Origin of the sequence: Corynebacterium sp. HMSC27B11 (genome assembly GCF_001815985.1) — a bacterium.
In the GTDB taxonomy this organism is placed as follows: Bacteria; Actinomycetota; Actinomycetes; order Mycobacteriales; family Mycobacteriaceae; genus Corynebacterium.
This window is the reverse complement of the sequence record NZ_KV823549.1, coordinates 1-98,466: the sequence shown is the minus strand read 5'-3', so window position 1 is coordinate 98,466 and position 98,466 is coordinate 1. Positions and strand designations below refer to the sequence as shown.

Below are 98,466 nucleotides of genomic sequence, written 5' to 3'. Positions count from 1 at the left end.
GGCCCGGCCTGCACGTGCAGGCCGGGCCGAAGTCTTATCCGGGGTTAGCGGCTCTCGGTGATCTTGCCGTCCACGAGGGTCACCACCCGGTCCAGGGTGGCCAGCTGATCCTGGTCGTGGGAGACATACAGGGTCGCCGCGTTGGACTCCCGAGCCATCTGTCGAATCAGCTCGGTGACCTGGGTGGCTGTGGTGGTATCCAGTGCCGCGGTCGGCTCATCGACTAATAGGAGCTGTGGGGAGTTCATGAGCGCGCGGGCGAGGTTGACCCGCGCCTGCTGCCCACCGGAGAGCTCGCCGACCTTGCGTTGCTGCAGGCCACCCAGACCCACGGCCTCCAGCAGCTCGTCGGCGCGCTCGGAGGCTTTCTGCTTGGCCTTGCGCTGCAGAGGCCACGGGGAGCCCAGGTGCAGCATCGCCATGAGTTGATCCTTGACTCGCAGGGAAGGTAGTAGGTTTGGCTGCTGGAAGACGATGCCGATGTGGCTGCGACGGATGCGCGCAGCCTCGCGGGCGGAGTTCCCGGTGAGTGTTATCGCCTCGGCCGGATCGCCCGCCATCAACACGGCCTCGCCGCTCGTCGGTTCTTGCAGGCAGCCAGCTACGGATAGCAACGTGGACTTGCCGGAACCAGACGGGCCGGTGATGCCCACCAGCTCGCCCGGGGCGATGTGCAGGGAGACCTCATCTAAGACGCGGCGGGTTGCCGCGCCATCGGTGACCTCCAGGGTGATGGCGTCCATCGTGAGCCCGGAACCGGAGCGTGCATTGCGCTTCTGCTGTAGGGCATGGGTGTTGTGCGAGGTTGCGGTGGTCATGGGTATTCTCCTTGGAAGGCGTCGTTGGGGTCTATATCGGGGTGGTACGTCGGGGAAGTCAGCGGCGAGGATTGTGCGCCAGCGGGGTGGCGGCACTACCTCGGCCAGTGGGATGCCTAGGCTGCCGCCATGGCCTCGCGCGGGGAGACCTTCAACACGGGGCGCAGCGAGAGCGCGGAACCCGCCAGCCCCGCGAGCAGCAGAATCCCGGCCGGCTGGAGCATTGTGCCAGCAGTGAGATCGATCGGCAGCGTGTCGGCCAGGGCCATCCCGACACCGCCAGTGACCGCGAGCCCACCCAAGATTCCCACGGCGAGGACGACCACGGCCTGGCCCAGCGAGTCGGCGATCAGCACCCGGCGGGAGGCGCCCAGAGCCGAGGAGATCGCCACGCCACGCAAGCGCTGGATCGTCCACACCATGAAGAAGGCACCGAGCACGAGGGCGGAAATCACGTACAGCAGGTTGATCATGAGGTTCAACGAGAGCTGCTCACCGGTATAGGAGGCCGAGGCATTCCACCGGTCATCGCCGCTCAGCGCCACCGTGCCCTCGGGTGCCCCGCCCTCGGCCTCGATCGCGTCGGCGTCCACGACGGCCCCCAGGGAGTTGGCGGGCAAGCTGCCGACGTCGGCGTCGGAGACGAAAATCACCGGCTGGTGGTCGAAGTAGAGGTCCCGGTCGGGACGCTCGACCTGGAAATCGCTGCCACCCAGCGTGATGGTGCCGGGCGTGCCGAAGGCTTTGGCGAGGGCGTCGTCCTCAAACTCGGATGGCACCTGTGCCACACCGTGCGGGACATCAGGGGAGCTGAATACCGAGACAGGGGTGGAGTCCACGCGCTGACGCGCGACGACGAGCAGGGAAGCGCCGTAGTCCTCGCGCAGCGTGTCGATCTGGGACTCGCTGAGGCGGGAGGAGGACAGCGACGCGGTGCCGGAATCCTCGAGGACCAGCACCTGGTTTTCCCCCAGGCGCTCCTGAAGCGCGGAGACCGACTGATATTTCAGACCCGCGGCCAGGGAAGCCAGAAAGGTAACCATCACGGTGATCATGGCGACCGTCAGGGTGATCAGCGCAGTGCGGCTGGGGGCGGAACGGAGCTCTTTCAGACCTTGGAACATACTTCTATGCTCGCCGCCGACCAGAAGGAATACATCGGCTGTGGGGGTGGATTTTGACTCATACGAAAGGATGAGTGACACCAAAGCCCCAGGCCATGGGGGTTAGGGTGGAGGCGTGAAGGAAGACCCGCGCACCCACCCAGTCAGCTCGCAGCCTGCGACCCTCGACAAGCTCTCCCACGGCTTGTGGTTGGGCCTGCAGGTGTTGATGATCGGCCTGCTCATTCTCGTGGCCTGGCGGGCCACCCACCCGATGACCTGGGTCGGGCTGGGGGTGTTCTGGGTGATCTACTGCAGCCAACGACTCGTCACCCGCTGGGTGGGCGCGCCCACCTGGTTCGCCCTGCTGGTGGGGGCGTGGGCGGTGATGTCCGTCGGGCAGCTGGAGGGCGCATTCGTCATCTTCCCGATGTTCTTCCTCGCCGTGTACGTGTTTAGCCCGAGGATCTCCGCGGCGGTGGTCGCCGCGCTCACGCTCGGGGTCGTGACGATGCTGGTGGGCCACATCGGCTGGAACATCGGCGCGGTGACCGGACCGACCATTGGGGCCGCGGTCGCCTGGACCCTGGGGGTCGGTTTCCAGCTGCTGCACCGGGAGGCCACCGCCAAGGCACGCGCCCTCGATGCCCTGGTCGCGGCCCGCGAAGAGGCCCTGGCCAGCTCCCGCAAGGCGGGTGAGGCCGATGAGCGGATGCGGCTGGCCGGCGACATCCACGACACCGTGGCCCAGGGGCTATCCAGTATCCACATGCTGCTCACCGCCGTGGAGTCCCAGCTGGAGGGAGCCAGCCCGGCTGGGGTAGGCGAGACAGGGATAAGCGTGGCCGGGGGAACGCCCGATAGCGGTGGAAAGCGGCCCGCCGCCCAGCACCCCGCAGAACAGCCGGAGATCGAGGCGGTGCACCAACGGATGCTCACCCAGGTGCGGCTAGCTAAAACCACCGCCTCCGAGAACCTCGCCGAGACCCGCCGCATCATTGCCGCCCTGCAGCCCGCCCCACTAGAGGGGGCAGCGCTGCCCGTGGCCCTGGCACGGCTAGCCAGCTCCACCCCGCTCGGGGAGAAGCTGAGCTTCGAGACGGACGGCGCGCCCCGCCCGTTGCCCGACGAGGTGGAGGAAGGGCTGCTGCGCTGCGCTCAGTCACTCGTATCCAACGTGGTTCGCCACGCCAGGGCCGACCGCGCCAAGCTCTCGCTGACCTTCCACCCGGGGGACGTCATCCTCGACGTCGTCGACAATGGCGCGGGCTTTGACCCCAGCGACGCCAACGACCGCGGAGCTACCGGCGGCAGCCTCGGTCTCTCAGGCGTCTACCGTCGCGTCCAGGCCCTCGGCGGCGAGATGACCATCGAGTCCGCCCCCGGGGAGGGAACCGGCATCTCGATCACGGTGCCCACGACCGGATACGATCGGGTCGATGGCGCCGGGTCGCACCCGCGCCGGGAAGGTGAGACACAGTGAACCACGCAGCACAGACCCCAGCTCGGGGAGCCCAGGGTGGGCTGAACATCATGATCGTGGATGACCACCCCGTCGTCCGCGTGGGGCTGCAGGCACTCATCGAAACCGCCGAGGACGCTGCGGGCATCGATGTCGTCGCCTCGATCGCCGACCCGGACGAGGCCGTGGTTCAGGTCCGGAAATTCCAGGGAACCGAGCAGGAGATCGACGTGGTGCTCATGGATCTGCGTTTCGGGGAGGGGCCGGCTGGCGCCGAGCTTGCGGGTGGGGTGCGCGCCACCCAGGCGATCCGCGCGATTCCCGACGGCCCCCAGGTCCTCGTGGTCACGAACTACTCCACCGACCAGGACGTCGTCGGTGCGGTGTCCGCTGGTGCGGTCGGTTACCTGCTCAAGGATGCCCCGCCGTCCGAGGTGCTGGACGGCATCCGACGTGCCGCCCGTGGCGAGTCCGTCATGGCCCCGGAGATCATGGGAAAACTCATGGGCCAGATGACGAACCCGACCGAAGCGCTGACCCCACGGGAACTCGAGGTGCTGGCCCTGGTCGGCGAGGGAAAATCCAACCGGGACATTGCCCGTCAGCTCGTCCTCACCGAGGCCACCGTGAAGAGCCACCTCTCGCACGTTTTCCGCAAGCTGGGTGCCAATAACCGCACCTCGGCGGTGGCTGTGGCCCGCCAGCGGGGGATCATCGCCTAGCAAGGCCCAGCGAGGATCATCGCCTAGCGGCCCCGTGGGCACCATTCCACGCTTAAGTAGGGTGAAAATTCGGCTGTGTCATGCCGATGAACAGCGCAAATGCGGTGCTAACGTACACGGTTATGAGTCGGATTTTCCTCGCCTTCCTGTGCGCCCTGGGGGTCACCGTGGCCGCCACTGGGTGCACCCCGCGCCCGGATGTGGCGGATGACGCCGCGGTGGAGTTCCTGGAACGGCTGGCCGAACGCAATGAGCCGGAGACCATCACGGACAAGTCGGATACCGCGGCCAAGGAGATCGATAACACCTGGACCAAGCTGCAGGCGGAGGGGCTCGACGCGCAGCTCAAGGACGTGCGCACCCAGGACAACGTCGCGACCGCCAGCTACCGCATGGATTGGCAGCTGCCGGGTGAGCGCCGTTTCGCCTACGAGTCCCAGATGACGCTCACCAAGTCCAAGGGGGACTGGGTGGTCCGCTGGCAGCCCACGGTTCTGCACCCGCGCCTGGGGGCTAATCAGCACCTGGAGCTGCGCACTGTGGCTGCCGAGACCGCGAGCGTGGTCGGCTCCGACGGTGCCGTGTTGATGAAGCCGGGGAAGAAGTGGCGCATTTTCCTCAACGCAGACAAGGCCGGCGATGTCCGGGCAGCCGCCGAGCGCATCGCAGCCGAGGTTAGCGCCCTGGGTGGGGAGAACGCACCGGCTATCGACGCGGAGAAGGTCGCGGGGGAGGCCAAGAAGGTCGACGGCGACTACTCGGTCGCCATGGTGGAGGACAAGCTGGGGCAACGGCTGCGTGGTGCGCTGCGGGACGTGCCTGGGGTCCGTCTCAACGATGAATCCGCACTGGTTCGCCCGGACCCAAACTTCGCGCCGGACATCTTAAGCCGCGTGAATGCGGTCGTCGGCGAGGAGTTGCAGGGCACCGACGGGTGGAAAGTCATCGTCTCCACCGCCGAGGGCAACGAGGTCACGGAGCTCGAGAAGCACGAGGCGAAGGAAGCCCCGTCGGTGCAGGTCAGCCTCTCCAAGAAGGTGCAGGACGCCGCCCAGCGAGCCGTAGACACCCGAGCGGATAGCCAGACGATGATGGTCGTCATGCGGCCGTCGACGGGCGAGGTGCTCGCGGTAGCACAGACAGCGAAGGCCGATGAGCACGGCGACCTCGCGCTGCAGGGCCAGTACCCGCCGGGCTCGACATTCAAGATCATTACCGCCTACGCCGGCCTGGAGAAGCAGAACCTCACGCCTGATTCGATCGTGGGCTGCCCCGGCACCCAGGACATCGGCGGGCGCATCGTCACGAACTACAACGGCTCGGGGTTCGGCGACGGGCCGCTTCGCCAGGCCTTCGCCCGCTCCTGCAACACGACGTTTGCGGACATCTCCACCAAGCTCAAGCCCGGCGAGTTGAAGGCCACGAGCGCGCAGTTCGGCCTGGGCGTGGACTTCAAGATTCCGGGCCTGGATACCTTCACCGGCTCGGTACCCACCGGCGAGGTCATGCTGGACCGCACCGAGGCCGGCTACGGCCAGGGCCACGACCTGGTCAGCCCCTTCGGCATGGCGCTGGTCTCGGCCACCGCGGCGGCGGGGAAGATGCCGACCCCGTACCTCATTACCTCTCACAAGCCGAAGCCGGGCACCCAGCCGAAGGGCGCCGATAAGGGCAAGAAATCCCCGGCAGCACCCCCGGCGCTCGACAAGAAGAGGATCGCCGAACTGCAGGCCATGATGCAGGACGTGGTGACCAACGGCACCGCGGCCGGGCTCGACCGTTACGGCGACGTCCGCGGCAAGACCGGTGAGGCGGAGATCAACGACGGCTCGCACGCCTGGTTCACCGGCTACCGCGGCGACCTCGCCTTCGCGACCCTCATCGTCCGCGGCGGCGGCAGTGAGCACGCCACCGCGGTGACCGGGGAGTTCTTCAAGCACCTGGACGCCCCGGCCGCCCCGCGCGAGGACCAGCTGACCCCGGCCGTTGAGGGCTAAGGAACTGTGCCGCTGCCCGGGGAGTACCATCGGGCACTATGACCAGAGCACCACTTTCCCCAGGTAAGCCAACCCCGATCCGCACCGTGCCCGCCCACATCGAGCGGCCGGAATACGCGTGGAAGGCCGAGGTCCAGGAAAACATCGGCGAGGCCTGGATCCAGGATCCAGAGACCATCGAGAAGATGCGCGAAGCCTCCCGCATCGCCGCTGACGCGCTCCAGGAGGCCGGCAAGGCCGTCCGCCCGGGCGTGACCACCGACGAGGTCGACCGCGTGGCACACGAGTACATGTGCGACCACGGCGCCTACCCCTCCACCCTGGGATACCGGGACTTCCCGAAGTCCACCTGCGTGAGCCTCAACGAGATCATCTGCCACGGCATCCCCGATACGACGGTGATCGAGGACGGGGACATCGTCAACATCGACGTCACCGCCTACAAGAACGGCGTGCACGGGGACACGAACGCGACCTTCCTCGCCGGGGACGTCAGCGAAGAGCACCGCCTCCTCGTCGAGCGCACCGAGGCCGCCATGTGGCGCGGTATCAAGGCCGTCAAGCCCGGCCGTGAGATCAACGTCATTGGCCGCGTGATCGAGTCCTACGCTAAGCGCTTCGGCTACAACGTGGTCCGCGATTTCACCGGCCACGGCGTGGGCCCCACCTTCCACAATGGCCTGATCGTCCTGCACTACGACAACCCGAGCAACCAGACGCTGCTGGAGCCGGGCATGACCCTGACCATCGAGCCGATGATCAACCTGGGTGGGCTGGACTACGAGATCTGGGATGACGACTGGACCGTCCAGACCAGCGACCGGCAGTGGACCGCCCAGTTCGAGCACACCCTCGTCGTCACCGAGGAGGGCTACGAGGTCCTCACCCTGCCGAGCGAGGGGTAACTCACACACCAGCCCCCGGGGCCTCCAGCCCCAGGTTCCCGGACTAGCTCGGCGTGACAGCAGCGCGAGGCAGGGGCGAGAGCCGGGGTTAGGGGGCTAGTCGAATTCCAGGCCGAGCAGGGCATTTTCCACCAGCTCGGTCAGCGCAGGGTGCGGCCAGTACTGCTCGGTGGCGAAGCGGCGGGCATCGATGCCGAAGGCCATCGCAGTGACGACACTCTGAATCAGCGTGCTAGCCTCCGGCCCCATGATGTGCGCGCCCAGGATTTCGCCAGTCTTGCGGTCGGCGATCACCTTGCAGAAGCCGGTGGTGTCCTCCATCGCCCAGCCGTAGGCCACATCCGAGTAGCGCTGCACCTTCACCGTCAGCTCCCGGCCCGTGTCCTTGGCTTCCTCCTCGGTCATCCCCACCACCGCGATCTGCGGGTGGGTGAACACGCCACTGGGGACGGCGTGGTAGTCGTTGGCGCGCAGGTCCTCGGGGTGGGCGAGGTTGTGTTGGATGACCTTCGCCTCCTGGTTCGCGACGTGCTTGAGATCGAAGTCGTTGGAGGCATCGCCCAGCGCCCATACCCCCTCGGCCGTGGTGCGGCCGAATTCGTCGACCTTGATCTTCCCATTCTCCTTCTTTTCGACGCCAGCGGCCTCGAGTGCCAGCGTGTCCGCGTTGCTGATGCGCCCCTGGGCGGCGAGGATCTCGTCGGCGAGAAGCACCGTGCCGTCGTCGAGGGTGAGCTCCACCTGCCCGTTGTCGGTCTCGCGCGCCGAGCGCGGTTCCACCCCGAGGTGGGTATCCCACTGCTCGCGGGCCTGCTTAGTGAAAGCCTCGGAGATCTCGGCGTCCAGCTTGCGCAGGAGACGCTCGCTGCGGTTGACGACCGTGACCTTGGTGCCCAGGGCGTCGAAAATCGCGGCGAACTCGACCGCGACGATGCCACCGCCCAGGATGATCAGCGACTCGGGCTGGGTATCCAGGCGCATGATGTCCTCGTTGGTGCGGTAGCGCACGCCGGAGTCGGTAAGGACGGGGTGGATCCACGGGCGGGTGCCGGTGGCCAGCACCACGTCCTTGCCCCGGATGACGGGCGCGTCGGAGCCGTCGCCGATCTGCAGCGTCCGGGGAGCGACGAAGGACGCCGCTTCCCCGTGGAAGAGGGTGATATTCGGGGTCTCGTCCCCGGCGCGGTAGGCCGCACCGCCCTCGGCGATGGGATCGATGCGGTCACCGAAGACGCGTTGCTGGATGCCCTTCCAGTCCACGTGCTCCAGCGAGCCAGTCAGACTGAGCTTGTCGGCGACGCGGAAGGAGCGAGCCACATCCGCGGTGTGGACGAACATCTTCGTCGGGATGCAGCCGACGTTGATGCAGGTGCCACCGAAGACACCCTTTTCGACGATGGCGATGGTCTTCTCATCGTTGATCGGAGCCGGGATCGTGTTCCCCGATCCGGTGCCAACGATGATGATGTCGAAGTCCTGGATCTCTCCCGGTGCGGTGTTCTGCTCGGCATTCATGTTCTTCATGCCTGCCAGCCTAGGCGCGAAAAACAGGCGGCGGCCACGAGGCCGGTTTGTGGCCAGCTAGTTGCCGGCGATGCCCTGGGCTGCCAGCCAGTCTGCAGTCGCATTCAGGGCGCGACGGCGCACCGCGGGGCGGGAAAGGAAGACATCGTGGGTGGCGTCCGCGATGACCTCGATGTGTGCATGAGGGGAGACCTTCGGTGCGGTCTGCCACATCTGCTCCGGCTTGAGGATCGGGTCATTGACGTAGGTCGCGTCCGTGAGCCCGCGCCCGAAGTAGTGGCCGTCGCTGGTGAGCACCAGGGTCGGCAGGCCGGTGTCACAATGGCCCGCCTGGAGGTCGGCGATCTGGCGGACCACACCGGCCATCCAGCTGACGTACTTCTTGCGGGGCTCAATGGGCTTGAGCTCAAGGTCGTAGTCCCATTCACCCGCGTAATCGGCGTGAAGTGAGTGCCCATAGGAAGGGTTGATGCCCTCCGGCAGGGGAATGTGCGGGGCGACCTTGGCGAGCTGCGGGAAGACCCGCTTGATCACGAAGCCCACGAGGCCGTCGAACTGGATGCCATACCAGGGGGAGTTGCCGACGACGGCGCCGAGCATGCCGTGCAGCCCGGCCTCCGCGCTGGAAGGATCGCGCTGAGTAGCAGCGTTGAGCCGGCCGGCCCAGGTGGTGACGTCCAGCCCGCCGGTGGAGTGACCCACCGCAACGACGGTCGGGTGGGCAGTACCGATGAGCCCCAGCGCGATGGAGAGGTCCTCGTCATAGATGGCCTGGCTGGTTACGTGGTGCCAGGTCTGGCCTTCCCGCCACGCCCTGCCGCACTTGCGCATGTCGATGGCGTAGACCGCGTAGCCGGCCTCGTGGAAGAAGCGGGCCACGTGGTCCTGGAAGAAGTAATCCGTCATTCCGTGGACGAAAAGTAGGGCGGGACGCCCGTAGAAATTACGGGTCGGGTCGGAGACCGCAGAGGCGGCTGTCGACCCGCTAGCCTCGGCGGGGAAGTAGCGGACGAGGGCGAAACGCACCGGGGGCTCGCCGTCAGGATCGTCGCCCATCTCGACGTAATGCACGCCGAAATCCGGGCCCAGAAGGTCCGGTCCGAAGGTCAGTTCTGCGACGCTGGCGCCTCGCGGATCGGTGAGGACATCGGCCAGCTGCCGGGAAGACGTGTTGCCACCGTGGGCCGGGGCGTTATTCATAGCTCTGGAATCATTCATCGGGATCGATCATATTCAACTTTTTCAGGGGTATAAGGGCAGGCCTGAATATGGATCGAAAAGGCACAGGCGTATGGTTGAAGAAGCGTGACAAAGCTTTCTTCCGTGAAGGATTGAGGAAACCGTGGCAACGAATAGTTCTCAAAACGATACCGTCGACGTCCTGCTGGTTGGCGCCGGCGTCATCTCCACCACCCTGTCTGTGATGCTGAAGCAGCTGCAGCCGGAATGGAGCCAGCTGATTCTCGAGCGCCTGGACACCCCGGCCGCCGAGTCTTCTGACCCGTGGAACAACGCAGGCACCGGCCACTCCGCGCTGTGCGAGCTGAACTACACGCCGGAGGTCAACGGCAAGATCGACGTCTCCAAGGCTGTCGGTGTCAACGAGAAGTTCCAGGTCTCCCGCCAGTTCTGGTCCCACCTCGTGGAGAACGACATCCTGGGCGAGCCGTCTGAGTGGATCAACCGGGTTCCTCACGTCTCCTTCGCTCAGGGCATGGATCAGGTGGACTACCTGAAGGCCCGCTACGAGGCCCTGAAGGATAACCCGCTGTTCCCGAACATGAAGTTCTCGGACTCGGAGACGAAGTTCCGTGAGTTCCTGCCGCTGATGGCGGAGGGCCGCGACTTCAACACCCCGACCGCGATTTCCTGGTTCGAGGAGGGCACCGACATCAACTACGGTGCGCTGACCCGCCAGTACGTCGACGCCCTGACCGCTGAGGGCGTCGAGGTGCGTTACGGCAGCGAGGTCGTCAACCTCAAGCGCGACGGCGCGAAGTGGAAGGTCTCCGTCAAGAACCGCCACACCGGCGACACCTCCGTCGTCACCGCCAACTTCGTCTTCATCGGCGCCGGCGGCATGGCACTGCCGATGCTGCAGAAGGCCGGCATCCCGGAGATCAAGGGCTACGGTGGCTTCCCGGTCTCCGGCCAGTGGCTGCGCTGCACCAACGAGGAGCTCATCGAGAAGCACGCCGCGAAGGTCTACGGTAAGGCCTCCGTCGGCGCCCCGCCGATGTCCGTGCCGCACCTCGACACCCGCGTAATCGATGGTAAGAAGGGCCTGCTCTTCGGCCCATACGCCGGCTGGACCCCGAAGTTCCTGAAGTCCGGTTCCTTCCTGGACCTGTTCAAGTCCCTGCGTCCGGGCAACCTGCCGTCCATGATCGGTGTTGGTCTGCAGGAGTTCGGACTGACCAAGTACCTGGTGGAGGAGCTGCTGAAGGACCAGACCGCGAAGATGGAGTCCCTGCGCGAGTACATGCCGGAGGCTAAGGACGAGGACTGGGAGCTGGTCATCGCCGGCCAGCGCGTCCAGGTCATCAAGCCGATCGGCGCCCCGAAGTTCGGCTCCCTGGAGTTCGGTACGACCCTGATCAACTCCAACGACGGCAGCATCGCCGGCCTGATGGGCGCTTCCCCAGGCGCGTCCATCGCCCCGGCTGCCATGCTCGAGGTGCTGGAGCGTTGCTTCGGCGGTCGCATGGCTGAGTGGGCTCCGAAGCTGCGCGAGATCATCCCGTCCTATGGCCAGCGTCTGGTCAAGAACGAGGCCCTGTTCCAGGAGCAGTGGGACCGCTCCCAGAAGGCGCTGAAGCTGGCTAAGTAGCTTCCGCTGCCCGCAGGCCGCCCGCCCGAGAGGATTGCCCTCGGGGCGGGCGGTTTTTCGCTGTTGGTGGGGGTTTGAGAATCTAGACCGCTCGGTCTACTATGCTGTGCTTATGAGTATTTTCCTGCGCAACGTCCACGTCCTTGTCCCGGCCGGCAGCCCCGACGCCGAGCTCGTCGCCCAGCGCTGCCGTGACGCAGGCGCCATCGTCACCACCAGCCCTGCCGGGGCGGCGTCGGAGATTGACTGGGCTGCCACCGCCCTCGTCGTGCTCCCGGGCCAGACCCCGGGTGCCACGGAACTGATCGCAGCAGCTGAGCAGCACGGCGTGCCGGTCAATAACCTTGGGGGCGGAACCGAGGAAGCGCAGAATGCGGGGGACAGGGGCGGGGAATGCCCTGGCGCGGGGACCGTGACGCTGGTGGGCGGTGGCCCCGGTGGCGAGGGGTTGATCACCGTCGCAGGGAAGCGAGCCATCGAGGGAGCCGACATCATCTTCGCCGACCACCTGGGTCCCTTCAGTCTCGCCGAGGAAGCAGCCGAGCGCGGGGTGGAACTCGTGGACGTGTCCAAGATCCCCTATGGCAAGCAGGTAGCCCAGGAGAAAACCAACGAGATGCTCATCGAGGCTGCTCAACAGGGCAAGAAGGTGGTGCGCTTGAAGGGAGGGGATCCCTTCATCTTCGGCCGGGGACTAGAAGAAGCCGAAGCATGTGCGGCCGCCGGGGTGCCGGTATCCGTCATCCCCGGGGTGACGAGCGCGACCTCCGCGCCAGCGCTGGCCGGCGTATCTCTGACCCACCGCGGCTGGGTTCACGACATCACGATCGTCTCCGGGCACGTGCCCCCGGGTCACGAGAAGTCGCTCGTGAACTGGGAGGCGCTGGCTGGGCTGACCGGCACGTTGGTGCTGATCATGGCCGTGAAAAACGCCGGGGCTATCGCTGCGGAACTTATCGCCAACGGCCGGGGCGCCGAGCAGGCGGTGACGATCATCGAGTCGGCCTCCATCGACGGCGAGCGGGTCACGGAAACCACTCTCGGGTCCCTTGGGGAAACGATCGACGCGGCAGGAATCAAGCCACCGGCGATCATCGTGGTCGGCCGGGTCAGCGAGCGCCGGATTAAGGGCTTGGCGGCGGCGTTCTAACAGAGATAAGAGGGGAGGGGCTTTTAAGCCTATTCGGCCGGAACGATGAGCGTGACCTCGCTGGGGTCACGCACCTCCGTGCGAAAATTCGCCTCGACGAACGCCTCCACGTCACCGATGCGGTGGGCGAAAGCCTCCGCCAGCTCGCCGGTTGACTGCGGGTCAGCGGGCAGGTGTCCACCGGCCAACGCCAGCTCCCGGGCAACTAGCCCCTTGTAGTGCTTGTTGAAGTGGCTGACGACCTTGCGGCTGCCGTCCGGGTACTCGGATTCCACGCGCAAGCTCACCGCGCCCGGAACTTTTCCGAGGTCCCGGTAACCACCGGAGCGCAGGTCAATGATCCCGCCGCCAGCGCCATCCGTGTCGGCGGCGCGATCCTCCCGCCACCGGGCGAGCTCCTCGCCGATGCGGTTGCCCTCGGCCGGCTTCGTCCACTGGGAACGCAGGGTGCGGGGCTGACCGTCCACGAGCACCTTGGAGCCGGCGGAGAGTCGATAGCGGGGGATAAGGTCGTCGGCGGCGATCACCCCGAAGAGTGCCGAGCCGATCGCCAGCCTTGCACGCGCGTCCGCGGGGAGGGACAGGCCGGTGCGTTGCCCCGTTGGGTCGAGGGCATCGTAGGCCACCCCGGTGTATCGCTCCACCGCAGGAAGCAGCTCGGAGGAAGCGACGGCGGCGTTGGACTCGTGCTCAGCGTGCTGGGTAGCACGGATCCCGATCATCTTGTCTAAGGAGCGAATCCGCTCTTCTGCGGCTTCTGCAGAACCCGAGTTCTTCGACAGTGCTTCTTGGGCTGCAAGGAAACTGCAGCCCATCTCCTCAAGGGTGCTGAGCAGGTGTTTTCTGGTTGGCGCTAGCCCGGGAAAGGTCAGCTGATCCACGGCGACCGGGCCGGGCTGGCCGCCCACTGTTTTGCTTTCCGAAGGAGGCAGGATGATGAGCATGAAAACATGCTAGCCGGTGGCGTGCCACGCAGGGTCGGGGCTGTAGGCTAAGCATCATGATTACCCGCATGTCCTCCCTCTTCCTGCACACGCTGCGTGACGACCCAGCTGATGCAGAACTCGCCAGTCACAAGCTGCTTGTCCGAGCTGGCTATATCCGCCGCGTTGCACCGGGTGTGTACTCCTGGCTCCCCATTGGTCTGCGCGTCCTGCGCAAGGTCGAAAACGTTGTTCGGCGCGAAATGGACGCCATCGGCGGTCAGGAGCTGATGTTCCCCGCGCTGCTGCCGAAGGAGCCCTACGAGGTCACCGGGCGCTGGGACGAATACGGTCCCGAGCTCTTCCGCCTCAAGGACCGCAAGGAGGCGGACTACTTACTCGGTCCCACCCACGAGGAGCTGTTCACCTGGCTCGTCAAGGGGGAGCTGAACTCCTATAAGGATTTCCCGAAGGTTCTCTACCAAATCCAGACCAAGTATCGCGATGAGGCCCGCCCGCGCGCTGGCATCCTGCGCGGCCGTGAGTTCGTCATGAAGGACTCCTACTCCTTCAACATGACCGACGAAGGCCTGGATGAGTCCTACCGCTTGCACCGCAAGGCCTACCAGCGGATCTTCGACGCCCTCGGCATCGAGTACGTCATTTGCTACGCGACCTCTGGAGCGATGGGTGGTTCGGCCTCCGAGGAGTTCCTGGCGGTCGCCGCGGACGGCGAGGATACCTTCGTTCGCTCCACGGAATCCGACTACGCCGCCAACGTGGAAGCTGTCGTCTCCATTCCGCCGGCTGAGGAGTCGGTCGAGGATAAGCCGGAGGCAGTAAGCCACGAGAGCCCTGGAGCCGACACCATCGAGACTCTCGTGGAGTGGGCCAACGAGGCGGGCCTGACTGTCGACGGGGCTCCGGTGACGGCGAAGGACACCCTCAAGTGCATCGTGTGCAAGGTCACCCGCCCAGGCGAGGATGAGGACGGTAACCCGTACGCCCCTGAGCTCACCGGAGTGCTCGTGCCGGGCGACCGCGAGGTCGACATGAAGCGTCTCGAAGCCTCCCTGGAGCCGGCGGTCGTCGAACTGGCCGATGATGAGGATTTCAAGAAGTACCCCTTCCTCGTCAAGGGCTTCGTTGGCCCCCGCACGTTCGCGGATAACGACCTGCGCGTGCTCGCCGATCCCCGTGTGGTCAAGGGCACCGCCTGGATCACCGGCGCGGATGAGAAGGATCGTCACTACTCCAACCTCGTCGCAGGCCGCGATTTCACCCCGGATGGTTATGTTGAGGCCGCCGAGGTTCGGGAGGGCGACCCATCCCCGGATGGCAAGGGTGTGCTCACCCTGTCGCGCGGCATCGAGATCGGCCACATCTTCCAGCTGGGGCGGAAGTACACCGAGGCCTTCGACGTTCAGATCCTGGACGAGAACGGCCGACGCACCGTCCCGACGATGGGCTCCTACGGCATCGGTGTCTCCCGCCTGCTGGCCGTGGTCGCCGAGCAGATGCACGACGAGAAGGGGCTGCGCTGGCCGCACAGCATCGCCCCCTACGACGTCCACGTGGTCATCGCTAACAAGGACGAAGCCGCGGGTGAGGCTGCACGCGAGCTTGTCGAGGCACTGTCGGATGCGGGCTTGGAGGTGCTCTTCGACGATCGCCCGAAGGTCTCCCCGGGCGTGAAGTTCAAGGACTCCGAGCTGCTGGGCATGCCACAGGTCGTGGTCGTTGGGCGCGGCTTCGCCGAGGGCAAGGTCGAGCTGCGAGATCGTCTGAACGACGAGCGTTCCGAGATCGACTACGCGGACGCCGTCGACGTCATCACGAAGGCAGCCCGGGCCTAAGAACCTGCCCCACGCCAGCGGGGTAGGCGTGGGGCAACCGGTGGGGGTGAGCTCAGTGGATTACGCAGAGAGATAAGGGGGCGTTGCTAGTCCCCACCTCGCAGGACCACTGCTTCGGGCCCAAGCCCCTGGGCCAACTCCAGCTGGCCCTGGGCACGGCTCAGTGCTGCGCACGCCTGAGCCAGTGCCACCCGCAGCGGCCCGGTCTCGGCGCGGCCAGCGAGCAAGCGTAGCTGGGAAAGCGGGGCGGCGAGTGCGGCGTGCAGGAAAGCGGGGGCCTCCTTGGCACTCGCGGGGGCCTTGGTGGCCTTCGATACGCCGAAGCCAGCAGGGGGCTCGTAGGCGCCTTCTGCGTCCTCGGGCTTCTCGGCGCTGTCGTCTGCGGCGGGTGTGATCATCGCGGTGACGACGTCGCGGGCCAGTCGGGCACCATCTCCGGCGGCTGCCAGTTGCTTGCGTGCGGAGCCGTCGTCGGCCGCCAGCGCGACCCCGGCGGCCTGGATCGCCCCGTAGACGGAGTCCAGGGCGTCCTTCAGATCCTCACCGAGCGCCTTCGTGTTCCCGCGGCCCACGACCTCAGGATCCTCGAGCAGCTCGGCGATATCCTCGCGCTGTGGCGCACCGGCGACGGGCGCGGTTGCGCCGTAGAGGCCCACCAGCAGCTGAGTCTGGAACTCTTGCCGGGTCACGGTGCGGCCTTGAGAGTCCTTCTCGTGAGCAGCCGCGTCTGGCAACTCCGGGCTTTCGATGGCGCCCAGCAGCTCGCGTTGGATACCAGCGAAGAGCTGCCTGCGCTTAGCTGCGGAATCGGTGCCTTTATCGTCGTCGGCGGTCCGGGCCTTCGCAGCGGTGGACGACGCGGTGCCGGACGTGGGGGAATCACCGCTGCCGCCACCGTCTGCGTCCTCGAAACTGCACTGCGGGTCCCGCTGGCCTTCATCGTCGGTACCGCACTGGCGCAGGAATTCTTTCTCGAGAACTCCGATCTGGCGGCGGATGAACTCCGTTTCCTCAGTGTCGGCCCGATCCAGAGCCGAGCGCATCACCGCTCCGATTGAGCGCAGCTGCTCATTGGGCTCGAAGCCACCGCGCACACGGTTAAGCGCCTCGGAGGCCTCGTCGATGCTACAGGCCGAGAGCAGGCCCGTCGCGAGCACCGCCCCCAGCCCCGCGACCCCCGCTTTGAGCACGCCACGCCGAGTGAGGGCTGGAGCGGCGCTAGAGCGCTCGGGGAGGTGGAGGCTTTGATTCTGAGGAGAGTCCGGATTCACAGCCACTATGGTGCCACACATTCCGCTGGGCACCGCACCGGCGGGGAGGGTGCAAGGCATGGCAACCGCTCTTGATGAAAAGCTCCGCGCATTGGCAGCCGACGAGGCGAAGAAGTGCGGACTGGATGTGGAAAAACTCACCTTTACCCGGGCTGGGGCGAAGTCCAGCGTGAAGATCGCCGTGGATGCGGACGAACGCCCGGACCTCGACCTGCTCGAGGAAGCCTCCCAGTTGATTGGTGCTGCTTTCGATGCGGCCGAGGAAGCACAGCAGATTGACCTCGGGCCGAGCTACACCCTCGAGGTGACGACCCCTGGGCTGGACTTCCCGCTGCGAGAGGCTCGCCACTTCCAGCGCAACATTGGCCGCCTCGCCAACCTGCCGGGAGGGGGCAAGGGGCGCATCGCGGCCGTCGAGAATGACGAGGTCGCGATCCTGCCCGCAGCCAAGAAGAAGGCCGGGAAGAAGTCCCAGGGCAAGAAGGCGGGGAAGAAGACCCCGCAGGCACCGGTGCAGATTTACCCGCGTGCTGAGCTAGCCGGGTCCACCATCGAGGTTGAATTCTCACCCGCGCCAGCAGCCGAGCAGGAATTACTCGGATTGACCATGGCCGAGTACCATGAGCTCGCGAAGAGTGACGAAGCCTAAGCGACAAGAAGTCGATGAGGAGTACAAGTGAATATTGATCTTGCTACGCTGCGCGCCATCGAGCGGCAGGAGGGCGTGCCGGTCGACGAGCTGATCCACGCCATCGCCAACGGACTGAAGGAGGCCTACCGCAACCAGAGCGCCTTCGACGGCGAGGTGGACGTCCAGATCGACCCCACCTCTGGTGCAGTGGCGATCTACCAGGTGGAGCGCGACGAGGAGGGCAACGTCACCGGTCGGTTGGACGAGACCCCGGAGAACTTCGACCGCACCACCGCGCTGGCGATGCGCGAGGCGATCCGCCGCCGGATCGGGGGAGCCCGCGTCCAGCAACGCTACGACGAGTACTCGCCGATCCGCCACACCATCGTCTCCGGTGTCGTCACCCGCGACGCACGCGCAAACGAGCGCGGCATCACCGTGGTCCACATCGGTACCGAGGCGGACGGCATCGACGGCCAGATCCTGCCCGCCGAGCACATCCCCGGCGAGGTGCTCAAGCACGGCACCCGCGCGAAGGCCTTCGTCACGGACGTCATCAAGCACGCCGACCGCAACGTGCAGATCAGCCTGTCGCGCACCCACCCCGAGCTGGTTCGCGGGCTGTTCGAGCTCGAGGTTCCGGAGGTCGCCGACGGCTCCGTGGAGATCATGTCCATCGCCCGCGAGGCGGGGCACCGCACGAAGATCGCAGTCCGCGCCACGATCAAGGGGCTCAATGCCAAGGGGGCGTGCATCGGCCCGCGTGGCCAGCGCGTGTCGGCCATCATGGGTGAGCTCGGCGGCGAGAAGATCGACATCATCGACTACTCCGATGACCCGGCGCAGTACGTGGGCAATGCGCTCTCGCCCTCGAAGTTCGTCTCCTCGACTGTGATCGACGCAGAGCAGCAGATCGCTCGCGTGGTCGTTCCGGACTACCAGCTCTCGCTGGCGATTGGTAGGGAGGGGCAGAATGTTCGCCTCGCCGCGCGTCTCACCGGGTGGAAGATCGACATTAAGTCCGACGCCGCGCCAGAGGAGCACTCGGCTGGCGAGGGCGAGCAGGCGAACTAGCGCCGCTGAAGTTCAACGTGGGGGAGGTTCGCTAGGGTGGCCCCGCCGGATCCGGCGGGGCCACGAGTCATTGAGGGGTGGGATAACGGGGATCAGCGCGGGGAGCTGTCACAACGCTGAAATGGGGGTGGGTTAACCCCTAACAGGCTTTTCACGTAGACTGGGGGCTGGTCAACGTGCTGGACCACGCATTTGTTGTGCTCGAGAGAAAGTGAGCTTGTGGAGGACCGAGCGAAACGCGAAGGCTCGCACGCCGAATCGGCTGCGGACCCGGCGCTCGCGCGGAAGACCACGGCGCACGTCGCGCTGCGCACGTGCATCGCCACGCGAAAGGTGAAGCCCACCGCCGAGCTCCTCCGGTGTGTAGCCCAGCACAGCGACGACGGGACAACCCGCATCGTGCCAGATCTTCACGGCCGGCTCCCGGGCCGCGGCGCGTGGCTTAGCCCCACCGCAGAGGCCCTCGAGAAGGCCATCGAACAACGGCGATTCCACCGGGCCCTGCGATTGGGCTCAGTGACGCCGGACTTCGACGAGTTATGGGCGGTGCTGGGACGCGAGGGATCTCAAGAGCATTGACCCGCCGCGTTGAACGTTCCATGGACAGTTAACGATTTATCAGTTGACGGAGCCCGACATGTTTGAAAGCACTCTGAACTGATGAGCGCACGATGAAGCGGCATCAGCGATGAACCAGAAACGTTAAAGGGAGCCGGACGTAGCCTTTCCGCATAAGGCCACCGGCTCCGAGATATCGAAGGAGAGTAGTGGCCGGAAAGCTACGTGTACACGAGCTTGCGAAGAAGCTCGGTGTGACCAGCAAGGAACTCCTTGCAACCCTGAAGGAACAGGGAGAATTCGTTAAGACAGCCTCCTCCACCGTGGAGCCCCCTGTCGTCAAGAAGATGAAGCAGTTCTACGGCGTCGCGCAGGAGTCCAAGCCGACGACGCCGCCGTCCCCGCTGGCACAGGCTGGCAGTGTTCCGGACAGCACCCAGCGTGGTCCGAAGCCGGGCGCCAAGCCTGCGGCTAAGCCGAAGTCTGCACCGAAGCCGGGTGCCGCGGCAGCCAAGCCAAGCGCGAAGCCAAGCCCTGCTGCTGCAGCGAAGGCTGCACCGGCAGCGAAGGCGACCCCGACCCCGGCTGAGGCTGCGCCAAAGCCGGGCCAGGCTGCACCGAAGCCGGCCGCGAAGCCGGGACAGAAGCCAGCTCGCGCCGCAGGCAAGCCGGGCCCGAAGCCGGGTCCGAAGCCGGGCGCGCGCCCGCAGCGGGTTGCTAATAACCCGTTCTCCTCCACCACCGAGCGCCCACCGCGCCCGCGTGGCGGAGCCACCCCTGGCGACATGCCTCGCCCAGGTGGCACCCGTGGCGGCGCCGGCCGTGGCCAGGCACCACGCCCGGGCCAGGGTCAGGGCCGTGGCCAGGGCACCGCGAAGCCGGGGGCAGCACGCCAGGGCGGCGGCCGTCGCCCATCCCCGGCGATGATGCCAGCCACCCCGAGCCCGGGTCAGATGCCCGCCAAGTCCGGAGCCGGTTTCGGCGGCGGTCGTGGCCGTGGCGGTCGCCCAGGCGGTCCAGGCCGCCCAGGTGGTCCGGGACCACGTGGCGGTCGCGGCGGACGTCGTGGCGGCACCGCAGGTGCATTCGGCCGTCCGGGCGGTCCACCGCGCCGTGGCCGCAAGTCGAAGCGCCAGAAGCGCAATGAGTACGAGGCAATGCAGGCACCGAAGGTCGTGGGTGGCGTTAAGCTGCCGAGCGGCAACGGTGAGAAGATTCGCCTCGCTCGCGGCGCCTCCCTGGCCGACTTCGCGGACAAGATCAACGCTGACGCAGCAGCACTGGTGCAGGCGCTGTTCAACCTCGGTGAGATGGTGACCGCCACCCAGTCCGTCTCCGACGAGACCCTGCAGCTGCTGGGCGACGAGATGGACTACAAGGTCGAGGTCGTTTCCCCAGAGGACGAGGACCGCGAGCTGCTCGAGTCCTTCGACCTGCAGTTCGGTGAGGACGAGGGCGACGACGAAGACCTCGCCCAGCGCCCGCCGGTCGTCACTGTCATGGGTCACGTCGACCACGGTAAGACCCGCCTGCTGGACACCATCCGTAAGGAGAACGTTGGCTCCGGCGAGGCCGGTGGCATTACCCAGCACATCGGTGCTTACCAGGTCAGCGTGAACATGGAGGGCGTCGAGCGTCCGGTCACCTTCCTGGATACCCCTGGTCACGAGGCCTTCACGGCAATGCGTGCTCGTGGTGCGAAGTCCACGGATATCGCGATCCTCGTCGTTGCTGCTGACGACGGCGTGATGCCGCAGACCGTCGAGGCGATCAACCACGCCAAGGCCGCGGACGTCCCGGTTGTGGTCGCGGTGAACAAGATCGATAAGCCGACCGCACAGCCGGACAAGATCCGTGGCCAGCTCACCGAGTACGGCCTCGTGCCGGAGGAGTACGGCGGTGACACGATGTTCGTTGACATCTCTGCGAAGCAGGGCCAGAACATCGACCAGCTGCTGGAGGCCGTCCTGCTGACCGCCGACGCGTCCCTCGATCTGCGCGCTAACCCGGACATGGACGCCCAGGGTGTCGCCATCGAGGCGCACCTCGACCGTGGCCGCGGCCCGGTCGCGACGATCATCGTCCAGCGCGGTACCCTGCGCGTCGGCGACTCCATCGTCGTCGGCGATGCCTACGGCCGCGTGCGCCGCATGATCGACGAGCACGGCAACGACGTCCAGGAGGCTGGCCCGTCCCGCCCGGTCCAGGTTCTCGGCTTGACGAGCGTGTCCGGTGCCGGCGATAACCTCCTCGTTGTTGACGAGGACCGCACGGCCCGCCAGATCGCGGACCGCCGCGACGCCCGCCGTCGTAACGCGCTGGCAGCCCGTTCCCGCAAGCGCGTGTCCCTGGAGGACCTGGACGAGGTGCTCAAGGAGACGAGCACGCTCAACCTCATCCTCAAGGGCGACAACGCCGGTACCGTCGAGGCACTGGAGGACGCCCTGCTGAAGATCGAGGTCGACGACGAGGTCGCGCTGAACATCATCGACCGTGGTGTCGGTGCTGTCACCGAGACCAACGTCCACCTGGCTGCGGCCTCCGACGCCGTGATCATCGGCTTCAACGTCCGCTCCGAGGGCAAGGCCACCGAGGCGGCCAACGCCGAAGGCGTGGACATCCGCTACTACTCGATCATCTACAAGGCGATCGAGGAGATCGAGGCTGCCCTCAAGGGCATGCTCAAGCCGATCTACGAGGAGAAGGAGATCGGTACCGCGGAGATCCGCCAGATCTTCAAGGCTTCCGCCGTCGGCCTCATCGCAGGCTGCATGGTGGAGACCGGCAAGGTTCGCCGCAACGCCAAGGTTCGCCTTGTCCGCGATGGCAAGGTCATCTCCGAGGACGCGACGATCGACTCGCTGCGCCGGGAGAAGGACGACGTCACCGAGGTCTCGCACGGTTACGAGTGCGGTATGGTGCTGTCCTACCCGAACATCGAGGTCGGCGACCGGATCGAGGCCTACGAGATGGTCGAGGTCCCTCGCGACTAACTGGTCAACACCGGTTAGCTAAGCTGGGCGATTGCTAGCCCGCCGCAATCCCGGAAACGGGGGCGGCGGGGCAGCGCCCGGCTTTTGCCGTTTTTACATCACTACCCGGCGGGGCCGTGAAGGCCCCGCCCGAAAAGGAGTGCCACATCATGGCTGATAATGCTCGCGCGGCGCGCATGGCCAAGCGCATCCAACAGATCGTCGCCGTCGCCATCGAGCGGGAGATCAAGGACCCACGCCTGGAGTACGTGACCATCACGGACACCCGGATGACCGGCGACCTGCACGACGCCAGCGTGTTCTACACCGTCCGTGGCGCATCCATCGACGAGGAGCCGGATGTTCCGCTGGCTGCCGCCGCGCTGGAGAGCGCCAAGGGGCAGCTCCGAAAGATCGTGGGCGACCAGCTCAGCGTCCGCTTCACGCCGACCCTGAGCTTCGTGCACGACACCGTCCCGGAGGCGTCCGCTCACATGGAGAAGCTGCTCGCCGAGGCTCGCGCGAAGGACGAGGCCGTGCGTGCCCAGGCTGCCCAGGCCAAGCCGGCGGGCGAGGCTAACCCTTATAAGGAGCGCGACTAGCGCTGCCTGCGCAGCCCCAGCGCCCTGACCGGGTGCCGGGTGCGCGCGGAAGAAAATTCGCCGAGAAGAGGATCTGAAGGAAAGCCACGGTGCAGGAGCCCACAACGCTGCGGGAGTTCGAGGACGTCGGAACCCGAAAGATCCTCGCGCTGGCCTGGCCGGCGCTCATCGTGCTGGCAGCCACTCCGCTGTACCTGCTGCTGGACACCGCCGTCGTCGGGCGCCTGGGGGCGACCTCCCTGGCTGGACTCGCGACGGGTGCGGTGGTGCTGAGCACCGTCACCACGCAGCTGACCTTTCTTTCCTACGGCACCACAGCCCGCGCCGCGCGGCACTTCGGGGCAGGGCGCACCACCGATGCTGTCTACGAGGGTATTCAGGCCTCCTGGATCGCACTCGGCGTTGGGGCGGTGCTCGCGGTGGGCCTGTTCTTTTTCTCCCCGACCATTTCCCTTGCCTTATCCGGAGATGCCGAGGTGGCGGCCGAGGCCACCAACTGGCTTAAAGTCACCAGCCTGTCGGTGATTCCCGCGCTGTTCATCATGGCAGGTAACGGCTGGCTGCGGGGACTGTCCAACACGCGGCTCCCGCTCTATTTCACGCTGGCCGGGGTCATCCCCATGGCTGTGACTGTCCCACTGGCCGTACGCCGCTGGGGGGCTTGTGGGATCCGCGATGGCGAACGTCGCCGGTGAGCTGATCATCGCCGCGTGTTTCCTGGGCGCGTTGGTGTTTCACTGGCGCAAGTTCGGGGATCACCGCTCGATGCGCCCCAACGGGAGGGTGATCCGCACGCAGCTGGCGATGGGGCGTGACCTCATCGCCCGGTCTCTGTCCTTCCAAGCGGCATTCCTTTCCGCAGCGGCGGTGGCCGGGCGGATCGGAGCCCCGGCGCTGGCTGCTCACCAGATTCTGCTGCAACTGTGGAACCTCGTGTCTCTGCTGCTGGATAGCGTCGCGATTGCTGCCCAAGCCTTGGTTGGGGCCGCCTTGGGCGCTGGTTCGGCGCGAGCGGCCCGCTCCGTGGCACGCCAGGTGTTGAAGTTTTCGCTGGGGGCTTCGGTGGTGCTGGCGGTCTTCTTCGGGCTGGGGTCGCGGGCGGTTCCCCAGCTCTTTACGGCCGACGCTCCCGTGCTCGATCAGATTGGTGGACCGTGGTGGGTCTTCGTTTCCATCATCGTGATCGGCGGAGCCGTCTTCGCATTGGACGGGGTGCTGCTGGGAGCCGCGGACGTGGCATTCCTGCGCAATGCCAGCATCGCGGCGGCTGTCATCGGCTTCATTCCACTGGTCTGGCTGAGCCTCGTTTTCGACGTCGGTCTGATCGGGGTATGGGCAGGGTTGGCTGCTTTCATGCTGATCCGTTTCGGCGCGGTTCTGTGGCGCTACCGCGGTGACGCCTGGACGGTGAGCGCTGATCAGCGGGAGGAGCGAGGCACCCAGGGCGCCACGGCAGCCTAGGGGAGGGGAGAGAGGCCCAAGCGGCTGACCTTGCTCTTTCTTGAAGCCACGGTGAGGCAACGTAGGGTTGAGTTTTCTAGGAACTTTCCTCGGCAATATGATTTAAGCGTGGCTGGACGACGATAAAGTCGCGGGCCGGATAACGACGGACGATGAAGGTGGTGGGCATGCAGGGCGCAGATGATTCGCTGGCAGCGCAGCTCGCCTACACCGCCGCCGTCGCCGGCGGTGCGGGGGAGGAAGAGACCCGGGATGCGGTGACTCTGTGGGCCGTCAGCGACCTGCACGTGGGTGCGCGCGGCAACCGCGATCTCGTCGTCGACCTGGTGCGGCCCCGCAACCCCGAGGACTGGCTGATCGTGGCAGGCGACGTCGCCGAAGACCTGGACGTGGTGATCGACGTGCTGGCCGAGCTTCGGCAGCGCTTCGCCAAGGTGATCTACGCGCCCGGGAACCATGAGCTCTACGCCCGTGCAGGGCACGGGCCGGTGGGAAAAGCGAAATACGAGGAGCTCATCCGTCGTTGCCGGCGCATTGGGATCTACACTCCGGAGGATCCGTACCAACAGTTCGCTGGGCACACCATCGTCCCCCTGTTCACTCTCTACGATCACTCCTGGCGCGATCTGACCGACACCCCGGAGGAAGCGATTGCCAAGGCGCACGCGCAAGGTCTGGTCTTGAGTGATTACTACATGATCCGGCCTTTCGTGGATGTCCCGCTGTGGTGCCGGGAGCGCCTGGCCTATTCGGTGCGCCGCCTGGGGCAGGTTACTGGCCCCACCGTGCTCGTGAACCACTGGCCCTTGGCGCAGGAATCCTTGCGGCGCGTGCGATACCCCGAGATCGGGCTGTTTTCCGGCACCCGGCACACCCAGCAGTGGGGTAGGCGTTATCGCGCGGCAGCTGTCATTCACGGGCATCTTCACATACCTTTAGGTGTTGAAGTTGATGGCGTGCCTCATGTGGAAGTTTCCCTGGGCTATCCGAGGGAACGGAAGCGCAGCTTGCCCCCGCGGCAAAAGCTTGAGCTGTGGCCCTATCCAGTCATCTGCGTCCCGCACACATCTGGTCCACAAGCTGGTTTCGAGGAAAGGCGAGGAGGGAAGTAGGCAATGTGGAATGACGTTGTGATCTCATTGCATCAGACGGAGCCGATTCAGGCCTACGACCACCAGTTCCAGCGGGTGCCCTCCCTGCTCCAACCCGGGCGCCTGCTAAGTGGGGTGCGGTGCGTCGAGTACCACTCCTCGGCCGAAAACCTGCGCAACTACCACGGTCTTCCCGTCGTGGAGCAGGAGCTCGTCGCCACCGCGGTGGACCGTCGCAAGGCCGAATTCGGGGACTCCCGGTGGTGTGCCCACCGCGCGATGGAGCAGTTCATCCCGGACCAACCGATTCTTCGTGGCCACCGTGGGATGCCGGAGTTTCCAGCCCCGGTTGTCGGCTCGATGACGCACACCACCGGCTACCGGGCGGCCGTGGTGGGGCGCGCCAGCCGCTGGAGTTCCTTAGGCATCGACGCCGAGCCACTCACTCCGCTCCCGGAGGGAGTGTTCGCAACGATCGCGAGCCCGGAGGAGCGTGCAGGCCTGCGGCGACTGTCCCGCCGCCTGGGCCGCGGCCACGATGGCCAGGGATCCCTGGGAGTGGTGCTCTTCTCCGCGAAGGAGGCGGTGTACAAGGCCTGGTACCCGCTGACCCAGCAGTTCCTGGACTTCGACCAGGCACGCATCGAACTCCGCGAGGACGGGAGCTTTAAGGCCCGGTTGCTCGTCGGGAACGCTCCGGTTCCCGCCATTGAGGGCCTGTGGTCAGCAGCTGAAGGCTACGCGCTGACGATGGCGGGCGTGCGCGCCTAAACCAACCCGTGGGGGCGGGCGACGAACTCGCTGGCCGCACGCCGACCCTTCTCCTTAATCAGCGCGATCGCGTGGCCCTGCGGATCCACAGCAGCGTGAACCCCCTTCAACCCGATTGGCTCCAGCCACTTACCCAGGGCTAGGTTCACTGCCTGCTCTTCGGTGATCGGCCGGGTGGGGAAGCAGACCTGCATTGCAGTATCGAGGCTCAAGCTCAGCTCCGGGGTGTCGGCAAGTTCTTCGAGGGTCACGGCCTCAGCGATATCGAACGGCCCCACGCTGGTGCGGCGCAGCGCAGTGAGATAACCGCCCAACCCTAGTGCCTCGCCGACGTCGCGGGCGATGGCGCGGATATACGTCCCGGAGCTGCAGTGGACGCTGACATCGACCAGCCATCGAGGTCCCTCGGCGGTCTCTTCGCGACGGACATCGGAGAAGCTCAACGAGTGGATGGTGATCGGGCGAGGAGGAATGTCGACCTCCTTGCCCTCCCGGACCAGCTCGTGGGCTCGGCGTCCATTGATCTTGATGGAGGACACGGAGGTCGGCCGCTGCATGATCTCCCCTTGGAAATCTGCGAAGATCTCGCCGAGCCGTGTGGTCATTGCCTCGACGGTGAATGAATCGATCTTTGTCGGGTCCGCGGTCTTCAGCACCTCGCCTTCGACGTCGTCGGTGACGGTGCTAGCCCCGAAGGCCATCGTTGCCTCGTAACGCTTGTCGTGCGTGACGACGTGGGCGAGGAATTTGGTACCCCGCTCGATGCCCAGCACCAGCACACCGGTGGCCATGGGATCCAGAGTGCCGGAGTGGCCGACCTTCTTGGTGCCCATGACCCGGCGAACTTTCGCGACCATGTCGTGGCTGCTCGCCCCAGCGGGCTTATCGAGGATGATCAAACCGGAACGGTCGAGCAGGCTAGGGGATCCCGACGGCCGGTCGGTGGCGCGGGCCGCCTCGTCGCCAAAACCCTGGGTGCTTTCGGAAGGGGAGTGCTTTTGAGCCATGGCGCCAGTCTATGGGTTAAGATCCCCAACGTGAGTATCTGGTACGGGCTTGATCGTGTTCCCCACAACCTCGAAGGCGCAGCCGTGACAATCGGCGTGTTCGACGGCGTGCACCGCGGGCACCAAGAGCTGATTAGCCGAGCCGTGGCCAAGGCCAAGGAGCTCGGCGTCCCCGCGGTGATGTTTACCTTCGACCCGCACCCAACCGTGGTCTTCCAGCCGGAATCCGTTCCTAAGCTGCTGGGCACGGTGGAGGAGCGCGCCCAGCTGGCGATGGACCTCGGAATCGACCACGTCGTCGTCCAGGCCTTCACCCCGGAAATCGCTTCCTGGTCCCCAGAGGAATACATCGACCGGGCGCTGCTCGACACGCTGCGGGCCAAGCACGTCGTGGTGGGGGAGAACTTCACCTTCGGCCACAAGGCCTCCGGCACCCCCGACACGCTCCGTGAGGTCTCCCAGCGCCGGGACTTCACGGTGGACGTGGTTCCGCTGCTTTCTGAGGACGACCACACGGTCTGCTCCACCTGGATCCGCCAGCGCATCGCCGAGGGGGACATGGAGTCCGCGACGGAGGCGTTGGGCCGTCCGTTTTCCGTGGAGGGCGTGGTCACCCACGGCGCGGGCCGGGGCGGCCGGGCGCTGGGCTTTCCTACCGCCAACCTGTACTTCCCGGATATCTACGCGCTGCCCTCCGATGGGGTGTACGCCGGTTACCTGGAGATCCTGCCGAACCAAGCAGAGCTGTCCCACCAGGGGCTGAGCGACAAGGTGGGCACCATGCCGGTGGGGACCAAGCTTCCCGCGGCGATCTCCGTGGGCACGAACCCGACCTTCGGCCACGAGCCGCGCAGCGTCGAATCCTTCGTTCTCGACCACGAAGCCGATCTCTACGACTTCGAGGTCCGCGTCAGCTTTGTCTCCCGAATCCGAGGCCAAGAGAAATACGACTCCCTCGACGAGCTCATCGCCGCCATCGACCGCGATGTGGCAGCCACCCGCAAGGCTGTGCTAGGGTAACTCGGTCAGCGACTGCGGTTCGCGGTAGTCGCGCGGACTGCCTTCGGGCAGTCTTTAAGAATCTTTAGCGCGGACTGAAATAACAAGGAGTTATCCATGGCACTGTCCAAGGACGAGAAGGCAGCAACTCTCAAGGAGTTCGGCCTGCACGAGACCGACACCGGTTCCCCGGAGGCGCAGGTTGCTCTGCTGAGCGCCCGCATCTCCCAGCTCACCGAGCACCTGAAGGACCACAAGCACGATCACCACTCCCGTCGTGGTCTGCTGCTGCTGGTCGGTCGCCGCAAGGGTCTGCTGAAGTACCTGGCTTCCACCGACATCGAGCGCTACCGCTCCCTGATCGAGCGCCTGGGCCTGCGTCGCTAAGAGCGGTCGCATCCGGAGGTGGTTTCCGCCCCCGAGGCTCTCAGTAGCTTTCCGACCCCGTCTGCGTGTCACACGCGGGCGGGGTTTTTGCTGCGCGCGTGCTAGGCTCGTCGGTGAAATATTGACCGACTTCTAAGCGCCCCTTCGGCACCGATGATCTGAAGACTGCGACGGGCGCTACTTGTGATGAAAGGCCGTGGCACACACGCTATGAGCTCCAAGAAAAATAATCTTCCTAAGAACGTCTCCGTTGAGATGGTCGACCCGGACGCAGGGATCTGGGAAGCAACCGCAACCATCGACAACGGTGACTTTGGTTCCCGCACCCTCCGCCTCGAGACCGGCCTGCTGGCACGACAGGCGGACGGCGCCGTCACCGCGTACCTGGACGAGGACACGATGCTGCTGTCGACGACGACGGCCTCCCGATCCCCGCGCGAGGGCATTGACTTCTTCCCGCTGACCGTGGACGTCGAGGAACGCATGTACTCCGCTGGCCGCATCCCGGGCAGCTTCTTCCGTCGCGAGGGTCGTCCGGGTACGGACGCCATCCTCGCTGCCCGCCTCATCGACCGCCCGCTGCGTCCGACCTTCGTCAAGGGGCTGCGCAACGAGGTGCAGGTCGTCATCACCGTGATGTCCATCGACCCGAACGAGATGTACGACGTCCTCGCCATCAACGGCGCGTCCGCATCCACCCAGCTCTCCGGCCTGCCGGTGTCCAGCTCTGTCGGTGGCGTGCGCATGGCGCTGGTCGTCGATGAGGAGCACCCGGAGGGGCAGTGGGTGGCCTTCCCGACGCGCGAGCAGGTGTCCCAGTCCGTCTTCGAGCTGGTCGTCGCCGGTCGCGTGACCGAACCGGCGAAGGGCGGCCGGGGCAAGAAGTCCCAGCCGAATGTCGCCGTCATGATGGTCGAGGCAGGGGCTACCGACAATGTCGTCGAGCGCATCGCCGAAGGTGCTCCGGCACCGACCGAGGCAGTGGTGGCCGAGGGCATCGAGGCCGCTAAGCCGTTCATCGCGACCCTCTGCGCCGCTCAGGACGCGCTGCGTGACGCGGTGGACACCGAGTCCCGCGAGTTCGAGCTCTTCCCACCGTTCGACGAGGATGTCTACTCTGCCGTCGAGGCCGAGTGCGATGCTGACGTCGCGCAGATCATGACGATCGCCGATAAGCAGGAGCGCGACGAGTCCCTCGCAGAGAACATGCAGGAGACCGTCGATGCGCTGATCGAGCAGTTCCCGGAGCGTGAATCTGAGATCCGTGCGGCTCACAATGACCTGACCCGCACCATCGTGCGCCAGCGCATCCTGGAGGACGGCTTCCGCATCGACGGCCGCGACCACACCTCGATTCGCGACTTGGGCATCGTGGTGCAGCTGCTGCCGCGTGCCCACGGCTCCGCCCTCTTCGAGCGTGGCGAGACCCAGATCCTCGGCGTGACCACCCTGGACACCCTGAAGATGGAGCAGACCATCGACTCCCTGGGGCCGGAGACTTCCAAGCGCTACATCCACCACTACAACTTCCCGCCGTACTCCACCGGCGAGACCGGCCGCGTGGGCAGCCCGAAGCGCCGCGAGATCGGCCACGGTGCCCTGGCGGAGCGCGCCCTGACCCCGGTGCTGCCGTCCCGCGAGGAGTTCCCGTACACCATCCGCCAGGTCTCCGAGGCTCTGGGCTCCAACGGCTCGACCTCCATGGGCTCCGTGTGTGCGTCCACGCTCTCGCTGTACAACGCCGGCGTGCCGCTGAAGGCGCCGGTGGCCGGTATCGCGATGGGCCTGGTCTCCGGCCTCGTCGATGGCAAGGAGAAGTTCGTCAGCCTCACCGACATCCTCGGTGCGGAGGACGCCTTCGGCGACATGGACTTCAAGGTCGCCGGTACCTCCGAGTATGTCACCGCCCTGCAGTTGGACACCAAGCTCGACGGCCTACCTTCCGAGGTGCTAGCTTCCGCGCTCGGCCAGGCGCGCAGCGCCCGCCTCGAGATCCTGCAGCTGATGGAAGATGCCATCGACACGCCGGACCAGATGAGCGAGCTGGCGCCACGCATCACGAAGATCTCCATCCCGCAGAACAAGATCGGTGAGGTCATTGGGCCGAAGGGCAAGACCATCAACCAGATCACGGAGGAGACCGGCGCCAACATCTCCATCGAGGACGACGGCACCGTGTTCGTCTCCGCCGTGGGTGGCGAGGCCGCCGAGGCTGCGATCGAAAAGATCAACGCGATCGCCAACCCGCAGCAGCCGAAGGTCGGGGACCGCTTCCTCGGCACGGTTGTGAAGACCACCGCCTTCGGTGCCTTCATCTCCCTGCTGCCGGGACGCGACGGCCTGCTGCACATCTCGAACATCGGCGGCGACCGTCGCATCGAGAAGGTTGAGGACGAGCTCAACGTCGGCGACAAGATCCAGGTCGAGATCGCCGATATCGACAACCGGGGCAAGATCTCCCTGGTTCCGGTCGACGAGGATTAAGCGCTTAGACGCTTGAAGCGGGCACCACATCACGCGGTGCCCGCTTCGTCTTATTAGTCTTGATATCAGCAACGCCCGGCCACCGGTCGGGGCTTCACAGACACTATTGCCAAGCACGCTTCGGCAGGAAGGAAAGGTTATGATCCGCGTAGGAGTACTTGGCGCCAAGGGGCGCGTCGGCACCACCATCGTCGCCGAGGTGGAGCAGAACCCGAACCTGGAACTCTCCGCCGCCCTGGACCACGGCGATGACCTCCAGGAGCTCGTGGACACCAAGACCGACGTGGTCGTGGACTTCACCCAGCCGGACTCCGTGATGGGCAACGTGGAGTTCTGCATCCGCAACGGCATCCACGCGGTCGTCGGTACCACCGGCTGGACCGAGGAACGCTATGAGACGGTCCGCAGCCTGCTGCAGGATGCCCCGAAGGTCGGTGTGCTGGTGGCCCCGAACTTCGCCATCTCCGCGGTGCTGACGATGAAGTTCGCCGAAATCGCCGCACCATTCTTCGAATCCGCCGAGGTCATCGAGTTCCACCACCCGAATAAGCTTGACGCTCCTTCCGGCACCGCGGTGCACACCGCCGAGGGGATCGCCCGAGCTCGCGGCGAGGCCGGGCTGGAGGAGCAGCCGGACGCCACCGCCCAGTCCCTCGACGGCGCACGAGGCAGCGACGTCCAGGGGGTGCCCGTCCACGCGGTCCGCATGACCGGCATGGTGGCGCACGAAGAGGTCATTTTCGGTACCCGCGGGCAGTCTCTGACCATCCGCCAGGACTCCTACGACCGCGAGTCCTTCGTACCGGGTGTGGTCATCGGCGTGGAGAAGATCGCCGAGAACCCTGGGCTGACGATCGGCCTCGAGAAGTTCCTGGGTCTGGACTAGGGCTCGGGCGACGAACGCTATGGCAACACCGGTGGAACTCGGCGTCCAGCTCATCGGGCACACCCAATTCCACGCGCCGCCGGATATCGACTGGGAAACGGATACCGATGGCCCGTCCGCTCTCCTCGAATTCGCCGGGCGCGCGTGCTACGAGACTTGGGATAAGCCCAATCCGCACACCGCGACGAATGCCGCCTACCTCCGCCACATCATGGACGTGGGCCACCTGGCGGTGCTGGAGCACTCCAGCGCCACGATGTACCTGCGTGGCGTGTCTCGCTCCTGTGCCCACGAGGTCATGCGGCACCGAATGTTCTCCTTCAGCCAGCTTTCCCAGCGCTACGTCCCGGATGACGAGGCGCGGGTGGTTGTGCCACGCAGCGTGCAGGAAAACCCCGACCTGGAGAGACTCTTTCTCCAGGCGGCGGACGTCGCGCACGGCGCCTATACCGAAATCCTGGATAGCCTCAACGAGAATCTCGATGACGGAGTGAGCGCGAGGGTGAATGCCGCGCTGCGCGCCAAACAGGCCCGACAGGCGGCACGTGCTGTCCTGCCCAACGCGGCGGAAACCCGCTTCGTCATGTCCGGTAACTTCCGCAGCTGGCGACACTTCATCGCCATGCGGGCAACCGAGCACGCCGATCCGGAGATTCGCCGGGTGGCGATTGCGTGCCTCGTTGAGCTCCAGTCGATCGCCCCGGAGGTTTTCGAGGACTTCTCGATTACGGAGCTGCGGGATAAGACCCAGATCGCCACAAGTCCCTACGTCAGCGATATCTAGTTCGCGGTGCTGGAGTCGTCGGAAACAGGAAAACGTGTTCCCCGAAACGAGACACGGGGAGCGGCAAATAACCACAAACCTGGTGAAGAAAGGTAATCTTTACACCTATGAGTACAGGTAATGCAGCAATTCGTGGTGCTGAACACTTCGGAACGGTCTCTGTGGCAATGGTGACGCCATTCCACAAGGACGGGACTATCGACCTGAAGGCGGGCGTCGAGCTCGCCGGGCACCTGGTTGATAAAGGCTGCGATTCTCTCGTTCTCGCTGGTACGACCGGAGAATCTCCAACCACGACCAACGAGGAGAAGATCAACCTACTCAAGGTAGTTCGCGCTGAACTCGGCGATAGCGTCACGCTGATCGCTGGCACTGGCACGAACAACACCGCGAGCACCATCGAACTCTCCCGGCTGTCGCAGGACGCCGGCGCAGATTCGCTGCTCGTCGTCACCCCGTACTACTCCCGACCGAGCCAGGAGGGGCTGTTTCAGCACTTCACTGCGGTCGCGGACAGCGTCGATCTCCCGATTTGCCTCTACGACATTCCGTCCCGGTCGGTCGTCCCCATCGAGATGGACACCATCCAGCGGCTGTCGGAGCACGAGAATATTCAGGCCGTCAAGGATGCCAAGGGCAAGCTTCCGGAGGCGCTGCAGCTGCTGCAGAACACGGACCTGGCCTGGTACTCCGGCGATGCCCCGCTGAACCTGCCGTTCCTTTCGGTCGGTGCGACGGGCTTCATCTCCGTGATCGGGCACCTGGCCGCGGACAAGCTGCGGGCTCTGCGTGAGGCCTACGACCAGGGCGACCTGGCGGGCGCTCAGCAGATCGCGGCGAGCCTGGCCCCGCTGGAGCGGGCCCAGGGGCGCCTCGGGGGAGTGACGATGGTGAAGGCGGCTCTGAAGCTGCGCGGCAAGGACGTTGGTGCACCGCGCCTACCAATTTTGGAAGTAGACCCAGCCGAACTGGATCAGCTGGAACAAGACCTGCAGGACGCAGGGGTTTAAAAGGATAATATGACTGAAAATCGTTCTCGGGGACGCAAGGTAACCCGAAAGGCGGCTCCGCCGAGCGCGGAAACTGCTGCACAATCCGATGCGGGGAACGCGAGCGCTGAGCAGCAGCGCGAACGCGCCGACAAGAACCGCGTGAGTAACGCTGAGGCCGCGACCGTCTTCAACGACGGCGGCCAGCAGGCAGCCCAGAACTCCGGCGCCAGCGAGGGCTCCGGCAAGGGCGGCAAGCGCTCCGGCGGCGACAACGGTGGCGATAACAACGGCGGGAACGGCGGGAGCCGTTCCCGCAACCGCCGCTCCCGTGGCCGTGGCCGTTCCAAGGGCTCCAACAACGGCGATAAGCAGGGCGGCGATAACCGCGGTGGCCAGAACAACTCCGGTCGCGGCGGAAACAAGTCCAAGTCCGGCGGCCGCAATGGCAACAACCGCCGTGGCCGCGGTGGCGACCGTCGTCGCGGTGCGCTGCAGGCCATGCAGGGTGCAGACCTGACCAAGCGCCTCCCAGAGCCACCGGCCCTGCCCAAGGGTGGGCTGCGCATCGTTGCCCTCGGCGGTATCTCCGAGATCGGCCGCAACATGACCGTCTTCGAGTACGACGGTCGCCTGCTGCTGATCGACTGTGGCGTGCTCTTCCCATCCAGCGGCGAGCCGGGCGTGGACCTGATCCTCCCGGACTTCTCCTACCTGGACGATAAGTGGGACCGCGTCGAGGCTCTCGTGATCACCCACGGTCACGAGGACCACATCGGTGCGATCCCGTGGCTGCTCAAGCAGCGCGCGGACATCCCGATCGTTGCCTCTCGCTTTACCGCAGCGCTCATCCAGGCCAAGACCCAGGAGCACCGCCAGCGCCCGAAGATCGTCGAGGTCAACGACCAGTCGCACGTGAGCTACGGCCCGTTTGACCTGCGCTTCTGGAACGTCAACCACTCCATCCCGGACTGCCTGGGCATCGCGCTGAAGACCCCGGCCGGCCTGGTGATCCACACCGGCGACATCAAGCTCGATCAGACCCCGATCGACGGCCGTCCGACGGACCTGCCGGCGCTGTCCCGGTTCGGCGACGAGGGCGTGGATCTCATGCTCTGCGACTCGACCAACGCCGCAACCCCGGGATTCTCCGGTTCCGAGGCGGACGTCGCCCCGACGCTGAACCGACTGATCCGCGCCGCGAAGCAGCGCGTGATTCTGGCGTCCTTTGCCTCCAACGTGGCCCGCATTCAGTCCGCCGTGAACGCGGCGGTCGCGGCGAACCGGAAGGTGGCCTTCACCGGGCGCTCGATGATCCGCAACATGGAGATCGCAGAGCGCATGGGCTACCTGAACGCCCCGCGCGGCACCATCGTCTCCATGGACGAGGCCTCCCGCATGGCTCCGCACAAGGTGGTTCTCATCACCACCGGTACCCAGGGCGAGCCGATGGCCGCGCTGTCGCGCATGGCACGCCGGGAGCACCGCCAGATCACCGTCCGCAGCGGCGACCTGATCATTCTCTCCTCCTCCCTCGTCCCGGGTAACGAGGAGGCAGTGTTCGGCGTGATCAACATGCTGTCGCAGATCGGCGCGACGGTGGTCACCAGCCGCGACGCCAACGTCCACACCTCTGGTCACGGCCTGGCAGGGGAGCTGCTGTTCCTGTACAACGCAGCGCGCCCGCGCAATGCGATGCCGGTGCACGGCGAGTGGCGCCACCTGCGCGCCAACCGCGATCTGGCTATCTCCACCGGCGTGGACCCGAAGAACGTCCCGCTCGCCCAGAACGGCGTGGTCGTGGACCTGCACAACGGGCATGCGAAGGTCGTGGGTCAGATCACCGTGGGCAACCTGTACGTCGACGGCACCCGCATGGGCGACGTGGACGCGGATACCCTCGAGGACCGCACCGCGATGGCCGAGGGTGGCCTCATCGCCGTATCCGTGGTGATCGACAACCGCACCGGCCGTCCGCTGGAGGCCCCGCACATCCAGGCCAAAGGCTTCTCTGGGGATGCCAAGGACCTGCTCAAGGAGCTCGGCGAGATCGCCGACGACGTGATGATGGATCTGGCCGGTGAGGGGGAAAATAACCCTTACCGCATGGCTCAGACCCTGCGTCGTCGTCTCGCCCGCCATGTCTCCGATAAGTGGAACCGCAAGCCGCTCATCGTTCCGACCGTGGTTCCGATGACCAGCGAGATCGTTGAGGAGCTGGAGGACGCACCGTCCGTGCCTGCTCAATAACGACTGAACTGGCTGACCGGGCCGGGGGCTCGCCGTGACACACGCGGTGACCCACGGCCCGGTCTTCCTTTTCGTCCCCGTCCTTATGTCGCCCCGCGGGGCGGTGGGGGAGGGGAGCTCTGTGCCCGGATAACCGGGATTCTCGCCAGGAAACCCACTGCGAGGCGTGTTGAAAGTGTTAAACATGTGACTACTGGGACTAATATGGCGGACATGTCTGTCAGAAACCGTCCCGGCACGTCGCCCTCCCGCAACCGCTCCCGGCGCTCTCCCTCCCGCCCCGGTCAGCGGGATTCTCGCCCAGCTGCGAGGCGCCGTGCCCCACGCATGGGGATCGACGAGGACCTCTCCGTCGACCCCGGTGCGTCGACGGCCAAGACCGCGCGATCGGGTAGTTCGGCCTCCGACATGGAGTTTGGTAGGACGGGCAGTGCCTACCGTGCCGTGGGCGGAAGCATCAAAACGATCGCGGACTCGGTAGCCAGCGGAATCGGTGGCGCGCTCCGGCGCCCCCGGCATGAGAGCGAGGACTCAGACGCAGCCGAATTCGCCGCGCACCGACCACAAGCCCGCACGTCAAAGAAGAAAGTAGAAGGTTTGGCCTCTCAGCAGCACGAAGACGGCACCCAGCCGCGGCGTCCCCGACGCAAGAAGCAGGCGGCGAAGGAGATGGCGCCGGTCGAGGACACGCAGTTCGACGGCGATGAGTTCGACGAGGAGGGGCCACGCCAGATCGGCGGCGGTTTCGACGGCCCGGCGCTCGTCAGCGGCGGTGTTGCGATCATTCTCGCCGCCACCCTGTGGTTCAACGTTGCTGGCGCGGTCGGCAAAGGCATCGCCTACGCGCTGACCTGGGCTATCGGTGTGGGGGCGTACATCGTCCCGGTCGTCCTGCTGGGGCTTGCCTGGATCCTGATGTTCGGAGTTCGCACGACGCAGAGCTCTGACCTGCGCCGCGGCCTCGGCGTGGGTCTTGTCGCCGGATCCCTGCTGGGGATCATTCACATCTTCGCTGGTCTTCCGACCAGCACCGCGGATAAGGCTGGAGCGGGCGGCATCGTCGGACAGTTCATCGGCACGCCGATGTCCGTGGGCTTCAGTAATTACGTTGCCGTTCCGCTGCTGTTCCTCATCATGATTTACGGTGCCCTGCAGCTCACCGGCCGCACGGTCGCCGAGTTCTTCGCCGGATCCGTTTCCTGGCTGGGGCTCGAGGGCACGTTCGACGCGCTGCGTGAACGCTTCTCCCGGGATTCGGAGGAGTACGACGACGATCCGTACGGCGAAATCGACCAGCGCCTCGATGAGGCCGTGGATCAAGACGACTACTTCCTGCCAACCCGCAGCCGTAAGAAATCCCCGGCGGCTAACTACCCGGTGGAGGAGGAGCCCGCGCAGCCTGCCCGCCGAGCCCGCCGCCGCAGTGCCCCGGCGCCGCGCGCCGCCGCGCCACGGCAGCCCGAGCCAGCTGTGCCGGATGATATCGATGAGCCACTCCCACTGGTCTCCGATACGGATGAGACCGCGGTGCTCGATGTCGCCGCTAGCCCGGAGGAGGGCACGCCACGCCGCAAGCCCGCTCGTGCCCAACAGCGTTCCGCGATCCCCGCGGCGCGCGAGGAATCTCCGCAGGCCGAGCCCGCTGCCGGGCGCAGCCACGCCGAAGAGCGCGAGGCAGGAGACAAGGCTGTCAACCAGTCCCGCGAGGCCATGCGCCAGGCTATCGTCGCTCGCTCCGGCATCGACGCTGCCGCACTGGCTGCGGGTAAGACCGAGGAGCAGAACGAAAACGGGGACGCCACCGCGTCGGAGGCGTCCTCGTCCCCAGCCGCACCGCAGGGGGCAGAGAGCAGCTACGTCCTGCCGTCCACCGAACTGCTGATCCCGGGCGAGCCGGCGAAGGAACGCAGCGACGCCAACGACCGGATGATCGACGCGATCACGGAGGTCTTCGAGGAATTCAACGTCGACGCCCACGTCACCGGTTTCCAGCGAGGCCCGACGGTCACCCGCTACGAGATCGAGCTCGGCCCCGGCGTGAAGGTCTCCAAGATCACGAATCTGCAGTCTAACCTCGCCTACGCGGTGGCCACGGATAACGTCCGGCTGCTGACCCCGATCCCGGGTAAATCCGCCGTCGGCATCGAGGTGCCGAACTCCGACCGCGAGATGGTTCGCCTCGGCGACGTGCTGGGCTCCGCGGACGTCGTGGCCAACCAGGACCCGATGCTCATCGGCCTGGGCAAGAACATCGAGGGCGACTTCGTGGGGCACTCCTTGCAGAAGATGCCACACCTGCTGGTTGCCGGTTCCACCGGCTCCGGTAAGTCCGCGTTCGTGAACTCGATGCTGGTCTCCCTGCTCACCCGCGCCACGCCAGAGGATGTCCGCCTCATCCTCATCGACCCGAAGATGGTGGAGCTGACTCCATACGAGGGCATCCCGCACCTCATCACTCCGATTATCACCCAGCCGAAGAAGGCAGCCGCCGCGCTGACCTGGCTGGTGGAGGAGATGGAGCAGCGGTACATGGACATGAAGGCCACCCGCGTGCGTCACATCAAGGACTTCAACCGCAAGGTCAAGTCCGGGGAGATCACCACCCCGTTGGGCTCGGAGCGCGAATACCGCCCGTACCCGTACATCGTCTGTGTGGTGGACGAGCTCGCTGACCTCATGATGACCGCCCCGCGCGAGATTGAGGACGCCATCGTCCGCATCACCCAGAAGGCGCGAGCCGCCGGCATCCACCTGGTTTTGGCGACCCAACGCCCGTCCGTGGACGTCGTCACGGGCCTGATCAAGACGAACGTGCCGTCCCGGCTGGCCTTCGCGACGAGCTCGCTGACGGACTCCCGCGTGATCCTCGACCAGGCAGGCGCCGAGAAGCTCATCGGCATGGGCGACGGGCTGTTCATCCCGCAGGGTGCTCCGCGGCCCATTCGCATGCAGGGAGCCTTCGTCACCGACGAGGAGATCTTCGCTGTCGTCGAGACAGCTAAGGCGCAGGCTGAGCCGGACTACACGGAGGGAGTCACCGAGGATAAGTCCGCCGAGGCGAAAAAGAACATCGACGCCGACATCGGCGACGACCTCGAGGACCTCATCCAGGCAGTCGAGCTGGTCGTGACGTCGCAGTTCGGTTCGACGTCCATGCTGCAGCGCAAGCTGCGCATCGGTTTCGCCAAGGCCGGCCGCCTCATGGATCTGATGGAGACCCGCGGTGTCGTTGGGCCATCCGAGGGCTCGAAGGCACGTGAGGTGCTGGTCAAGCCGGAGGAGCTCGAGACCATCATCTGGATGATCAAGGGCGCCGACCCAGAGGATGCCCCGAAGGACGTGCTCGACGAGGACGAAGGTGCGGAGGCCCCCGAGAACGCGGCACCGCCGACGACGTCCGGCGAGGATTCGGCTGGTAACGACGGCGACGACGACACTCAGACGCGCGTCATTCCCGCCAGCCCGCCCTCGGGGGCTTTCTAAGGCACGCCTGCGGGGACGCCCCGGCGGGTGGTGCGGACCTTGTCTGCTCGCTGGTGTAGCATTGCTCCCGATGGAGGGGAGTACCCCAATCCACGGAGTCGGTCGTCAACACGGCGGAGCGGCGGCGAGCAGGCCTCAACCCTGCCGGCGTGGCGCTCACCCGGCCACTCCGGTCAGGTCGCGTTGACGCCTGGCGGGGGAGACCTCCGGTCATTGAACACGCTTTAAGGGCCGGAGGAACCAATGGAAGTTAACGCCTTAACCTGGATCATCACGATTGTCGTGGTGCTCGGATTCTTTGTTTTCGATTTTCTTACGCACGTGCGCACACCGCACGAGCCGACGCTGAAGGAGTCCGCACTCTGGTCGGCGTTTTACGTCGGCCTGGCGATGGCCTTCGGGGTGTTCCTGTGGTTCACCTGGGGCGAGCCGGGCAATCCTCACCAACACGGGCTGGAGTTCTTCGCCGGCTACATCACCGAGAAGGCGCTCAGCGTCGATAACCTGTTCATCTTCTCGCTGATCCTGACCACGTTTAAGATTCCGCGGAAGTACCAGCAGAAGGTACTGCTCGCCGGCATCCTTATGGCACTTGCCCTGCGCGGCATCTTTATCTGGCTTGGCGCGGCTGCGATCGCACGCTGGTCCGATGTGTTCTATCTCTTCGGCATCTTCCTGCTGTGGACCGCCGCGAAGCTGGCCTACGACGAGGTCACCGGCGCCGAGGAGACCGACCTCAACGACATGAAGATCATCCGGATCCTGCGCAAGGCAGTGCCGGTGACGGACAAGGTTCATTCGGACCGCCTCTTCGTTCGGGAGGGCGGTGCGACCGGCGACGTCGAAGGAAAGAAGAAGTCTTCCGGCAAGGGGCGCCTCGTGGTGACCCCGCTGCTCGTCGCGCTGTTGGCCATCGGCTTCATCGATGTGCTCTTCGCGCTGGATTCGATTCCCGCGATCTACGGCATCACCAGCGAGCCCTACATCGTCTTCACCGCCAATGCACTGGCTCTGATGGGGCTGCGACAGCTGTTCTTCCTGCTGAATGGGCTGCTGGAGAAGCTGGTCTACCTTTCCTACGGGCTGTCCATCATCCTCGCCTTCATCGGCGTGAAGCTGGTGCTGCACGCGCTGCACGAAAATAACCTGCCGTTCATCAACGGTGGCGGTAATGTTTCCGTCCCGGAGGTGTCGGTCGAGTTCTCCTTGATCTTCATCGTGTTGACGCTGGCCATTACGACGGTGCTGAGCCTCACGGTGGGGAAGAAGGCCCAGCAGAAGCAGGCCGGGGTGACCGAGGAGCCAGCACCTACGCATGCAAGCGATGCCGGTTTCGGTAAAGATCCCGCAGGTAGGTAGAATTACCAGCGTGGAGACAACAGTGGAGCGGAACACGCAACCAGATACGCTGAGCGCATTTGGTCGTTTTGTGCGTCGCTTTAACGTGCCGAACGTTCTCACGACCATTCGCATCCTGCTGATCCCCATCTTCCTGTGGGCGATCGCGGGCACAGGGGCGTGGCCGGACGAGGCCGCCGCTCGGGCGGACCGTTGGTGGGCGCTTGTCGTCTTCTTGCTGCTGATGGTGACCGACCAGCTGGACGGGTACCTCGCGCGCAAGTATGAGGTGATCACGGACTTCGGAAAGCTTGCCGATCCGATCGCCGACAAGCTGCTGATGCTTGCGGCCTTCATCAGCCTCAACCTGCTGGGCGAACTGTGGTGGACGGTCACTGCGGTCATCGTCGTCCGCGAACTCGGCATCACGCTGTGGCGGCTGGTTCTCGCCCGGCGCGGGCTGGTGGTCCCGGCCTCCAAGGGTGGGAAGCTCAAAACCGTGTTGCAGACGCTTGCCGTCGCGCTGTACATCATGCCGCTGGCAGGTGCCGTCGCCTGGATCGGGCACGGGGTCATGGCCGTGGCTGTCGCGGTCACCGTGGTGACTGGACTGCAGTACATGGTGGACTCCCGGAAACAGAACTAGTCGAGAGGGCTGGGCAGGATCGTGCAGCAGGTTGGGAAAAACTCGCTGGAAGCGCTCCGCGCGCAGGCGGCGGAGCTAGCCGCCCAGGTGATCGACACCTGCCGGGAACGAGGCTGGACACTGGCCACCGCTGAATCCCTCACTGCGGGAATGCTCGCCGCATGCATCGCCGATATTCCGGGGGCCTCAGCTGTACTGCGCGGTGGCCTGGTGGTGTACGCGACAGACCTCAAAGCCACGCTGGCGGGGGTGGACCGGGAGTTGCTGCGCAAGCGCGGCCCCGTCGACCCTGCGGTGGCGGTCCAGCTGTCCAAGGGTGCGGCGCAGCGTTGCGGGGCGAGCATTGGCATCGGGCTGACTGGTGTGGCGGGGCCGGATGGGCAGGACGGCCATTCGGTCGGCGAGGTGCATATCGGGTTGTCAGCGCCCGCAGGAGCCGGGGGAACGACCGTACGTACCCTGGATCTCGGAACCCGGTCACGCGCCGTGATCCGACAGCTCGCTGTGAATGGTGCGCTGGAGATGATCCTCGGGATCGCCGGCGACGGGAACAAATAGTCCGCCAGGATCGTTAGAGGTAATGATGGTAGAAAATATTTTGCTGCTAGATTCCCCCTCGCGCAGTCCAGAGACTTCCCGCGGGAGCGCTCAGCGAGCCCACTCGGCGGACAAGCTGGATGACTTCAGCGCGGAACACGTATTGGAGCAGAACTGGGATGCCTCCATGCCGATGGCACCCAGTGACGAGCCGCTGCTGCGCGAAGCTCTCGGCGCGACGCTGCGGGATACGCGTCGGCAGACAGGATTCACCCTCCGCGAGCTGGCTAAGCTCGCCAACGTCAGCCCCGGTTATCTTTCGGAGCTGGAGCGGGGGCGTAAGGAAGTTTCCTCCGAGCTGCTCGCGAGCGTGTGCCACGCTATGGGAATCAGCGTTGCTTCGGCGATCCTCGAAGCGGCGTCCATGATGACCCTTGACGCGGCAGCGGCAGAGCTGGCTTCGTCGATGGTGCGCGTGAACTAAGCACTATTGGCAGCGCGGATGCTGCTAAAATTAGCGCAGATGAGGCTCGTCTCCCACGGGGCGGGCAAAAATTTTGTCGATAGTTATCCCCAAGGAGTGCAGGCCGCATGGCAAATCCCTTCACTAAGGCGTGGAAGTACCTCATGGCTCTCTTCGACTCCAAGATTGAAGAGAATGCGGATCCGAAGATCCAGATCGAGCAGGCCATCCAGGAAGCTCAGCGCCAGCACCAGGCGCTGTCTCAGCAGGCAGCAGCGGTCATCGGTAACCAGCGCCAGCTGGAGATGAAGCTCAACCGCCAGCTGGCTGAGGTGGAGAAGCTCCAGGACAATACTCGCCAGGCGTTGAAGCTGGCGGACGATGCACAGAACAATGGCGACGCGGCCAAGGCTGCGGAGTACAACAACGCCGCTGAGGCCTTCGCCGCCCAGTTGGTGACAGCGGAGCAGTCCGTAGAGGATCTCAAGGGCCTCCACGACCAGTCGCTGCAGCAGGCCAACCAGGCCAAGCAGGCAGTTGAGCGCAACGCCATGCAGCTGCAGCAGAAGGTGGCCGAGCGCACCAAGCTGCTCAGCCAGCTGGAGCAGGCGAAGATGCAGGAGAAGGTCGCGGAATCCCTGCAGTCGATGAACCAGGCCGTATCCGGTTCCTCGCCGAACCTCGACCAGGTGCGGGAGAAGATCGAGGGCCGCTACGCACGTGCGCTGGGGCAGGCGGAACTCGCCCAGAACTCGGTGCAGGGGCGCATGGCGGACATCAACCAAGCCAGCACCCAGCTCGCGGGGCACTCCCGTTTGGAACAGATCCGCTCGGAGATGCGCAAGGAGCAGGGGCAGATCAGCGGTTCGGCCCAGAAGTCCATCGACGCCAGCACTTCCGGGTCGGCTGGCACTGCACAGTCTGCCGACCAGCAGGCGCAGCCGAATGCGGACGCCGTTGCCGAGCGCATGCGTCAGCTGCGCGAAGGCAACTAAACCCTTCCTCGTGGGCGCTTAGTCGCCCACCCCGCGCGCCTGCAGCGCCTCGCCGACTTCCCGGCCGCGAAGCAGGGTGCGGATCACCAGGGGGATGCCCAAGGCCCGGGCGGAAAACTTTCCGCCACGGGCCTGTTGTGCTTCTACGACCTCGTTGATGGTGCGCAGCTGCAGGGGGATCATGTGGATCGTCAGGCTGATGGCCAGGGAGATCTTGTCCACCGGCAGGCCGATGGTGGCAGCCGGGGCGAGTGCCCGTTCCACGGCGCGCTGGAGGTCGGAGACCTTGGTGGTCATCGTCAACAGGATGGCTACGGAGACCGAGGCCCACAGCACTAGGAAACGCACCAGGGCTTCGTTCAGACCGCTGCGCCACCACGTCAGCGCGCCGAAAGCCAGCAGAATGATGAGAATCGGGATGAGCTGGCGTAGCGCGGTGCGCCAGGGGATCTTCGCCAGAGCGTAAGCGACAACCGCGGCCACCACACAGCCCGCGCCAGCCACCAGAGTCTTGGCGAAGATGGCGGCGAGCACGAGAAAAGCAATGAGACCAGTGAGCTTCGCTCCGGCGGGAAGCCTATGAATGACCGAGCCCGTCGGGATGTACAGAACCGGGGCCGCGGTATTGATGCGGGGCAGTCTCACAGCATGCACGTCCGGTAATCCGAGAGCACAGTGGTGACGGAATCTTCGTCGGCACTATCGGCCCGAATGCGACCATCGTCGATCCAAATGACCCGATCGAAGCCTTCGAAGAGCTCCAGGTCGTGCGACACCACGATCAGCTGCTGCTCCAATGACGCCAGCGTGCGGGCGATACGTTGGCGGTTGCGCAGATCGAGTAGCGTGGTCGGCTCATCGGCGATGATGAGACGTGGGTTCATCACGAGGATCGACGCCAGCGCAAGGAGCTGCTTCTCTCCGCCGGAGAGGGTGTGGGGTGACTGCTCTTCCTTGCCCGCCAGCCCAAGCTGGTCGAGAATCTCGGCCACGGCGGCGCGCTTCTCCTGGCGGTTCAGCTTCTTGCCGCGCAGGGAGAACCCGACGTCCTCAGCAACGGTGGGCATGATGATCTGGTTATCCGCGTTGGAGAACAGGAAGCCCACCTGGCGGCGGATATCCCCGGCGCGCTTGGCGGTGGAGAGTCCATCGACGGTGACTTCACCCTCGTCGGGAATGTTGAGCCCGTTGATGCACCGCACCAGCGAAGACTTCCCGGAGCCGTTGGCGCCGATGATGCCGATGCGGTGTTCGGAGAGCCGGAGACTGATCGAATCGAGAATGGGCGGGGCGTCGGGGGAGCGGCCGATACCCCGCAAGGTAAGGTCGCGGAACTCGATGAGAGGCATGGGGGGGGAGGGAAATCTAGTTGCGGGAGCGCAGGTTCGCGGCCGGAACCAGGTGAGGTACCGCGCGGAAGACACCGAAGGTGATGACAGCCGCGGCGACGCACTTAATCAGGTCGGGAAGGATGAACGGAGTGTTGGACACCAGGGCGCCCGGGAAATCCAGGCCGAGCCGGAACATCAGCCCGACGGAACCGAAAAGGTACATCACGGCCATACCGATCACACCCGCGATTGTCAGCCCGACGATGGAAGACCAGCTCTGTCCGGGTTGATCAGTGCGGTTGCAGCGGCCGAGGATTGCTTGAGAGATTGCACCAACGATGAAGGCTGCGAAGATATAGCCCACGATGTAGCCGATGCTGGGGCCGGAAATCGCGGAAATCGTCGGGCTCCACCCAGCGAGGTTCGGCACGCCCACGAGGCCGACGCCGACGAACAGGCTGATGGATAGCCCGCCACGGAGGCAGCCGAGGATCATGGCGGTGAGGATCACGCCCATGTTCTGGAGGACGATCGGCACACCGGTGAAGCCGACTGGAATGGTTACTGCGCCTAGTGCGATGGTCAGGGCGGCGAATGCGACGATCGCGCCCAGATCGCGAACATTGAGAGTTTTCATCGATGGACATATTAACAAGTCATTGAACAAAGCTTCCCATTTTGTTCAACTATTTTTGTGCTAGCGTCCGGGCATGAGGAGAACCGAGTTTGACCGGCTTATCGCGGGCGAGTTTGGCGCCACCTACGGTGGCTGGATCGTGGAAAGCCACGTGTTGTCCAGGCTGGGGAAGACCGCCGAGGAGGCGATCGAGGCTGGTGAAGAGCCACGAAATGTGTGGTGGGAGCTCTGCCGCGACTTCGACATTCCCGAAGAGCGGATGCTCGGGGAGGATGACTGAGCCTTCGGGAGGGGGAAGATTGTTGGCTCATGTGCGTTGCTTAACGGGGGATTAAGGGGTGCGGAGAACCCGCGAAAGATCGCGGCGCGCCGTTCGAATAAATCGAACAAAGGTTCGTGTAATGTGGTTCGAGGTGGTGGGTGGCGCGCTGCGTGTCTGCCCGGTGTCCTATAACTAAATCCGAACAACGTGCCAGTACCTCTTTGCCCCTGTGGATAGCCGCCATCGCTGCCCACAGCGAGCGCAGGTGGGCGAGGTCGGTGTCCGCTGCGGGTGATAGAACTAGCCCCAAGCGGAAGACAATAGCTTTCGCCCTCGCCGCGCGGACGCGGGGCGAGGTGACGCCACGTTGTCGGCTTGAACTGATTAAGACAAGAACGAAAACACAGACGCGAAAACGAGGAGGGTGTCATGGCGCCAAAGAAGAAGGCCACCACGGCGGCACAGAAGGATCGCTCCAAGGCTCTCGATCTAGCAATGGCCCAGATCGAGAAGGATTTCGGCAAGGGGGCGATCATGCGACTGGGCGATGACAATCGCCCACCCATTAGCGCAATCCCGTCGGGCAATATCGCCATCAATGTTGCTCTGGGTATCGGAGGCTTCCCGCGTGGCCGTGTCGTAGAGATTTACGGGCCGGAATCCTCGGGTAAGACCACCGTCGCGCTGCACGCCATTGCTGAAGCTCAGAAGGGCGGCGGCATTGCAGCCTTCATCGACGCCGAGCACGCACTGGACCCGGAGTATGCCAAGGCTTTGGGCGTGGATACGGATGCGTTGCTGGTCTCCCAGCCGGACACGGGCGAGCAGGCCCTCGAGATTGCGGACATGCTGGTGCGTTCTGGCGCGATCGACGTGGTGGTCATCGACTCCGTGGCAGCGCTGACCCCCAAGGCGGAGATCGACGGCGAAATGGGAGATTCTCACGTGGGTCTCCAGGCTCGACTGATGAGCCAGGCGCTGCGCAAGATGACCAGCGCGCTGTACCAGACCGGCACTACCGCGATCTTTATTAACCAGCTGCGTGAGAAGATCGGCGTGATGTTCGGCTCTCCGGAGACCACCACCGGTGGTAAGGCCCTGAAGTTCTACGCCTCCGTTCGCTGCGACATCCGCCGCATCCAGGCACTGAAGGACGGCCAGGACGTGGTGGGTAACCGCACCCGGTTGAAGATCGTGAAGAACAAGGTTTCGCCACCGTTCAAGATCGCGGAGTTCGACATCCTCTATGGCGAGGGCATCTCTCGGGAGGGCTCGATCCTCGACCTCGGCGTGGACGCCGGGATTATCAAGAAGTCGGGGTCCTGGTTCACCTATGAGGGCGAACAGCTCGGCCAGGGCAAGGAAAAGGCCCGCGAGTTCCTGAAGTCCAACCCCGAGCTGGCCGAACAGCTAGAGGATCGCATCATGCAAGAGCTCAAGGTTGGCCCCTACGCCAAGGCGAAGGACGAGCCCATCGCCGATGAGGATAAGCCCATCGACGTGGTTCCGAACTTCGATGACCCAGACGTCGAGACGGAGAACTAGGCCCCGCTGTGACTGAAGGCAACGCAGACGACCATTGGGCTACAGCTGGGGGTGCCCCGGAGAGCCGGGAACAGAAGATTGCCGCGCTGCGGCGGGCAATCGCGTCCTGGACGCAGGGGAGCGGTAGCCAGCTCGTTGATCGGGAGAAGGAGGAGGCTCTCGCCCCGGTGATCAACCGGGCGCAAAGCCTCATCAACCATCGCCCGCGCTCGGTGGCGGAGCTCGAGGAGCGGCTACTCAAGCAGGACTATGCCCCGGAACTCGTCAGGGAAGTCGTCGAGCGCTGCCAGCGCAACGGCATGCTCGATGACGGCGAGTTCGCGAGGCTCTGGGTCGAGCAAAGAAGCAGGAATCAAAAGAAATCTGTCGCTGTGCTGCGCCGCGAACTGCGGGATAAGGGGGTCGCCGAGCAACACATCGAGGCTGCGGTGGAGCTCGTCGACGAGGAGGATCAGGACGCGATCATGCGTGGACTGATCGACAAGAAGGCCGCGAGCATTCGGGCCGTTCCTGCGGACCGCGCGGAATACAATAAATTCCTCAAGCGAGTGGTGGGGGTCGCTGCCCGCCGCGGTTTTCCCGCGGGCACCAGCCTGGCATACGCCCGTGAGGCGTTGGATCAGCAGCTCGCCGAACTCAAATCTAGTTAGCGCGGGGTGCCGGCGGGCGGGGCAGTAGCGAACGTGACACGGTTCGTGTTCGCCCCCGCCCTGGGGGTAGGATCTGCACACGTGACTCACGCTATGGAGAAGAAAACTTCCGCATCTGAGCAGCCTGAACAGCGCACCTACGAGGTCCGCACCTTCGGCTGCCAGATGAACGTTCACGATTCCGAGCGCCTCTCCGGGCTCCTCGAGGACTCGGGCTACCAACCTGCGGCGGACGGTGAGGAACCAGACGTCCTCGTCTTCAATACCTGCGCGGTGAGGGAGAACGCGGATAACCGGCTCTACGGAACGCTCGCCATGGTCAAGCCCATGAAGGATCGCAATCCCGGCATGCAGATCGCCGTTGGCGGTTGCATGGCGCAGAAGGACAAGGACGCGGTGGTCGACCGCGCCCCCTGGGTGGACGTCGTCTTCGGCACCCACAATATCGGCTCGCTGCCCACTCTGCTGGAGCGTTCCGCCCACAACCAGCGGGCAGAGGTTGAGATCCTCGACTCCCTCGAGGAATTCCCCTCCGTGCTCCCGGCAAAGCGGGAATCCGCTTACTCGGGTTGGGTATCGGTCTCCGTGGGCTGCAATAACACCTGCACCTTCTGCATCGTGCCCTCTCTCCGAGGCAAGGAGCAGGACCGCCGGCCGGGGGAGATCCTCGCTGAGGTTCAGGCGCTGGTGGACCAGGGCGTGCAGGAGGTCACCCTCCTGGGGCAGAACGTCAACGCCTACGGCGTGAACTTCGCCGACGAGGACCTGCCGCGAGATCGGGGCGCATTCGCCAAGCTGCTGCGCGCCTGCGGCGAGATCGAAGGTCTCGAGAGGCTGCGCTTCACCAGCCCTCACCCTGCTGAATTCACCGACGACGTCATCGATGCGATGGCAGAGACCCCCAATGTCTGCCCCCAGCTGCACATGCCCCTGCAGTCTGGCTCCGACCGCATCCTCAAGGAGATGCGTCGCTCCTACCGCTCGAAGAAATTCCTGGGGATCCTGGACAAGGTCCGCGAACGCATTCCACACGCGGCCATCACGACCGACATCATCGTGGGATTCCCCGGCGAAACGGAGGAGGACTTCCAGGCGACCCTCGACGTCGTCGAGAAGGCGCGCTTCTCCAGCGCATTTACCTTCCAGTACTCGCCACGCCCCGGCACCCCGGCAGCTAGCATGCCAGACCAGATCCCCAAGGCCGTCGTGCAGGAGCGCTACGAGCGCCTCATCGCGCTGCAGGAGCGCATCCAGGCCGAGGACAACCAGGAGCTGGTGGGAACGACCCAGGAACTGCTGGTCCAGGAGACCGGTGGCCGCAAGGACGCCCAGCGCCACCGCATGTCGGGCCGTGCTCGGGACGGTCGGCTCGTGCACTTCACCCCAAGCGAGGACGTTCGTCCTGGGGATATAGTGGAAGTCACGATTACCGACGCCCGTCCGTTCTTCCTCATTGCGGACGGCCCACTCGTCAACCACCGGTTGACCAAGGCCGGCGACATGTCGGGTGCTGGCCAGACCCCGACCACCGCGCCGATCGGGGTGAGCCTCGGCGTGCCAACCATCGGTATTAGGCCCCAGGCTGATGCAACCGCGGCGCCCAACAACGTCCACGAAGGGTGTGGCTGTGACTAAAAAGAACGACGCGAATTCCGCCGATTCGCCGCAGGAAAGCAAGCCCGGCGTAGCCGGCGCCACCGAGGACACGCAGGGCAAGGATCCGCTGGCCGCCTACCGGGGCGACCTCACCGCCGCCGAGGAGAAGGCCGCGAAGATGGTCGACTACCGCCAGCAGCTGCCGTTCATGGCTCTCGGCCTCATGTTGGTGCTCGTCTCCCTCTTCCTGCCGCACTCCCGGGACGTGCTGGGCATCGATGTGCTCTTCAACTCGCCGACCGCACAGAAGTTCCAAATCACCATGCCGGAACGGGTGTACGCCACCCTCGCCGTCCTGGGCGGCGTCATGCTGACCATCGGAACGATCGTCTCTCGATCCTGGCTGGTTGCGTGGGTCAACTGGGCTTTCGCAGGCGTGGGCTGGTGGTATAGCGTGTTCGCGATCTGGATGCGTCAATCTCGCCCGGTCACCGACCCGGCCGGCCCGCCTTCTTATGGCTTGGTCATTGGTGCGATCGGCATGACGATCTTGTTCGTGATGATCACGTGGGTGCTGTTCCGCCGTAATCCATTGCAGCGCGCGCTCGCGGCCGCCCGTCGCGAGGAGGCGCACCGTTCTGCGGAGGCCCAGGCCGCCCAGCAGCGCCTACGCACGGGCGTCGAGGAATGGCCCAAGGCTGAGCTCGAGGACATCGTCGATGATCGCCGCGCTCGCGCTAAGCAGCGCCGCCGGAAAACCGACGGCGATAAGAACATCGGTGGCCAAGAAGGCTAAAGACAAGCCCTAGCTCTTGACAAAGAGCTAGGGCTAGGGGGCTTCGAGCCCCCTCTTTTAGTTTTCCTCGGATTCGGAGTCGGATTCGGACTTCGTGGAGGCCTGTGCGGTCTCCGCCCACTGCCGCCACTGATCGGCCTGTTCCTGCAGGGTAGCGGCGAGCTTATCCTTCGCAGCCTCCTTGGCCTCATTGGCCTGCTGCTGCAGATCCTTCGCCTTGGCGAAGAACTGGTCGACGCGAGCTTGCAGCTCCGGATCGGTCTGGCGCCACTTCTCCTCAACGGCGTCCGTGACCCGCGTTTCGATCGCCCCGATCTTGTCCTCGAATTCGCGGATCTTAGCCCGCGGCACGAAGCCGATCTCGTCCCACTTCTCCTGCAGCTCCCGCAGCAGGCGCTGGGCGTTGTCGAGGTGAGCCTTGGGGTCGATCAGGGAGGAGTATTCGTCGAGCAGCTGCTGCTTCTTGGTCGCATTCTCTTCGAACTCTTCGTCGCGGGCATCCTGATCCGCTTTGCGGGCGTTGAAGAATACCTCGCGCGCAGCGCGGAAGCGCTCCCACAGCTCGTCGTCGACGTTGCGCGGGGCGTGCCCGGCGGCCTTCCACTGGTCCATCAGATCGCGGTAGGCTGCCGACGTCTCCGCCCAGCGGGTGGAGTGCTGGAGCTCCTCCGCGGCGACGATGAGCTCTTCCTTCTTTCGGCGTGCCACCTCGCGCTGCTTATCGAGGTCTGCGAAGTGAGCCCCACGGCGCTTATTGAACTGCTCGCGAGCCCGGGAGAAACGCTCCCACAACTCATCGTCGGTCTTCTTATCAAGGCCGCGGAATCCTCGCCACTCGTCGACCATCGCGCGGAAACGGTCTCCCGTTGCCTTCCACTCGGTCGAGCTTTCGCCCAGCTTCTCAGCCTCCTCGGCAAGTGCCTTCTTACCCCGGAGGGCCCGGTCCTTGCGCTCCGCCTTGGCCTGCGCGACCTCCTGCTGCGCCTTGTCGCAGTCCCGCAGCAACGCCTCAAGCTTGGTCTGCAGGGCATTGAGGTCGCCCACGACCTCCGCATCATCCAGTCCGTCGAGCAGCTCGCTGGCCGAGGCCTTGATCGTTGCCGCTTGCTCCGGCTGGGTGCTCAGCCGTGTTTCGAGCGTGGCGACCTGTGTGGCGAGGTCATCGAATTTCGCCCCGAAGTGCTTTAGACCCTCCTCGGGAGCTCCAGCCTGCCACTGCCCGACAACGCGGTCCTCATGGCCTTCCCGGCGCAGCCACACCGCACCGTCGGCGTCGACTCGCCCGAAGTCCGCTGGATTGGACCTGACCGGGTGTACTGACACAGGAGCTTGCGCCTTCATCCCCGGGGTGGGCTTCACCTTTTTGGGCATGGCACCCGGGCCTGGGCGTGGGCCCGGCTTCGGGCGGACAGCCCCGGTCTGGGGCTGGGAACTCTGCTGCTTGTCGGTCATGCTTTCTTCCTTTGCACGTCAGTCACCGGCTCCGCGAGCGGAAATACTCGTTGCGGACTCATTATGGCAGATGCCCCGGCCAAGACCGCGCCTAACTGAGGCTTTAAGGCGTCCGGAGACTAAGATTTGGCGGTGATAGCCATGGATAACTCTCAAACAGATTCGCCGCTCACCGCACCCGCCGGGGTAACCGCAGCGGACAGCCTGCGTCCACTATTGATCGTGGGGCCCACGGGCTCCGGTAAATCCGAGCTTTCCCTCGAACTCGCGCGCAGACTGGATCAGCCGGTGGAGATTATCAACGGCGATTCGATGCAGATGTACCGCGGCATGGATATCGGCACTGCCAAGATATCCCGCGCTGAACGCGCCGAATTCCCGCACCACCTCTTCGACTGTTTGGACGTCGACGACACGGCCAGCGTGGCTGCGTACCGCGCGATGGCGGGGGAGACGGTGGAACAGATCCAGGCCCGCGGTGCCCGTCCGATCATCGTCGGCGGCTCGATGATGTACCTGCAGGCGCTGGTCGACGACTGGCAGTTCCCGCCGACCGACCCGGCGGTGCGGGCGAAGTGGATGGCCGAACAGGATCGCATCGGGGTGGAAGCACTCCATGAGGTATTGCGTTCCAAGGATCCCGATGCGGCAGACATCATTGAGCAAAAGGACCCGCGCCGCATTGTCCGCGCCTTGGAGGTCATCGAGCTGACGGGCAAACCCTTCGCGGCCTCGCAACCACCAAAGAATGTCCCCACCCGGTGGGGGACGAGGATCTTCGGGCTCAACGCCCCGGGGAATTGGCTCAACCCCCGACTGGAGGCTCGCGTCGATCGTATGTTTGCCGCTGGTCTCGTCGCGGAGGTCGAGGGACTGGCCGCAGCTGGGCTGAGTCGGGAATCCACGGCCGGCAAAGCGATTGGCTACGCCCAGGTCTTAAGCGCGCTGGCGGGGGAGTGCAGCATGGAACAGGCCCGGGAGGATACGGTCGTGGGAACCCGTCGCTATGCCCGCCGCCAGCGCAGCTGGTTCCGCCGTGACCCGCGGATCCACTGGTTGGATGCGACTCTCGCCGACCCTGGCCTGCTCGCCGACCAGGTCATCGACGAGCTGCGGGGAAACACCTAGAGCTAGTGGCCTCCGCAGCCACAATCCCCGCTGCCGCAGCCGCCGGGGCTACAGGCACCAGGATCATTAATGCTGATGGCGAACTGGACGTCCCCGCTGATGACAGCGCCAGGGGTGGCGAACGGTGGGCGGGTGGCGTCCGTCGGAAGGTCGGGGTGATCCGCGGCGACCGCGAGGCAGAACTCGAACGGGCGGCGGCAGGTCAACACCCAGAACTGTTGGCCGTTAAGCTCATTCGTCTTCAACTCCGCTTCGGAAACCTCGACCGCGACCGTGGCCTGGGCGTGCGGGGAGGTAGCGCCGTTGTTGAGCTCGGATAGTCCCCGGGAGTTCACAGAGCCGACCTCGGTGCCGCCGGACTCGGCGAAGGCGACAGCGTCCGGGAAGATGCGGACATCCGTGGCCAACGCGGAAATCGAGAGCGGCTGGTACTCCAGCGGCTCCTGCTCAGCGATCATGGGGCCTTGACCAACCGTCGCGGTGAAGGAAGCGATGACTGGGGCGCTTGCCCCGCTGACTTGCAGCATCGGGCTATCGGCGACGATGTCCACGATCCCGATGAGGTCGTTGACCATCGTCACGTGCCCCGTCGTGGACAGCTGACCTGCCGGGTGCAGGCCCACGAAGGAGCCATACGGCGGGGCAGCGAGGATCGTCAGCGTCGCCCCGGAGGCGTCCGCGTACTGGAGGACCTGGCCGCCCGATACCTCCCCGATGACCGAGAGCTGGCCGGAGGCATAAGCGGCCTCGAGGGCATCCTGCCACTGGGGATAGGCCAGTCCAACGCTGCTGAGTTCGGGAATCTCCTTGTGGGATGCAGTAGCCATGGGAACCAACGCCTTAAAACTCGGGGAGTGGGATAGCGGGGTTGACACGTGCTCAGCGTCCCGGCCCACAGCCGGTGAAAGGAGCATGAGCGAGTGGGGACACCGCCGGGGTTTACGCCCCGGATAAGCCCGCTATTTACTTTCTTTTATGCAGGTGACAGTGTAGAACTGGAAGGCAATGGCTTCAAATTCAGATAATGTTGTCGATCTTTTTTCAGACTCGTCGGAAGGCGAGGATTTCGAACTCGAATCTCAGCAGAGTCCGACCATCGGTGAGCTCGATCTGGAGGCGCGTTCCAGCCTCCGGCGGCTGACCAGAGGGGTCAGCAGCTACACGGACGATCAATCCGAGATCACTGAGGTCGAGTACCGCCAGCTTCGCTTGGAGAAGGTCATCCTCGTGGGGGTGTGGACTGAGGGAACAATCGCGCAGATCGAAGCGAGCCTGGAGGAACTAGTTGCCCTTGCTGAGACCGCTGGCTCCGAGGTCCTGGAGACGGTCTACCAGAAGCGCGATAAGCCGGACCCGGGCACCTATATCGGCCGCGGCAAAGTCAGCGAGCTTGCGGAGATCATCCAATCCACGGGCGCGGATACCGTGATCTGCGATGGTGAGCTGAGCCCGGGCCAGATGATCGCCCTGGAGAACGCGCTGAACGCGAAGGTCATCGACCGCACCATGCTGATCCTCGATATCTTCGCGCAGCACGCGAAGTCCCGCGAGGGCAAAGCGCAGGTCTCCCTGGCTCAGATGGAGTACCTCATCAACCGGGTTCGCGGCTGGGGTACTTCGCTGTCGCGACAGACCGGTGGCCGGGCTGGCTCCAACGGTGGCGTCGGTCTGCGTGGCCCGGGTGAGACAAAAATCGAGGCCGACCGTCGCCGGTTGCGCGCCGAGATGGCACGCCTGCGCAAGGAAATCGCGGCGATGAAGACCTCCCGCGATACCAAGCGCCAGCGCCGCGACGCCTCTGCGGTTCCCCAGGTCGCAATCGCCGGGTACACCAACGCAGGAAAGTCCTCGCTGATTAATGCGCTGACTGGCGCGGGTGTGCTCGTCGAGGACGCGCTGTTCGCCACCCTGGACCCCACGACCCGCAAGGCGGAACTCGCCGATGGACGCAGCGTGATTTTCAGCGACACCGTGGGCTTCGTCCGCCACCTGCCGACGCAGCTGGTCGAAGCCTTCCGCTCCACGCTGGAGGAGGTCATGGCCGCGGACGTCGTTCTGCATGTCGTCGACGGCTCCGACCCCTTCCCACTCGAGCAGATCCGTTCGGTGAACACGGTGATCAGCGAGATCGTCGCCGAGAGTGGCCAGGACGCCCCGCCAGAGATCATGGTGGTCAACAAGATCGACAAGGCGGATCCGCTGGTCCTCGCCGAGCTGCGCCACAAGCTCAACGACGTGGTGTTCGTCTCCGCACACACCGGGGAGGGCATCGACGAGCTGGAGACCAGGCTCGAGCTCTTCCTAAACTCACTGGACGAGATGGGAGTGTTCGCGGTCCCGTTCGACCGGGGCGACGTCGTCTCCCGCATTCACGACCTGGGTACCGTCACACAGGAGGAATACGACGCCACCGGCACCGTCCTCACCGCTCGCGTCCCGAAGAAGCTCGCCCGGGAACTGGACGCCTTCCGCGTGACTGACCGACACCACGACGATCTGGACGTCGACGGCGCTGCGACCAGCTAATCCGCCCGCAGCGCGCGGGACGCGGAGCTGACGCACTGAACCCTCCTTAGCTGCAGTAGTGTTATGGCCGTGACTAAGGACAATGGGGCGCTCAACGCGCAGAACAAAGCAGGTAGTTCGGAGCCGGGCACGCCCGGGCCAGGAGAGAAGACGGAGCACCGCGGCTCGTTCTTCGGGTGGGATTTGCACGGCAACGGCCGCGACATCGAACCGGGTGGGGTCGTTAAGCCTGAGGAGCGCCTCTCGTGGCCACGCACCATCGGCGTGGGTATGCAGCACGTCATCGCGATGTTCGGTGCGACCCTCCTGGTGCCGACGATCACGGGTTTCCCGGTGAACACCACCCTGCTGTTCTCCGGACTCGGGACGATCCTCTTCCTGTTGGTGACCCGCAACCGACTACCGTCCTACCTCGGTTCCTCCTTCGCCTTCCTCGCCCCGCTGGCGGCAACCCAAGCGGAGGGTTTCGCGGCACAGCTCGGCGGAATTGTGGCCACCGGTGCGCTGCTGTTCGTGATCGGTCTCGTGGTCCAGCTCGCCGGACGCCAGGTGCTGGATGCCGTGATGCCACCGGCCGTGACTGGTGCGATCGTGGCCCTGATCGGGTTGAACCTCGCTCCCACCTCGACGGGAAACGTCCAGGAGCAGCCACTGATCGCCGGCGTGACGCTGCTGGGGATCCTCCTGTTCACAGTGATGGGCCGCGGAATGGTGGCGCGACTCGGAATTCTTTTGGGCGTGCTGACCGGTTGGGGCTTCGCCTTCCTTTCGGGCGGTGTTTCTGAGGAGGCGCGGCAGCACGTGGGTGAGGCCGCGTGGATCGGCTTCCCGCACTTCGAGACCCCGGAATTCACGGTGACCGCCGTGACGATCACGCTGCCAGTGGTGGTCGTCCTCATCGCTGAGAACGTCGGCCATGTGAAGGCCGTGTCGACGATGACTAGCCGTAACCTCGACGATCTTGCAGGCAAGGCGTTGATGGCCGATGGCATGTCCACGGTGCTCGCTGGATCCGGTGGTGGCTCCGGTACCACCACGTATGCGGAGAACATTGGCGTGATGGCGGCGACGAAGGTGTACTCCTCGGCCGCGTATTGGGTGGCTGCCGCAACGGCGATCGTGCTGGCCTTCATCCCGAAGTTTGGCGCCGCGATTCTTACCATCCCGGTGGGCGTGTTGGGCGGGGCAACGCTCGTGCTCTACGGCATGATCGGCCTGCTCGGGGTGCGCATTTGGATGGATAACGAGGTCTCGTTGACGGACCCGGTGAACCTCACCGCTGCTGCGGTGGCGATGATCGTCGGCATCGGCAACCTGACTCTGAACGTGGGCTCCATCCCGATGGAGGGCATTGCTTGGGGCTCGGTGGGCATCATCCTGGGCTACCCGGTGCTGCGCTACCTCTACGACAACTTCGGCGAGGGGCGCTACATCTCGTAGCGCTAAGTCCCGTGAGTGGGTGCCTGTCGTTGCGGATCGGATGGGAGCTGCCTGCGGGGGAGGCTTGGCCTGGGCGAAGCAGGGGGCGGGGCTGCCGACCCCGGTGCGTGTGGGAGTTCGGGAGCCCGGCAGCTACCCTTGCTGGTCGACGACCACCGTTTGAATGCCAGTGTCGTTGAGTTGGGCGATGAATCCTTCGGGGGCGGAGCTATCGGTGATGACCACATCGATCTTCTCCGGTTCGGCGAAGCTCACGATGTAGTCCAGGCCGAATTTCGTCGAATCGCACAGGGTGACCACCTTGTCTGAATAGGCAATCATCGCGCGCTTAATGGCGGCCTCGGCCGCGTCGTGGGTGGACAGCCCGTGAGTGAGGGTGAAGGCGTCGGTGCCGATGAACGCCACATCAGCGTGCAACAGCGCCAATGTCTGGAGGGCAACATCTCCCACCACCGCCTGCGACTGGGCGCGGATCTTGCCACCCAGCAGCTGCACCTTGATGCGGGGGTCGGTGGAGAGTAACAGTGCGTTGTGCGGCGAGTTCGTCACGACGGACAGGGAGTAGTTCTTGTCGATGCTCTCGGCATGCTCGACGATGGCCTCGGCGATCATCGCCGTGGTGGTTCCGGAGTCCAGGAAGATGGTTCCGCCGTCGAGGGGAACGAACTGCACTGCGGCCCTGCCGATCGCATGCTTGGCGAGCGCGGCGGAGTGTTTCCGCGTCTCCAGGGGGACGTAGTCGGTCTGGAACTGCCGTGCCGGGACGGCCCCGCCGTGGACCCGGTAGAGCTTGCCCTCGGCCGTAAGCTGGGCTAAGTCCCGACGGATGGTTTCGGCCGTGACCCCAAACTGGGCCGCGAGTTCGGTGACGGTGACCTTGCCCTGCACGGCGGCAAGCGAGGTGATTTGTCGACGACGCTGAGCTGAAAGCACGCTTAGATACCCACTTAATCCAAAAACTTGGGTTAGATCTTGCGCAGGACCGCGGAGACTTTACCGAGGATCTGCGCTTCATTGCCGGCGATTGGTTCGAACAGATCGTTGTGGGGGAGCAGCCACACACCGTCCTCATCGTGGTGCAGTTCCTTGACCGTGGCCTCCCCGTCGATCATGGCGGCGACAAAGTCACCCTGATCTGCGGTCGGCTGCGAGCGGACCACAACCCAGTCGGAGTCGTAGATGCCCGCATCGCGCATGGACTCGCCGACCACCTGCAAGAGGAAAAGCTCGTCGGAAGTACCGACCAGCTCGGCGGGGAGTGGGAACTGCGCTTCCACGTTCTGCTCCGCCAGGATCGGATTGCCGGCGGCGATTTGGCCGACGACGGGCACGTACGTCGCTGCGGGGCGGTCGTCGGAGACGGGAGCGGGGGTGGTCTTGGGCTGCTTCCGCGGCACGGGCTTCACGAGGCCGGGGTTGGTGTGGTCCTCGTAGCCTCGAACATCGAATGCGCGAGGCTTGTTGTCCTCCCGGCGCAGGTAGCCCTTCTCCTCAAGTTGCTTGAGTTGGTAGGACACCGAGGATGTGGATTGGAGACCGACAGCATCTGCGATTTCGCGGATGCTTGGGGGATAGCCCCGGAGAACCGTGGAGTCCTTGATGACCTCCAGGATGCGGCGTTGGCGGGAGCTCAGGTTGCCCTTGATCTTCGCATCTGCAGCGCTCTTCTTGGGGCGGCCTGGGCGCCGACGGGGGGACTCGGGGGACGTCGTCACGGTGAACTCTCCTTGCGGCCCGGGCGGCAGTCAGCTGCGTGTGCCACCTGGCTTGTGATTGAAAACTTATGCTCCCGCGTTCGAGGGAGGCCTCGACCGCGCTGGCACCCACTGTATCACCTGCATGTTCGATATTTGGGGTAAAACGCTCGACTTTCTTCGAACGTGCGTGCTATATTTTCGATGTGGCCGCCTAGAACACCCGTTCGATACATGTGAGGCGGTGTTGGGGCGCTGTCCCTAGCGGATGATTCACTCCTATCCAACGGCTGGTTACCGGTGATTCATCGGAAAGATCAGCGCTGATGATCGGAATTCGAACGAGGAAGGAATCTACTATGACTCTCGTTAAGAACGTTTCCCACGCCCCTGCGGCTGCGTCTCGCGCCGGTCGACGCGTCGCTATTCCAACTGAGCGGGTCCTGTTCGAAGGTTCCGAGTCGCTTTCCGGGGTCGTTTCACCTGGCGTCGGCAAGAATGTACGTTCGAATACTCATGGTGAGGGGCGGGCCTTCACTCCGAACTTCGTGCAGCAGCGTCGCTTCGCTCACCCGGTAGCGAATGCTCGTTCCCAGCGGGTCATGGCTTCGCAGGCCTCTGCACTTCGCCGTGGAATGGATATTGCCAACCGGGTGGCCACTTCCCGGGGTGGGGTGCTGCTGAGTGGAATTGCATTGGTACTCAGCCTTGGACTGTCTCCGTTGGCGATGGGCCAGGGTGGTGACGAGCAGGCTCCTGCCGCCACCGCGGCCGTGTCTGAGATCGCGTCAGCCGAGGCGGCGGACTAGCCATCTTCCGCTCGGGTTGGCGGAGTAGTGCCGTGGCGATCGAATTGGGGGGAACTGTGGAATCCGCCGGGGCGCTTTTTCTGCGTGCTGGGCATAAACTAGTGGCGTGCTGTGCCCAAGTTGTCGCTGTGAAGATTCCCGTGTTGTGGACTCCCGAGTTGTCGAAGGCGGAATTGCCATCCGCCGCCGCCGGGAGTGCCTGCAATGCCTCACTCGGTTCACCACCATGGAGCGCTCGGTCCTTCTCGTAACGAAGCGCAACGGGGTGACGGAGGAATTCAGCCGCGAGAAGGTCATCAAGGGTGTAAGGCAAGCCTGCCAGGGACGCGATGTGTCAGATGACGACCTCAAGCTGCTCGCCCACGAGGTTGAGCAGAGCGTTCGTGCGGACTACGGATCCCAGGTTAACGCCCACGACATTGGCCTGGCGATCCTGCCTCCGCTGCGCCGACTCGACGAAGTCGCCTACCTCCGCTTCGCCTCCGTGTATAAGTCCTTCAGCTCCTCCGAGGACTTCGAGGCAGAGATCGCATTGCTGCGCAGCCAGCACCAGGGCAACCCTCCGCACCCGGGCAACTAAAACCGAGACCATAGCGCCGTCCCCGGCGCTCACGCTCCCGGTGCACCACGGACTAGCGGATCTGACCGGCAGCCTTGCTAACCCGCTGCAGTGATGCGCTGCGTGCAGTGCCCAAATGCTGGGCAAACAGAGCCACCATGAGCTCCTCGATCAGCCAACGCAGGTCCTTGACCTGGGGCGAAGCCTGCCGGGCGCTGGGCAGGCGATCCACCGTCTGCTGATAAATCTTCATCGCTTCCGCCAGCTCCTCCGCCAGCTCCGCCTCGCGATCAGGATCCCGCTCCAGCAGTGCCAGCCTCTCCTTCATAGCCTCGACGTACCGGGGGACGTGCCGGAGGCGCTGAATGCCCCACGTGACCAGACTGTGGTCCGCGGCGTACAACTGCACCTGCTTTTTCATCTCCGCAATCGCGGGACCATCCCACTGCTCCAGCTCCGAGGAGATGTCCTGGATGGCTAATGCAGCAGGGGCGAATGCAACCAGGATCTGGCGCACCAGACCAGGAGCCTGCTGGCGGGCCGTCTGGCAGGCCCGTTCGCACTCGTCAGGGGTTCTGATCACCGGGCCAACCTTCTCCAGAAGCTGGCGGCACGCCGCCGTGCGCGCATCGTCCACCAACGCCTCAATACCACCGTTCGGATAGTTCTCCAGCGCCACGCGCTGGCGCAACGGCAGCCCCTTGAGCATCTGTCCGGCGGAAATCGGGGTGGCCTCGGCCATCAGGCTTAGCACCGTCGAGAACTGCTGAGCCTTCGCCGCGTGCTCGGTGGGGAAGGCCTTGAGCTCGAAACGCGTGCTGCGGTGACCCGTCTTGCCAGCGGAGAAGCTGGCAACCAGTGCGGGGAAAGCGTTCACGGCCTGGCCGTCGACGACGGTCTCGATGGACTCAGGGATATCGCCGATGCTTTCGGCCGACCACTCGTCAGCGTGCTGAAGCACGCCACCCACGCCGGCCCCGCCCTGAGGTGCCTTCTGCTTCCCGCCAGTGCCACGGCCCTTCTTGCCAGCTGCGCCCGCACCCTTCTGGTGCACCTTGGCGTCCAGCGGGCTGGCAGCCGTAGAACCCTGGCCACCACGCAGGGACCGAGCACTCGCCGCCGCAATTGCCTGGCGGACATCACCGGCCAGCTCCCGCTGGAGTGCGACGATGTCCCGGCCGGTGCGCACCACATTGCCGCGGCGGTCAATAACCGCAAAATTCATGCGCAGGTGGTCGGGCACCTTGGTCCAGTCGAAGTCCGTGGCGTTGATGCCCCGACCGCCCAGCGAGCGCAGCGCATCGGCCAGCGACTCATCGATCGCCCCGTCGTAGGGCGTCATGGCCTCCAGCGCCCGTGCTGCGAAATCCGTTGCCGGGACCACCGACTTGCGGATCGCCTTGGGCAGGGAACGGATGAGCGCCACCGCTAGCTCGTGACGCATGCCCGGAACCAACCACTGCGTGATTTCGGGGTCGATGTTCGCCAGCAGGGGCAGTGGAACCTGCATGGTGATGCCGTCGCGCGGATCGGTGGGGTCGAAGACATACTCCAGGTCGAACTCCAGGCTGCCCTGCCGCCAGGTATCCGGGAACTCATTGGCCTCCGCGGCCCCTTCGTGCGAATCGATGAGCGCGTCGAGCGAAAAATCCAGCAGGTCTGGCTTCTTGTGGCGTGCCTTCTTCCACCAGGAATCAAAATGTCGGCTGGAGATGATGTCTGCGGGCAGGCGGGCGTCGTAAAAAGAAAACAGGGCATCATCGTCGATCACGATGTCCCGGCGACGGGCCTTATCCTCCAGCTTCTCGGCTTGCTCAAGAAGCTCCTGATTGTGGCGGTAGAACTTGTGGCGCGTCTCCCAGTCGCCCTCGACCAGCGCCTTGCGGATGAACATATCCCGCGCCAGCTCCGGGTCGATACGACCCAGGTTGACGCGTCGCTCCGTGACGATGGGGAGTCCAAGCAGGAGGGCCTTTTCGTAGACCATCGCCGCACCGCGCTTCGAGGACCAGTGAGGCTCCGAATGGGTGTACTTCACCATGTGGGGTGCGATTGATTCCACCCACTCCGGGCGGATCGGCCCCACCGTTCGGGCGAAAATCCGGGATGTCTCGACCAGCTCCGCGGCCATGATCCACTGCGGTGGTTTCTTCGCCACATGGGAGCTCGGGTGCACCACAAAGTGCGAATTGCGGGGGCCGGTGAACTGGCGGCTCTCGCCCTCCCGCATGCCGATGTGGCTGATCAGCCCGGCCAGCAGGGCTCGGTGGACATCATCTTCGGCGATGCGCTCGCCGTCGAAGGTCAGCTGCCGGACATGCCGAATATTCGGCACGGACCAGCGCAGCTCCTTGGCGATATTGAGCAGCTGACGAACCAGATCCGCCCACTCCAGGACACGCAAGTAGTGGATGAACTCCCGCTGGCAGAGCTTGCGGAACTGGTTACCGCTGAGCTCGGCGCGCTGCTGTTGCAGGTAGCTCCACAGCTTCAGGGTGGAGATGAAGTCCGAGTTCGCCTTGAAACGCGCGTGGAGCTCATCGGCCTGCTGCTGCTTCTCCAGCGGCCGTTCCCGGACGTCCTGGATGGATAGCGCAGCGACGATGACGGTGACCTGATCCAGGATGTTCAGCCGGTGGGCGGCGACCATCATGCGCGCCAAGCGGGGGTCGGTCGGGATGCGAGACATGTCCCGTCCCACGTCCGTCAACGCGTGCCGGTCGCCTCCGGAGATCGCGCCCAGCTCGCTGAGCAGGGCCACGCCGTCGCGCACCGCGCGAGAGTCAGGGGCCTGCAGGAAGGGGAACTTCTGGATATCACCGAGGCCAAGAGCAAGCATCGCCAGGATGACGCTGGCCAGGTGGGTGCGCAGAATTTCGGGGTCGGTGAACTCCGGTCGGGCTTCGAAGTTTTCTTCCGAATACAGCCGGATCGCAATACCGTCGGCGACACGGCCACAACGGCCCGAACGCTGCTTCGCGGAGGCCTGGCTGATCTCCTCGACCGGCAGTCGCTGTACCTTCGTGCGATTGGAGTAGCGGGAGATGCGCGCATAGCCGGTATCCACGACGAAGCGGATGCCCGGCACGGTCAGGGACGTCTCGGCGATATTCGTGGCCAACACGATCCGGCGGCGTTGGCCAGGGTTGAACACGCGGTGCTGTTCCGCATTCGACAGTCGCCCAAACAGGGGGAGGATGTCGACGCGTGCCCCGCGCCGGTCGCGGTTGAGATGCTTATCCAGCGCCTCGGCGGCGTCGCGGATCTCGCGTTCCCCGGAGAAGAAGCACAGGATGTCGCCGCTGCCGAAGCTCCACAGCTCGTCGACGGCCTCGATGAGCGCGTCCAACGGGTCCGTCACGTGGGTGGTGATCTCCCCACTGTCCGGGTCGGTATAGCTTCGCTCCAGCGGGCGGTACAGGATCTCGACCGGGTAGGTTCGCCCCGAGACCTCGACGATTGGCGCGGGTGTGCCATCGGCGCTGGCGAAGTGCTCCGCGAAGCTTTCGGGGTCGATCGTCGCGGAGGTGATGATCAGCTTCAGATCCGGGCGCTTCGGCAGCAGATTCTTCAGGTAGCCCAGCAGGAAGTCGATGTTCAGGCTGCGCTCGTGCGCCTCATCGATGATGATCGTGTCGTATTCGCGGAGTAGCCGGTCGCGCTGGATCTCGTTGAGAAGCACACCGTCGGTCATGAGCTTGACCGCGGTGTTCTCGCTGGTCTTATCGTCGAAGCGGATCTTGTAACCGACCAGGGAATCCGGCTTATCCGTGCTCGATCCGAGCTCCTCGGCGATGCGGTCCGCCACGCTGCGGGCGGCGATGCGCCGGGGCTGGGTGTGCCCGATGCGCTGCCGGTTGCCGCGACCCAGGTTCAGGCACATCTTCGGGATCTGCGTGGTCTTACCGGAGCCAGTCTCACCGGCGATGATGACAACCTGATTTTCAGCGATAGCCTTTTCGATATCCGCCTGGCGCTCCGAGACGGGCAGCTCGCTAGGGAAGTGGATCTGAGGGAAGACCCGGTCCTGCTGGGGCAGATTGACGCCGGCCGTGCGCTCCCGGCGCTGTCGGCCGCTGCGTCCCCGGCGGCGCGACTTGCCCCCGCGGTTGCGGTGACGCCCGTTTCTGGCGTGCCGCGACGGCTGTTGCGCTGATTTTTGCGTGCTCTTATCGCTATTTTCCCTGCTCATTAGGGCTCCAGCTTAACAACTCTGTGGCTGGCACCTGTAGCCGGGAGCCATTCATAGCTTTTGGCTAAAACCACCCGGCCAGCTCGCGTAGGATAAGGCTTCAGCATTGTTGAAACATTGATAGGTAGCTGTGACCCACAAAGAGTATCGGCCGACCATTGCGCAGGTCCGGACCTTCGCGACGATCGCGGAACACGGCCACTTCGGCACCGCCGCGGCGCACCTGGGCATTTCCCAGCCATCGCTCTCGCAGGCTCTCGCGACCCTCGAGCAGGGGCTCGGAGTGCAGCTGATCGAGCGCTCCACCCGAAAAGTCATCGTGACGCCGATGGGGCGCTCGCTCCTGCCTTTCGCCCACGCCACGCTGGAGAGCGTGGACGCCCTCGTTGATCACGCCAATTCTGTGAAAGGCGGGTTGGGCAGTGCCCTGGTCGTGGGCATGATCCCGACGATCGCCCCATTCCTGCTCCCGGATTTCTTGCGCGCCCTCGACGAACCGCAGACTGGGGATGCCCCCCGCATCGTGGAGGAGAAGACCCACCACCTGGTGGATGCCCTTCGGCAGGGGCGCATCGACGTCGCGGTGTTGGGGCTTCCGTTTGAGGACGCCGGGCTGACCACGATTCCCCTCTACGAGGAGGAGTTCGTGGTGGTCGTCCCAGAAGGCCACCCGATGGCCGGCCGCCGCGACCTGTGCGTCGCCGACCTCGAAAAACTCGACCTCCTGCTTCTCGACGAGGGGCACTGTTTGCGGGACCAGGTGATGGACCTGTGCCGCAGGGTGAATATGAGCCATGACCCCCGGTTGGCGGTGACCCGGGCAACGAGTCTGTCCACCGTGGTTCACCTCGTCGCCGCCGGGCAGGGCGCGACCCTTGTTCCGCTGAGTGCGGTGCCCAGTGAGTGCCAGCGCCCGGGCATCGGCTTGGCGACATTCCACCCCGAGGAGAAGGCGGCTGGCCGCACGGTGGGGATTGCCCACCGCTCCAGCAGCGTGCGTACCGAGGATTATGAGGAGCTCGGCCGCATCCTCTCTGAGTCCTTTGCAGCGGTGCAGGAAACCGCCCGGGCGGAGCTGGCCGCTAGCCTTGGTGAATAACCAGGCTGGCTAGGCGCACCTCTCCGGCCTCGTCGGTAGCGGCCAGGTCCACCATGCCCTCGAAGGCCCAGCCGTGGTCCTTCTCCGGGTCATCCAGAATCTGGCGCACCCGCCATTGGCCGGGCGCAGCCTCCGGGTTCTCGTCGATGAGCACCATTGAGTTGGAACGCGCGTCGGCGTCAACCCCCAGGTCCGCATACTCCTCGAAGTAATCGTCCATGGCGGCGGGCCAATCGGGGGCGTCCTCCAGGTAGGAATCCAGCTCCGCCAGCTGCTCCTCCTTCTCGAAGGCGAAGAGCTCCACGTGGCGGAACATGTGGTTGCGTACCATCCGCCGCAGTGCTCGCTTGTTGGCCGAGAGCGCGGAACTATCGGTGACCCCGAAGGCATGCTCCGTGACCTGCTCCTCGGTCAGCGGAGCATCCGGGTCGGAGAGGGTGGCCCACTCATCCAGCAGGGAGGAGTCCACCTGGCGGATGAGCTCGCCCAGCCACTCGATGATGTCCTCGAGCTCCTCCGTGCGGTAGCTCTGTGGCACCGAATGGTCCAGGGTGCGCCACGCGTCGGTGAGGTAGCGCAGCACCACGCCCTCGGAACGCCCCAAACGGTAGGTGGCGATGATGTCCGAGAAGGTCATGCCCTTTTCGATCATGTCGCGCAGAACGGACTTCGGGGAGATGTCGAAGTCCTTCGCCCAGGGGTTGGATTCGCAGAAAATGTCGAAGGCATTGTCGAGGGATTCGGCCAGCGGCTGCGGGTAGGTGACGTCCTCGAGGATGTTCATCCGCTCGGTGTAGTCGACGCCCTCCGCCTTGAGCGCGGCGAGCTCCTCATCGCGGGCTGCGCGTTGCTGGCCGCTGAGTACCTGACGGGGGTCGTTGAGAACCGCCTCGAAGGTGGAGATCACGTCCAGGGTGAACTCCGGGGACTCCGGGTCGAGCAGGTCTAGAGCAGCCAGCGCGAACGGGGCCAGCGGTTGGTTGAGCGCGAAGTCTCGCTGCAGTTCCTGGGTTAGCCGGGCGTCCTTCCCGGACGGCGTGTCCGCCGCGAACTCCTCGACCACCTCGGACCGAAGCAGGCCACGGTAGAGCTCGATCGTGGTGCGGATGTGAGCGTTCTGCTTCGCGCGGGTCTCGTGGCTGCTGCGGAGCAGACGCTTGAGGGCAGCAAAGGTCCATTCCTTGCGAGCGACGATGTTCAGCAGCATCGAGTTGCTCATCGTGAACTGGCTGACCAGCTCCTCTGGCTCCGCGGTGAGCAGGCGTTCGTACGTGGACTCGGACCAGGTGGTTCGGCCCTGTGGTGCGGACTTCTTGCGCAGCCGCTTGAGCTTCTTCGGGTCCGTCCCAGCGCGCTGGCGAAGCCGGAAGTTCTCGATCTCGTGTTCCGGCGCCTGGACGACGACGGTGCCTTCCGTGTCGTAGCCTGCGCGTCCTGCTCGTCCGGCGATCTGGTGGAACTCCCGGGACTTCAGGATGCGGTGGCGTTCGCCGTCGAACTTCGCTAGCTCCGTCATGAGCACCGAGCGGATCGGGACGTTGATTCCCACGCCCAGGGTGTCGGTGCCGCAGATGACGGTCAGCAGACCCTGCTGGGCGAGCTGTTCCACCAGGCGCCGGTATTTTGGCAGCAGGCCGGCGTGGTGGACACCAATCCCGCGGCGCAGCAGTTTGGATAGGGTCTTGCCGAAGCTGGTGGTGAACTTGAAGTTCCCGATCGCCTCGGCGATCGCCTTCTTCTTCTCTTCGCTGACCAAGCTCAGGCTCGTCAGCGCCTGAGCGCGCTCGATGGCCTCGCGCTGGGTGAAGTGTACGACGTAGACCGGGGCCTTGCCATCCTTGACTAGCTCCTCGATCGTCTCGTGCACCGGGGTATAGACGTAGTCGAAGCTCAGCGGAACCGGGCGGACGGAGCCAGAAACGTGGGTGCAGGGCCTGCCGGTGCGGTCGGTCAGATCCTTCTCCAGCCACGCAGTGTCTCCCAGCGTGGCGCTCATCAGCAGGAACTGGGCGTGGGGGAGTTCCAGGAGGGGCACCTGCCAGGCCCAGCCACGGTCGGGCTCGGAGTAGTAGTGGAACTCATCCATGACCACCTGGTCGACCTGCGCGTCCTTCCCGTCGCGCAACGCGATATTGGCGAGGATCTCGGCGGTGGCGCAGATGATGGGGGCACCACCATTGACGGTCGCATCACCGGTCATCATGCCCACATTCTCAGGGCCAAAGGTTGCGCAGAGGTCGAAGAACTTCTCGCTGACCAGGGCTTTGATTGGGGCGGTGTAGAAACTGCGCTGCCCGCGCGCCAGCGCCACGAAGTGGGCCGCCAGAGCCACCATCGACTTCCCGGACCCCGTGGGGGTCGCCAGGATGACGTGGTCCTGGGCGACCAACGCCGTGGCTGCCTCCTTCTGCGCCTCGTAGAGGCTGATCCCGCGGTCTTCCGTCCACCGCAGGAAGGACGCCAACACGGCGTCGTCAACGAGCCCTTCAGGGACCTCGTCGAGGTCGGGGAGTAGGTCGGCCAGCTGGGCAGCGATTCCCACTACTGTGAGTCTCCTTCATCGTCGTCGTGTGGGTCGTTGCTATGGGTGGGATCCGCCGGATCCTCCCCGCCGGCCGCGGAATCGGTATCCGCCGCGTCATTCATGCGGGCCAGGAATGCCTCGAACTCGGCGCCCAGCTCCTCGCCAGTAGGGATGTCCTGTCCTGGCTCGAGCAACGAACTCTTCTTCTTTCGAAGCCTACGGACTTCCTTGTCGTACTGCTGCTCGAGGGCCCCAACGACGGTAGCGATCTCGTGGGAATCCTCCGTCTGCTGTGCGAGCTGCTGCTGTACGCGCGACATATCCTTCTCCAGCGCCTTCAACGGCAGCTCGCGGTCGGCAAGGTCGCCGAAGGCCTTCAGCAGCGCGTAGCTTGCCTCCGGGTACTCTGAACCCGCGATGTAGTGCGGCACATGGGCCGTGAGCCCAATGGCGTCGAATCCCGCGGCAGACAGCTGCATCTCGGTCTCGAGCGCAGCAGCCCCCGGGATCACCAGCCGTGCGTCCCACGTGTGGTAATCCCGCACCAGGGACGGGTCCGAAGCGTGCGCGGAAATCACCAGCGGGCGGGTGTGCGGCACCGTCATCGGGGCAGCATAGAAGGAAATCGCCCGGGAGACATTCGCTCGCTGCGCCAACTCCATGATCGCGTGCCCGAATGCCTCCCACTTCAGGTCCGGCTCTGGGCCGGCGACCAGCAGGAACGGCCGGTCGTTGACGTCCTTGACGATGCGCACGTCCAGGCTGAGCTTGTCGGACTTGGTGATACGATTCTGGTCGATCGTGATGCTGGGGCGCCGTGCGCGGTAATCCAGTAGATCATCGAGGTTGAAGCTGGCGACAACCGAGCTATCCAGAGCCTCCAGGAGGTGATTTCCACTGACTGCGATGGCCTGGCCCGCATCGGCATAGCCCTGGAGCGCGATCAGCATCGGAATACCTTCGTCCGGCGAATCCGCCTCCAGCGGAACGGGATATTCCATCTCATACATGGTGTTCCGGGGACGGCGGCTAAAAGAATTGTCCTGAGGCATCGTCCTTGCGCTCCCTTTCTTTACAACGACTGCGGGGCAGCGGGCCGGAGATCTCGGCATTAACCGAGTTCAGGCCAGCCAAAACACGTGGCGGGCTCCGGCGTGGGGAAGTTATCCACAGTCCACTGCGTGTCCACAGGGCCCTGGCGGTTCTCCTCCGCAGACCAACGCTGCTGCGCTGGGGCTGACCGGGTGATCGAGCACACTTTGCTCATGAGATCACACGATTCACGTCATTCCAACCACAACGACCATCGCAATATTCCCCACGAGACAACCGCCGCGCAGGCCCCACCATCCGACAACAGGCTACGGGGCTGCCAAGGGCACAGCACAGCACCAGCTGGGCATCGCAGCATCTCCCTGGGAGCCGACCCCGGGGCTCTGCTCGCAGGCCTACCAGCCATGCTCGGTTTCACACCGCAGGACTCCTTGGTGCTCATCGGACTCCAACCGGTCAGCAAGGACGGGCCACCTCGAGGCAGCAACCCGGGTGACCGCGCCACCACACACGCCACCGTCACCTTTCAGGTAGGCCCCGTCGTGAGAGCCGACCTGGACGGCGATAGCACCGTGGAGGCCCTCGACACCTTCTGTGCCGCACTGGGGGCTCCCATCTCGGACACCGTGCCGACGGATCAATGCCCGCAGGCGATCATCCTCGTTATCGGTGGCACCCCGGCCCGCGCCGTCGACGTATTCACTGACACACGCACCCAACTCGCCCTGGCCGGAATCCCCGTGCACACCAGCCACTGGGCTCAGGAGATCGCAGACCACCAAGAGTGGGCGACATACGACCTCCACACACAACTATGGGTGGACGAGGGGACCATCCCGGTACAAAGCGCCAACCCAGTAGCTCTCCACGCGGGGGTGACCAATGCCTTGAACTTCGCAGCTCGCGAGGACATGGAATGCTGGCTGGACCAGCAGGACCCACCCCTGGCAGGGCAGGCGGAACCGCAGTGTCTGGACACCGCCCTCCACCAACTATTGGCAAAAACAGAAGAGATACTCGACGGGTTCACCACGGTGGAGGATGCAATGGCAGACCTGGCGCTGCTGACCGCGATCGCCCGGCTCTGCGGCGAGCCCCGCAGCCAGGCCTTTCTCATCACCACATCAATCGGCATGCCCTCGCCCGTCATCCGCTCACTGCTCGCGGCAACTGCGCGCCACACAGCCGGCGACGTGAGAAGCAATGTGCTTTACGTGCTCACCCAGGTACTCGTCGGGAATGGGGAAGGAGTGGTCGCATTTCACACCGCGCGCCGGGCAGTCTCCGAGGCGACCAGCGCCATGGGATGGAAGGATAACCAGGTGCTCGTCATAGCCCTGAAAACCGGCCTCGCGCTCCAGATCGTCAAGGATAAGGTCGCAATCGCCACAGGGGTCCTGAACGGGAAGAACCCGCGCGAACACGTCCCGGCCGACACGCGCGAGGCCTTCATGCGGGTGCTGGACTGGGATGCCCTTGAACACCTACGTCACCTGGACACCGAGGGAGGTGAGCTCGCGAAACCCTAGGGACGGGGAGCGGAGTGGGCCGCATCTCCCAGGGCGGAGGTAAACCGCCACGCGTCCGACACCACCGTCTTCAGGTCCGAGAGTTGCGGCTCCCAGCCCAGCTCAGCGATAGCCTTCGCACTCGAGGCGATGAGCACTGCTGGGTCTCCGGCGCGTCGTGGGGCCTCGATCGCCGGAATGTCGGCCCCGGTGACCTCCCGGCAGGTGTCGATGACCTCCCGGACGCTGAACCCGTCACCGCTACCAAGGTTGAAGATCCGGTGCTCGCCGGCCACGTTGGACGTCGCAGCGAGCACGTGGGCATCCGCGAGGTCCTTGATGTGGATGTAGTCGCGCACTGCTGTGCCGTCCTTGGTGGGCCAATCGGAGCCGAAGATGCTGATCGACTCGCGGTGGCCCAGAGCGACCTGCAGGACGATCGGGATCAGGTGGGTCTCCACCTCACGGTTCTCACCGAACTGCTGATAGGCGCCCGCGACGTTGAAGTAGCGCAGGCTCGTCGCTGCCAGTCCGTAAGCCTTGGCGTAGGAGGAGAGCATGTAGTCGATCGTCAGCTTCGAGGCACCGTAGGGGTTCGTCGGGGCCGTGGGCATATCCTCCGTGATAGGCACCTGCTCCGGTTCGCCGTAGCAGGCAGCGGTGGAGGAGAAGACGATGTTCTTCACTCCTGTTTCGCGCATCGCGTCCAGCAGCGTGAGGGTTGTGAGAACATTGTGGTGCCAGTAGGCATCCGGCTGCTCCACGGATTCGCCCACGAGCGAGCGCGCGGCGAAGTGGAAGACGGCAGCGAAATCGCCATCCGCCAAAACCTCGCTGGCCACATCCGCAATGTCGCCTTCCACGAAGTTGGCTTTGGGGTGGATCGCGGAGCGATTGCCGGTGCTCAAGTTATCCACGACGGTGACGTGGAACCCGTTTTCAACGAGGACGGCGGTGCATACGCTACCCACGTAGCCCGCACCACCGGTGACGAGGACGTTGCTGCCAGGTTCAATTGCGTTGTGTTCAGTCACTGTGGGGGCTTTCTTCAATCGAGGAATGCGAGGTCTGGCGGGGTCAGGAGGCGTCGAGGCGGTTAAGCGTTCGACACGTTGCGTACGCGGACCGCGTGCGCCAGCTCGCTGGGGATGACGACCTCAGCGGATTCGCCACGCAGAATGAGGTGATCCTCAGTCGGGATGACGGAGACGGCGACACCTGGGAGAATGCCCGCCTCGCGCAGCCGCTTCATCAACGAGCCCTCGACCTGCACGATCTCGTTAAAGCTGGTGACCACGGCCTCGTGTTCCTCGCCGGTGGCCAGGTCGGCGGCGCGGACCGAATTCGGGTCTTCCGCCACGGCCGTCTGGGAGATATCCGTGCCGTCCGCCGCCTGTTCGGTCAGGAAATTCAGCCCCGGGATGGGGTTGCCGAAGGGGGAGGTGTCGTGCTCGTCGAGAACCTCAACGAGGCGCTGCTCGACCTCGTCACTCATGACGTGCTCCCAGCGGCAGGCCTCGTCGTGAACCTTGTCCCACGGCAGGCCGATCACGTCGGTCAGCAGGCGTTCGGCAAGGCGGTGCTTGCGCATCACGGCGGTCGCGAGTGCTCGACCCTCGTCGGAGAGCTTCAGGGAACGGTCCTTCTCAACGGAGAGCAGACCATCGCGCTCCATGCGGGCCACCGTCTGGCTCACCGTGGGGCCGGACTGCTCAAGCCGCTCAGCGATCCGGGCGCGCAGCGGCGGGATGCCCTCTTCCTCGAGCTCGTAAATCGTCCGGAGATACATCTCCGTGGTGTCTACTAGGTCACGCACCCTACTCGCCCTTTCTCACCTTTCGAGCTGATGGAAGCCTCGAAAAAATCAATGCCTCAACCATACATCCCCGGTCTTGGGGAGTGGCGCACTATACGGCGTATTCGCGGAGCTTGTCCGCGCGCTGGCCCTCCCGCAGCTTAGCCATGACCTCGCGCTCGATCTGGCGCACCCGCTCACGGGAGAGGCCGAACTGACGGCCGATCTGGTCCAACGTGCGGGGCAGGCCATCATCGAGGCCATAGCGCAGGGTGATGACATCCTGCTCTCGCTGCTCCAACGTGGCCAGCACGGAGCGGATGTCGGAGTGGCGCAGGCTGGCGACGACTGCAGCCTCGGCGTCCTCTGCCTCGGAGTCCTCGATGAAGTCGCCCAACGGGGCTTCCTCGTCGGTGCCGACGGGCATGTCGAGGCTCACCGGGTCGCGGGACTGCTTCATCAGCATCTCGATCCGGTCCTCCGGGATCCCCGACTCCTCAGCCAGCTCCTCGTACGTCGCCTCACGGCCCAGGTGCTGGTACATCTCGCGCTTGATGCGGGAAAGCTTATTGACCTGCTCCACCAGGTGCACCGGCAGGCGAATAGTGCGCGACTGGTCCGCCATGCCGCGGGTGATCGCCTGGCGGATCCACCAGGTGGCGTAAGTGGAGAACTTGAAGCCCTTCTTGTAATCGAACTTCTCCATCGCGCGGATGAGCCCCAGGTTGCCCTCCTGGATCAGGTCCAGCAGTGGCATGCCACGGCCCGTGTAGCGCTTGGCCAACGAGACCACGAGGCGCAGATTAGCCTCAAGCAGGTGAGTACGTGCGGCCTTGCCTTCGCGTGCCAGGATCTTCACATCGCGCTTCTTCGCACGAGTCAACGGCTCGCCGCTCTTGAGCAGCTGCTCCGCATACAGCCCGGCCTCAATACGCTGGGAGAGTTCAACCTCGTCCTCAGCAGTCAGCAGGGCAGTCTTACCAATGCCGTTCAGGTAGACGCGGACGAGGTCGGCCGAAGGGTTCTCGTTATTGCCTCGGCGCCGACGGCGGTCAGTATTCTGCTCCGGCTGCGAGGCATCATCCTTGGCGGACGTCGCGCGGGCGGAATCACTGCCGCTGGTGGACTTGCTCATGCAGTTAGGTCTCCTCTTGAGCTCACGATGGGCATCCGACGGGGCGCTATTTTTGAGGCGCTAATACAACCAACGGCCAGAACCCGGATTTTGTTCCCAGACCCAGACCAACCGTCGGGGTGGAGAACGCCACACCCCACAAACGGGGCTAGCTACCCCAAGTATCGCCGACCTAACACTCGACCAACACGGTATAAGGTCCCTCGTTGACCGAGCTGACCTGCATATCAGCCCCGAACTCGCCAGTTTCAACGTGGATCCCACGGTCCCGAAGCCCCTGGACGATGCTCTCAATCACCGGTTCCGCAGCAGGACCCGGCATCGCCTCTGACCAGCTGGGACGCCGCCCCCGCTTCGTCTTGCCCATCAAGGTGAACTGGCTGACCACCAGCACGGAACCGCCTACCTCCTCAACCGACAGATCCCGTTGGCCGCCCCACGGCTCACCCGAGGCGGGGAACAACCGCAGCTCGGCGATCTTGCGCACCATCGTCTCCCAGGCGTCAGCGTCGTCGTCCTTGCCGCTGCCGATGAGGGCAAGCAACGCCGGACCGGAGACCTCACCGACCCGACGGACCTCACCGGATTCATCCCGGACGTCGACGCTGGCCTGACTCACCGTGCTGATAACTGCCTTCATGATCCTCCACTTACCTTTCTGCCCAGTCGACCAGACCGCTCGGCAATACGATGCCGTGGCGCACGAGGTCGACGATGATCCCCAGCATCCTCTCCGCCAGGACTTCCTCATAATCTTCGCCTGCAGCAACCGGGTCCTCGCCTTCGGCAGGCCCGGTCACAGCCGCATAGAGACCCAGCACATCCTCCAGGGCCAAGCCCTCCGGATTCAGGCCCGCGAGAATCGACTCCACCGCGGCATCGATCTCATGCGTCCACGCCGGACCGTCTGTCCTGGCCAGGCGCAGACACAGCTCCCGGAACCCCTGCCCGGCCTCCGCATCGGCCTGCCGGACCAACTCGGTGGCCACCCCCGGGCGCACGGCAAAACGCTCGCCCAGGACATCCTCGGCGGAGACATCGGCCAGCCACTGACTACGGATGAACCACTCCGCCACCTCAGCACCCAGCGGGGTACCCGGCACCATGGTGTCGGGCAACTGCTCCACAGTGACCTCAGTGGGCCCATCAATCGCACGCAGGTGGGCGAAACCCAAGGCAATATGGCTGACCCCGTTCTCAGCCAGGTAGTGAAGCCACTGCCCAGCCTTCCGCCGGCCCGCCGGGGAGCGTGGGTCAATACCTTCGTCGCTCAGCCACGTCGTCACGTAGGTCTCCGGGTCCACGTATTCCCGCACGAGGCCGTAGGCACGCACCCCCTCCGCCGGCAGCCAACGCCCCATCTTCGACGCCACGGAATCCTCGGGGGACACCGCCCAAGAACACAGAATATGCGCCGTGCCGCCGGGGGAGAGATGCTCAGGAGCGTGGGAGACCACGAGCTCGGTCGCGCGGTCCAAGCCCAGCCCAGAATCGCGGTAAACATGCCCGACCTCCGGGGGCTGGACCACAAAAGGCGGATTCGACACGATGAGGTCGAAGCGCTCACCCGCCACGGGCTCGAACCAGGAACCCTCTCGCCACTCGATGGCGCTCGCGGGGGCTGCCTCAGCCGTGGAGAACTCGCCTCGTGCCTGACCCAGCTGAGCGCCATTGACCGCGGCGAAGTCCAATGCTCGGCCACTAATATCCGTCCCCACCACCTGCGCCTCGGGGTAGGCCAACTGCAAGGCCAGGCTCAGCGCCCCACCACCGCAACCCAGGTCCAGGATCCGCCGCGGGGAGGGTAGCCACGGATTGTCCGCCGGCGGGATGACCCGAAGCAACGACCGCGGAGCGTTACCCAGGCCCGGTACGTGATCGTCCGCGGTGGGCTCCTGCGGCCACAGGCCAGCGTCCGGATCCGACGCGAGCAGGAATTCTCCGCCCAGGCCTGATGCATCGCCATCCGCATCACCGAACAGGTGAGGGAAAGAGTACGGGCGGATATCCACCCGCAACTGCAGCTCATCCGCACTGCCGGGCAGGGAGGTGATCAGGCGAGCGTCGATGGCACGCCGGGTGAGGTCTGTGCCGATGGCTTCCTGCCACGTCGCAAGGGCAGCTGGTTCCCGTAAGACGAAGAGCTCCACCAGTTGGGCTGTGTTTGTGGCGTCTGGGGAATCGCCCCGGCCAGGGGTGCGGACCGCGCGCAGCGCTCCGGCAGGATTGGCGAGGTTGAGGGCGCGGAGACCGGGCTCGCCGAGGACGTCCTCGAGCAGGGTGGTGCTGAGTCCGCGTTCACGGGCAACGGCGAGCAGGCCACCGAGAGCCTCGCGGGCGGGCTGGGAGGTGAGCTGCATGCTGGAAGGGTGGGTTGTCACTGCGGGGTGTGCCTTCTTGTCTCGGTCGTGGTTGGGAAACGGGCTCTGCGTGCCGCCGGTACAGCATTGGTCTCTTCAAGGGCGCTGGGGCAGTCGCAAGCTGTACGCCCAGGTGATGGCCGGGCTAGTCCTCGGACTCGTGGTCGATGACGGGGTGGCGGTCGGTGGAGTCCACCTCGTTGGGCTCCAGCTGTCGCTGTGGGCTCGTTGCTTGGGAGAGCTGGGAATTGGCCATCGCCGCCCGGTTGGCCCGCACGAGGCCAGGCTTATAGACCTTTTCCGACTCCTTCGTGGCTTCCCCGGACTCGTTGGCGAGCATGACCGCAACCCAGGGCAGCGGAACACTGATGAACGCCACGATCGCACCCACAATGATGTTATTGGTGACCCACAGCAGGATCACGGCCAGGACAAGCACCGGGATGCGTGCAATCTGTAGCCCCAAATAGAGCCGACGCCGGTGGTGCCAGTCCTCCAGCTGCGACTTCCTCGCGTCGGTGATCCGATCGACCCGCTTGCCAGGGCGGCGGAAACGGCGCGCCCCGGTGGCTGAACTGCCCCGGGCGCGACCGGCACGTTTCTCTGCTGCTGACATACCGTCTACGGTAGTACGAGAGTCAACTGTGGGAAGCCCTCAGGGGCAAGATGGAGGATTGTGAGCGCCACGAGCACCAGCACGCTGGAACGTCCGAAGGTCGATGAGCAGGAGCAGACCCAGGACGACACCCCAAAGTTTTTCCACTACGTCAAGAAAGACCAGATCGTGGAGTCAGCGGTCATGGGCCGGTTGGTGGTTGCACTGTGCGGTGAGACCTTCCCGGTGACCAAGCAGGCAAAACCGGGCTCCCCGGTGTGCCCAGAGTGCGAGGAAATTTACCAGAGCCTGCGTAAGAAGTAGGTCCGATACAAGGTGAAAAGAACCCTCCGTGCCTGGCAGCAGGAGGCCCTGGACCTCTACCAGGAGCAGCAGCCACGGGACTTCCTTGCGGTCGCAACCCCGGGTGCCGGTAAGACCACCTTCGCCCTGACGCTGGCGTCGATGTTGCTGGAGAAACGCGTTGTCCAGCGACTCGTCATCGTGGTTCCCACCGAGCACCTGAAGGTCCAGTGGGCGCTCTCCGCCGCTGCCATGGGGATTGCTCTCGACGCTGAGTTTTCCAACTCTTCGCCGTTCAACAACGCCTTCGACGGCGTGGCCGTGACCTATGCCCAGGTTGGTATGAAGCCCACCAAGCACTATCAGGTAGCCACCGCCCAAAAGACCCTGGTGATCCTCGACGAGATCCACCACGCAGGTGACGCGAAGAGCTGGGGAGACGGCGTTCGCTTGGCCTATGCCCACGCTGAGCGCCGACTGGCGCTGACCGGTACCCCGTTCCGCTCCGACGATGCACAAATCCCTTTCGTGGACTACATCGAGGTGCCGGGCGCAGACGGCGCGCTGGAATCGCGTGCGGACTATACCTACGGCTACTCGGAGGCCCTGCGCGACGGCGTGGTTCGGCCGGTGGTCTTCATGGCCTACTCCGGCCACGCCCGGTGGCGTTCCAGCGCGGGCGAGGAGTTCGAGGCTCGGCTGGGTGAGACCCTCACCCCGGAGCAGACCGCCCGTGCGTGGCGGACGGCGCTGGACCCGAAGGGGGAGTGGATCCCCGCGGTCTTAAAGGCTGCTCATACCCGCCTGCTGCAGCTGCGCACCCACATCCCGGACGCCGGCGGTCTCGTCATCGCGACCGACAAGACGACCGCCCGCGCCTACGCCAAGATCCTGTCGACGATCAGCAGCACCCCGGTCACCGTCGTCCTTTCCGACGAGGTCGGTGCCTCCGACCGCATTAAGGAATTCTCCGCCAGCCAGGACGAATGGATGGTCGCGGTGCGCATGGTTTCGGAGGGCGTGGACGTGCCCCGCCTGGCGGTGGGTGTTTATGCCACGAGCGCTGCGACGCCGCTGTTCTTCGCCCAGGCGATCGGTCGTTTCGTCCGTTCCCGCCGTAAGGGCGAGTCCGCCAGCGTGTTCCTGCCCAGCGTGCCGGTGCTGTTGGACCTGGCGTCCAAGCTGGAAAAGCAGCGCAACCACGTGCTGGGCGCGCCGAAGAAGGACGAGGAAGGCTGGGATGATGAGCTGCTGGCCCAGGCTAATCGCGAGGAGAACGAGCCGGACGAGCTGACGACCTACGAGTCCATCGGCGCGGAGGCCGAGCTGGATTCCTTGATTTACGACGGCTCGACCTACGGCACGACCACCCTGGCCGGTTCCGCGGAGGAACAGGATTACCTTGGTCTTCCAGGCCTGTTGGATGCGGAGCAGATGCGCACCCTGTTGAAGCAGCGCCAGGCCGACCAGGTCGAGGCACGCGCCCGCGAAGCTGAGGAGCGCAAGCGTCGGGAGGCCGAAGAGCGTCGCAACGGCGGGGCTGCCGGTGGGATGAGCGGTGCAGAGGCGCACCGTCGCCGCGTGGCCAGCGAGGAGCTGCCGGCCCTGCGCAAGGAGCTCAACGCGCTGGTGAACATGACCGCGGCACGAACCGGTAGACCACAGGGGGCGATCCACAACGAGGCGCGCCGCAACTGCGGTGGCCCTCCGACGGCGTTGTGCACTGCTGAGCAGCTGCGAGACCGCATCGCCTACCTGCGCGACTGGTAGGCTGTGCCCTCATGCCGGGTACACCGCAGCCCGGGAAGGGCTATTAGATAAATTCCGAGAAAGGATCGTTGAGGCGAGATGGCGAAGAAGAATCCAGCTGGTGGCCAGCCGGCCGTACCGGCCCGCGCACCCCAGGTAGCCAGCCGGATGTCGCTGGCCGCACTGATCCTGGGTGTGCTTGCCCTCCCGGCTGGCCTGCTCCCGCTGATCGGCATTTTCGTGGCGATGATTGCGCTGGTCGTGGCGATCGTTGCCCTCATCCGCGCGAACCGCCACGGCACGGCGCGAACCTACCCCATCGCAGGCCTCGTGCTCGCGATCCTCGCGATGGGTCTTGCGCTGATCACCACGAAGGTGGCCACCGAGTTTCCGGAACAGTGCCAGGGGCTCAGCGACGAGGAGCTGACCCAGTGCGTCAAGGAGCACCGCGAAAACTAGGGGACAGATAGAGATAAAAACAACCGCCGGGTTTCCCGGCGGTTGTTTTCTTTTCCGGCCCCGCTAATGGCGGGCTCGGCGTGTGGGTTAGTCCAGATAGTCCCGCAGAACCTGGGAGCGGGATGGGTGGCGCAGTTTGGACATCGTCTTCGACTCGATCTGTCGGATGCGCTCGCGGGTCACGCCGTAAACCTGGCCGATCTCGTCCAGGGTGCGCGGCATGCCGTCGGTCAGGCCGAAGCGGAGCTTCACCACGCCGGCCTCACGCTCGGACAGGGTGTGAAGGACGTCCTGCAGCTGATCCTGCAGCAGCGTGAAGGAGACCGCGTCTACCGCGATGACCGCCTCGGAGTCCTCGATGAAGTCTCCCAGCTGGGAATCGCCCTCGTCGCCGATGGTCTGGTCCAGGGAGATTGGCTCGCGCGCGTACTGCTGGATCTCCAGCACCTTGTCGACCGTGATGTCCATTTCGCGGGCGAGTTCCTCTGGGGTGGGCTCGCGACCAAGGTCCTGCAGCAGCTCGCGCTGAATGCGGCCGAGTTTGTTGATGACCTCCACCATGTGAACCGGGATGCGGATCGTGCGCGCCTGGTCAGCCATCGCGCGGGTGATCGCCTGGCGGATCCACCAGGTGGCGTAGGTGGAGAACTTATAGCCCTTGGAGTAGTCGAACTTCTCCACCGCGCGGATCAGGCCCAGGTTGCCCTCCTGGATCAGATCCAGGAAGGCCATGCCACGGCCGGTGTAGCGCTTGGCCAGGGAGACCACGAGGCGCAGGTTCGCCTCCAGCAGGTGGTTCTTCGCCTTGCGGCCGTCGCGGTCGATCTCGCGCAGGTCGCGACGGTTCATGGGGGAGAGGCGCTCGCCGGACTCCTTGATCTGCTTGAGCCGGTAGTTCGCGTACAGGCCAGCCTCGATGCGCTTGGCCAGCGAGACCTCCTGCTCTGCGTTCAGCAGCGCGACCTTACCGATTTGCTTCAGGTAGGCTCGGACGGAGTCTGCCGAGGCGGTCAGGGCTGCGTCGCGGCGGGCCTGGCGCAGGGCGGCGGACTCGTCCTCGTCCCACACGCTGTCGTCGCGACCGTCCTTCGAGGTCGAGGACTCCTCTTCGTCGTCGTCCTCGTCTTCTTCCTCGTCGTCGGCGTCGTCCTCATCCTCGAGGTCGTCGTCCAGGTCTTCGTCGAGGTCCTCATCCAGGTCCTCGTCGATGTCCTCCAGATCCGGTTCGACGTCGTGGTCGAACTCGTCGTCGACGTCCTCCGGATCCTCGCTGGCGGTGACCTCGGCGTCCTTACTCTTCGCCTCGATCTGCTCCTGCTTCTTCGCAGCAGCCGTCGCCTTGGTCGCCTTCCGTGCGGTCTTCTTGGCTGTCTTCTTCGCCGTCTTTTTAGCGGTCTTCTTGGCAGCCTTCTTGGCGGTCTTTTTCGCCGCCTTCTTCGCGACCTTGCGGGTAGTCTTCTTGGCCGCCTTCTTTGCGGTCTTCTTCGCGACCTTCTTCGGCTCTTCGGCTGCATCCTCCGACGGAGACGCCGCCGTGTCTGCGGTGGCAGCTGCAGCCGTGGTCTTCTTCGCGGCGGTGGCGCTCGTTACCTTACGGGCCGTGCGCTTGACCGCCTTACGGGCCGTCTTCTTGGCGACTTTCCGTGCAGCAGTGCCAGACGTCCCGCTTGCGTCCTGGACGCTATCACCGCTGGTGGTCGAGTCTTGAGAAGCCACAGAAGCCCTTTCGGTCGGGGATTGTTGCAACGTACGGGTGCGACCGCCGGGAAGAGCCGACGAGCGCGCTGTACGTTTAGGAAGGTCACCCGCTTGGGGGTTTTCCTACCAGTCGCTATCCAAACTACGTTTGCTCGCCGTTTCCTGGTGGATAGCGACCAGGAAACGACGCATTCAGTTCTACTCGCCAGCATACGTTCACCAACGAGTTCGTGTCGGTGGCGTACAACCGACCCGGTTCACCGGACGGCATTTTACTGGGGGAGCAGTTTCTCTGAGCAGCTGAAAGGCTGCCTCTGGCGCTCAAGCGCCCAACGGCCGACCATTATAGCCAAGCTTTATTACTCATGCCGTCTAGGGGCGTAGGTCCCAGGCAGCGGCGAGCCCTGCTCCGATGACCCCGGCGCTGTTGAAGTGGCGAGCGATGCTCACCCGGACCGAAGACTCCTCGAGGTTAAGCATCGGCAGCCACCGTTCTGCCTCGGCGGAAATTCCGCCACCGAGGATCAGCTCCTGGGGGCGCAGCAGTGCGACATAGGTATTGAGTACTGTGCTCAACCGGGCCGCCCACTCGGGGAACGTGAGGTTTTGGCGTGCCTTCACCGCGGCCGAGGCCCAATGCTCCGCAGCACTGGGGGAGCCGTCGTCGGTCAACACGGTCAGGTGACCCAGCTCGGTATTGGGGTACAGCCTCGCGCCGCGGAAGAGAGCAGAGCCGATCCCAGTGCCCAAGGTTAGGAAAAGCCGGCTGTATTCCGGGTCGGCCGTCTCGTCGGCGCTAAACGGGCCGCATTCAGAGATCCCAGCAGCGTCGGCGTCGTTGAGGAAGAACCACTCCACCTGGAGGGAGGAAGACCCCGATGTGCCACCCGATAACGCCTGTCGCAGGGCGTCGTCGAAAAGCGCAGCGGGACGGGTGCCGACCCACGACGGTGCGATATTCGCTGCGGTGCGTGCCTCCTGGTTGGTGACCACGCTGGGAATGGCGACGCCGATCCGCAGCGCACGGAACCCGCCTGGGCTAGCAGGCGTGGTGAGCTCCGCGCCCACCTCCTGGGTGAGTACCTGCGTTGCGAGAGCTGCGGCGGCGCCAGCAACCCTCTCGGGCGTGGCCGGTTGGGGTGTAGGGGCGGTGAATCTTTCCCCGACGAGGCAGTGGGAGCGGGTGTCGACGAAGCCTGCTTTGATCGCGGACCCACCGACGTCGATTCCCACGGTGATTCCGGCCCATTCGGCGCTACTAGCCTGCTCGGTGCTCATGGGTCTGAATGCTACACATCAGTGGTATCTGTGGAGGCATGACCGAGACCTTGTTGCTTGATAAAACCACCACCGACCACGCTCCGGCGGTAATCTCCGGCGGGGCGAGCGTGCACGAGCTGCAAGCCGCGGCTGAAGAGGTCGCGGCACTCGCCGCTGCCTTGGTGTTGCGCACTCGTCGGGAACGCACCGATGGTGAGGCGGTGGCGGGCTCCATCATCGAGCTGATGGGTTCGGCGATGCCGGTGGCTCAGACCAAGTCTTCCGCAGTCGACCCCGTCACCGAAGCAGACCGCGGCGCGGAGACGTTCATCCGCGAGTGGCTGCATCACAGGTTCCCGCAGGCCACCGTGATCGGCGAGGAGGAGGGTGCGGATAGTTCTGCCCCCGCTGCAGGATCCTTGGGTGCCGATCCTGGGGACTCTGCAGGGCCAAGGCTGGAGTGGATCGTGGATCCGATCGACGGCACCGTCAATTTCGTCTACGGGATTCCCGCCTTCGCTGTGTCGGTGGCAGCTGCCCTCGACGGGGTGCCGGTAGCTGGCGCGGTCGTGGACGCCGCCCATGGCCATGTCTTCGGCGCCTGTGTCGGCGGCCCCGCGACAGTCGCTCCCGTTGATTTGAGGAGCGAGGAGGCAGTCGTCGGTGAACGCAAGAACATCAGTCGGCAGGAGGCACGAAAGGACGCTGCACAGGCGCTCGTGGCGACCGGTTTTTCCTACGACGCTGAACGCCGTCAGCGGCAGGCACGCGTGCTGGGCGCCGTACTGCCCCACGTGCGGGACATCCGACGCCTGGGCTCCGCCGCGCTCGACCTCTGCATGGTGGCCAGCGGTCAGGTGGACGGCTACTACGAGCACGGGCTTAACGGGTGGGACTTCGCTGCCGGGGCGTTGATTGCTGCCCGAGCGGGCGCAACCGTGGTTACCCCCACGCTGAACTACACGGCGGAGAGCGGGCTGCCCATCATCGCTGGCGTGCCGGGGGTGCAGGAAGAACTCGAAAAAATGCTGCTGAGCCAGGGTGCAGGGGGTAGCATCGAGCAACTTTCTTTGCCCTGAGTATGGGGGAGGTGACAAGTGTGCACCTCATGGCCTAATATCCGCGTTCAGCACACATGAGGCGCCCTCGACTAGGGGCCGAATGGCTGCCGTGAAGAATGGGCTTGTGGCCCGCGATACGGCAGGTGGCGGGGATCCCGCCCAAGAACTGATGAGCATCATCCGAGGAGTGTGGGAGGACAACGATGGCCACGGACTACGATGCACCACGGCGAAGCGACGAGGAAGAGCTGGAGACCGATTCTCTCGAAGGCTTGAAGGCCGCTGAGAAGGCGGAGCCAGCGATCTCGGACACCGACGATGGCGAAATCGTGGAACCCTTCGAACTGCCGATGGAGGAAGTCTCCGGCGAGGAACTGTCCACCACGGTCACGCCAAAGCAGAACGACGAGTTCACCTGCTCCGAGTGCTTCCTCGTGCAGCACCGCAGCCGTATCGGTGAGAAGATCAGCGATACCGAGTTCATCTGCATCGACTGCGCTTAAGACATAAAAAGACCCGGCCTGTGGGTGTAACACCGAGCAGACCGGGAGCGCGGAGGCGCTGGGAACCCTAGTAAATGGGCCTTCCCAGCGCCTCCAGCAGTTCCTGGGGGTTCTTGCTGGAGACCAGCCAGTAGGGGGTGGGATCCAACGGGTCATCGAGCACGAGCATCGCCATCGTCGGAATCCAGCCCTTGTGAATGACGAAAGCGGCAGGATCAAGCTGGCGTCCCAACGCAGCTTGCTTCGCGGTGGGCGGGATGACCAGCGTGCGGTCGACCACGGAGGCCGGTAGCTGGGCGTCTCCCGCGCGGATGATCCTGCCACCCTGGGAGTCTTCCACGACCTCGACCTTCGTCCGAGAAAGCGCGATGAGCCCCCAGGCCGCGAGGGCAGCCGCGATCACGCCCGCCACGATCGACCACCACCAGTCGCGTCCCATTTGAGCCTGCCAAGCGATGATAGCCACCACGCCGGCGGCGACGAGCCACCAGGACAGCGGAACGCGCTGGGTCTCGCTGTACAGCACCCGCGTGCCCGCCGCCTCGTCGGTCTTCGCCGGTGGGGTCGATGCTCCGTTCGCAGCGTCCATGACTCGCAGAGTGCTCCTCGTCTACATGTGGATCTTTACCCGGGCCCGGCCTCGCAGGCGGTGAGGCGCCATACCGAGCCGTTATTGGGTGGCAATTACCGGCCACCATCTTACCCACACACCACCAGGTGTTCCGAAGCCGCCGTGGCTCCCACCAAGGAGGAGACTTTCCTACAGCGGGCCAATAACGAGATGGGAACGACCTTGTAGAGTGGAGCCTCATGAGCAGCCCGTTGGAAATTTTTCAGATTGATCCATCTCTCCCGCTACCGAACCGGGCACACCCCGAAGATGCGGGCATCGATCTTTACTCCGCCGAGGACATCACCTTGAACCCCGGGCAGCGCAGCCTGGTGGGGACGGGCATTGCGATGGCGGTGCCGGTCGGCAAGGTTGGTCTGGTTCACCCGCGCAGCGGACTGGCGGTGAAGAAGGGATTGTCGATCGTTAATGCGCCCGGCACCATCGATGCGGGATATCGGGGGGAGGTCAAGGTCAACCTGATCAACCTTGACCCGCAAGAAACAATCAGCATCAGCCGGGGTGAACGCATCGCTCAGCTGCTCATTCAGGAGGTCAGCCTCTGCGACGTCGTGGCTGTGGACAGCATTGAGCAACTCGGGGAGACCGCCCGCGGAAGTGGTGGCCACGGCTCCACCGGCACGCGTTGATGCGGGGTCGGGGCAGCTGGTCCCGATAGCCGATTGAGTTTAATTTCCAGCTTTTAAACCCCAACGGTGGCGCTATCCAGCGCCGCGTTGGCAAGTGCGGAAGGAATGTTTAAAAAATGTGGCCATTTTCTAAGAAGAAAAACGAACCCAGCGGTGCAGATCCAAGCGCACCTCAGAGCCAGGCCGAGCAGGAGGTCTCCGACGCGACGGAAAACGCCGCAGGCGGACCGCTAGACGCTGACCAACCCGTCCAGGGTGAGGACTTTGGGCCCTTCGACGGGGACACGCTGGACTACCGTGAATACAATTTCAGCGATTTCGCCAAGGGCGGGCTCGACCTGGGGTCCATGATGATCCCGGTCCCACACGAGGCCGAGGTACAGGTGGAGATGGGCGATGATGGCCCGCAAATGCTCCACATCCTCACCCCCTTCGGCCGGGTCACCCCGGTGGCCTTCGCCGCCCCAACCACCGGCGAACTCTGGGATAACACGGTGCCTACCCTCATCGAGGGCATGGCAGCCGACGGGCTGGAGGCAACCACCGAGGAAGGCCCCTGGGGCGCGGAGATCGTTGCAGAGTCCGGTGAGGGCACACTCCGAGTTATTGGGGCGACCGGCCCGCGATGGATGCTGCGCATGACGCTCGCCGGCCCACAGGAGGCAGCTGAGCAGATGGCGGCGCTGGGCCGCGAGATCATCGCCCGCACCTTCGTTGTTCGCGGCACGGACCCAATCCCTGCCGGCGATCCGTTGCCGGTTCAGCTGCCGCAGGCCATGGTTGAGGAGCTGGCGCGACACCTGCAGGAGCAGCAGAATGCCCCGGCACAGCAGCAGGATCCCAACGAGGACGGCAATGACTAGCCCGGAGACCGTCACTCTGGATCTGGATCAACCCGGCCACCGAGGTGTGGTCATCGGCCAGCACGACGGACAGATCGTTTTTGTGCGTGGCGGGTTGCCCGGGGAGAAGGGGGTCGAGGTTGCGCTGGACCCGGCTAAAAAGAACGGCAAGCAAAGGTTCCGCACTGGTCAAGCGCTAGCTATTGACCAGCCGAGCCCGCACCGGGTGGCTGGGCAATGCGACGCTGCTGAGGCCGGAGCTGGTTGCTGCGACCTCGACTTCGTTGATGCCCACGGCTCCCTGGAATTTAAGCAGGCGGTGGTCATCGACCAGTTCCGCCGCCTCGCCAAGTTCGAGCTGCCGCAGGAATTCCTCGATGCTCATGTTCGCGCGACGAGCCTATGGCCTTTTACCCACTACCGCCACCGCGTACGCCTCGGCGTCGACGCGGAAGGGCAGGCCGGGTTGCGGAAGCCGAAGAGCAATGAGATCGTCCCGCTGGCTGAGGTGGAGTGCTCCCAATGGTTGCCCGGGCTGACCGACGGTGTTGGAGGGCTCAATCCCAGTCCACACAGCGAGGTTGTGGTGGGTGTCGGTCGCGACGGTAAGCGCTCCGTCGTGGAGCTCAAGAAGACCCGACGTGGCCGGAAACGCCGTGTTCTCGACGGCGATGGCGATGTGCTGCATTCGCACCTCGGCGTGAGCTGGAAGGTGCCGGTGGACGCGTTCTGGCAGTCTCACATCCAAGCCAGCGCCTATTACGCCCGCTGGGTCGCCGACCGGCTGAACGGGGAGCTGCACACCGTGTGGGATCTCTACGGTGGCTGCGGTGCTCTGTCCGCGGGCCTGCTGGGCTCCGCTCGCAATGTTGAGATTGTGGACGTCGCGAGCAGTGCAACTCGTGCTGGACAGGAAGCCTTCGCTGCAGCCCGGGAAGCCGGCTCAGAAGGGACGGACACGGCCGTTCGGTTCCGCAGCAACGACGTCGGCGCGTGGCTGGAGGACCTCGAGGAGGTCGCGGACCTGGACGCCGTCGTTCTCGACCCGCCACGTACGGGGGCGGGGGCCGCCGTCATTCAGAACATCGCGCAGCACCGCCCCCCGCGGGTGATTCACATCGGCTGCGACCCCGCCACGGCAGCCCGCGACGCGGGTCTGTGGCGAGACGCGGGTTATGAGTTGCGCGAGATGGAGATCGTCGACGCTTTCGGGTTGACCCATCACGTCGAAACACTGATGTACTTCGAGGCGGCGGGCGAATAACGCTGAAGGCGGTGTCCCCACTAAGATGGGGCCAGCGAATTCAATGTGGGATGGAGAGAAACTGAGTTCAATGGGAATCCTTGAAAATATTTCCTCACCAGCGGATCTGAAGATGCTCGATGAGGGCAAGCTGGATCAGCTGGCGCGGGAGATTCGGGAGTTTTTGATTGAAAAAGTTTCCGCGACCGGCGGACACTTGGGTCCGAACCTCGGTGTCGTCGAGCTGACGATGGCGCTGCACCGGGTCTTCGACTCGCCGTCCGACCCCCTGATCTTCGATACGGGACACCAGGCGTACGTGCACAAGATCCTCACGGGGCGCCGCGATCTCTTCGACACGCTGCGACAGAAGGACGGCCTGTCGGGCTACCCTGACCGCGCGGAAAGCCCGCATGACTGGACCGAGTCCTCCCACGCCTCGGCATCCCTTTCTTATGCCGACGGGCTGGCCAAGGCCTTCGAGCTCAGCGGCCAGTCTCACCGTCACGTCGCGGCTGTCGTTGGTGATGGGGCACTCACAGGTGGCATGTGCTGGGAGGCGCTGAACAACATCGCCACCGGCAAGAAGCGCTCGATCGTCATCGTCGTCAACGACAATGGGCGTTCCTACTCGCCGACCATCGGCGGGCTGGCGGAGAACCTCGCTGCACTTCGCTTGCAGCCTGCCTACGACAAGGTCATGGAGTCCGGGAAAAACACCCTCGGCCGCATGGGCTGGGTTGGGGACCGTGCATTCCAGCTGATTTCCGGTCTCAAGGAAGGGGTCAAGCACTCCATCCTCCCGCAGGAAATGTTCTCCGACCTGGGGCTGAAGTACATCGGTCCGGTTGATGGGCACGATATCGGCCAGGTGGAGAACGCACTGCGTTACGCCAAGGACTACGGCGGCCCCGTCATCGTCCACACGATCACCCACAAAGGCAAGGGCTTCGACCCTGCGGAGAACGACGAAGCTGATCAGATGCACGCCACGGGTGTGATCGACCCAGTCACCGGTGTGCCGAAGGAAGCCTCGAAGCCTGGCTGGACCCAGGTGTTCTCCTCCCACCTCATCGAGCGGGCGGGGGAGAGGGATGACGTCGTGGCGATCACCGCCGCGATGGCCGGCCCCACTGGACTCGCTGAGTTTGGTGAGGTCTTTCCGCAGCGCACCTTTGACGTCGGCATCGCAGAGCAGCATGCCGTCACCTCCGCGGCTGGCCTTGCCCTGGGCGGCTTGCATCCGGTTGTTGCGGTGTATTCGACCTTCCTCAACCGCGCCTTCGACCAGATGCTGATGGATGTCGGTCTGCTGGGGCTGGGCGTGACCTTTGTGCTGGATCGCGCTGGGATTACCGGCCCGGATGGTGCCAGCCACAACGGTATGTGGGACATGTCCATCACCGGAATTGTGCCGGGGATTCATGTCGCTGCTCCTCGCGACGGAGCGCAACTGCGCGTGGCGCTGGACCGGTGCCTCGATGTTGACGACGCCCCCACCGTCGTGCGCTTCCCGAAGGGCAGCGTTCCGGCAGACATTCCTGCCCTGCGGCAGGAGGAGAGCTACGACGTCCTGTTCGACCACCGCTCGACCGATGGGGACGGTGCGAAGAAGCTGCTGGTGATTAACTACGGCGCGCTCGTGGGGCAGTCCCGGGCGGCAGCTGAGGCGGCCAAGGCGAAGGGCTGGGAGTCTGCGGTCGTGGATCCACACTGGGTCTACCCGGTCTCCGAGGAACTCGTCGAGCTCGCCAGCGATGCCGACCTAGTGGTGACGGTCGAGGATAACGGTATCCACGGCGGGGCCGGTTCTGCGCTGCAGGCGGCATTGAGCGCTGCAGAGGTGGATACTCCGGTGCGTTTGCTCGCGGTGCCGCAGGAGTACCTCGCGCACGCATCGCGGGGAGAAGTGCTCGAGGAAGTGGGCCTCGATGTGGCATCCGTGGAGGAGCGCGTGACGGGGTGGCTCGACCGCTTCTAGTGGCATTTACCCCCTGTTCACCCGCCAACGGGGGTAATTAGAAACAATAATGTTGCCTAATTCCGCGAAGGGTTCAATTTAGGCTTGCCTATCTTCACTGTCTTTGACAGTATCTAGGGGGACTTAGGGCAAGCTAACCTTGCTTGTTCGGTCAACTTTCGGAATAATACCGGCCGTATCTGCCTGCAGAGGCGGACCGGGACGAACTAGGAAGAGCAAAAGATTGAAGATCTCACACGCACTCGTTGCAGCAGCTGCCGGATTCTCTCTGCTCCTCACGGGCTGCGCAGCCGAGGACAACTCCGCCGAGAATAACTCCGCGTCCAGCCAGCAGAATAACGCGGATCGGACCTATACCCTCGAAGCTGAAAACGGCACCGTCGAGCTGAAGTCCGAGCCGAAGCGCATCGTCGTCCTCGACTACGCTTCCCTCGATACCCTGGCTGCGCTGGGAGAGAAGGACCGCGTCGTGTCCACCGCCAAGGCTGCCACCATGCCGAAGGCTGCAGAGGGGATCGAGGCTAACGCTGGTTCTCTGAAGGAGCCGGACATGGAAGCCATCGCCGAAGCAGATCCGGATCTGATCCTCATCGGCGGTCGTCAGGCGAAGATGCTCAAGGAGTTCGAGAAGATCGCCCCGACCGCGAACATGACGATCAACTACGATCACTACACGATCGAGAGCAATCTGGAGCGCGTCGAGGCCCTGGGCAAGCTCTTCGGCAAGGAGGCCGAAGCGAAGGAGAAGGCTGACGAGATCCGCGAGCGCGTGAAGAAGATCTCCGAGTCCGTTCCGGCTGATAAGAAGGAAGCCGCCGTCTTGATGACCAACGGTGGCGAGATCAGCCTCTACGGTGCGGATTCCCGCTTCGGCCTGGTCTTCAACGACCTGGGCTTCACCCCGGCAGGCGGCATCAAGAGCGATAGCGCCCACGGTGAGAACGCTTCCTTCGAGCTGCTGAAGAAGATCAACCCGAAGACCATGTTCGTTCTCGACCGCGACGCAGCGATCGGTCAGGAGGGTCACTCCGCTAAGGCCACCCTCGACAACGAGCTGGTCAAGCAGACGGATGCGGCCAAGGAGGACCGGATCTACATGCTGAGCGGTGCTGATTGGTACCTCAACGGTGGCGGTATCGCCGGCATGAACACCATGCTCGATGATATCGAGCAGGCACTCTAATAAAACAACAACCGCGTCACGGGAACCCCGGGGCGCGGTTCAATCACGTAACTAGCGAGCGAGACGGTAGTAGGAGAGTAGCGAGCAAGATGGGTACCAACGGTTCCGTGAGCACCCTGACGAGGCAGGCAGGGGCTCCCTTGTCACATGCCCCGCAGACCTCGTACCAGGATCAGGTCGGTGCTCAGCGCGCCGCTGCCGACACCGCTGCGGGGAGCAATTCCGCGGCAACAGCCGAATACGCAGACCAGAAAGCGCGTCGTTCGCGCGGCCCCGTCTATGCCATGATCCTGGCGGGCGTTCTCGTTCTGCTCTCGCTGCTCAGCCTGATGCTGGGGGCTGCGGATGCGGATTCCTCGGTTGTCGCAGTTTCCCGTATCCCGCGCACTCTCGCTGCCTTGCTGGCCGGATCCGCGTTGGCCATGGGCGGGCTGATCATGCAGCTGCTGGCACGTAACCGCTTCGTCGAAGCCTCTACCGTCGGCTCCACGGAGTCCGCGATGGCAGGACTGCTGGCCATCGCGCTACTGCTCCCCGGTGCCCCGATGTGGGCGAAGCTCGGGATGGCCAGCCTCACCGCGCTCATCGGCACGATCGGATTCCTGTTCATCGTGTCTCGCATCAAGGTGCGAACCGGATTCACCGTCCCACTGGTCGGCATCATCTACGGTGGCATCATTGGCGCGGCCACCACGTTTTTCGCATACTCCTTCGACCTGCTGCAGAGCCTCGGTGCGTGGCAGCTCGGATCCTTCGCAGGTGTGCTCCGTGGCCGCTACGAGCTCCTCTGGCTCGTCGCAGTGCTCGCCCTCGCAGCCTATGTCCTCGCTGACCGGTTGACTCTGCTCGGCCTGGGCCACGACCTGGCTAAGGGAGTGGGCGTCCGCGTCAAGCTCGTCGAGTACTCTGCCATCGTCATCGTGGCTGTCATCGCGGCTGTCACCGTCACCGTCGTGGGTGCTATCCCGTTCATCGGGCTGATCGTCCCGAACCTGGTTCGCGCACGCATTGGTGACAACGCTCGCAAGGCACTGCCTTGGGTCGCGGCCTGCGGCGCAGTCATGACGCTGGGCGGGGACATTCTGAGCCGCGTCATCCGTTACCCATACGAAATCCCGGTGGGTACCGTTCTTGGCGTGCTGGGTGCTGCCGTATTCCTCTACATCTTGATTCGCGGGGCTCGCATCCAGAACTCAACGAAGCCAAAGCTGTTCCGTCGCGCTCGTCGCGGCTAACGATAGTAAGGAAAGGTTAGCTTTTGCTGGGACGCGTGACACACGCATCGAGCACGAAGCGGGATGATTCGAAGAGGCCACGGCGCACGTTCGTGGCGGTACTCCTCATTACCGTAGCGCTGGTAGGCCTGTTCATCTTGTGGCAGCTTCCCCGCGCCTGGGGTTTTGTACTGCCCATGCGGTTGACCACCGTCGGCGCGCTCGCTGTGGCCGGGATTACCGCTGGCGTATCCACCGTGGTCTTTCACACACTGACCCGGAACCATATTTTGACCCCGGGCCTGATCGGTTTCGATTCAATTTATGTGCTGATCAACACGCTGATCGTGTTTTTCCTCGGCAGCGGTGCGCTGAGTGGCATGCACCCCATCGCGGGCTTCGTGCTGAATACGGTGATCATGGTCGTTTTTGCCGTAGTCGTGTTCAGCCCCCTGGTGACATCGACGACGATGACCCTGGACGTTCTGCTGCTCATTGGTGTGGTGTGCGGGATCTTCTTTAGGTCGCTGGCCGGACTTCTGCAGAAGATGATCGACCCCAATGAGTACCAGGTGCTGCAGGATGCCTTCTTTGCATCCTTCACCGGTATCGACCGGCCGCTGTTGGTCTTTACACTGCTGGTGACGATCGTTGTCTGCGCCTGGATCTGGCATAAACGCCATGTGCTCGATGTCATGGCGCTGGGGCAAGAGACATCCATTGGCCTGGGCGTGGGGTACCGCAAGGAAAGCCTGCTCCTGCTCGCCGCGATCACCATCCTGGTAGCAGCCTCCACCGCGCTGGTCGGCCCGATCCTGTTCTTAGGGCTCATTGTCGCGCACCTGGCTTACCGGGCGACGGGTACGACCCGGCATACCTGGACCCTCCCGGTTGCGGCTCTGCTCGGCGTTTCCTCCCTCGTGGGCGCGCAGTTTATTCTGGGCCAGATTCTTGGCTACGGCACCACCGTCTCAGTGCTGATTGAATTTGTGGGCGGTATTTTGTTCCTGTTCCTGCTCTTGCGGAAGGAGAAACTCAAGTGATTGAGACCAAGCAACTCAGCAAACGCTACGGTGATTCGCTGGTTCTGGATCACGTCGACCTTCGTATCCCCGAGGGCGGAGTCACCAGTATTATCGGAGCCAACGGAGCAGGAAAATCCACCCTGCTGACTGCGATCGCGCGCCTGATCGACGCCGATGGTGGCACCGCGGAGGTCGCGGGAATGGACGTATACGCCACGGACACCCGAGAGCTCGCGAAGATTCTCGCGGTCCTCCGGCAGGAAAACCACACCTTGAGCCGAATTCGGGTGAGGGAGCTGGTGGCTTTCGGACGCTTCCCACATTCCCGGGGCCGGCTCACGGCCGAGTGCGAAGAAGCCGTCGATGCGGCGATTGAGACGATGGAACTCGGTGAGATCGCCGATAAGTTCATCGACGAGCTCTCCGGCGGACAGCGCCAGCGCGCCTTCGTTGCGATGGTGCTCGCCCAGGACACCGAATACATCCTGCTGGACGAGCCGCTGAACAACCTCGATATGAAGCACTCCGTGTCAATGATGCGCACGATTAAGGCTGCCGCCCACGAGCAGGGCCGCACCGTCGTCATCGTCATTCACGACATCAACATGGCCGCCGCGTTCTCCGACCGGCTTGTTGCAATGAAGAACGGCAAGGTCCACACCACGGGGACGCCGGAGGAGGTCATGACCGAGGAGACGCTCAGCAGCCTCTATGACTTTCCCGTTCAGGTCGAGCGGATCCACGGTCGACCGACCGCCATCTACTACTAGAGGCAGATGGGATAAAACCAACCCCGGCCTTGCAGTGACAACCTGCAGGGGCCGGGGTTGAATATTTGCATTCGCGCCGCCTGTCGACGCGAATAGAACGAGCGTTAGGTGAGCCTAGAAGCGCGGCAGCTGCGAGACACCCTCCGGCGGAAGGCCAGCGACGTTCGCCAAGACATTCGCGAAGGCCTGGACGTGGCCTTCCAGATCAACGCCTGTCGCGGTCCAGGACGCACGCATCTCCAGCTGGAAGGCGCGCGGTGGCCCACCGATCTCGCCGTAGCGTACGGAGGCCGTGGAGGTGACGGTGCCACCGAGATCGGAGTACTCGGCACCAGGGCCACCAAGCTCCTCGGTAAGCCAGTCCCACGCGACCTCGGGCAGCAGCGGGTCGGACGCGACGTCGGCGTCCATATCGGCCTGGATATAGGCGACCATGCGCATCTTGGCTCCCTGCCACGGCTCCTCGCCGTGCGGGTCGTGGAGAAGAATGAGCCGGCCGAAGGCATCCCCGGCGGCCACCGTGCCATCTGGCTCTTCCTGCGAGGCAATGCGGTCAGCCAGATCCACCTGGCTGATCTCCAGGCCGATCGCGTGGCTCAGTGGCGCGAGGTTACGCGGTGGCCGAATCTCCGCGATGGTGATGCCCGAGCGCAGGGGTGCCTCCGACATCGACTTCACGGCGTGCTCGAAATACTCCGGCGTCTGTTCAGGCTCCGCCTCGGGGGTGCGGACGCCGAGCGCGGTTGCTCCCGGGCGCTGGTGATTGTCTTTCGCGTTGTTCAGCTCATTCACAATGTCTAAACCTAGCCTTTAAGGTTTTTGGTGGGGGTTGCCACGCCGAGGGAAGCCCAAGAAGACCGCCATTACCACCTGCCGGTTATTTGGGGATAGCTGGCATAATGGGAGCCATGACTAATGAGTTGTTGACGCCCGATCTCGCTGCAGCCTCTGCCGCCCGACGCGCCGATGCGGACGCCCCGTACCTGGCGGCGGTGCGTGGCGAGAAGCCATCCCGCCGACCTGTGTGGATGATGCGCCAGGCCGGCCGCTCCCTGCCGGAATACCGCAAGGTTCGCGAGGGCATTCCGATGCTGGATTCCTGCTTCATGCCGGATCTGCTCGCTGAGATCACCATGCAGCCCGTCGTTCGCCACGATGCCGATGCTGCGATTCTTTTCAGCGACATCGTTGTCCCGCTGAAGGCCGCCGGGATGGACGTCGAGATCGTCGCTGGGCGCGGTCCAGTCATGGGGGAGGCGGTGCGCACCGCCGAGCAGATCGCGAACATCCCGGACCTCGAGCCCGACCAGCTCGGCCCGATCGTGGAGGGCATCGGGCAGATCCTCGAGCGCCTGCGCACGGACCAGGTACTCATTGGTTTCGCGGGAGCTCCGTTCACGGTAGCTAGCTACTTGATCGAGGGTGGGCCGTCGAAGAACCATGAGGTCACCAAGGCGATGATGTACGCCGAGCCACAGTTGTGGCACGCGCTCATGGAAAAGCTTAGCCCGATGATCGCGCACTTCCTCCAGGCGCAGATCGAGGCCGGCGTGGACGCAATCCAGCTTTTCGACTCCTGGGCAGGCTTCCTCACCGCCCGCGATTACCGGGAGTACGTCGCCCCGTATTCCCAGAAGATCCTCGATGCGGTGCGGCCGTACGGTATCCCAATGACGCACTTCGGCGTCGGCACTGGCGAGTTGCTGGTCGACCTGGCGAAGGTTGGTCCGGATGTGGTGGGCGTGGACTGGCGCGTGCCGATGAACGTCGCCGCGAAGCGGGTGCAGGAGGCGCTACCAGACCAGACCCCGAAGGTTTATCAGGGAAACCTCGACCCGGCGGTGCTCTTTGCAGGCCGTGACGTGATCCGCGAGCACGTGCAGCGGATCGCCGCCGAAGCCGATGAGGCCATCGAATTGGGCTATTCCCGGGGCCACATCTTTAACCTTGGCCACGGTGTGATGCCACACACGGACGCCGACGCCATCACCGCAGCCTTCGAGGAGGTTCACAACTCATGACCACGGCGCGAAAGCCACGCATTGCCGTTATCGGCGGCGGGATCGCCGGAGTCAGCGCGGTCTGGCAGCTGCGCCAACAGCTCGGGGATCGCGCCCAGCTGATGCTCGCCGAGGCCTACGGGCGCCTGGGCGGGAAGCTAAAGACGGTGCGCTTTTCCACCGGTCCCGTGGATATGGGAGCCGAGGCGTTCCTGAGCTTCGACCAGCCGTTCATGGAACTGATCGACAAGCTGGGAATGAGCTCCGAGCTACGTACCCCCTCTACGGCGCGCTCGTCCTTCCTGGTGGATGGCAAGTTCGTTGACATCCCGCGGGAGACCCTGATGGGCATTCCTGTCTCGGCTGATGCGGTGTCCGAGATCCTCAGCCCTGCGGAAGCTGCCCGGCTGGATGCTGAGCGCGATGGCCAGCCGATGACGTGGAACGCGGGCGACGACACCACCGTGGGCACGCTCGTTGAGGCCCGGTTGGGCAAGGCTGTGGTGGATAAGCTGGTCTCCCCGCTTCTGGGTGGGGTGTACTCCTGCAGCGCCTACGATCTCGGTGTGCGGGCAACCCTGCCACAGCTGGCAGCGGCACTGGATCGCGCAGGCGAGGGAGGTCAGGGCTTCTTCCTGCTCGACGTGGTGGAAGATCTGCTGGCGAAGCGTCGGGCCACTGCGGTGGGCGGTGGGGGATCACCGTTCCGCTCCTTCGACAAGGGCTACCGCAGCCTGATCGAGGAGATGATGCGCCAGGCCGACCCCGAGCTGATCCTGAACTCCGCTGTTGAGTCTCTCGGCCGGACCTCGGACGGCCGGTGGGTGATTGATCCACTGGGGACGGTGGACGCCGTCGTCGTCGCGACCTCCGCGCCGACCGCGTCCGTCATCTTGGAGGACGCTGCGCCGGTGGCGGCGGAGGCATTGGGCAGCGTGGAACTCTCGAGCTCTGCGGTGGTGGGTATGCGCTTTGCCTCTGACCACGGTATTCCCGAGCGCTCCGGCGTGCTGCTGGGGTCCAACTCGGGCACCGCGGCGAAAGCCTTCACCTTCAGCTCCAAGAAGTGGCCGCACCTCGCCCAGGGCGGTGGGGCCTTCGTCCGCGCCTCCTTCGGTACCAAGGACGAGCCCTGGTACGTCGACGCTAGTGATCGGGCTCTGTTGGCTTACGCCCTGGAGGACCTGGAGCGGGTCACCGGTGAGCGGAAGACGCCGGAGGAGATCTTCGTGCAGCGCTGGCATGGCGGGATCCCGTGCTACGGGGTTAAGCACGCCGAGAAGATGTCGCAGGTGCTGGATGACGTAGCCGGGGTGCCACGTCTCGCGGTCGCTGGTTCGATGCTCCGCGGCGTCGGGGTGCCAGCTACCGTTGCGACCGGGATCGCTGCGGCAGATAAGATCATTGCCGACTTGGGTTAGGGCCCACGCTGCGCGAAGGCAGTGAGCGACTAAAGCCGGGTGCAGCCCCTAAGGACGGGGCTGCACCCGGCTTTTTCTTCGGGGAGTGGTTGGGCTAAAGCTGGCGGGGCTCGAGGGTCATCGCGATGCTATTGATGCAGTAGCGCAGGTCGGTGGGCGTATCGTAGCCCTCGCCCTCAAAGACGTGCCCCAGGTGGCCGTGGCAGGTCGCGCAGAGAACCTCCACGCGGCGCATGCCGAGGCTCAGATCTTCTCGCAGCACAACCGCATCGCTATCAGCTGGGTCGAAGAAGCTCGGCCAGCCGCACCCAGAGTGGAACTTCTCCGAGGAACGGAAGAGCTCGGAGCCACAGCCGCGGCAACGGTAGACACCCTCGGTTTCGGTATCGACGTACTCGCCGGTGTGGGGGCGCTCGGTGCCAGCCAGTCGCAGCACCTGAAACTCTTCGGGATTGAGGCGCTGGCGCCACTGCTCGTTAGAAAGATTCTGGAAATCTTCGGTCATTGGAAAACTATTCACCTTCCCAGGCTTGGGTTTTGTTCTCTTCCGCTGGCTTGCGATGCCGTCCACCGGAGATGGACGGGGTGGAGCGGTTCAGCAACCAGATCAGCGCGCTGATCGAGATGCTGATGAGCAGCAGCATCCAGCCTACGGTGCCGCGCAGAGTTTCGAAGATTCGCCCGGCCCAGAACCATTGATCCGAGTACCAGCTGTCGATGGCCAGGCACAGGTAGACGCCCAGCCACGCGACTGGATTATGCATTGTCGATCGGCGGAGGAATGCCGTGAAGAGCAGCGGCACGATGAGCAGTGAATAGTACATCTGCCCCAGGGAACTGACGAGGAACACCCCGATCAGCAGCAGCGAGGAGGTGGTGAATGCCCACATCGCGCGATCCCCGGGCCGGGTGGAGTTGCGCCACGGCAGCAGGGTAAATGCGCCGATGAGTACGAGGACGGCGGCGAGAATGCGCCAGAACCAAATCGTTGCGGTGCTGGCCCCGAAGTACACGCCGACACCGACGATCGAGGAGTTCGCGAAGTCGCGGACCTCGCCGAGGTACGGAACGAGGTTGTCGAAGAAGCCCTGGGGCTCAGCCATCAACGCCCAGCCCACGACGTTGCAGACGATAGGTAGGAGGAGAGCCGCAACGAGGCTTAGCCACTGACGTCGAAAGAAGGGAAGAAACAGCAAGACGACGAACTGTGGCTTGATCGTGATTGCGAGTCCCAGCGCGAGCCCGCTGAACACCTGGGAGGTGGTGCCTTCTCGCAGGAGGAAGTACAGGAACAGCGTGGCGAGGAGTAGGAGCACTCCGTTGATATTGGCGAAGAGCAGGTTGTTTTGAACGGCTTCGGTGTTGAACACTGCGACGATGCTGAGTGGCCACAGCGCACAGGAAAGGGACCCCAGCCAGGTCTTAGACCAGCCGCGGGCGGTGTAGATGATGTGGCTGAGGATCCCAAGGGCAATCACGATCGCGATGGCGTTGCCGAAGATATACAGCGCCCGCGCCGCTTCAAAACTGCCGAGGGCTGACAGCGGGCTCAGCAGCATCGTCCCGCCCGGGAGGTAGAGATAGTGCGGGTCGGTGGTGGTGTAGTCCTCGGAGTACACCGGAACGCCCGACCAGAAGCGGTTGATGGCTTCCCATACTGTTGTGAAGTCGTCCGTCGTGCCGCTCTCGTAGGAAGCCCAGATCTTATGCAGGGCGGTGAGGATCGCCAGCGGCCACAGTGCCCAACTCACCCATGGAAAGCGTTCATCGAAGCGGGTGGTCCTAGCGCTGACGCGACGAGGCTCGTCCCGGGTTGGATTCGCGGAGGCAGGCGCTGGGGAAGAGGCAGAGTGGCTCATGGTGTCTTCGAGAATATCGTGGGGATATGAGAAAAGAGGCAACAGTGTGAATACTGCTGCCTCTTCATCTTTGGAGCGGATGACGAGACTCGAACTCGCGACCCTCACCTTGGCAAGGTGATGCGCTACCAACTGCGCTACATCCGCGTGCGAATCCACTGTAATAGTGAACTCACCGTGCGCGATACTGGGATCGAACCAGTGACCCCTTCCGTGTCGGGGAAGTGCTCTACCGCTGAGCTAATCGCGCTAGCTTTCAAGTTCAGCCTCGGGGGCGAACTGAGAGGTGGAAACGGGAATCGAACCCGTGTAGACGGTTTTGCAGACCGTTGCCTAAGCCACTCAGCCATTCCACCGTGGCGTGAAACCCGCCTGATGTGGTGATCCTCCACGTAAAGCAGAGAATACCTGGAGCGGATGACGAGACTCGAACTCGCGACCCTCACCTTGGCAAGGTGATGCGCTACCAACTGCGCTACATCCGCATCGCAACATAGTTTCACCGAGAACCTGTGGTTCACCGGCTGCACGCTGTGCTGCAGCACTAAACGATAGTCAATCGTGTCCGAAGCGACAAATCGCCAGGTGTAGGGCTGAAAATCAGGTCGTTTTAAAGTCACCTCGTTGTTATTTGTCTGTCATTGTTTCTTGTTGGGGCGGGCGGGCACCTGGTGTCGACCTTTCGGGAGGTAATGCTCTTGGGGTGGCCGCTTAGGGGTCGACGCGTATCGTGCCGAATATGTCTTGTGGCCTGCAGGTTTTGGAAAGGCTGTAGCGCTCAGCTAGATTATCTCCTGCAAGGTCCTATAGCTCAGTGGGAGAGCACTTCGTTCACACCGAAGGGGTCACTGGTTCAATCCCAGTTAGGACCACGGTTATTAAGGGGCTGGTCGTCAACGACCGGCCCCTTTTTCGTATCGGGCATCCCCGTTCTAGTTGGGTGGCCGACGGGGGTTAAGTAAAGAAAAGTGTGTCTTTTC

83 protein-coding genes, 5 tRNA genes and 1 pseudogene are annotated in these 98,466 nt (G+C 64.5%); 56 read left to right on the top strand and 33 right to left on the bottom strand.

The window, feature by feature from the left end; genetic code table 11:
* Positions 1 to 44: 44 nt before the first annotated feature.
* Positions 45 to 818 (bottom strand): ABC transporter ATP-binding protein, encoded by a 774-nt coding sequence (locus HMPREF3097_RS02895; protein ID WP_070760817.1) that lies wholly within the window; start codon positions 816 to 818, stop codon positions 45 to 47.
* A 116-nt stretch (positions 819 to 934) separates the two neighbouring features.
* Complete coding sequence (locus HMPREF3097_RS02890) at positions 935 to 1,942, bottom strand: ABC transporter permease (RefSeq protein WP_070760815.1); 1,008 nt, start codon at positions 1,940 to 1,942, stop codon at positions 935 to 937.
* Positions 1,943 to 2,057: 115 nt separating this feature from the next.
* On the opposite strand from HMPREF3097_RS02890, the gene HMPREF3097_RS02885 reads away from it, so the two are divergent.
* The 4 genes from HMPREF3097_RS02885 (at position 2,058) to map (ending at position 7,007) form a co-directional block, all read left to right on the top strand.
* Positions 2,058 to 3,404 (top strand): sensor histidine kinase, encoded by a 1,347-nt coding sequence (locus HMPREF3097_RS02885; protein WP_070760813.1) that lies wholly within the window; start codon positions 2,058 to 2,060, stop codon positions 3,402 to 3,404.
* A gap of 50 nt (positions 3,405 to 3,454) precedes the next feature.
* Entirely contained in the window at positions 3,455 to 4,105 is a 651-nt protein-coding gene (locus HMPREF3097_RS02880; protein WP_210398518.1) for a LuxR C-terminal-related transcriptional regulator, read from the top strand.
* Positions 4,106 to 4,185: 80 nt separating this feature from the next.
* A complete protein-coding gene (locus tag HMPREF3097_RS02875; protein ID WP_070760809.1) occupies positions 4,186 to 6,102 on the top strand; it encodes a penicillin-binding transpeptidase domain-containing protein in 1,917 nt (638 codons plus the stop codon).
* Between the two features lie 38 nt (positions 6,103 to 6,140).
* Positions 6,141 to 7,007, top strand: a complete 867-nt coding sequence (map, locus tag HMPREF3097_RS02870; RefSeq protein WP_070760807.1) for a type I methionyl aminopeptidase — start codon at positions 6,141 to 6,143, stop codon at positions 7,005 to 7,007.
* Positions 7,008 to 7,103: 96 nt separating this feature from the next.
* Here the strand turns inward: map and mtr are convergent, their stop codons facing one another.
* Both mtr and HMPREF3097_RS02860 read right to left on the bottom strand, forming a co-directional pair.
* Positions 7,104 to 8,531 carry a mycothione reductase gene (mtr, locus tag HMPREF3097_RS02865; RefSeq protein ID WP_070760805.1) on the bottom strand — a complete coding sequence of 476 codons (1,428 nt, stop codon included), beginning with the start codon at positions 8,529 to 8,531 and terminating at the stop codon, positions 7,104 to 7,106.
* A 57-nt stretch (positions 8,532 to 8,588) separates the two neighbouring features.
* A complete protein-coding gene (locus HMPREF3097_RS02860; protein WP_070760803.1) occupies positions 8,589 to 9,749 on the bottom strand; it encodes an alpha/beta hydrolase in 1,161 nt (386 codons plus the stop codon).
* Positions 9,750 to 9,873: 124 nt separating this feature from the next.
* Between HMPREF3097_RS02860 and mqo the strand changes: the two genes are divergently transcribed.
* Both mqo and cobA read left to right on the top strand, forming a co-directional pair.
* Complete coding sequence (mqo, locus tag HMPREF3097_RS02855; RefSeq protein WP_070760802.1) at positions 9,874 to 11,361, top strand: malate dehydrogenase (quinone); 1,488 nt, start codon at positions 9,874 to 9,876, stop codon at positions 11,359 to 11,361.
* Positions 11,362 to 11,473: 112 nt separating this feature from the next.
* Positions 11,474 to 12,511: a uroporphyrinogen-III C-methyltransferase gene (cobA, locus tag HMPREF3097_RS02850; protein WP_246821223.1), complete on the top strand. Its 1,038-nt coding sequence runs from the start codon at positions 11,474 to 11,476 to the stop codon at positions 12,509 to 12,511.
* A gap of 29 nt (positions 12,512 to 12,540) precedes the next feature.
* Here the strand turns inward: cobA and HMPREF3097_RS02845 are convergent, their stop codons facing one another.
* Entirely contained in the window at positions 12,541 to 13,455 is a 915-nt protein-coding gene (locus HMPREF3097_RS02845) for a YaaA family protein (RefSeq protein ID WP_070760798.1), read from the bottom strand.
* A gap of 56 nt (positions 13,456 to 13,511) precedes the next feature.
* Here HMPREF3097_RS02845 and HMPREF3097_RS02840 point away from each other — a divergent pair, with 56 nt between their 5' ends.
* The gene (locus tag HMPREF3097_RS02840; RefSeq protein ID WP_070760796.1) at positions 13,512 to 15,290 is read left to right on the top strand and encodes a proline--tRNA ligase; all 1,779 of its coding nucleotides are present in this window, start codon (positions 13,512 to 13,514) and stop codon (positions 15,288 to 15,290) included.
* 86 nt (positions 15,291 to 15,376) lie between these two features.
* Here HMPREF3097_RS02840 and HMPREF3097_RS02835 read toward each other — a convergent pair whose 3' ends face one another.
* Positions 15,377 to 16,480, bottom strand: a complete 1,104-nt coding sequence (locus tag HMPREF3097_RS02835) for a hypothetical protein (protein WP_246821221.1) — start codon at positions 16,478 to 16,480, stop codon at positions 15,377 to 15,379.
* 139 nt (positions 16,481 to 16,619) lie between these two features.
* Here HMPREF3097_RS02835 and rimP point away from each other — a divergent pair, with 139 nt between their 5' ends.
* The 8 genes and pseudogenes from rimP (at position 16,620) to HMPREF3097_RS02795 (ending at position 25,721) form a co-directional block, all read left to right on the top strand.
* Positions 16,620 to 17,210, top strand: coding sequence for a ribosome maturation factor RimP (gene rimP / locus HMPREF3097_RS02830; RefSeq protein WP_070760791.1), 591 nt, complete (start codon positions 16,620 to 16,622; stop codon positions 17,208 to 17,210).
* A gap of 27 nt (positions 17,211 to 17,237) precedes the next feature.
* Positions 17,238 to 18,266, top strand: coding sequence for a transcription termination factor NusA (gene nusA, locus HMPREF3097_RS02825; RefSeq protein WP_070760789.1), 1,029 nt, complete (start codon positions 17,238 to 17,240; stop codon positions 18,264 to 18,266).
* 219 nt (positions 18,267 to 18,485) lie between these two features.
* Positions 18,486 to 18,845, top strand: coding sequence for a YlxR family protein (locus HMPREF3097_RS02820; protein ID WP_070760787.1), 360 nt, complete (start codon positions 18,486 to 18,488; stop codon positions 18,843 to 18,845).
* A gap of 188 nt (positions 18,846 to 19,033) precedes the next feature.
* Complete coding sequence (infB, locus tag HMPREF3097_RS02815; protein WP_070760785.1) at positions 19,034 to 21,817, top strand: translation initiation factor IF-2; 2,784 nt, start codon at positions 19,034 to 19,036, stop codon at positions 21,815 to 21,817.
* A gap of 149 nt (positions 21,818 to 21,966) precedes the next feature.
* Complete coding sequence (gene rbfA / locus HMPREF3097_RS02810; RefSeq protein ID WP_070759044.1) at positions 21,967 to 22,398, top strand: 30S ribosome-binding factor RbfA; 432 nt, start codon at positions 21,967 to 21,969, stop codon at positions 22,396 to 22,398.
* Between the two features lie 89 nt (positions 22,399 to 22,487).
* Positions 22,488 to 23,859: pseudogene (locus tag HMPREF3097_RS02805) on the top strand (MATE family efflux transporter).
* A 167-nt stretch (positions 23,860 to 24,026) separates the two neighbouring features.
* On the top strand, positions 24,027 to 24,971 hold the full coding sequence (locus HMPREF3097_RS02800) for a metallophosphoesterase family protein (protein WP_070760783.1): 945 nt from the start codon (positions 24,027 to 24,029) through the stop codon (positions 24,969 to 24,971).
* 3 nt (positions 24,972 to 24,974) lie between these two features.
* Complete coding sequence (locus tag HMPREF3097_RS02795; protein ID WP_070760781.1) at positions 24,975 to 25,721, top strand: 4'-phosphopantetheinyl transferase family protein; 747 nt, start codon at positions 24,975 to 24,977, stop codon at positions 25,719 to 25,721.
* Here the strand turns inward: HMPREF3097_RS02795 and truB are convergent.
* A complete protein-coding gene (truB, locus tag HMPREF3097_RS02790) occupies positions 25,718 to 26,728 on the bottom strand; it encodes a tRNA pseudouridine(55) synthase TruB (RefSeq protein ID WP_070760779.1) in 1,011 nt (336 codons plus the stop codon). The two genes, HMPREF3097_RS02795 and truB, sit on opposite strands and share 4 nt — an antisense overlap.
* Here truB and HMPREF3097_RS02785 point away from each other — a divergent pair.
* From HMPREF3097_RS02785 to HMPREF3097_RS02725, 13 genes are all read left to right on the top strand, one after another.
* Positions 26,720 to 27,748 (top strand): bifunctional riboflavin kinase/FAD synthetase, encoded by a 1,029-nt coding sequence (locus tag HMPREF3097_RS02785; RefSeq protein WP_083317932.1) that lies wholly within the window; start codon positions 26,720 to 26,722, stop codon positions 27,746 to 27,748. The genes truB and HMPREF3097_RS02785 overlap by 9 nt on opposite strands.
* Positions 27,749 to 27,844: 96 nt before the next feature.
* On the top strand, positions 27,845 to 28,114 hold the full coding sequence (gene rpsO / locus HMPREF3097_RS02780) for a 30S ribosomal protein S15 (protein WP_070759039.1): 270 nt from the start codon (positions 27,845 to 27,847) through the stop codon (positions 28,112 to 28,114).
* Positions 28,115 to 28,324: 210 nt separating this feature from the next.
* Positions 28,325 to 30,598, top strand: a complete 2,274-nt coding sequence (locus HMPREF3097_RS02775) for a polyribonucleotide nucleotidyltransferase (RefSeq protein WP_187441024.1) — start codon at positions 28,325 to 28,327, stop codon at positions 30,596 to 30,598.
* Positions 30,599 to 30,737: 139 nt separating this feature from the next.
* Positions 30,738 to 31,484, top strand: a complete 747-nt coding sequence (dapB, locus tag HMPREF3097_RS02770; protein ID WP_070759037.1) for a 4-hydroxy-tetrahydrodipicolinate reductase — start codon at positions 30,738 to 30,740, stop codon at positions 31,482 to 31,484.
* A 19-nt stretch (positions 31,485 to 31,503) separates the two neighbouring features.
* Positions 31,504 to 32,268 (top strand): FAD-dependent thymidylate synthase, encoded by a 765-nt coding sequence (gene thyX, locus HMPREF3097_RS02765; protein WP_070760773.1) that lies wholly within the window; start codon positions 31,504 to 31,506, stop codon positions 32,266 to 32,268.
* Between the two features lie 107 nt (positions 32,269 to 32,375).
* The gene (gene dapA, locus HMPREF3097_RS02760) at positions 32,376 to 33,278 is read left to right on the top strand and encodes a 4-hydroxy-tetrahydrodipicolinate synthase (protein ID WP_070760771.1); all 903 of its coding nucleotides are present in this window, start codon (positions 32,376 to 32,378) and stop codon (positions 33,276 to 33,278) included.
* Positions 33,279 to 33,287: 9 nt separating this feature from the next.
* Positions 33,288 to 35,507: a ribonuclease J gene (locus HMPREF3097_RS02755; RefSeq protein ID WP_070760769.1), complete on the top strand. Its 2,220-nt coding sequence runs from the start codon at positions 33,288 to 33,290 to the stop codon at positions 35,505 to 35,507.
* A 204-nt stretch (positions 35,508 to 35,711) separates the two neighbouring features.
* The gene (locus tag HMPREF3097_RS02750; protein ID WP_070760767.1) at positions 35,712 to 38,990 is read left to right on the top strand and encodes a DNA translocase FtsK; all 3,279 of its coding nucleotides are present in this window, start codon (positions 35,712 to 35,714) and stop codon (positions 38,988 to 38,990) included.
* A gap of 243 nt (positions 38,991 to 39,233) precedes the next feature.
* The gene (locus HMPREF3097_RS02745) at positions 39,234 to 40,349 is read left to right on the top strand and encodes a TerC family protein (RefSeq protein ID WP_070760765.1); all 1,116 of its coding nucleotides are present in this window, start codon (positions 39,234 to 39,236) and stop codon (positions 40,347 to 40,349) included.
* Between the two features lie 10 nt (positions 40,350 to 40,359).
* The gene (gene pgsA, locus HMPREF3097_RS02740) at positions 40,360 to 40,974 is read left to right on the top strand and encodes a CDP-diacylglycerol--glycerol-3-phosphate 3-phosphatidyltransferase (protein WP_070759031.1); all 615 of its coding nucleotides are present in this window, start codon (positions 40,360 to 40,362) and stop codon (positions 40,972 to 40,974) included.
* A 21-nt stretch (positions 40,975 to 40,995) separates the two neighbouring features.
* Positions 40,996 to 41,532, top strand: a complete 537-nt coding sequence (locus tag HMPREF3097_RS02735; protein WP_070760763.1) for a CinA family protein — start codon at positions 40,996 to 40,998, stop codon at positions 41,530 to 41,532.
* A gap of 166 nt (positions 41,533 to 41,698) precedes the next feature.
* Entirely contained in the window at positions 41,699 to 41,995 is a 297-nt protein-coding gene (locus HMPREF3097_RS02730) for a helix-turn-helix domain-containing protein (protein ID WP_371260070.1), read from the top strand.
* Positions 41,996 to 42,102: 107 nt separating this feature from the next.
* Positions 42,103 to 42,969, top strand: a complete 867-nt coding sequence (locus HMPREF3097_RS02725) for a PspA/IM30 family protein (protein ID WP_070759028.1) — start codon at positions 42,103 to 42,105, stop codon at positions 42,967 to 42,969.
* Positions 42,970 to 42,987: 18 nt separating this feature from the next.
* Here HMPREF3097_RS02725 and HMPREF3097_RS02720 read toward each other — a convergent pair whose 3' ends face one another.
* The 3 genes from HMPREF3097_RS02720 to HMPREF3097_RS02710 are packed head-to-tail and all read right to left on the bottom strand — an operon-like array spanning position 42,988 to position 44,967.
* Positions 42,988 to 43,623, bottom strand: a complete 636-nt coding sequence (locus HMPREF3097_RS02720; protein ID WP_070760759.1) for an energy-coupling factor transporter transmembrane component T family protein — start codon at positions 43,621 to 43,623, stop codon at positions 42,988 to 42,990.
* Complete coding sequence (locus HMPREF3097_RS02715; RefSeq protein WP_070760757.1) at positions 43,611 to 44,318, bottom strand: energy-coupling factor ABC transporter ATP-binding protein; 708 nt, start codon at positions 44,316 to 44,318, stop codon at positions 43,611 to 43,613. The genes HMPREF3097_RS02720 and HMPREF3097_RS02715 overlap by 13 nt, the downstream gene beginning before the upstream one ends.
* Before the next feature lie 16 nt (positions 44,319 to 44,334).
* Entirely contained in the window at positions 44,335 to 44,967 is a 633-nt protein-coding gene (locus HMPREF3097_RS02710) for a biotin transporter BioY (RefSeq protein WP_070760755.1), read from the bottom strand.
* A 43-nt stretch (positions 44,968 to 45,010) separates the two neighbouring features.
* On the opposite strand from HMPREF3097_RS02710, the gene HMPREF3097_RS02705 reads away from it, so the two are divergent.
* From HMPREF3097_RS02705 to HMPREF3097_RS02685, 5 genes are all read left to right on the top strand, one after another.
* Entirely contained in the window at positions 45,011 to 45,217 is a 207-nt protein-coding gene (locus tag HMPREF3097_RS02705) for a DUF3046 domain-containing protein (protein ID WP_070760753.1), read from the top strand.
* Between the two features lie 411 nt (positions 45,218 to 45,628).
* Entirely contained in the window at positions 45,629 to 46,744 is a 1,116-nt protein-coding gene (gene recA, locus HMPREF3097_RS02700; protein ID WP_070759023.1) for a recombinase RecA, read from the top strand.
* 8 nt (positions 46,745 to 46,752) lie between these two features.
* The gene (gene recX, locus HMPREF3097_RS02695) at positions 46,753 to 47,394 is read left to right on the top strand and encodes a recombination regulator RecX (RefSeq protein WP_070760751.1); all 642 of its coding nucleotides are present in this window, start codon (positions 46,753 to 46,755) and stop codon (positions 47,392 to 47,394) included.
* A gap of 81 nt (positions 47,395 to 47,475) precedes the next feature.
* Positions 47,476 to 49,029 (top strand): tRNA (N6-isopentenyl adenosine(37)-C2)-methylthiotransferase MiaB, encoded by a 1,554-nt coding sequence (miaB, locus tag HMPREF3097_RS02690; protein WP_371260067.1) that lies wholly within the window; start codon positions 47,476 to 47,478, stop codon positions 49,027 to 49,029.
* Entirely contained in the window at positions 49,022 to 49,786 is a 765-nt protein-coding gene (locus tag HMPREF3097_RS02685; protein WP_070760748.1) for an Rv2732c family membrane protein, read from the top strand. The genes miaB and HMPREF3097_RS02685 overlap by 8 nt, the downstream gene beginning before the upstream one ends.
* A 57-nt stretch (positions 49,787 to 49,843) precedes the next feature.
* On the opposite strand, the gene HMPREF3097_RS02680 is transcribed toward HMPREF3097_RS02685, so the two are convergent.
* Positions 49,844 to 51,238 (bottom strand): DUF349 domain-containing protein, encoded by a 1,395-nt coding sequence (locus tag HMPREF3097_RS02680; RefSeq protein ID WP_070760746.1) that lies wholly within the window; start codon positions 51,236 to 51,238, stop codon positions 49,844 to 49,846.
* Between the two features lie 141 nt (positions 51,239 to 51,379).
* On the opposite strand from HMPREF3097_RS02680, the gene miaA reads away from it, so the two are divergent.
* Positions 51,380 to 52,366: a tRNA (adenosine(37)-N6)-dimethylallyltransferase MiaA gene (gene miaA, locus HMPREF3097_RS02675; protein WP_070759018.1), complete on the top strand. Its 987-nt coding sequence runs from the start codon at positions 51,380 to 51,382 to the stop codon at positions 52,364 to 52,366.
* 2 nt (positions 52,367 to 52,368) lie between these two features.
* Here miaA and HMPREF3097_RS02670 read toward each other — a convergent pair whose 3' ends face one another.
* Positions 52,369 to 53,193 (bottom strand): hypothetical protein, encoded by an 825-nt coding sequence (locus HMPREF3097_RS02670; protein WP_070760744.1) that lies wholly within the window; start codon positions 53,191 to 53,193, stop codon positions 52,369 to 52,371.
* A gap of 178 nt (positions 53,194 to 53,371) precedes the next feature.
* On the opposite strand from HMPREF3097_RS02670, the gene hflX reads away from it, so the two are divergent.
* Both hflX and HMPREF3097_RS02660 read left to right on the top strand, forming a co-directional pair.
* Positions 53,372 to 54,892, top strand: a complete 1,521-nt coding sequence (hflX, locus tag HMPREF3097_RS02665; RefSeq protein ID WP_070760742.1) for a GTPase HflX — start codon at positions 53,372 to 53,374, stop codon at positions 54,890 to 54,892.
* Positions 54,893 to 54,955: 63 nt separating this feature from the next.
* Positions 54,956 to 56,332, top strand: coding sequence for a uracil-xanthine permease family protein (locus tag HMPREF3097_RS02660; RefSeq protein ID WP_070760740.1), 1,377 nt, complete (start codon positions 54,956 to 54,958; stop codon positions 56,330 to 56,332).
* A gap of 132 nt (positions 56,333 to 56,464) precedes the next feature.
* Here the strand turns inward: HMPREF3097_RS02660 and HMPREF3097_RS02655 are convergent, their stop codons facing one another.
* On the bottom strand, positions 56,465 to 57,265 hold the full coding sequence (locus tag HMPREF3097_RS02655) for a DeoR/GlpR family DNA-binding transcription regulator (RefSeq protein WP_070760738.1): 801 nt from the start codon (positions 57,263 to 57,265) through the stop codon (positions 56,465 to 56,467).
* Positions 57,266 to 57,297: 32 nt separating this feature from the next.
* On the bottom strand, positions 57,298 to 58,047 hold the full coding sequence (lexA, locus tag HMPREF3097_RS02650; RefSeq protein WP_070759013.1) for a transcriptional repressor LexA: 750 nt from the start codon (positions 58,045 to 58,047) through the stop codon (positions 57,298 to 57,300).
* 338 nt (positions 58,048 to 58,385) lie between these two features.
* Between lexA and HMPREF3097_RS02645 the strand changes: the two genes are divergently transcribed.
* Positions 58,386 to 58,835, top strand: coding sequence for a cell wall hydrolase (locus HMPREF3097_RS02645; RefSeq protein ID WP_070760737.1), 450 nt, complete (start codon positions 58,386 to 58,388; stop codon positions 58,833 to 58,835).
* 106 nt (positions 58,836 to 58,941) lie between these two features.
* Positions 58,942 to 59,415 carry a transcriptional regulator NrdR gene (nrdR, locus tag HMPREF3097_RS02640; RefSeq protein ID WP_070760735.1) on the top strand — a complete coding sequence of 158 codons (474 nt, stop codon included), beginning with the start codon at positions 58,942 to 58,944 and terminating at the stop codon, positions 59,413 to 59,415.
* 52 nt (positions 59,416 to 59,467) lie between these two features.
* On the opposite strand, the gene hrpA is transcribed toward nrdR, so the two are convergent.
* A complete protein-coding gene (gene hrpA, locus HMPREF3097_RS02635) occupies positions 59,468 to 63,586 on the bottom strand; it encodes an ATP-dependent RNA helicase HrpA (RefSeq protein ID WP_070760733.1) in 4,119 nt (1,372 codons plus the stop codon).
* A 130-nt stretch (positions 63,587 to 63,716) separates the two neighbouring features.
* Here hrpA and HMPREF3097_RS02630 point away from each other — a divergent pair, with 130 nt between their 5' ends.
* Positions 63,717 to 64,685 carry a hydrogen peroxide-inducible genes activator gene (locus HMPREF3097_RS02630; RefSeq protein WP_070760731.1) on the top strand — a complete coding sequence of 323 codons (969 nt, stop codon included), beginning with the start codon at positions 63,717 to 63,719 and terminating at the stop codon, positions 64,683 to 64,685.
* On the opposite strand, the gene HMPREF3097_RS02625 is transcribed toward HMPREF3097_RS02630, so the two are convergent.
* Both HMPREF3097_RS02625 and HMPREF3097_RS02620 read right to left on the bottom strand, forming a co-directional pair.
* Positions 64,669 to 67,227: a DEAD/DEAH box helicase gene (locus HMPREF3097_RS02625; protein WP_070760729.1), complete on the bottom strand. Its 2,559-nt coding sequence runs from the start codon at positions 67,225 to 67,227 to the stop codon at positions 64,669 to 64,671. The genes HMPREF3097_RS02630 and HMPREF3097_RS02625 overlap by 17 nt on opposite strands.
* Positions 67,227 to 68,261: a PAC2 family protein gene (locus HMPREF3097_RS02620; RefSeq protein ID WP_070759007.1), complete on the bottom strand. Its 1,035-nt coding sequence runs from the start codon at positions 68,259 to 68,261 to the stop codon at positions 67,227 to 67,229. The genes HMPREF3097_RS02625 and HMPREF3097_RS02620 overlap by 1 nt, the downstream gene beginning before the upstream one ends.
* A gap of 213 nt (positions 68,262 to 68,474) precedes the next feature.
* Between HMPREF3097_RS02620 and HMPREF3097_RS02615 the strand changes: the two genes are divergently transcribed.
* A complete protein-coding gene (locus HMPREF3097_RS02615; protein ID WP_256374184.1) occupies positions 68,475 to 69,791 on the top strand; it encodes a DUF4192 domain-containing protein in 1,317 nt (438 codons plus the stop codon).
* Here HMPREF3097_RS02615 and galE read toward each other — a convergent pair.
* From galE to HMPREF3097_RS02585, 6 genes are all read right to left on the bottom strand, one after another.
* Positions 69,788 to 70,804, bottom strand: coding sequence for a UDP-glucose 4-epimerase GalE (galE, locus tag HMPREF3097_RS02610; RefSeq protein WP_210398515.1), 1,017 nt, complete (start codon positions 70,802 to 70,804; stop codon positions 69,788 to 69,790). The genes HMPREF3097_RS02615 and galE overlap by 4 nt on opposite strands.
* 62 nt (positions 70,805 to 70,866) lie before the next feature.
* Positions 70,867 to 71,586, bottom strand: a complete 720-nt coding sequence (locus tag HMPREF3097_RS02605) for an iron-dependent transcriptional repressor DtxR (protein ID WP_070760723.1) — start codon at positions 71,584 to 71,586, stop codon at positions 70,867 to 70,869.
* Positions 71,587 to 71,677: 91 nt separating this feature from the next.
* Positions 71,678 to 72,700, bottom strand: a complete 1,023-nt coding sequence (locus HMPREF3097_RS02600) for a sigma-70 family RNA polymerase sigma factor (RefSeq protein WP_070759003.1) — start codon at positions 72,698 to 72,700, stop codon at positions 71,678 to 71,680.
* A gap of 172 nt (positions 72,701 to 72,872) precedes the next feature.
* Positions 72,873 to 73,340, bottom strand: a complete 468-nt coding sequence (gene dtd / locus HMPREF3097_RS02595; protein ID WP_070759002.1) for a D-aminoacyl-tRNA deacylase — start codon at positions 73,338 to 73,340, stop codon at positions 72,873 to 72,875.
* Between the two features lie 10 nt (positions 73,341 to 73,350).
* Positions 73,351 to 75,081, bottom strand: a complete 1,731-nt coding sequence (locus tag HMPREF3097_RS02590; RefSeq protein ID WP_070760721.1) for a DUF7782 domain-containing protein — start codon at positions 75,079 to 75,081, stop codon at positions 73,351 to 73,353.
* Between the two features lie 124 nt (positions 75,082 to 75,205).
* Positions 75,206 to 75,676 (bottom strand): DUF3099 domain-containing protein, encoded by a 471-nt coding sequence (locus HMPREF3097_RS02585; protein WP_070760719.1) that lies wholly within the window; start codon positions 75,674 to 75,676, stop codon positions 75,206 to 75,208.
* A 60-nt stretch (positions 75,677 to 75,736) separates the two neighbouring features.
* On the opposite strand from HMPREF3097_RS02585, the gene HMPREF3097_RS02580 reads away from it, so the two are divergent.
* The 3 genes from HMPREF3097_RS02580 to HMPREF3097_RS02570 all read left to right on the top strand — a co-directional run bounded on the left by HMPREF3097_RS02580 (position 75,737) and on the right by HMPREF3097_RS02570 (position 78,166).
* On the top strand, positions 75,737 to 75,979 hold the full coding sequence (locus tag HMPREF3097_RS02580; RefSeq protein WP_070760717.1) for a DUF3039 domain-containing protein: 243 nt from the start codon (positions 75,737 to 75,739) through the stop codon (positions 75,977 to 75,979).
* A 12-nt stretch (positions 75,980 to 75,991) separates the two neighbouring features.
* Positions 75,992 to 77,728, top strand: coding sequence for a DEAD/DEAH box helicase (locus HMPREF3097_RS02575; protein ID WP_070760714.1), 1,737 nt, complete (start codon positions 75,992 to 75,994; stop codon positions 77,726 to 77,728).
* Positions 77,729 to 77,806: 78 nt separating this feature from the next.
* Positions 77,807 to 78,166 carry a DUF308 domain-containing protein gene (locus HMPREF3097_RS02570; protein ID WP_246818088.1) on the top strand — a complete coding sequence of 120 codons (360 nt, stop codon included), beginning with the start codon at positions 77,807 to 77,809 and terminating at the stop codon, positions 78,164 to 78,166.
* An 87-nt stretch (positions 78,167 to 78,253) separates the two neighbouring features.
* Here the strand turns inward: HMPREF3097_RS02570 and HMPREF3097_RS02565 are convergent, their stop codons facing one another.
* Positions 78,254 to 79,882, bottom strand: coding sequence for an RNA polymerase sigma factor (locus HMPREF3097_RS02565; RefSeq protein WP_070758998.1), 1,629 nt, complete (start codon positions 79,880 to 79,882; stop codon positions 78,254 to 78,256).
* 354 nt (positions 79,883 to 80,236) lie between these two features.
* The gene (locus tag HMPREF3097_RS02560; protein ID WP_070760712.1) at positions 80,237 to 81,142 is read right to left on the bottom strand and encodes an ROK family protein; all 906 of its coding nucleotides are present in this window, start codon (positions 81,140 to 81,142) and stop codon (positions 80,237 to 80,239) included.
* Positions 81,143 to 81,150: 8 nt separating this feature from the next.
* Here HMPREF3097_RS02560 and HMPREF3097_RS02555 point away from each other — a divergent pair, with 8 nt between their 5' ends.
* Both HMPREF3097_RS02555 and HMPREF3097_RS02550 read left to right on the top strand, forming a co-directional pair.
* Positions 81,151 to 82,203, top strand: a complete 1,053-nt coding sequence (locus HMPREF3097_RS02555; protein ID WP_070760710.1) for an inositol monophosphatase family protein — start codon at positions 81,151 to 81,153, stop codon at positions 82,201 to 82,203.
* A 185-nt stretch (positions 82,204 to 82,388) separates the two neighbouring features.
* On the top strand, positions 82,389 to 82,688 hold the full coding sequence (locus HMPREF3097_RS02550) for a DUF4193 domain-containing protein (protein WP_070758995.1): 300 nt from the start codon (positions 82,389 to 82,391) through the stop codon (positions 82,686 to 82,688).
* Between the two features lie 67 nt (positions 82,689 to 82,755).
* On the opposite strand, the gene HMPREF3097_RS02545 is transcribed toward HMPREF3097_RS02550, so the two are convergent.
* A complete protein-coding gene (locus tag HMPREF3097_RS02545) occupies positions 82,756 to 83,277 on the bottom strand; it encodes a DUF3093 domain-containing protein (RefSeq protein WP_070760708.1) in 522 nt (173 codons plus the stop codon).
* A 221-nt stretch (positions 83,278 to 83,498) separates the two neighbouring features.
* Here HMPREF3097_RS02545 and dut point away from each other — a divergent pair, with 221 nt between their 5' ends.
* The 8 genes from dut to HMPREF3097_RS02505 all read left to right on the top strand — a co-directional run bounded on the left by dut (position 83,499) and on the right by HMPREF3097_RS02505 (position 92,206).
* On the top strand, positions 83,499 to 83,948 hold the full coding sequence (gene dut, locus HMPREF3097_RS02540; protein ID WP_070758993.1) for a dUTP diphosphatase: 450 nt from the start codon (positions 83,499 to 83,501) through the stop codon (positions 83,946 to 83,948).
* A 116-nt stretch (positions 83,949 to 84,064) separates the two neighbouring features.
* Positions 84,065 to 84,811 carry a DUF3710 domain-containing protein gene (locus HMPREF3097_RS02535; RefSeq protein WP_070760706.1) on the top strand — a complete coding sequence of 249 codons (747 nt, stop codon included), beginning with the start codon at positions 84,065 to 84,067 and terminating at the stop codon, positions 84,809 to 84,811.
* Positions 84,804 to 86,054, top strand: a complete 1,251-nt coding sequence (locus HMPREF3097_RS02530; RefSeq protein WP_070760704.1) for a class I SAM-dependent RNA methyltransferase — start codon at positions 84,804 to 84,806, stop codon at positions 86,052 to 86,054. Before HMPREF3097_RS02535 ends, HMPREF3097_RS02530 begins: the two co-directional genes overlap by 8 nt.
* 70 nt (positions 86,055 to 86,124) lie before the next feature.
* A complete protein-coding gene (dxs, locus tag HMPREF3097_RS02525) occupies positions 86,125 to 88,014 on the top strand; it encodes a 1-deoxy-D-xylulose-5-phosphate synthase (RefSeq protein ID WP_210398514.1) in 1,890 nt (629 codons plus the stop codon).
* 223 nt (positions 88,015 to 88,237) lie between these two features.
* Positions 88,238 to 89,197, top strand: coding sequence for a siderophore ABC transporter substrate-binding protein (locus tag HMPREF3097_RS02520; RefSeq protein ID WP_246821216.1), 960 nt, complete (start codon positions 88,238 to 88,240; stop codon positions 89,195 to 89,197).
* Between the two features lie 89 nt (positions 89,198 to 89,286).
* On the top strand, positions 89,287 to 90,432 hold the full coding sequence (locus HMPREF3097_RS02515; RefSeq protein ID WP_070760698.1) for an iron chelate uptake ABC transporter family permease subunit: 1,146 nt from the start codon (positions 89,287 to 89,289) through the stop codon (positions 90,430 to 90,432).
* Positions 90,433 to 90,524: 92 nt separating this feature from the next.
* Entirely contained in the window at positions 90,525 to 91,454 is a 930-nt protein-coding gene (locus tag HMPREF3097_RS02510) for an iron chelate uptake ABC transporter family permease subunit (RefSeq protein ID WP_246821214.1), read from the top strand.
* Positions 91,451 to 92,206 carry an iron ABC transporter ATP-binding protein gene (locus HMPREF3097_RS02505; RefSeq protein WP_070760694.1) on the top strand — a complete coding sequence of 252 codons (756 nt, stop codon included), beginning with the start codon at positions 91,451 to 91,453 and terminating at the stop codon, positions 92,204 to 92,206. Before HMPREF3097_RS02510 ends, HMPREF3097_RS02505 begins: the two co-directional genes overlap by 4 nt.
* Positions 92,207 to 92,320: 114 nt before the next feature.
* Here the strand turns inward: HMPREF3097_RS02505 and HMPREF3097_RS02500 are convergent, their stop codons facing one another.
* Positions 92,321 to 92,989, bottom strand: a complete 669-nt coding sequence (locus HMPREF3097_RS02500; RefSeq protein ID WP_371260069.1) for a DUF3000 domain-containing protein — start codon at positions 92,987 to 92,989, stop codon at positions 92,321 to 92,323.
* 116 nt (positions 92,990 to 93,105) lie between these two features.
* Here HMPREF3097_RS02500 and hemE point away from each other — a divergent pair, with 116 nt between their 5' ends.
* Together hemE and hemG are read left to right on the top strand one after the other, a co-directional pair.
* Complete coding sequence (gene hemE / locus HMPREF3097_RS02495) at positions 93,106 to 94,227, top strand: uroporphyrinogen decarboxylase (protein WP_070760690.1); 1,122 nt, start codon at positions 93,106 to 93,108, stop codon at positions 94,225 to 94,227.
* The gene (hemG, locus tag HMPREF3097_RS02490) at positions 94,224 to 95,627 is read left to right on the top strand and encodes a protoporphyrinogen oxidase (RefSeq protein ID WP_070760688.1); all 1,404 of its coding nucleotides are present in this window, start codon (positions 94,224 to 94,226) and stop codon (positions 95,625 to 95,627) included. The genes hemE and hemG overlap by 4 nt, the downstream gene beginning before the upstream one ends.
* Before the next feature lie 94 nt (positions 95,628 to 95,721).
* On the opposite strand, the gene msrB is transcribed toward hemG, so the two are convergent.
* From msrB to HMPREF3097_RS02460, 6 genes are all read right to left on the bottom strand, one after another.
* Complete coding sequence (gene msrB / locus HMPREF3097_RS02485) at positions 95,722 to 96,132, bottom strand: peptide-methionine (R)-S-oxide reductase MsrB (protein WP_070758982.1); 411 nt, start codon at positions 96,130 to 96,132, stop codon at positions 95,722 to 95,724.
* Positions 96,133 to 96,139: 7 nt separating this feature from the next.
* Positions 96,140 to 97,378 carry a glycosyltransferase family 87 protein gene (locus HMPREF3097_RS02480; RefSeq protein ID WP_246821213.1) on the bottom strand — a complete coding sequence of 413 codons (1,239 nt, stop codon included), beginning with the start codon at positions 97,376 to 97,378 and terminating at the stop codon, positions 96,140 to 96,142.
* A gap of 179 nt (positions 97,379 to 97,557) precedes the next feature.
* Positions 97,558 to 97,633 (bottom strand) — tRNA-Gly (locus tag HMPREF3097_RS02475).
* A 31-nt stretch (positions 97,634 to 97,664) separates the two neighbouring features.
* Positions 97,665 to 97,736, bottom strand: a tRNA-Val gene (locus tag HMPREF3097_RS02470).
* Positions 97,737 to 97,770: 34 nt separating this feature from the next.
* A tRNA-Cys gene (locus tag HMPREF3097_RS02465) sits at positions 97,771 to 97,842 on the bottom strand.
* 53 nt (positions 97,843 to 97,895) lie between these two features.
* A tRNA-Gly gene (locus tag HMPREF3097_RS02460) sits at positions 97,896 to 97,971 on the bottom strand.
* 315 nt (positions 97,972 to 98,286) lie between these two features.
* Here HMPREF3097_RS02460 and HMPREF3097_RS02455 point away from each other — a divergent pair.
* A tRNA-Val gene (locus tag HMPREF3097_RS02455) sits at positions 98,287 to 98,358 on the top strand.
* The last annotated feature ends 108 nt before the right edge of the window (positions 98,359 to 98,466 follow it).

Coding starts and splice junctions, on each gene's coding strand:
- rimP (WP_070760791.1), top strand. CDS start 16,620: ATGGCAACCGCTCTTGATGAAAAGCTCCGCGCATTGGCAGCCGACGAG.
- HMPREF3097_RS02725 (WP_070759028.1), top strand. CDS start 42,103: ATGGCAAATCCCTTCACTAAGGCGTGGAAGTACCTCATGGCTCTCTTC.
- dut (WP_070758993.1), top strand. CDS start 83,499: ATGAGCAGCCCGTTGGAAATTTTTCAGATTGATCCATCTCTCCCGCTA.
- HMPREF3097_RS02860 (WP_070760803.1), bottom strand. CDS start 9,749: ATGAATGATTCCAGAGCTATGAATAACGCCCCGGCCCACGGTGGCAAC.
- HMPREF3097_RS02660 (WP_070760740.1), top strand. CDS start 54,956: ATGGCCGTGACTAAGGACAATGGGGCGCTCAACGCGCAGAACAAAGCA.
- HMPREF3097_RS02620 (WP_070759007.1), bottom strand. CDS start 68,261: ATGCCTCAGGACAATTCTTTTAGCCGCCGTCCCCGGAACACCATGTAT.
- map (WP_070760807.1), top strand. CDS start 6,141: ATGACCAGAGCACCACTTTCCCCAGGTAAGCCAACCCCGATCCGCACC.
- HMPREF3097_RS02895 (WP_070760817.1), bottom strand. CDS start 818: ATGACCACCGCAACCTCGCACAACACCCATGCCCTACAGCAGAAGCGC.
- dapB (WP_070759037.1), top strand. CDS start 30,738: ATGATCCGCGTAGGAGTACTTGGCGCCAAGGGGCGCGTCGGCACCACC.
- dxs (WP_210398514.1), top strand. CDS start 86,125: ATGGGAATCCTTGAAAATATTTCCTCACCAGCGGATCTGAAGATGCTC.
- recA (WP_070759023.1), top strand. CDS start 45,629: ATGGCGCCAAAGAAGAAGGCCACCACGGCGGCACAGAAGGATCGCTCC.
- HMPREF3097_RS02555 (WP_070760710.1), top strand. CDS start 81,151: ATGCTACACATCAGTGGTATCTGTGGAGGCATGACCGAGACCTTGTTG.
- HMPREF3097_RS02745 (WP_070760765.1), top strand. CDS start 39,234: ATGGAAGTTAACGCCTTAACCTGGATCATCACGATTGTCGTGGTGCTC.
- truB (WP_070760779.1), bottom strand. CDS start 26,728: ATGGCTCAAAAGCACTCCCCTTCCGAAAGCACCCAGGGTTTTGGCGAC.
- HMPREF3097_RS02890 (WP_070760815.1), bottom strand. CDS start 1,942: ATGTTCCAAGGTCTGAAAGAGCTCCGTTCCGCCCCCAGCCGCACTGCG.
- thyX (WP_070760773.1), top strand. CDS start 31,504: ATGGCAACACCGGTGGAACTCGGCGTCCAGCTCATCGGGCACACCCAA.
- HMPREF3097_RS02545 (WP_070760708.1), bottom strand. CDS start 83,277: ATGGACGCTGCGAACGGAGCATCGACCCCACCGGCGAAGACCGACGAG.
- rbfA (WP_070759044.1), top strand. CDS start 21,967: ATGGCTGATAATGCTCGCGCGGCGCGCATGGCCAAGCGCATCCAACAG.
- miaA (WP_070759018.1), top strand. CDS start 51,380: ATGGATAACTCTCAAACAGATTCGCCGCTCACCGCACCCGCCGGGGTA.
- HMPREF3097_RS02795 (WP_070760781.1), top strand. CDS start 24,975: ATGTGGAATGACGTTGTGATCTCATTGCATCAGACGGAGCCGATTCAG.
- cobA (WP_246821223.1), top strand. CDS start 11,474: ATGAGTATTTTCCTGCGCAACGTCCACGTCCTTGTCCCGGCCGGCAGC.
- HMPREF3097_RS02800 (WP_070760783.1), top strand. CDS start 24,027: ATGCAGGGCGCAGATGATTCGCTGGCAGCGCAGCTCGCCTACACCGCC.
- HMPREF3097_RS02750 (WP_070760767.1), top strand. CDS start 35,712: ATGGCGGACATGTCTGTCAGAAACCGTCCCGGCACGTCGCCCTCCCGC.
- HMPREF3097_RS02845 (WP_070760798.1), bottom strand. CDS start 13,455: ATGCTCATCATCCTGCCTCCTTCGGAAAGCAAAACAGTGGGCGGCCAG.
- rpsO (WP_070759039.1), top strand. CDS start 27,845: ATGGCACTGTCCAAGGACGAGAAGGCAGCAACTCTCAAGGAGTTCGGC.
- HMPREF3097_RS02775 (WP_187441024.1), top strand. CDS start 28,325: ATGAGCTCCAAGAAAAATAATCTTCCTAAGAACGTCTCCGTTGAGATG.
- HMPREF3097_RS02535 (WP_070760706.1), top strand. CDS start 84,065: ATGTGGCCATTTTCTAAGAAGAAAAACGAACCCAGCGGTGCAGATCCA.
- HMPREF3097_RS02705 (WP_070760753.1), top strand. CDS start 45,011: ATGAGGAGAACCGAGTTTGACCGGCTTATCGCGGGCGAGTTTGGCGCC.
- HMPREF3097_RS02880 (WP_210398518.1), top strand. CDS start 3,455: ATGATCGTGGATGACCACCCCGTCGTCCGCGTGGGGCTGCAGGCACTC.
- dapA (WP_070760771.1), top strand. CDS start 32,376: ATGAGTACAGGTAATGCAGCAATTCGTGGTGCTGAACACTTCGGAACG.
- HMPREF3097_RS02670 (WP_070760744.1), bottom strand. CDS start 53,193: ATGGCTACTGCATCCCACAAGGAGATTCCCGAACTCAGCAGCGTTGGA.
- HMPREF3097_RS02715 (WP_070760757.1), bottom strand. CDS start 44,318: ATGCCTCTCATCGAGTTCCGCGACCTTACCTTGCGGGGTATCGGCCGC.
- hemE (WP_070760690.1), top strand. CDS start 93,106: ATGGGAGCCATGACTAATGAGTTGTTGACGCCCGATCTCGCTGCAGCC.
- dtd (WP_070759002.1), bottom strand. CDS start 73,340: ATGAAGGCAGTTATCAGCACGGTGAGTCAGGCCAGCGTCGACGTCCGG.
- HMPREF3097_RS02560 (WP_070760712.1), bottom strand. CDS start 81,142: ATGAGCACCGAGCAGGCTAGTAGCGCCGAATGGGCCGGAATCACCGTG.
- HMPREF3097_RS02615 (WP_256374184.1), top strand. CDS start 68,475: ATGAGATCACACGATTCACGTCATTCCAACCACAACGACCATCGCAAT.
- HMPREF3097_RS02840 (WP_070760796.1), top strand. CDS start 13,512: ATGATTACCCGCATGTCCTCCCTCTTCCTGCACACGCTGCGTGACGAC.
- HMPREF3097_RS02550 (WP_070758995.1), top strand. CDS start 82,389: ATGGCCACGGACTACGATGCACCACGGCGAAGCGACGAGGAAGAGCTG.
- HMPREF3097_RS02530 (WP_070760704.1), top strand. CDS start 84,804: ATGACTAGCCCGGAGACCGTCACTCTGGATCTGGATCAACCCGGCCAC.
- HMPREF3097_RS02680 (WP_070760746.1), bottom strand. CDS start 51,238: ATGACCGACAAGCAGCAGAGTTCCCAGCCCCAGACCGGGGCTGTCCGC.
- HMPREF3097_RS02645 (WP_070760737.1), top strand. CDS start 58,386: ATGACTCTCGTTAAGAACGTTTCCCACGCCCCTGCGGCTGCGTCTCGC.
- mtr (WP_070760805.1), bottom strand. CDS start 8,531: ATGAAGAACATGAATGCCGAGCAGAACACCGCACCGGGAGAGATCCAG.
- HMPREF3097_RS02600 (WP_070759003.1), bottom strand. CDS start 72,700: ATGAGCAAGTCCACCAGCGGCAGTGATTCCGCCCGCGCGACGTCCGCC.
- HMPREF3097_RS02515 (WP_070760698.1), top strand. CDS start 89,287: ATGGGTACCAACGGTTCCGTGAGCACCCTGACGAGGCAGGCAGGGGCT.
- HMPREF3097_RS02570 (WP_246818088.1), top strand. CDS start 77,807: ATGGCGAAGAAGAATCCAGCTGGTGGCCAGCCGGCCGTACCGGCCCGC.
- HMPREF3097_RS02730 (WP_371260070.1), top strand. CDS start 41,699: ATGCCGATGGCACCCAGTGACGAGCCGCTGCTGCGCGAAGCTCTCGGC.
- hflX (WP_070760742.1), top strand. CDS start 53,372: ATGGCTTCAAATTCAGATAATGTTGTCGATCTTTTTTCAGACTCGTCG.
- HMPREF3097_RS02585 (WP_070760719.1), bottom strand. CDS start 75,676: ATGTCAGCAGCAGAGAAACGTGCCGGTCGCGCCCGGGGCAGTTCAGCC.
- hrpA (WP_070760733.1), bottom strand. CDS start 63,586: ATGAGCAGGGAAAATAGCGATAAGAGCACGCAAAAATCAGCGCAACAG.
- HMPREF3097_RS02755 (WP_070760769.1), top strand. CDS start 33,288: ATGACTGAAAATCGTTCTCGGGGACGCAAGGTAACCCGAAAGGCGGCT.
- HMPREF3097_RS02875 (WP_070760809.1), top strand. CDS start 4,186: ATGCCGATGAACAGCGCAAATGCGGTGCTAACGTACACGGTTATGAGT.
- hemG (WP_070760688.1), top strand. CDS start 94,224: ATGACCACGGCGCGAAAGCCACGCATTGCCGTTATCGGCGGCGGGATC.
- msrB (WP_070758982.1), bottom strand. CDS start 96,132: ATGACCGAAGATTTCCAGAATCTTTCTAACGAGCAGTGGCGCCAGCGC.